At 38.5% G+C, this 115,343-nt stretch carries 107 protein-coding genes (2 of these 107 running past the window's edge); 45 read left to right on the top strand and 62 right to left on the bottom strand.

What is annotated here, in order from left to right; genetic code table 11:
• From MKY65_RS10470 to MKY65_RS10440, 7 genes are all read right to left on the bottom strand, one after another.
• Positions 1 to 740, bottom strand: the 5' portion of a protein-coding gene (locus MKY65_RS10470; protein ID WP_339184590.1) for a galactitol-1-phosphate 5-dehydrogenase. 328 nt of this gene lie to the left of the window's left edge; the window shows 740 of its 1,068 coding nt (coding positions 1-740); its start codon is at positions 738 to 740; its stop codon lies beyond the left edge, outside the window.
• Complete coding sequence (gene rpe, locus MKY65_RS10465; RefSeq protein WP_339184588.1) at positions 737 to 1,399, bottom strand: ribulose-phosphate 3-epimerase; 663 nt, start codon at positions 1,397 to 1,399, stop codon at positions 737 to 739. The genes MKY65_RS10470 and rpe overlap by 4 nt, the downstream gene beginning before the upstream one ends.
• A 28-nt stretch (positions 1,400 to 1,427) precedes the next feature.
• Entirely contained in the window at positions 1,428 to 2,675 is a 1,248-nt protein-coding gene (locus tag MKY65_RS10460) for a PTS transporter subunit IIC (RefSeq protein WP_339184586.1), read from the bottom strand.
• Positions 2,676 to 2,693: 18 nt separating this feature from the next.
• The gene (locus MKY65_RS10455) at positions 2,694 to 2,981 is read right to left on the bottom strand and encodes a PTS sugar transporter subunit IIB (protein ID WP_339184584.1); all 288 of its coding nucleotides are present in this window, start codon (positions 2,979 to 2,981) and stop codon (positions 2,694 to 2,696) included.
• Between the two features lie 21 nt (positions 2,982 to 3,002).
• Complete coding sequence (locus MKY65_RS10450) at positions 3,003 to 3,440, bottom strand: PTS sugar transporter subunit IIA (protein ID WP_339184583.1); 438 nt, start codon at positions 3,438 to 3,440, stop codon at positions 3,003 to 3,005.
• Positions 3,441 to 3,465: 25 nt separating this feature from the next.
• On the bottom strand, positions 3,466 to 5,574 hold the full coding sequence (locus tag MKY65_RS10445; RefSeq protein ID WP_339184580.1) for a BglG family transcription antiterminator: 2,109 nt from the start codon (positions 5,572 to 5,574) through the stop codon (positions 3,466 to 3,468).
• Between the two features lie 237 nt (positions 5,575 to 5,811).
• On the bottom strand, positions 5,812 to 6,882 hold the full coding sequence (locus MKY65_RS10440) for a C45 family peptidase (RefSeq protein WP_339184578.1): 1,071 nt from the start codon (positions 6,880 to 6,882) through the stop codon (positions 5,812 to 5,814).
• Positions 6,883 to 7,409: 527 nt separating this feature from the next.
• Between MKY65_RS10440 and MKY65_RS10435 the strand changes: the two genes are divergently transcribed.
• Positions 7,410 to 9,182 (top strand): collagen-like protein, encoded by a 1,773-nt coding sequence (locus MKY65_RS10435; RefSeq protein ID WP_339184576.1) that lies wholly within the window; start codon positions 7,410 to 7,412, stop codon positions 9,180 to 9,182.
• A gap of 179 nt (positions 9,183 to 9,361) precedes the next feature.
• On the opposite strand, the gene MKY65_RS10430 is transcribed toward MKY65_RS10435, so the two are convergent.
• Complete coding sequence (locus tag MKY65_RS10430) at positions 9,362 to 10,081, bottom strand: hypothetical protein (protein WP_339184574.1); 720 nt, start codon at positions 10,079 to 10,081, stop codon at positions 9,362 to 9,364.
• 523 nt (positions 10,082 to 10,604) lie between these two features.
• Positions 10,605 to 11,303, bottom strand: a complete 699-nt coding sequence (locus tag MKY65_RS10425) for a hypothetical protein (protein WP_339184572.1) — start codon at positions 11,301 to 11,303, stop codon at positions 10,605 to 10,607.
• Between the two features lie 414 nt (positions 11,304 to 11,717).
• Between MKY65_RS10425 and MKY65_RS10420 the strand changes: the two genes are divergently transcribed.
• The 7 genes from MKY65_RS10420 (at position 11,718) to MKY65_RS10390 (ending at position 17,346) form a co-directional block, all read left to right on the top strand.
• Positions 11,718 to 12,017 (top strand): hypothetical protein, encoded by a 300-nt coding sequence (locus MKY65_RS10420; protein WP_339184569.1) that lies wholly within the window; start codon positions 11,718 to 11,720, stop codon positions 12,015 to 12,017.
• A gap of 166 nt (positions 12,018 to 12,183) precedes the next feature.
• Positions 12,184 to 12,609, top strand: a complete 426-nt coding sequence (locus tag MKY65_RS10415; RefSeq protein ID WP_339184568.1) for a hypothetical protein — start codon at positions 12,184 to 12,186, stop codon at positions 12,607 to 12,609.
• Between the two features lie 18 nt (positions 12,610 to 12,627).
• A complete protein-coding gene (locus MKY65_RS10410; protein ID WP_339184567.1) occupies positions 12,628 to 13,131 on the top strand; it encodes a hypothetical protein in 504 nt (167 codons plus the stop codon).
• Between the two features lie 19 nt (positions 13,132 to 13,150).
• Positions 13,151 to 14,176 (top strand): glycosyltransferase, encoded by a 1,026-nt coding sequence (locus tag MKY65_RS10405; RefSeq protein WP_339184564.1) that lies wholly within the window; start codon positions 13,151 to 13,153, stop codon positions 14,174 to 14,176.
• A 10-nt stretch (positions 14,177 to 14,186) separates the two neighbouring features.
• Positions 14,187 to 15,278, top strand: a complete 1,092-nt coding sequence (locus MKY65_RS10400) for a polysaccharide pyruvyl transferase family protein (RefSeq protein ID WP_339184561.1) — start codon at positions 14,187 to 14,189, stop codon at positions 15,276 to 15,278.
• Between the two features lie 25 nt (positions 15,279 to 15,303).
• Entirely contained in the window at positions 15,304 to 16,239 is a 936-nt protein-coding gene (locus MKY65_RS10395; RefSeq protein ID WP_339184559.1) for a glycosyltransferase, read from the top strand.
• A gap of 231 nt (positions 16,240 to 16,470) precedes the next feature.
• Entirely contained in the window at positions 16,471 to 17,346 is an 876-nt protein-coding gene (locus MKY65_RS10390) for a glycosyltransferase (protein WP_339184557.1), read from the top strand.
• Positions 17,347 to 17,436: 90 nt separating this feature from the next.
• On the opposite strand, the gene MKY65_RS10385 is transcribed toward MKY65_RS10390, so the two are convergent.
• Positions 17,437 to 18,489 carry a polysaccharide pyruvyl transferase family protein gene (locus MKY65_RS10385; protein WP_339184555.1) on the bottom strand — a complete coding sequence of 351 codons (1,053 nt, stop codon included), beginning with the start codon at positions 18,487 to 18,489 and terminating at the stop codon, positions 17,437 to 17,439.
• A gap of 82 nt (positions 18,490 to 18,571) precedes the next feature.
• Complete coding sequence (locus tag MKY65_RS10380; RefSeq protein ID WP_339184554.1) at positions 18,572 to 19,663, bottom strand: glycosyltransferase family 2 protein; 1,092 nt, start codon at positions 19,661 to 19,663, stop codon at positions 18,572 to 18,574.
• 314 nt (positions 19,664 to 19,977) lie between these two features.
• Between MKY65_RS10380 and MKY65_RS10375 the strand changes: the two genes are divergently transcribed.
• Positions 19,978 to 21,255 carry a glycosyltransferase family A protein gene (locus MKY65_RS10375; protein WP_339184553.1) on the top strand — a complete coding sequence of 426 codons (1,278 nt, stop codon included), beginning with the start codon at positions 19,978 to 19,980 and terminating at the stop codon, positions 21,253 to 21,255.
• 59 nt (positions 21,256 to 21,314) lie between these two features.
• On the opposite strand, the gene MKY65_RS10370 is transcribed toward MKY65_RS10375, so the two are convergent.
• Positions 21,315 to 22,415: a glycosyltransferase family 61 protein gene (locus tag MKY65_RS10370; RefSeq protein ID WP_339184551.1), complete on the bottom strand. Its 1,101-nt coding sequence runs from the start codon at positions 22,413 to 22,415 to the stop codon at positions 21,315 to 21,317.
• A 167-nt stretch (positions 22,416 to 22,582) separates the two neighbouring features.
• Here MKY65_RS10370 and MKY65_RS10365 point away from each other — a divergent pair, with 167 nt between their 5' ends.
• The 3 genes from MKY65_RS10365 (at position 22,583) to MKY65_RS10355 (ending at position 25,511) form a co-directional block, all read left to right on the top strand.
• Positions 22,583 to 23,725: an NAD-dependent epimerase/dehydratase family protein gene (locus MKY65_RS10365; protein WP_339184549.1), complete on the top strand. Its 1,143-nt coding sequence runs from the start codon at positions 22,583 to 22,585 to the stop codon at positions 23,723 to 23,725.
• A 7-nt stretch (positions 23,726 to 23,732) separates the two neighbouring features.
• Positions 23,733 to 24,470 (top strand): sulfotransferase domain-containing protein, encoded by a 738-nt coding sequence (locus MKY65_RS10360; RefSeq protein WP_339184547.1) that lies wholly within the window; start codon positions 23,733 to 23,735, stop codon positions 24,468 to 24,470.
• 114 nt (positions 24,471 to 24,584) lie between these two features.
• Positions 24,585 to 25,511 carry a glycosyltransferase gene (locus MKY65_RS10355; protein WP_339184546.1) on the top strand — a complete coding sequence of 309 codons (927 nt, stop codon included), beginning with the start codon at positions 24,585 to 24,587 and terminating at the stop codon, positions 25,509 to 25,511.
• 183 nt (positions 25,512 to 25,694) lie between these two features.
• Here MKY65_RS10355 and MKY65_RS10350 read toward each other — a convergent pair whose 3' ends face one another.
• The 6 genes from MKY65_RS10350 to MKY65_RS10325 all read right to left on the bottom strand — a co-directional run bounded on the left by MKY65_RS10350 (position 25,695) and on the right by MKY65_RS10325 (position 31,614).
• Positions 25,695 to 26,687, bottom strand: a complete 993-nt coding sequence (locus MKY65_RS10350) for a polysaccharide biosynthesis protein (RefSeq protein WP_339184544.1) — start codon at positions 26,685 to 26,687, stop codon at positions 25,695 to 25,697.
• 429 nt (positions 26,688 to 27,116) lie between these two features.
• Positions 27,117 to 27,725 carry an adenylyl-sulfate kinase gene (gene cysC / locus MKY65_RS10345; protein ID WP_339184542.1) on the bottom strand — a complete coding sequence of 203 codons (609 nt, stop codon included), beginning with the start codon at positions 27,723 to 27,725 and terminating at the stop codon, positions 27,117 to 27,119.
• 12 nt (positions 27,726 to 27,737) lie between these two features.
• Positions 27,738 to 29,516, bottom strand: a complete 1,779-nt coding sequence (locus tag MKY65_RS10340; RefSeq protein ID WP_339184540.1) for an SLC13 family permease — start codon at positions 29,514 to 29,516, stop codon at positions 27,738 to 27,740.
• A gap of 55 nt (positions 29,517 to 29,571) precedes the next feature.
• Complete coding sequence (sat, locus tag MKY65_RS10335) at positions 29,572 to 30,726, bottom strand: sulfate adenylyltransferase (protein ID WP_339184538.1); 1,155 nt, start codon at positions 30,724 to 30,726, stop codon at positions 29,572 to 29,574.
• Between the two features lie 260 nt (positions 30,727 to 30,986).
• Positions 30,987 to 31,199, bottom strand: a complete 213-nt coding sequence (locus MKY65_RS10330; protein WP_339184536.1) for a hypothetical protein — start codon at positions 31,197 to 31,199, stop codon at positions 30,987 to 30,989.
• Positions 31,200 to 31,212: 13 nt separating this feature from the next.
• Complete coding sequence (locus MKY65_RS10325; protein WP_193064075.1) at positions 31,213 to 31,614, bottom strand: DUF2642 domain-containing protein; 402 nt, start codon at positions 31,612 to 31,614, stop codon at positions 31,213 to 31,215.
• A 661-nt stretch (positions 31,615 to 32,275) separates the two neighbouring features.
• Between MKY65_RS10325 and MKY65_RS10320 the strand changes: the two genes are divergently transcribed.
• Positions 32,276 to 32,428: a hypothetical protein gene (locus MKY65_RS10320; RefSeq protein WP_175297052.1), complete on the top strand. Its 153-nt coding sequence runs from the start codon at positions 32,276 to 32,278 to the stop codon at positions 32,426 to 32,428.
• A 260-nt stretch (positions 32,429 to 32,688) separates the two neighbouring features.
• Here the strand turns inward: MKY65_RS10320 and MKY65_RS10315 are convergent, their stop codons facing one another.
• Positions 32,689 to 33,687, bottom strand: a complete 999-nt coding sequence (locus tag MKY65_RS10315; protein WP_042533622.1) for an SDR family oxidoreductase — start codon at positions 33,685 to 33,687, stop codon at positions 32,689 to 32,691.
• Between the two features lie 144 nt (positions 33,688 to 33,831).
• On the opposite strand from MKY65_RS10315, the gene MKY65_RS10310 reads away from it, so the two are divergent.
• Positions 33,832 to 33,996 (top strand): hypothetical protein, encoded by a 165-nt coding sequence (locus MKY65_RS10310; protein ID WP_339184532.1) that lies wholly within the window; start codon positions 33,832 to 33,834, stop codon positions 33,994 to 33,996.
• Positions 33,997 to 34,183: 187 nt separating this feature from the next.
• Here MKY65_RS10310 and MKY65_RS10305 read toward each other — a convergent pair whose 3' ends face one another.
• Positions 34,184 to 34,717 (bottom strand): Rpn family recombination-promoting nuclease/putative transposase, encoded by a 534-nt coding sequence (locus MKY65_RS10305; RefSeq protein ID WP_339185200.1) that lies wholly within the window; start codon positions 34,715 to 34,717, stop codon positions 34,184 to 34,186.
• A gap of 344 nt (positions 34,718 to 35,061) precedes the next feature.
• Positions 35,062 to 35,922 (bottom strand): DUF421 domain-containing protein, encoded by an 861-nt coding sequence (locus MKY65_RS10300; RefSeq protein ID WP_339184530.1) that lies wholly within the window; start codon positions 35,920 to 35,922, stop codon positions 35,062 to 35,064.
• Between the two features lie 91 nt (positions 35,923 to 36,013).
• On the opposite strand from MKY65_RS10300, the gene MKY65_RS10295 reads away from it, so the two are divergent.
• Positions 36,014 to 36,352, top strand: a complete 339-nt coding sequence (locus MKY65_RS10295) for a DUF4363 family protein (RefSeq protein ID WP_339184528.1) — start codon at positions 36,014 to 36,016, stop codon at positions 36,350 to 36,352.
• Positions 36,353 to 36,432: 80 nt separating this feature from the next.
• Here MKY65_RS10295 and MKY65_RS10290 read toward each other — a convergent pair whose 3' ends face one another.
• Together MKY65_RS10290 and MKY65_RS10285 are read right to left on the bottom strand one after the other, a co-directional pair.
• Positions 36,433 to 38,493 carry a catalase gene (locus MKY65_RS10290; protein ID WP_339184526.1) on the bottom strand — a complete coding sequence of 687 codons (2,061 nt, stop codon included), beginning with the start codon at positions 38,491 to 38,493 and terminating at the stop codon, positions 36,433 to 36,435.
• Between the two features lie 109 nt (positions 38,494 to 38,602).
• Positions 38,603 to 39,229, bottom strand: a complete 627-nt coding sequence (locus MKY65_RS10285; RefSeq protein WP_339184524.1) for a spore coat protein — start codon at positions 39,227 to 39,229, stop codon at positions 38,603 to 38,605.
• 255 nt (positions 39,230 to 39,484) lie between these two features.
• On the opposite strand from MKY65_RS10285, the gene MKY65_RS10280 reads away from it, so the two are divergent.
• Entirely contained in the window at positions 39,485 to 39,700 is a 216-nt protein-coding gene (locus tag MKY65_RS10280) for a hypothetical protein (protein WP_339184522.1), read from the top strand.
• Between the two features lie 209 nt (positions 39,701 to 39,909).
• Here MKY65_RS10280 and MKY65_RS10275 read toward each other — a convergent pair whose 3' ends face one another.
• Complete coding sequence (locus MKY65_RS10275) at positions 39,910 to 40,893, bottom strand: DUF3231 family protein (protein WP_339184520.1); 984 nt, start codon at positions 40,891 to 40,893, stop codon at positions 39,910 to 39,912.
• 381 nt (positions 40,894 to 41,274) lie between these two features.
• Here MKY65_RS10275 and MKY65_RS10270 point away from each other — a divergent pair, with 381 nt between their 5' ends.
• On the top strand, positions 41,275 to 41,424 hold the full coding sequence (locus MKY65_RS10270) for a hypothetical protein (protein WP_339184518.1): 150 nt from the start codon (positions 41,275 to 41,277) through the stop codon (positions 41,422 to 41,424).
• A gap of 539 nt (positions 41,425 to 41,963) precedes the next feature.
• Here the strand turns inward: MKY65_RS10270 and MKY65_RS10265 are convergent.
• Positions 41,964 to 44,024, bottom strand: a complete 2,061-nt coding sequence (locus MKY65_RS10265; RefSeq protein ID WP_339184517.1) for a catalase — start codon at positions 44,022 to 44,024, stop codon at positions 41,964 to 41,966.
• Between the two features lie 367 nt (positions 44,025 to 44,391).
• Between MKY65_RS10265 and MKY65_RS10260 the strand changes: the two genes are divergently transcribed.
• The 8 genes from MKY65_RS10260 to MKY65_RS10225 all read left to right on the top strand — a co-directional run bounded on the left by MKY65_RS10260 (position 44,392) and on the right by MKY65_RS10225 (position 51,730).
• Positions 44,392 to 44,577 (top strand): hypothetical protein, encoded by a 186-nt coding sequence (locus MKY65_RS10260; RefSeq protein WP_339184515.1) that lies wholly within the window; start codon positions 44,392 to 44,394, stop codon positions 44,575 to 44,577.
• A complete protein-coding gene (locus tag MKY65_RS10255; RefSeq protein WP_339184514.1) occupies positions 44,574 to 45,965 on the top strand; it encodes an amidase in 1,392 nt (463 codons plus the stop codon). The genes MKY65_RS10260 and MKY65_RS10255 overlap by 4 nt, the downstream gene beginning before the upstream one ends.
• A 280-nt stretch (positions 45,966 to 46,245) precedes the next feature.
• Complete coding sequence (locus MKY65_RS10250; protein ID WP_339184512.1) at positions 46,246 to 46,434, top strand: hypothetical protein; 189 nt, start codon at positions 46,246 to 46,248, stop codon at positions 46,432 to 46,434.
• Between the two features lie 395 nt (positions 46,435 to 46,829).
• Positions 46,830 to 47,558 carry a polysaccharide deacetylase family protein gene (locus tag MKY65_RS10245; RefSeq protein WP_339184511.1) on the top strand — a complete coding sequence of 243 codons (729 nt, stop codon included), beginning with the start codon at positions 46,830 to 46,832 and terminating at the stop codon, positions 47,556 to 47,558.
• 373 nt (positions 47,559 to 47,931) lie between these two features.
• Complete coding sequence (ectA, locus tag MKY65_RS10240; protein ID WP_339184509.1) at positions 47,932 to 48,450, top strand: diaminobutyrate acetyltransferase; 519 nt, start codon at positions 47,932 to 47,934, stop codon at positions 48,448 to 48,450.
• A 47-nt stretch (positions 48,451 to 48,497) separates the two neighbouring features.
• A complete protein-coding gene (ectB, locus tag MKY65_RS10235) occupies positions 48,498 to 49,745 on the top strand; it encodes a diaminobutyrate--2-oxoglutarate transaminase (protein WP_339185198.1) in 1,248 nt (415 codons plus the stop codon).
• Positions 49,746 to 49,776: 31 nt separating this feature from the next.
• Complete coding sequence (locus MKY65_RS10230) at positions 49,777 to 50,163, top strand: ectoine synthase (RefSeq protein ID WP_339184508.1); 387 nt, start codon at positions 49,777 to 49,779, stop codon at positions 50,161 to 50,163.
• A 220-nt stretch (positions 50,164 to 50,383) separates the two neighbouring features.
• A complete protein-coding gene (locus MKY65_RS10225; protein ID WP_339184507.1) occupies positions 50,384 to 51,730 on the top strand; it encodes an MFS transporter in 1,347 nt (448 codons plus the stop codon).
• Positions 51,731 to 51,863: 133 nt separating this feature from the next.
• Here MKY65_RS10225 and MKY65_RS10220 read toward each other — a convergent pair whose 3' ends face one another.
• From MKY65_RS10220 to MKY65_RS10210, 3 genes are all read right to left on the bottom strand, one after another.
• Positions 51,864 to 52,298, bottom strand: coding sequence for a GNAT family N-acetyltransferase (locus MKY65_RS10220; protein ID WP_339184505.1), 435 nt, complete (start codon positions 52,296 to 52,298; stop codon positions 51,864 to 51,866).
• 65 nt (positions 52,299 to 52,363) lie between these two features.
• Complete coding sequence (locus MKY65_RS10215) at positions 52,364 to 54,001, bottom strand: Na+/H+ antiporter NhaC family protein (protein WP_339184504.1); 1,638 nt, start codon at positions 53,999 to 54,001, stop codon at positions 52,364 to 52,366.
• A 249-nt stretch (positions 54,002 to 54,250) separates the two neighbouring features.
• A complete protein-coding gene (locus MKY65_RS10210; RefSeq protein ID WP_339184502.1) occupies positions 54,251 to 54,484 on the bottom strand; it encodes a hypothetical protein in 234 nt (77 codons plus the stop codon).
• Positions 54,485 to 54,830: 346 nt separating this feature from the next.
• On the opposite strand from MKY65_RS10210, the gene MKY65_RS10205 reads away from it, so the two are divergent.
• The 3 genes from MKY65_RS10205 (at position 54,831) to MKY65_RS10195 (ending at position 57,489) form a co-directional block, all read left to right on the top strand.
• Positions 54,831 to 55,001 (top strand): YfhD family protein, encoded by a 171-nt coding sequence (locus MKY65_RS10205; RefSeq protein ID WP_339184500.1) that lies wholly within the window; start codon positions 54,831 to 54,833, stop codon positions 54,999 to 55,001.
• Positions 55,002 to 55,175: 174 nt separating this feature from the next.
• On the top strand, positions 55,176 to 55,526 hold the full coding sequence (locus MKY65_RS10200; protein WP_339184498.1) for a hypothetical protein: 351 nt from the start codon (positions 55,176 to 55,178) through the stop codon (positions 55,524 to 55,526).
• 487 nt (positions 55,527 to 56,013) lie between these two features.
• On the top strand, positions 56,014 to 57,489 hold the full coding sequence (locus MKY65_RS10195) for an MDR family MFS transporter (RefSeq protein ID WP_339184495.1): 1,476 nt from the start codon (positions 56,014 to 56,016) through the stop codon (positions 57,487 to 57,489).
• A gap of 33 nt (positions 57,490 to 57,522) precedes the next feature.
• Here MKY65_RS10195 and MKY65_RS10190 read toward each other — a convergent pair whose 3' ends face one another.
• Positions 57,523 to 57,732: a hypothetical protein gene (locus tag MKY65_RS10190; RefSeq protein ID WP_339184493.1), complete on the bottom strand. Its 210-nt coding sequence runs from the start codon at positions 57,730 to 57,732 to the stop codon at positions 57,523 to 57,525.
• A gap of 961 nt (positions 57,733 to 58,693) precedes the next feature.
• On the opposite strand from MKY65_RS10190, the gene MKY65_RS10185 reads away from it, so the two are divergent.
• Positions 58,694 to 61,387, top strand: a complete 2,694-nt coding sequence (locus tag MKY65_RS10185; RefSeq protein WP_339184490.1) for a cation-transporting P-type ATPase — start codon at positions 58,694 to 58,696, stop codon at positions 61,385 to 61,387.
• 120 nt (positions 61,388 to 61,507) lie between these two features.
• On the opposite strand, the gene MKY65_RS10180 is transcribed toward MKY65_RS10185, so the two are convergent.
• The gene (locus tag MKY65_RS10180) at positions 61,508 to 62,167 is read right to left on the bottom strand and encodes a ribonuclease H family protein (RefSeq protein WP_339185196.1); all 660 of its coding nucleotides are present in this window, start codon (positions 62,165 to 62,167) and stop codon (positions 61,508 to 61,510) included.
• A 366-nt stretch (positions 62,168 to 62,533) separates the two neighbouring features.
• Here MKY65_RS10180 and MKY65_RS10175 point away from each other — a divergent pair, with 366 nt between their 5' ends.
• Positions 62,534 to 63,256 (top strand): ABC transporter ATP-binding protein, encoded by a 723-nt coding sequence (locus MKY65_RS10175; RefSeq protein ID WP_339184488.1) that lies wholly within the window; start codon positions 62,534 to 62,536, stop codon positions 63,254 to 63,256.
• Positions 63,234 to 64,415 (top strand): ABC transporter permease, encoded by a 1,182-nt coding sequence (locus tag MKY65_RS10170; RefSeq protein ID WP_339184487.1) that lies wholly within the window; start codon positions 63,234 to 63,236, stop codon positions 64,413 to 64,415. The genes MKY65_RS10175 and MKY65_RS10170 overlap by 23 nt, the downstream gene beginning before the upstream one ends.
• Positions 64,416 to 64,599: 184 nt before the next feature.
• On the opposite strand, the gene MKY65_RS10165 is transcribed toward MKY65_RS10170, so the two are convergent.
• Positions 64,600 to 64,932: a hypothetical protein gene (locus MKY65_RS10165; RefSeq protein ID WP_339184485.1), complete on the bottom strand. Its 333-nt coding sequence runs from the start codon at positions 64,930 to 64,932 to the stop codon at positions 64,600 to 64,602.
• 89 nt (positions 64,933 to 65,021) lie between these two features.
• Here MKY65_RS10165 and MKY65_RS10160 point away from each other — a divergent pair, with 89 nt between their 5' ends.
• Positions 65,022 to 66,389: an MFS transporter gene (locus MKY65_RS10160; protein WP_339184484.1), complete on the top strand. Its 1,368-nt coding sequence runs from the start codon at positions 65,022 to 65,024 to the stop codon at positions 66,387 to 66,389.
• 293 nt (positions 66,390 to 66,682) lie between these two features.
• Here MKY65_RS10160 and MKY65_RS10155 read toward each other — a convergent pair whose 3' ends face one another.
• The 3 genes from MKY65_RS10155 to MKY65_RS10145 form a co-directional block, all read right to left on the bottom strand.
• Entirely contained in the window at positions 66,683 to 67,321 is a 639-nt protein-coding gene (locus tag MKY65_RS10155) for a sugar O-acetyltransferase (protein ID WP_339184482.1), read from the bottom strand.
• An 826-nt stretch (positions 67,322 to 68,147) separates the two neighbouring features.
• Positions 68,148 to 68,591: a GNAT family N-acetyltransferase gene (locus tag MKY65_RS10150; protein WP_339184480.1), complete on the bottom strand. Its 444-nt coding sequence runs from the start codon at positions 68,589 to 68,591 to the stop codon at positions 68,148 to 68,150.
• Positions 68,592 to 68,905: 314 nt separating this feature from the next.
• Positions 68,906 to 69,457, bottom strand: coding sequence for a dihydrofolate reductase family protein (locus MKY65_RS10145; protein WP_339184478.1), 552 nt, complete (start codon positions 69,455 to 69,457; stop codon positions 68,906 to 68,908).
• A 1,020-nt stretch (positions 69,458 to 70,477) separates the two neighbouring features.
• Between MKY65_RS10145 and MKY65_RS10140 the strand changes: the two genes are divergently transcribed.
• The gene (locus tag MKY65_RS10140) at positions 70,478 to 71,851 is read left to right on the top strand and encodes a transposase (RefSeq protein WP_339181899.1); all 1,374 of its coding nucleotides are present in this window, start codon (positions 70,478 to 70,480) and stop codon (positions 71,849 to 71,851) included.
• Positions 71,852 to 72,010: 159 nt separating this feature from the next.
• Here MKY65_RS10140 and MKY65_RS10135 read toward each other — a convergent pair whose 3' ends face one another.
• The 3 genes from MKY65_RS10135 to MKY65_RS10125 all read right to left on the bottom strand — a co-directional run bounded on the left by MKY65_RS10135 (position 72,011) and on the right by MKY65_RS10125 (position 74,450).
• Positions 72,011 to 72,601 carry a GNAT family N-acetyltransferase gene (locus MKY65_RS10135; RefSeq protein WP_339184476.1) on the bottom strand — a complete coding sequence of 197 codons (591 nt, stop codon included), beginning with the start codon at positions 72,599 to 72,601 and terminating at the stop codon, positions 72,011 to 72,013.
• Between the two features lie 101 nt (positions 72,602 to 72,702).
• Positions 72,703 to 73,476 (bottom strand): TetR/AcrR family transcriptional regulator, encoded by a 774-nt coding sequence (locus MKY65_RS10130; protein WP_339184474.1) that lies wholly within the window; start codon positions 73,474 to 73,476, stop codon positions 72,703 to 72,705.
• Between the two features lie 92 nt (positions 73,477 to 73,568).
• Entirely contained in the window at positions 73,569 to 74,450 is an 882-nt protein-coding gene (locus tag MKY65_RS10125; protein ID WP_339184471.1) for a LysR family transcriptional regulator, read from the bottom strand.
• A gap of 113 nt (positions 74,451 to 74,563) precedes the next feature.
• Between MKY65_RS10125 and MKY65_RS10120 the strand changes: the two genes are divergently transcribed.
• Positions 74,564 to 75,676 (top strand): citrate synthase/methylcitrate synthase, encoded by a 1,113-nt coding sequence (locus MKY65_RS10120; RefSeq protein ID WP_339184469.1) that lies wholly within the window; start codon positions 74,564 to 74,566, stop codon positions 75,674 to 75,676.
• 419 nt (positions 75,677 to 76,095) lie between these two features.
• Here the strand turns inward: MKY65_RS10120 and MKY65_RS10115 are convergent, their stop codons facing one another.
• From MKY65_RS10115 to MKY65_RS10050, 14 genes are all read right to left on the bottom strand, one after another.
• On the bottom strand, positions 76,096 to 77,856 hold the full coding sequence (locus tag MKY65_RS10115) for a hypothetical protein (protein ID WP_339184467.1): 1,761 nt from the start codon (positions 77,854 to 77,856) through the stop codon (positions 76,096 to 76,098).
• Positions 77,853 to 78,647: an ABC transporter ATP-binding protein gene (locus MKY65_RS10110; protein ID WP_339184465.1), complete on the bottom strand. Its 795-nt coding sequence runs from the start codon at positions 78,645 to 78,647 to the stop codon at positions 77,853 to 77,855. Before MKY65_RS10110 ends, MKY65_RS10115 begins: the two co-directional genes overlap by 4 nt.
• 272 nt (positions 78,648 to 78,919) lie before the next feature.
• Entirely contained in the window at positions 78,920 to 79,105 is a 186-nt protein-coding gene (locus MKY65_RS10105; protein WP_212929491.1) for a hypothetical protein, read from the bottom strand.
• 126 nt (positions 79,106 to 79,231) lie between these two features.
• Positions 79,232 to 79,636, bottom strand: coding sequence for a DUF4064 domain-containing protein (locus tag MKY65_RS10100; protein ID WP_339184462.1), 405 nt, complete (start codon positions 79,634 to 79,636; stop codon positions 79,232 to 79,234).
• A gap of 24 nt (positions 79,637 to 79,660) precedes the next feature.
• Positions 79,661 to 80,611, bottom strand: coding sequence for an ABC transporter permease (locus MKY65_RS10095; RefSeq protein WP_339184459.1), 951 nt, complete (start codon positions 80,609 to 80,611; stop codon positions 79,661 to 79,663).
• On the bottom strand, positions 80,604 to 81,527 hold the full coding sequence (locus MKY65_RS10090; RefSeq protein ID WP_339184457.1) for an ABC transporter ATP-binding protein: 924 nt from the start codon (positions 81,525 to 81,527) through the stop codon (positions 80,604 to 80,606). The genes MKY65_RS10095 and MKY65_RS10090 overlap by 8 nt, the downstream gene beginning before the upstream one ends.
• Before the next feature lie 302 nt (positions 81,528 to 81,829).
• Positions 81,830 to 82,012, bottom strand: coding sequence for a hypothetical protein (locus MKY65_RS10085; RefSeq protein ID WP_339184455.1), 183 nt, complete (start codon positions 82,010 to 82,012; stop codon positions 81,830 to 81,832).
• A 13-nt stretch (positions 82,013 to 82,025) separates the two neighbouring features.
• Positions 82,026 to 82,217: a hypothetical protein gene (locus MKY65_RS10080; protein WP_339184452.1), complete on the bottom strand. Its 192-nt coding sequence runs from the start codon at positions 82,215 to 82,217 to the stop codon at positions 82,026 to 82,028.
• An 18-nt stretch (positions 82,218 to 82,235) separates the two neighbouring features.
• Positions 82,236 to 83,249 carry a hypothetical protein gene (locus tag MKY65_RS10075; RefSeq protein ID WP_339184449.1) on the bottom strand — a complete coding sequence of 338 codons (1,014 nt, stop codon included), beginning with the start codon at positions 83,247 to 83,249 and terminating at the stop codon, positions 82,236 to 82,238.
• A 117-nt stretch (positions 83,250 to 83,366) separates the two neighbouring features.
• Positions 83,367 to 84,446 carry a hypothetical protein gene (locus tag MKY65_RS10070; RefSeq protein WP_339184447.1) on the bottom strand — a complete coding sequence of 360 codons (1,080 nt, stop codon included), beginning with the start codon at positions 84,444 to 84,446 and terminating at the stop codon, positions 83,367 to 83,369.
• Between the two features lie 3 nt (positions 84,447 to 84,449).
• Positions 84,450 to 85,907: an ATP-binding protein gene (locus MKY65_RS10065; protein ID WP_339184444.1), complete on the bottom strand. Its 1,458-nt coding sequence runs from the start codon at positions 85,905 to 85,907 to the stop codon at positions 84,450 to 84,452.
• Entirely contained in the window at positions 85,904 to 86,614 is a 711-nt protein-coding gene (locus MKY65_RS10060) for a response regulator transcription factor (RefSeq protein WP_339184441.1), read from the bottom strand. The genes MKY65_RS10065 and MKY65_RS10060 overlap by 4 nt, the downstream gene beginning before the upstream one ends.
• Positions 86,615 to 86,744: 130 nt before the next feature.
• Positions 86,745 to 88,496, bottom strand: coding sequence for a HAMP domain-containing sensor histidine kinase (locus tag MKY65_RS10055; RefSeq protein WP_339184438.1), 1,752 nt, complete (start codon positions 88,494 to 88,496; stop codon positions 86,745 to 86,747).
• Positions 88,493 to 89,206: a response regulator transcription factor gene (locus MKY65_RS10050; protein WP_339184435.1), complete on the bottom strand. Its 714-nt coding sequence runs from the start codon at positions 89,204 to 89,206 to the stop codon at positions 88,493 to 88,495. Before MKY65_RS10050 ends, MKY65_RS10055 begins: the two co-directional genes overlap by 4 nt.
• 153 nt (positions 89,207 to 89,359) lie before the next feature.
• On the opposite strand from MKY65_RS10050, the gene MKY65_RS10045 reads away from it, so the two are divergent.
• From MKY65_RS10045 to MKY65_RS10025, 5 genes are read left to right on the top strand one after another with little or no spacing between them, the layout of a single operon-like run.
• Positions 89,360 to 89,782 carry a DUF4064 domain-containing protein gene (locus tag MKY65_RS10045; RefSeq protein ID WP_339184432.1) on the top strand — a complete coding sequence of 141 codons (423 nt, stop codon included), beginning with the start codon at positions 89,360 to 89,362 and terminating at the stop codon, positions 89,780 to 89,782.
• Between the two features lie 19 nt (positions 89,783 to 89,801).
• A complete protein-coding gene (locus MKY65_RS10040; protein WP_339184430.1) occupies positions 89,802 to 90,497 on the top strand; it encodes an ABC transporter permease subunit in 696 nt (231 codons plus the stop codon).
• Positions 90,498 to 91,409, top strand: coding sequence for an ABC transporter ATP-binding protein (locus MKY65_RS10035; RefSeq protein ID WP_339184428.1), 912 nt, complete (start codon positions 90,498 to 90,500; stop codon positions 91,407 to 91,409).
• A 45-nt stretch (positions 91,410 to 91,454) separates the two neighbouring features.
• On the top strand, positions 91,455 to 91,949 hold the full coding sequence (locus tag MKY65_RS10030) for a PH domain-containing protein (RefSeq protein WP_339184426.1): 495 nt from the start codon (positions 91,455 to 91,457) through the stop codon (positions 91,947 to 91,949).
• The gene (locus MKY65_RS10025; protein ID WP_339184423.1) at positions 91,946 to 93,442 is read left to right on the top strand and encodes a PH domain-containing protein; all 1,497 of its coding nucleotides are present in this window, start codon (positions 91,946 to 91,948) and stop codon (positions 93,440 to 93,442) included. Before MKY65_RS10030 ends, MKY65_RS10025 begins: the two co-directional genes overlap by 4 nt.
• 120 nt (positions 93,443 to 93,562) lie before the next feature.
• Here MKY65_RS10025 and MKY65_RS10020 read toward each other — a convergent pair whose 3' ends face one another.
• A complete protein-coding gene (locus MKY65_RS10020; protein ID WP_339184422.1) occupies positions 93,563 to 93,802 on the bottom strand; it encodes a hypothetical protein in 240 nt (79 codons plus the stop codon).
• 263 nt (positions 93,803 to 94,065) lie between these two features.
• Here MKY65_RS10020 and MKY65_RS10015 point away from each other — a divergent pair, with 263 nt between their 5' ends.
• Positions 94,066 to 94,338 carry a hypothetical protein gene (locus tag MKY65_RS10015; protein WP_339184421.1) on the top strand — a complete coding sequence of 91 codons (273 nt, stop codon included), beginning with the start codon at positions 94,066 to 94,068 and terminating at the stop codon, positions 94,336 to 94,338.
• A gap of 95 nt (positions 94,339 to 94,433) precedes the next feature.
• Here MKY65_RS10015 and MKY65_RS10010 read toward each other — a convergent pair whose 3' ends face one another.
• Together MKY65_RS10010 and MKY65_RS10005 are read right to left on the bottom strand one after the other, a co-directional pair.
• Positions 94,434 to 95,066, bottom strand: a complete 633-nt coding sequence (locus tag MKY65_RS10010; protein WP_339184420.1) for a TetR/AcrR family transcriptional regulator — start codon at positions 95,064 to 95,066, stop codon at positions 94,434 to 94,436.
• A 220-nt stretch (positions 95,067 to 95,286) separates the two neighbouring features.
• Positions 95,287 to 95,415 carry a hypothetical protein gene (locus MKY65_RS10005; protein ID WP_339184418.1) on the bottom strand — a complete coding sequence of 43 codons (129 nt, stop codon included), beginning with the start codon at positions 95,413 to 95,415 and terminating at the stop codon, positions 95,287 to 95,289.
• Between the two features lie 425 nt (positions 95,416 to 95,840).
• Here MKY65_RS10005 and MKY65_RS10000 point away from each other — a divergent pair, with 425 nt between their 5' ends.
• Entirely contained in the window at positions 95,841 to 97,343 is a 1,503-nt protein-coding gene (locus MKY65_RS10000; RefSeq protein WP_339184417.1) for an SLC13 family permease, read from the top strand.
• A gap of 151 nt (positions 97,344 to 97,494) precedes the next feature.
• Here MKY65_RS10000 and MKY65_RS09995 read toward each other — a convergent pair whose 3' ends face one another.
• The gene (locus MKY65_RS09995) at positions 97,495 to 98,250 is read right to left on the bottom strand and encodes a glucose 1-dehydrogenase (RefSeq protein ID WP_339184416.1); all 756 of its coding nucleotides are present in this window, start codon (positions 98,248 to 98,250) and stop codon (positions 97,495 to 97,497) included.
• Positions 98,251 to 98,691: 441 nt separating this feature from the next.
• Here MKY65_RS09995 and MKY65_RS09990 point away from each other — a divergent pair, with 441 nt between their 5' ends.
• Positions 98,692 to 99,621, top strand: a complete 930-nt coding sequence (locus tag MKY65_RS09990; RefSeq protein ID WP_339184415.1) for a hypothetical protein — start codon at positions 98,692 to 98,694, stop codon at positions 99,619 to 99,621.
• 90 nt (positions 99,622 to 99,711) lie between these two features.
• Here the strand turns inward: MKY65_RS09990 and MKY65_RS09985 are convergent, their stop codons facing one another.
• The 3 genes from MKY65_RS09985 to MKY65_RS09975 form a co-directional block, all read right to left on the bottom strand.
• Positions 99,712 to 102,783, bottom strand: a complete 3,072-nt coding sequence (locus tag MKY65_RS09985) for an ATP-binding protein (protein WP_339184414.1) — start codon at positions 102,781 to 102,783, stop codon at positions 99,712 to 99,714.
• Positions 102,784 to 103,108: 325 nt separating this feature from the next.
• A complete protein-coding gene (locus MKY65_RS09980) occupies positions 103,109 to 103,921 on the bottom strand; it encodes a pyruvate, water dikinase regulatory protein (protein WP_339184412.1) in 813 nt (270 codons plus the stop codon).
• A gap of 19 nt (positions 103,922 to 103,940) precedes the next feature.
• Entirely contained in the window at positions 103,941 to 104,570 is a 630-nt protein-coding gene (locus MKY65_RS09975) for a CBS domain-containing protein (RefSeq protein WP_339184410.1), read from the bottom strand.
• A 176-nt stretch (positions 104,571 to 104,746) separates the two neighbouring features.
• Between MKY65_RS09975 and ppdK the strand changes: the two genes are divergently transcribed.
• The gene (ppdK, locus tag MKY65_RS09970) at positions 104,747 to 107,353 is read left to right on the top strand and encodes a pyruvate, phosphate dikinase (protein ID WP_339184408.1); all 2,607 of its coding nucleotides are present in this window, start codon (positions 104,747 to 104,749) and stop codon (positions 107,351 to 107,353) included.
• Between the two features lie 167 nt (positions 107,354 to 107,520).
• Here ppdK and MKY65_RS09965 read toward each other — a convergent pair whose 3' ends face one another.
• On the bottom strand, positions 107,521 to 108,453 hold the full coding sequence (locus tag MKY65_RS09965; RefSeq protein ID WP_339184406.1) for a D-2-hydroxyacid dehydrogenase: 933 nt from the start codon (positions 108,451 to 108,453) through the stop codon (positions 107,521 to 107,523).
• A 199-nt stretch (positions 108,454 to 108,652) separates the two neighbouring features.
• Between MKY65_RS09965 and MKY65_RS09960 the strand changes: the two genes are divergently transcribed.
• Positions 108,653 to 108,841 carry a hypothetical protein gene (locus MKY65_RS09960; RefSeq protein WP_042533564.1) on the top strand — a complete coding sequence of 63 codons (189 nt, stop codon included), beginning with the start codon at positions 108,653 to 108,655 and terminating at the stop codon, positions 108,839 to 108,841.
• A gap of 385 nt (positions 108,842 to 109,226) precedes the next feature.
• Positions 109,227 to 112,304, top strand: coding sequence for an isoleucine--tRNA ligase (gene ileS / locus MKY65_RS09955; protein WP_339184402.1), 3,078 nt, complete (start codon positions 109,227 to 109,229; stop codon positions 112,302 to 112,304).
• 156 nt (positions 112,305 to 112,460) lie between these two features.
• On the opposite strand, the gene MKY65_RS09950 is transcribed toward ileS, so the two are convergent.
• The 3 genes from MKY65_RS09950 to MKY65_RS09940 form a co-directional block, all read right to left on the bottom strand.
• On the bottom strand, positions 112,461 to 113,486 hold the full coding sequence (locus tag MKY65_RS09950; protein ID WP_339184400.1) for a proline racemase family protein: 1,026 nt from the start codon (positions 113,484 to 113,486) through the stop codon (positions 112,461 to 112,463).
• 131 nt (positions 113,487 to 113,617) lie between these two features.
• Complete coding sequence (locus MKY65_RS09945; protein ID WP_339184399.1) at positions 113,618 to 115,087, bottom strand: alanine/glycine:cation symporter family protein; 1,470 nt, start codon at positions 115,085 to 115,087, stop codon at positions 113,618 to 113,620.
• A gap of 78 nt (positions 115,088 to 115,165) precedes the next feature.
• Positions 115,166 to 115,343, bottom strand: partial view of an SDR family oxidoreductase gene (locus tag MKY65_RS09940; protein WP_339184398.1) — the 3' portion only. Its footprint extends 503 nt past the window's final position; 178 of the gene's 681 nt are visible here — the last part of the coding sequence; its start codon lies beyond the right edge, outside the window — the gene reads right to left on this strand; its stop codon occupies positions 115,166 to 115,168.

The raw sequence follows: 115,343 nt of genomic DNA, 5'->3' as shown, positions 1-115,343 counted from the left end.
ACAGTAGCTGCGGTAATTGGACTTCCTGCTGCTTCAACAACAATATCTGCATTCATGCCATCTGTATATTCACTAACTTTATCTAATACATTTTCATGTAGAGAGTTAATTGTATAATCAGCACCTAACGATTTTGCTGTCTCCAGCTTTTGATTATCAATATCAATGGCAATCACTTTTTTTGCACCGAATATTTTCGCCCATTGTACGGCAAACAATCCAATTGTCCCTCCAGCTCCTGTAATTACTACATCATCACCGACTGTCAGTTTTGTTTGATAGTACCCGTGCAAGACAACAGTTGAAGGTTCTACCATTGCTGCTGCTTCAAAGTCTAATTCTTTTGGTACTTTTACTACATTTTTGGAAGGCAATGTGATATACTCTGCAAACCCCCCCGGCTCTAAAGCACCAATCGCCTGTAATGAGTCTGCACGGGCAGGATGACCAGCTTTATAATAATAATCATCCTCGTCAATCAATGCAGGACAGCCTGCAACATGATCGCCAACTTGCACATCGGTGACATTTTCTCCGACCGCTTCAACCACTCCTGAAAATTCATGCCCCCAGATTTGCCCAGGACTATGTGGTTCCAATTTTGTATATCTGGACGTATCTGACCCGCATATACCACATGCTTTAACCTGAACCAAAACATCGTTTTCTGATTTAATAACGGGTTTTTCTGCTTCTTCAAAACGAATATCTCTATTTCCACAAAGCTTCAATGCTTTCATTGTTCTTTCAACTCCCTTTCTTCTTCCAATTGTTTTAACAGGGAGAAGTTTTGTTGGTTGTCAGCAAATAGATAAGATCCAATAACGATGATTGACGCTCCTGCATCAATACACTTTTTGGCTGTAGAAGCATTTACAGATCCATCTACTTCAATCTCAATATTTCGAGAACCGATCAATTCGTTCACTTCTTTGATTCTATCAATCGTTTCTTCTATAAATTTCTGATTTGAGCGTCCAGGATTGATAGACATTAAAAGAACATAATCTATTGTGTTTAACAATGGCTTAATGAGAGATGTGTCGGTTCCCGGATTAAGCACAACACCTGCTTTCCTACCGCCTTTTTTTATTTCTTCAAGGACAAAGCGAATATGTGGTGTTGATTCTATATGAACAGATATCATTTCTGCTCCCATCTCTATTAATCCAGCTATTTTCTGCTCAGGATTTTTTACCATGAGATGCACATCTAACTCCATATTTACGGCTTGTTTTACTTGTTTAATCTGCTCGGTTCCAAATGCGATATAAGGAACGAATTGACCATCCATCATGTCCACATGCAGTTTCTTAAACCCTTCCGTCTCTAAATCTTTACATGCCTGCTGCAGATTCATAATATCTGCAGCAAACAAGGAAGGTAAAATTTCAGGCATGATTCTACATCCTTTCTTTAACTAAATTTTAAATCGTACTAAACCAGTAAATAAGCAGGTTCCAAAGTGTAGAGAAAGTTACATCTGTACCTAATCCTTCTAACCCAACACCTGCACTATTCAACATTTCTGTTGCGCCTGGAGCTACAAACCCAGCTAAATAAAATGTAATAATACAAAATACTACTGTAGATGTAATCGATCGGAATAGATTTCCTTTACTTGCCATAGCACACATAACAGAGATGTATGTCACAGACATGAGCAGACCAATAGGGAAAAATTGTACGCCAGGTAAAATAATAGCGAATAACATGACTAACGGAATAGAAATAACGGTTGTTGTAATCGTTGTTGGATCACCTAAACCTAAAGCAATATCCATTCCAACATTCAACTTTGAATCCTTACCCATTTTCTTGACCATAAAGTCTTTGGCAGCTTTTCCGATTGGAGATAATCCATCCATCATCACGCCAACCATTTTAGGCATCAATACCATAACTCCGGCAATCCCTATAGCCATCGTAATAATTTCTGACAGCGAACGCTTCGTAATCAAACCAAGGATTAAACCTACAATAAATCCGATAATAGCAGGGTCTCCAATGACACCCAATTTACGGTTTAATTTATCTAAAGAAAGATTCCATTTATTCACTCCCGGAATAAAATCAATCACTTTATTCACAGCCCAAGCAATCGGATAACCCCAAGCTGAGTAAATAATCGTTGTATTTGTTGTCCCTTCTAAACCAAAATACTTCTGCCATTTGGGAGCAATCCAATCACCTACAAAGAGAGCGATTATTGACATTAGCAAAGTCACTAGCAGCCCCATCCAAAAACTTCCAAAAAGAAAGTATACTAAAGCTCCTGGAATTAAGAAATGCATATAATTCCAAATATCTACGTTTAATGTTTTCGTCCACTTCAATCGAACAAGCAATAGATTGGCTAATAACCCCAATGGAATGGAAAGAGCCGCAAAGGGAGCGACCCAAGAGGCTGCACCAACTGCCGGCCAACCGATATCCGCAATCGTAAAGCCTGATCCAAGATCCGCATAGTAACTTACTGCGGGTTCTAAAGAAGTGTTTAACAAATCAACTATCAATGTCAGTCCTAAGAAACCGATACCTACTAGCAGCCCTGATTTAATTGCATTTCCAATTTTCATTCGAAATACAATTCCAAGAATTGTTATAATGATTGGTAGAATAGCAGTGGCACCCATTTCGGTAATCGTTCTGACAATATTATATAAAGTTTCCATATTGTCTACCGTCCTTATCTATAATGATTTTAATAGCTCAGCTAGTTGTGCTTTTAATCCATCCTCATTTATTCCAGTTACAAATCCCATAATATTCAAATGAGGTTTCTCGTCTGTTTCGTAATTATTTGTTGTTAACACAATATCTACTTGATCAATGACATTTGGCAATTCTGTCATACTCGTTTTGATAATTTTATAATCAGAAATATTTTCTTCCTCCAGCACTTCCTTCACTGCATCAGCAGCAATTGTTGATGTTGCAATTCCACTTCCACAAGCTACAGCAATATTGATTTTTGACATATCAAATTCCTCCTAATTATTTTATATTAATGTTTGTAGTTCTTTTCCGTTTTTTATTTGTTCCATTGTTTCTTTGTTTTGAATAATTTCCATAAGTTGACGCAAAGCAGTTAAATGAAGATCACTGCTTCCAAAGCCTAGAATAAATAACGTATCAACAGTTAATGTCTCTTCTGGATTGTCCATCCGATTCATAACAATTGGATTTTTCAATGTGACAACGGAGATAAAATCTTTTTTCACAAATTCAGCACCGCCGTGAGGAATTGCTGCGGTATATCCATTTAACAGCAAACCAGTCGGATAATCCTTCTCCCTGATTAGCAATGCTTCTTCAAATTCTTCGCTTACAAAGCTCAGCTCTACTAACTTTTCGCTAACTGCGGCAAGGACATCCTTGAAACTTTCACATTCTATATTTTTAAACACAAGATTGCTTTGTAAATATTCTTTTAACACATCTTCACCCTTCCAACTTCTCAAATTATTCTAAAGAGTAACGCTGCAGCAACTCTGTTACTTCCTTTTCATCTCGCGCTGTAATCAAATGATTTAATCGTTTCTCATCTTTTGCAATTGCAGTTAATTGACTTAATGCACGTAAATGCTGCTTATTGTCCCATGACGCAAGGACAACAAATATATGAATAGAAAATCCGAATAGATTGACTGGTTTTTCTAAACGGAGCAGGCTCATCCCTGTTTCGTTTACTCCGTCCGCTGAATTAGCATGGGGTAACGCTAAACGTTGGGACAGGACAGCATAAGGACCATAACGATTCATATTTTCAATCATTTTATTTACATAGTTTTCATTAATGAATTCATTCTTCACTAATGGATTTGCTGCAACTTTAACTGCTTCTTTCCAGTCTCTTACTGCATACTGAAACTGAATTCGGCTTGAAGGAATCAAGTCGCTTAGAGATGGTTTTCTTTCCATTCCAATCGTCATAGGGGCTTGTAAATATTTTTTGAATTCTCCTCTCAATCCTTCTTCATCATGGATATCTGCATAGTGCTTCACAATATTCATTACCGCATCTACTGAATGCGAATTTCCTGGTTTATATTCTTCAGATAATCGATTTATTTTCTTTAGCAACAGTTCCTTATCCTTATTATCTAAGATTGGATTCACCACCAAGACAGGAATTTCGTCCTCCACAAGTGGGACAGTTGAAACGATAAAATCCACTGACTTAGTAAATCGCTGATAATCTCTTAAAGATTTAGTTGCAACAATATCCACTTCCGTCAATAAACCTTCTAATTGAGATTCCAAAATTTTTGAAGTTCCTATTCCGCTTGTGCAAACAATTAAAATCCGCAATCGATTTTGATTGAGGACAATCCCTTCTCGTCTTAACCATCCTCCAAAATGCATTGCAATAAAAGCGATTTCATTCTCTTCAACCGATTTTTGAACAAACTTTTCAAAGTGATGAATCACCATTTTTGTTAAATGGTAAACTTCAGGATAATTTTTTTTAACAGATTTATGCAACTTTGTATCAATATTTATATCGTACTTTAATCGATAATAAGCTGGTTTCAAATGAACTATTAAGTTTTGAATCATTTTTTCTTTCTCTGTAAATTCACTGGCAGCATATAATTGAAAATCAGCTATCATCGACTTGACTACTTCTTGTAATTGATTCAATTCATTTCTTTCATCATATGAAGGAACCTCATAATTCACTTTGGCACTTAATAAATACCTGGTAAGAAAGTAAATTTCTGTTTTTGGGATAATAATTCGATGTTGCTCTTTCAGTTTTTGACATAAATTATTTACTCCCTTATATGCTTCTGTCGAACTGATAACACTTTCTTCAATCGGATCAATATCTACATATTTTCCTTTTTCCATTCTTTTTGTAAATAAATAAATCCATATTACTAAATCTGCAAAAACATCATCGGTAAATTCTAAAGACTGACTTGCTTCATATACATGCAGACTTTTTCTAATTTGATGCAACCGATCTATATCAAATATTCGGTATGCATATACCTTATTGGATCCTCCTTCCTTTTCTCTTTCAGATTCATTAAGGATGCTATACCATCCATTTAGCGGAATAATGAAAGGGAGATAATAAAATAATGCATTTCTGACCTGCGCTTCCTCTCCGAGAGGGACATATCCTTCATAGCGTTCAGATATAATTTCAATATGAAACGTTTTCAATTCTTGTTTTAATTTTTTTACATCTTCAAGAATTGTATTTCTACTCACCACAAAAAGTTTTTGATAGTTCTCAAGATACATGGGGGTATCATATGTTGTCATATAAAGATAGATCCATGCCTTTCTCTCATTTGGAGAATACTCATAATATGTGCGTTCAGAAGTACCTATTTCAGATTTCAGCTTTTCTTTTACCGTGACATCCAAAAATAAACCTTTCTCACGTATCTGCCCTATTTCTTTATATCCGTTTGCTTTTAACCAATCATTCGTTTTAGTTAAGTCGTTATAAATCGTTCGCCGGGATACATTGAAGCTGTCGGCAAGCTCATCTATAGCTAGATAACTTTCCGAATAAATTAATTGATTCAGCAACGCTAAAATCCTTTGATTCAACGCATAACACCACCTAAATACATAATAAGATGTTTTGTATTATGTTCTATTTGAATTATAAATAAAACAAAAAGTTAAAATAAGACCAAATTCTTTCCATAGCTATTTGCAAAGTTGTACCGACATTACTTAGATCCAAAATATGTTAGTTTAAATATGCGATTTCTTTAATATTTTTTACATACAAAAAAGATACCGAAACAACATCTTAAAAGTTTCCGGTACCTTGTTAGAAAATTATTTATTCACTTTATACCAATCCGCCTTCTCCATATGAACAAAAGGAATATCTGTATCAACCGTTCCTGTAACTTCTGAAACAGGAAAATCATCTCCGTTCAACCAAGATCCAAAATCAAATTTCACCGGCTGCTGATCACCGCCAAGGGCAATCCATGCTTCTAATTTCGATGGAAAATACGCAGTAGTATGTATTGTCCCTGCCCACTGCCCGTATAATTTAGAAAACACACCATTCTCTGTTCCATTTAAAAGCTGAAAAGCTTCCTTCCCATGAAGAAGATTGGCTGAGCTGCTTTCCATAATTTCCAGTCGTCTTTTCGAATCCTTCAAATAATGACGGTTTTCCTTCTTCAGTATTTGAAAATGATTCGTGCATGATGCTCCAGTCCTTACCTCTACATTTCTTGGAGAAGCCTCAACAATCGTTGATTCCGAATGATCTTTATCAAACAATACATAACTAAATGATCCCCGATGCGGAATTTGTTTTAGCAACGAAACAGCTTCTTCGATATTAGCGCATGTTTCTAAAATCATTCTTCCAATCATATGACAGACAAATCCATCTTTCGGGCGTTTACGATGCATAAAGGTATATCCCATTGCTAACCCCTTTTCGTTCATTCCGTCACAACGTCCCGTTACTTTCTGCGTAACTCCTATAACTGCGTATCCTGTATCCGTTGGCTGGAATACAGAATAAAAGCCATCGTATGTTTTGGGATGATAATCATAATTTCTGATCATATAATCTGCTCCTGTTATAATGGAACATCCGGAACGGTTCAATTTGACCCGATACCCTCCAAATTCAAGCAGTACTCTCTCCATCGGCCATTCAAGCGCATCAGCAAAACCTGATAATTCCTCCCATATTGCCGGTGCTGTTTCTTGAAAAATCCTTTTTGTTTCTTTGATATCAATAGAAAATAAAGGCGTTCTGACCTTCCATTGATTTGCACGATTCTTTACTAAGATATGGTTTTTCAATAAAGTACCTTGATGATAGCCAAATTCATAATGTGTTCCCCGAAATTGAACAACACTCGATGAAATTTTTTTCAAGTTAATTCCTCCTCCCGCAGCAGCTGCTCATAAACTGAATTTATATTCAGTTAAATTTTCTTTACCTTTTAAACAAAGATAAGCTGTGCTTACTCACTTCATCAAGACTGTGTCAGCACCATAAATCTAAAGACCTTTGGACCAAAACTGGACTTAAGCAGCATTATTTACATTAAAATAAATCCCCATTAGTTAATCGATAACTATTTATACGCTAAGTGTACAAAGAATAAGCCCGAAAGGAAATGATTCTGCTTAGTGTATCATCATCCAGATTAATTCTATCCAGTTAAATGCAGGGCTTCTGCTACCCCCTGTTGACAGGATTTCCAGATTCCTTCTCCAAAAAATTCCATACCTTTCTTTATATATGATTAACCTATTTTGGATGAAAACAAAAATAATAGTAATCTGTCTACACCGACTTTTCACCAAAGAATATATTGGTTGAGAACACTGCTTTTGTAGATATTTTTACGCAGATGATTCCATTTGAAATAGCTATCTTTTATGAAAGGAGAATCATAATGTCCCAACCGAATATCCCAAACTTTACACCTAATATAACTTTAACAAGGGATGATGCAATCAATTTATTATTAGCTTCCATTGCTATGGAAGAACTAGGGCTTTCACATATTATTAATGCGGAGGGCGAAAAAATACAATATGCCTTGGGTACCCTCCCTGGCCTGACAACACCTGCAACATTACCTGAAATATTAGAAGTAAATGAAGCAGTTCAAGATATGCTTGCGACAGCTATGAAAAAAGAACTACTATTGGATAATAAATTAAAGCAAGTAACTAGTATTATTCCTGACGGGGACTTAGGGCCGACTGGACCGACGGGGCCTGCCGGACCGACAGGCGCTACTGGGCCGACGGGCGCTACGGGCGCTGTCGGTGCCACTGGACCTACAGGTGCTACCGGACCGGCGGGGGCCACTGGACCAGCGGGTGCTACCGGACCTGTCGGTGCCACTGGACCGGCAGGCGCTACCGGGCCTATCGGTGCTACTGGACCAGCGGGCGCTACGGGCGCTGTCGGTGCTACTGGACCGACGGGCGCTACGGGCGCTATCGGTGCTACTGGACCAGCGGGCGCTACGGGCGCTGTCGGTGCTACTGGACCGGCGGGCGCTACGGGCGCTGTCGGTGCTACTGGACCGGCAGGTGCTACCGGACCTGCAGGCACTACTGGGCCGACGGGCGCTGTCGGTGCCACTGGACCGGCGGGCGCTACGGGCGCTGTCGGTGCCACTGGACCTACAGGTGCTACCGGGCCTATCGGTGCTACGGGCGCTGTCGGTGCCACTGGACCGGCGGGCGCTACGGGCGCTGTCGGTGCCACTGGACCGGCAGGCGCTACCGGACCTATCGGTGCCACTGGACCTGTCGGTGCTACGGGCGCTGTCGGTGCCACTGGACCGGCAGGCGCTACCGGACCTATCGGTGCCACTGGACCTGTCGGTGCTACCGGACCAGCGGGCGCTACTGGACCGGCGGGCGCTACGGGCGCTGTCGGTGCTACTGGACCGGCAGGTGCTACCGGGCCTATCGGTGCTACTGGACCGGCGGGCGCTACGGGCGCTGTCGGTGCTACTGGACCGGCAGGTGCTACCGGGCCTATCGGTGCTACTGGACCGGCGGGCGCTACCGGACCAGCGGGCGCTACTGGACCGGCGGGCGCTACGGGCGCTGTCGGTGCTACTGGACCGGCAGGTGCTACCGGACCTGTCGGTGCCACTGGACCTACAGGTGCTACCGGACCTGTCGGTGCCACTGGACCTACAGGTGCTACCGGACCGGCATTCGCAGAAAACGGATTTTCTGCATTTCAAGGAACAATGACTGTAACTGGATCCGAACAATTAATTAGCTGGTCGACGCTGCCACCTTATTATCCAAACCCTAACTTTGATGCATTAGATGGAATATTTACCGTACCTGAAACAGGCCGTTATTCCATTAACGCAACAATCAACTATCAAACGACCGCCGCACTTACTGTTTCCCTTGGAGGGGGAATAAACCCAGCTTTTGCGGTTCAACGAATTACGCCGAACCCAACACCATTAATCACCGGTCTATTCCCTGTATTGAACGTAAACGTTGCCCTGCTCCTCACCTTAAGAGCTGTATTAGGAAACGGAACCGTAACTTTAGCAGGAGAAGTCGAACTGAATGCCGGGGACCAGATTGGTTTATTCTATATAGCTGATGGTTTAACCATCGGTTTAAATCTCGGCGGCGGCGACCAGCAAGGTATCGTCTGGTCTATTAACCAGATCGCCTGACCCATCTAATCTGGGGTGCATACGCACTCCAGATTTCCTATTACATATTAAAGCTGTCATCATATTTTATAAAATAAGCTTGCAATCGGACCCAAAAAATAAGCTGATATGGTTTCTGTAAAGCTCTATTCTTTACAAATAAAAAGGATAGACGCTGCCTATCCTTTTAAGATTTAATTTTATTTATTTTCATCTATAGGGTCTTGCCCGTTTTGGATTCTAACAGTATTTGTTAATGAAAGATCACCTGGAAAATACTCATTTTCAGTGTCGGGATTAAATTTAGCATCTAATTCGTAGAAGATATATTTCAATTGGAAAAGTGTATCTTCATCTCCTTCTTCATTAAACTCGTCAATTAATTCTAATACTTCATTTATTGATTCTTTATCGTATTCACTTTCAAAATCATAATTTTCTTTTATCCATTCAAATTCTGCTTTACCTACTAATAATTCCCCTTCATATTGTTCTGGATTTTTATGATTAGCTATAACCCTTGAATTAAGATTTATATGGTAATTATTAATATAACCTTTAACCTCGTCATCGGTCATTCCTTTAATGTCGTAATATCTTTCTGGCGGAATATATTTTGACAGGTACATTTCTTCCTCTGTTAAATTATCGCCATCATTATGTCTGTATTCTTCAAGTTTATCTATTAACTCCTCAACTTCTTCGTCTGTCATTGCTTCCAATTTTTCTCTTGCTTCAATCATACGCTGCCGTTCTTCTATATCTGGTGCCTGTTTTTCTTCTTTATTTTCTAATTCTCTTTGTTGTGCGTCTTTTTCATCTGCTTGAGCTACTTGATTATTACTTTCCAAGAAAACAAAAACTCCAGTAATCAAAGCAACCGCTATCACAAATGTAATAATGAATTTCTTTTTCAGCACCCTTTTCCCCCTATATTATAAGTGCTATATTCACCCTACCATGGTAAATAATAGCTGTAAATAATCGCAAAAGTCTAACATCGCTATGACTTTCATTATGTATTGGCTTGTCATTTAGCCTTTAAAAACATGACTTCTGCTAACAATAAACTACTTTTAAGTGACAAATTAACAGAACAAGAATTCTTATTTGTAGTGAATCAAATCATCCTTTTTTGTCTGAGTATTGTTTTGATAATAAGAAATATGCATGTGAAAATAATCGGTACGAGAGCAAATATAACAATGTAACTTAAAAAGATTAACCAATCGCCCTCGGAAGTAATAAATGGTTCCGGATCTGCTAAATTTAATCCCTTTCCTTTTCTTCTAAGAAGTTGACTAAAAAAATATACTAATACATCAAAATATAAATCCCCTTATTTTATCTCTAATGACTAATATCTTCATAAAATTATTTACCTTGTTCAACACAACCCATAATTTTATTATAAAAGGCTAAGCTAATTGTTCTAAACATAGTTTATTCATCTTCATTTTCAATAGATCGAACATCAATCCCATTGAAAATATCTTCTTCATAAATATCATGCAGCCAAAATTCTTTCGCGTTTTCAACAATTACGTTCATATCAAGGGATTGACTTATTCTTTCATCTTGAATTTTGTTGTAACCTTCTTCATCAATCACTGCTTCATAAACCTTCATTACTTCTTCCTCAACAGGAGCATTAATTACAAAGTGAACTTCATTTACATTACTTTTTGCAAATTCATTGAACTTGTTGTTTACTAAATCAATTAAAATCAAGTGCGGAAGCGCCAAGCCTTTAGCTGAGTCTGCAAATTTCTCATTGAGTGTGATTTCTACATCTATCTTGTTTTGACCTTCTTTTTCTCCAGTGTTAACTTTTTCAGCATTATCAATTTTATCAACTAATAATTCTTGTCCGAAATCAGCATCTATATATTCGATAGAAGCCTTTAAATAGTCCGACGCAGCATTTTCCCGGGCATCTTCCCTAGCGTTTTCTCCAAAATCTTCTGGCAAAAGACTTTCCTCTTGTTCGTTTTCAGCTTCTAATGATTTATCAGAGCTCATCTCCTCATTTGTCTGATCTGATGATGCCCCTTCTTCATCAGAATGTGTTTCTGAACATGCAGACATAATTAATACTGATATGAAAGCTAACAATAATAAGAAAGTTTTTTTTATTACCAATTTCCTCCTTAAATTTATATCTCCAAGCATAATACCATACACTTATTTACATTGAAACAGGCACCGTTTTTTATTACTTACTTTTTCTATTATCAACTCTTCATCTTTTTTGAATCTTTTCTATGAACCTCATAGAACAAATAATTTAAGCATCCGTTTATAAGATAAGGTGTTTCTTTCCTGGTAATCACAAACAAATATTTCAGTTAGAAAACCATTATCAAACATATTATCTTGTAATTATTTCAAATTAATAAGATTTGCTTGCCCCATTTTAGGATAGCATTTAAAAGCATCCAATCCCATTACATTTAACCATAGACCATTACCCATTTATGGAACGACCTAAATGATACATTCATACGATAATTGTACGCTGATAGATAAATGTCTAAAGATTAAGGAGGAACTGATTTGTCGCAAGCAAATATCCCAAATATCACACCTGAAATTTCCATTGATCGTGATGATGTCATTAATTTATTACTAGCTTCTATTGCTTTGGAAGAGCTTGGTCTAGCGCACATCATCAATGCAGAAGGTGAAAAAATCCAATACGCATTAGGCACTTTACCCACTTCTCCTGAAGCAATTTTGGAATTAGATGACTTGATTGATATAAATGAAAGTGTCCAATCAACATTGGAAACGGTATTAAAGAAAGAATTATTACTGCAAACGAAACTTAAAAATATTATCGATATCATTGAATAAAAGAAGTACCAGCTTCTTAAAATGGAAGCTGTTATAAATCAATTGTTTACTATTCATTTAAAGAATGAATATGTTTTCTATATCAGAAAGCTAACATACAGGGGGACGCGATTTATTTGATTATCCCCGTCTATTTAGAGACTTGAGAATAACAGGAGGAAGACCTATGTCCATGCCAAACATTCCAAACATCACCCCTATTGTCTCACTAAAGCGCTGTGAAACCATCGATTTGTTACTATCTTCCATTGCTTTAGAAGAAATAGGATTATCTCATATTTTGAATGCAGAAGGTGAAAAGCTTCAAGCATTCTTAAAAGACCCGCATCATTGTTTGCAAGACTATTTAAAAATGAACGACAGTGTCAATAAAACCCTGCGTACAATCGTAAAATCACAAATGCTTCTTCAATTCAAACTGGAAGATGTTGCCGCTCTGGATGAAAATTGTGACTGTAAATGCAAAGATAAAAAATCGAAATCCAAACATCGGGGCTGTAAGAACAATTTCTATGAAGAACTAGGTTACCAGCCTTCAACGGATTGTGACTGCGAGTATTGCCGAGAAAACAAACCTTGCTCTGATAAATAAAAAAGGAGGCAGAGCATAATGCATGAGGATTTAACATTAGAAGAAAAATGGGGTGAATGGGAAGTAAACTATATAACCTATACACACATTTTTTTATATTTTCTTACGGACTATTTTTATGACTATTTTTTTTATGATAAAAAAGTATCTATTACAGAGGAAGAACAAATGGAAAAAAAACTCCTAATTTCCCTTTCCTCTCTCGAAAAACTTCATTATCATTTTTTTCAGCAAAAAGAGTTGCTTGAAGAGCTTGATTATTATCCCGATGAATCTTTGTTTGAACATGAAGATAGTTCAAAAGAGAACTTCAAAGAAGATATTCACGAGCAGATACTTGAATTAAAAAGACAAATCCAACAGCATCCTTTTTCCTTAGATACGCATAAAAAGCACTGTTTAGAAAGCTTAAATCTATTATTAAGCTATTACCCGAGAATTACAATTATCAATAGCTCTTCTCCCCAGCGGCCTTGGCTGTCACAACAAGTGCGTGATGAAGATTTCTTAGAATCAACTTAACCAATCAGGAGGAAATCAAGTGGAAACAGAACCAACGATTACCTTATGTATGATTGTCAAAAATGAAGAGGCGTTTCTTGAAAAATGTTTATCCAGCGTACAGAACCTCGCAGATGAAATGATTATTATGGATACGGGTTCTACCGATGATTCCATGAATATCGCTCGAAAATATCATGCGAAGGTTTATGATTACGAATGGGATGATCATTTTGCTAATGCCAGAAATGAAGGAATAGCAAAAGCAGCAAAGGATTGGATTTTGTGGATAGACGCAGATGAATGTTTAGATATACAGGATCTCCAAGCCTTTAAGAAAGCACTGTCTCATATAGAGGCAAATATACTTTCCCTGCCGATAACAAATTTCACCAGTGACCGTACGGATTCTGAGGATTATACATCCTATATCCATTACCAGCCCCGGCTATTTCGTAATCATCAAGGCATACAGTTTATCAACCGGATTCACGAAACATTAGATGCAGAACCGGAGAAGATGACAACAGATATATTAGATCTGCCTATCCTGCATTACGGCTATATTCATGAGATTACTGAAAAGAAAAATAAATCAGCCCGCAATAAAAGAATTCTGGAATTAGAGGCTGCGAAAGAAACCCACAGTCCTTGGGTCGAATACCACCTCGCCAGTGAATATTATCGTGACAAAGCATATAATCAGGCATTTGAATATGTCAATCAATCTATTCTCAAATTTTTATTAGAAGGACAAAAACCCCCTTCGATTCTTTACAAATTAAAGTATGACATATTAGTTCAAACCAATAGCCTTGATCAGGCATTATCAGGTATTGAGAAAGTACTTCTCCTGTATCCGGATTACGTCGATTTGCATTTTTACAAAGGACTTATTCTATTTCAAGAGGCGGATTACCAAGCTGCCAAAACGTGCTTTGAAAAATGTCTGGAACTAGGAGAAAATCATCCGAACTATTTGATTTTAAAAGGTGTGGGGAGCTTTCGGGCAGAACACTATAAACGCATTTGCACAGAGAAATTAAACACTTCAGATGAGAAATAGGAGGCTGAAAATGAAACATGTTTTGTATATTGGCTGGATTGGCTACAATAATTTAGGCGACGAATTAATGTTTGAATGCTTTAAAGAACAATTTTTTCAGCTTGGTGATGACTACAAGCTTGATCTCGTAAATAATGAAAAACGCTACCTCGACAATGCCTCGCTTCAAGCTTATGATTTGATTGTCCTTGGCGGCGGTTCTATTTTAAGCGGAGCCGGCCACCCAATCCAGCCTTATATTATTGATGCCCTATATGAAGCCGTGAAATTAAATAAAAAAATAATGATTTGGGGATCAGGAATTGATTGGGTTCCTAAATCGTATCTAACAGATGGTCAAAACATTGATTTTCTTAAAACGAATGGACGGAAGTCATTTCATGAAAAGTTAAATACCGTCTTCCGTGAAAGCTCTTGGAGCGGTGTCAGAGGTCCTTTGACAAAACAAATCCTGCAGCAGGCAGGAGTAAAAAAAGAGGTTGTCATCAGCGGAGATCCAGCCTTTCTACTGCAAAATGAAACAGACAAAGGCCAGTTCCCAGATCCATTTCATCCCGATGATAAAGTAATTGGAGTAAACTGGGGTACTTCCTTCCATAATATTTACGGTAGAAATGAAATTACTTTAGAAGACCAGTTTGCAGACGCTTTAAATCAGCTGATTGCTGACGGTTATAAAATTTACTTTTATATCATGTGGCATGCTGATTTAGAACATACCAAACGTTTAGCTGCTAAATTAAGCGATAAAGCCTCTTGGCAGATAGATGATACCGTTTATCCAGCAGCTGCTTTCATGTCTTTAATGACACATTTTGATTTCACCATTAATTTTAAATTACATGCGAATTACCTGTCCCTTGCCGCAGGGGTTCCATTTATCGCTTTGGGCTACCGCTTCAAAATATTTGATTTTGTCCGTTCTGTCCAATTAGAGAAAATGGCTATCGCAACGGATGATGCAAATCTCGTTCCTCAGATTATTTCGTTGGAGAAAAGTATTTCAAACAACCGTGCCGATATTATAGAAACGATGGATAAACAACGGCAGGCTTACCGTTTAAAGCTGATAGAACCCTTTGAGCAAGGCTTGTATATGTAAGCATTTCCTAAAGGATGCGATGATAATGAAAAAAATAAAGCTGTTATTTATGACGCGTGATGATCATTCTTACACCGTTCCTGCATCTTATTATTTTATTCAGGAGCTGCAAAAAATAGCGGATTTATATGTATCTCATCAATCTGGCGACATCGGGCAAATTCTTGACTCTATCCCTTTCGAACCGGATTTTATCTATTTTAATGACTATCTTGAAAATGGCTCGCCAATTGTAACTGGCCTTAAAGATTTGCATTTGCCTTTTGCAGTCGGGTTACACGACTTACATTTTCAAAAGCCTCTAAGAAAGGCAATGATTGAAAAAGAGAATATTCAGCATGTATTCACTTTTTATCGTGATAAATTCAAGCAGTGGTACCCTGAATTTGCCTCACGCATGCATTGGCTTCCACATCACGCACATGCTGCCATCTATCAAGACTATCAATTGGAAAAAGATAAGAATATTCTATTAACCGGTTCAGTGCTGGAAGATTTTTATCCGCTTCGTGCCACCATACAGATGAGGCTAAAAAATAGATCTGATTTTGTCCACTACCCTCATCCGGGCTATCGAAAGATTCAGGAAGGTGAAAAAAATGTTTTTGTCGGGAAAAATTATGCTAAAGCGCTGAATCGTTCCAAAATTGTTTTGACCTGCGACTCTGTGTTCAAATACCCTTTAATGAAATATTTCGAAATTACCGCCTGCAATGCGTTGCTGTTAGCCAGTTATTCCAAGGAATTAGGTGATTTAGGTTTTATACCCGGCGTGAACTTTGTCGCAATCGACGAGCTCTGCTTTGAAGAGAAAATCGATTATTACCTGCATCATGATGAGGAAAGAAATCAAATCGCTCATAATGGCATGATGTTAACAAAAGAACGGCATACAACTAAAAAACGTGCTGAGCAATTTTTAACAGAGGTAGAATCTATTTTAAAACAATCATCTTCCTGACATTACTCAGAACAGGATGAATCGAAGGATAAATACAGAGAGCAAAAGAACTCTCCGGTTTATCCTGCGTGACCGGCTTACAGACAAGTCCTTTTATTCATCCGCTCCCTGCTTATTTCTTACATAATTCCTTCCCCAGCAGGTTATATATACATCCTTTTTCTTCAATCAAACATATCTTGTTAAAGCAAAAGAAATCTTTATCCTAAACAAAAGGCAGGTCGAATGATTATGGAGCAGAAAAAGCTCTTAATGTGTTACGGAAAAACATCCTTCACTCCCGGGCGATACTTGGAGGATGCTTTTCGAAATATCGGGTTAAAAGTGGATACCTATACATCGTTTATTGATTTTTCTAAAATTCCTCTCGAAGAATACATTGCTGTTTTATTCGTTGAAAGCCCTTCTATGCCCCCGGTCAGAGTAAAGCAGATAAACCTTGTGGACATCCCGAAAATGTTTTGGATTCATCATGGAGAGAACCGGCTTACGACAAACAAAGCGCTAGTCCATCGTTACCAGCCGGATCTTATATTGATGGCACATTCGTTACATTTAGCAAAGCATTTCCCTGCACCGGTCAAATTCTTCCCATTTGCGATGGCAAAGGATATTTTTAATGATGATACACTGCTTCAAAACAGACCCGTTGATATTACATCGGTCGGAACATTAGATCCTGTCTTATATCAAAAACGGATACGAGCTGTTCAAAAAATGAAAGAAGCGTTCCATGAAACTTATCGATTATCCTTTCATAAACGGGTTTTCTTACATGATTTGGCGAAAACGTATGGTGAATCAAAGCTTGTCGTTAATCACGCAGCGGATACCATAAAGAGCCTGAATATGCGTATTTTTGAAGGAATCGGCTGCGGTTCACTCATGCTAACTGATAAAGTTCCTAAACTGGATACACTGCTTGAAGACGGGAAGCATTTCGTTCTCTTTGATTCCCATCAGGATCTTCTGGAAAAAATCGAATATTATTTAACCCATGTCGATGAAGCACAAATCATTGCCTCTTCCGGCTATCACCATCTCCTGAATCACCATACCTACGAGCATCGCGCTAAAATGTTATTAAACTGGATTGAAACAGAATGAACAGCCATAATGGAAAGCAAACTGCCAGTTCACGAATAAATCAAGTGAACCGGCAGTTTTTTGATATTTTCATAAAAAATGTTCCAACGCTTATAATACCTTTTCAGTAAATATTTTTTCAATCTGTGTACCATATAATTTTTGCTTTTTCCCGTATTCATTCATTATTTTGTCTGCTTCTTGCATGGTTTCATCTGCCAGCTTCACCAGTTTTTTATCAAGCTGTTCCTCGCTGGTTGGCAGCACCAGATGCTCTAAGCCTATGGAGGAGAAGAAATCAAACACCTTAAACCGATAACCCAAAGCCACAGCAGGCACCCCGGCAGTCAGAGAAAGTACATTTGGATGAAGCTTAAAATTAATCGTTACAGAACAGACGGACAGCTTCTTCATTAACTCCTGCTCTGTATATCGTTTCTTTTCAAACAGTACATTCTCCGGACTGTCTATTAATTTATCCAACCGTTGACATGCTGGAAAATCCTCTGTCCATACCGCGTAGATGAAAATTTTATACCCTTTAGCTGTCCAATGCTTTGCTGCTTCTGCCAACTGTTTTTCGACATCTTTTTCCTTATTGCCATATAAATTGTTCATGGTTGTTCCCCAATTGATGCCAATCCACTTTTCATTTTTAACAGCAGCATGATTCCATTCTAATAATAATCCAGGGTCTCCGATAACTGGTATATCCGATACTCCAGTTAATGTTTCCACAACCTTCTTCGTATAAGGTCCCCTGACACCGACAAAATCAGCTTGCAAAAGCACTTCTTTCAGCTGGGCTATCTCTTCTCCCTTAAACCGTTGGATTACAGGTGTCTTTTTACCATCCCGCATCGCGTACAGTACAGATTCTGGAATACGGTCGATGCCGCTTCCCCAAATACATACCTTCTTTTTCATTTTTATTGCTCGGTACAAAAGCTTGATATAGGTCGGTGCAATTAAAGAGCCTCCCCCTAAAACAATGGTATCATAGCGCTCTAAGTGCTGGATGTTTACTCCAGGAAAAGAGGGGACAATTGTTATTTGTCCGGCAGGGAAGTGCCTCTCTGCTCTATCTCGAAATAAGTTCCATAATAGATCGTCTCCCAGATTCCGATAGCCAATCCAGCCAATGTATAATACTTTTTTGCTCATGGTGTACACACCTTTTTTTAGATTTCACACCACCCATTTCGTATTATTTCTTTCTCTGCTTTCTTAAATTTATTTTTGTTGTTTAACTGTGCTTTTCCTTATATTCCTTAAAGAACGTTTCATTGTATAACACTTGGCTATCATTTGGCCGGTAGTATTTTGCTTTTTGATTATGCACCTCCGCTAATTCCTTCTCCCCTATCTGCCAATAACAGACACAAAGCTGGAGATGCGGATACCACGTCGCATAGCTCTGCTGCTGAAATCCTTGATAATCATCTGTCTCGACTTCTACCGCAAGCCGGTACCAGATAATTGCTTTTCGGAATAAATTTCGCCCCTTATATAAATCACCAATTCGGCAGGAAACCTCAGGCCTCGGAATATCATAGGAAATAGAGAGCACAAGCGCCTCTATTTCTTTTTCTGCATTTCCGAGCATCCGGTAACACACAGCCATATTGATACAGGCACGAATCTCATCTTCCACCCAGCCTTTTTTTGTTGCTAAAAACTCCCGATAATAAATAACCGATTTTTGATACAATCCATGATCTTTTAATTCATTTGCATAATAAAATAAATCTCTCGGACTAAATGCTTCCCCTTTTTCCAATCTTTTTTCATAAATTTTTAAATTACGGTCGTTTATTGTGTTCGCAGCGGATTTATCTTCCTTCCGATGTGTTACAGCAATATCGGATGAAATAACATTTCCATGTACCTCTAAATATTCATGAACCGGACCGATCCATTTGAAGTTCCGGTCCCGTTTTACCAGACGATTCCTTCGATAACTAAAGGTCGGATTGCCAAACTCATCAAAGGCAATATGATACAGCATCGAAACAGCATCCACGGATTCATCCAGCTCTTCCTTCAGCTTTTTAAATTTTATCTGATCAGCTTCCTGCAACACATCGTCTGCATCCAGCCATAATATATAAGGTAAGGCTGCTTGCTTGAAGGCAAAGTTTCTGGCAGCTGAAAAGTCATCGATCCATTTAAAGTCAATTACTTTATCTGTGTACTCCCCCGCAATTTCTTTCGTTTTGTCTGTTGAACCGGTATCGACAATGATGATTTCCTCACAAAGGTCATTTACACTGTCCAAACATTGCCGCAGCATCTCTTCTTCATTTTTTACAATCATACAAAGGCTTACTTTTATCATATATATCTACACCACCAATACACAAGATATAATAATATATGTTGAGAAGCAGTTATCGGAAACGGAGAATAGAAAAATGGTTGTATGGACCTTTTTAGTTTAAATATCCAATCGAAAAGAAGACTGCGGAGGCCTCTGTAATTACTCGCAGGGGATAAAATTAGAATGGCTTCATATATATAATACGAAACCTCATTCGACGGGAGTTTTTGCTTTTCTTCCACTGAATGATTAGCTGAGTGATTCAGGGAGTTAGCGTCCGTTATCTTCCATCTAAATAAATAGAAATCTTGTAAAAGAACGGAGGCTTTTGATTGAAGGATATCACCGCAATTCTCATTCTTTATTCTGAAGGAGCAGCCATTCAGAAAGCGTTAGCATCTTTAAAAAGGATCGAGTCCAGATTGCATGCTGTGATGGTTCTCCATGAACAAAACGTATCTTTAACTGAAATGCTGGATTTTACTTCTATGAAGCAAGCCCAATCGATTATATACAAAGAGAATGATCCCGGGAAAACATTGAATGAGGTGATTCAAAATATTACCAGCCCCTATGTATTATTTCTACATGATACAGATTACCTTTCTCCTGCTATTCAGGAAAATTCTCTCTGCCTTTCCCCATCCGAGTTATTTTTAACAACCAGCTTCCAGAATCGAAACCGTGTAATTCATCGGCCATTTCTAGTGTCTGCTCCTTTTCTTAAAAACCAGCAATTTCTATTAAACACCCAGCTGCCGTTTAAGGAGGCTCTTTTGCCAGCCTGGCTTGCTGATAAATCGAGTTTAAAAGGACGCTATGAAGAAGGCCTGGTGCTGCAGTCAAGAAGAAGCAATTCAACCAGCACATTAGAAAAACAAAAATTCATAGAGAAGTACCAGCTGAATAAAATCCAAACAGCAAATCCAAGTCTATCTGTCATCCTTTCCAATTATAATATGGAAAATCATGCAGAAACGGCAGTTGTCTCCTGCCTGCTTCAAAATGAATTGCCGGAACAGATACTAATTATGGATGACGGCTCAACAGACAATTCCTATCATCGGCTCAAACGATGGCACGACGGACAGCTGGTGAAACTTTTTGAAAAAAAGAACGAGGGAAAAGCTGTCGCTCTCAACCATTTATTACCTCACGTGACATCCGATTTCATCTTAGAACTTGATGCAGATGATTGGCTGGATCCGGACGCTGTTTCCAGTATAAAAAAACGTCTGGCAACTCTCTCTGAAAATGTATCCGTATTATATGGAAACCTTCGAAAGTGGAAGCAGCTGGCGGGAGATGTTCTTTTTAAAGGAATAGCAAAGGGAAGGCATATCCATGGAAGAGCTGACCTTCTTTCCTATCGATTCCCTCTCGGACCAAGGATATACCGCACTTCTGCTTTAAAAAGAATTGGAGGATTTCCTGTGATAACATTTAAAGAAGGAAAGCTTTATGAGGATGTGAGCGTATTAAATCAATTGATTCAGAGCGCTCGTTTTCAGTATCATGATTTTACGGTATATAATGTACGGGAGCATAAGGAAAGCATAACCAGAACCAGCCGTTCAGACTGGAATGAATTTTTGAGATTGCTGAAATAACAATGCCTTCAAAAATGCAGGTGCTTCTCTGAGCGCCTGCATTTTTGAAATACTCCTTACTAATCTATCCCTTCCTCCTTCAAAATCTCAGCTATTTTTTTCACATCCACCACGAGGTTTTTGATAACTTCATGCTCTGTGGAGACGGGATTGGCATTCCTGCACTTCAAAAAACGATAATCCAAATCCAGGTATTGTCCAATTTTTATAAATTCGTCTGATGTAGCTGTAAATAATTGAATGATTTTTGTCCGCGGCTGACAAAACATAAGGTTTGCAAGTCCGGCACCGTTTGGACTTATGATTACGTCGGCCGAGGAAAAGAGAGCAATTTGCTCCTCTACCGTCAACGTACTCAATACAATTTTTTTGAATCCTTTTCTAGTCAAAAGCTCCAAAAGCTTTCCTTCATTGGCAACCTTTCTCCACGAAGCATCCTCCCGGCTGATATAGATTCGCTTTTCGGGATTTCCAGGGCGATAGGAATCCTTCTTCAATAATGCGCTTCGGAGAAATTCAATTGTCCATTTCACACAAGTTCCTGCATTGAATGGCACAGATGGCAAAATCAGCTGTTCTGCTTTCACATGCGTTCCCGGTGTAAGCTGTAAGATTTTTTCCTCTGGAATGCCGAGTATTCGGATGGTCTCCCGCTGAAATGGCAATGTCAGAGGAGGAAGCACATATTTATCTATCTTAACTCCGCTGAGCTGCAGTAAATGATAGCGTCCCAGCGTATCATGCAGCCAATGCCAGTAATTGTTATGGCCGGCCCAAGCTAAAACCCCCAATGTTCCCTCATAAGGGGAAGCGGAAGGAATGGAGTTAACTGCAATCTTCTCAAAATAATTCCAATATAAATGAAAAACCATATCGTGAAAGTACGTGTTGTCAGGGGCCAGTGTATAAACCATGCCCTCCCCTTTGTCGCACATCCATACACTTCCATTTTTTATCTTTGAAACATAAGCTTTGTCAAACTTATGACGCTCTCCAAACATTGGCGGCTTTACCCAGTCGACCCATTCTGGCGAGTCTCCTTTTGGTAGCGTATAGGTTACGGTTTCATCTGTATAGAATTCCTTGTAAACATCATGTATATTCTCTTTTGGCGTTGTTTTTTCCAGCCAATCCTTTGTATGAATAGATAAATCTGCCATATATACATCCCCTCTTTTTCAATTAACAACCTTGCCTATGCCCTATTTTTTCACATTTCGCAGCGTACTCCATAATATGTAGAAAAGTATTTAAAAGTGTTGAACAATCGTCCAGCTGTTACCAATTGGACCATTGCGTGGGTAATAGAAACAGGAGGAATATAAACATGATAAACGTAACCGTAACCGGTGCAGGCGGATTTATTGGCAAGAATCTGGTTGATAGATTACAGAGGGAAAAAGGTGTTTCTCTCAAGCAATATCATCATGGGGACGACCTGTCACTGCTGCATGCGTATTTAAACGATTCGGATATCATCTATCATTTGGCGGGAGTGAACAGACCCCAAAATAGCGATGCGTTTGCTAGTGTTAATAGAGGATTGACCGAATCCATTGTCAGCTATTTAAAAAAACATCATAAAACACCGAAAATAATTTTTACCTCATCCATTCAAGCAGAGGGGAATACACCTTATGGTTTGAGTAAAAAAGCTGCAGAAGAAGTGCTTCAAAATTATCGTATAGAGACTGGTGCAGATGTGTGCATTTACCGTTTGCCAGGTGTCTTCGGCAAATGGTGCAGGCCGCATTATAACTCGGTGGTCGCTACCTTCTGTCATGAAATTTCCCATGATAAAGAGATTGAAATCCATGACGCTGATAAAAAGCTTGACCTCGTATATATTGATGATGTCATAGACAGTTTTATAGATTGCCTTAATCAGAAAAAACAGGATAAGCTGCTCTATAACCATATTAACCAGACCTTCCAAACGACGGTAGGTGAGCTCGCTCAAAAGCTTTATGAAATAAAGAACGTACGAGAATCTCTGATTATCCCTGACCTGTCTGATACATTCACAAAATACCTTTATACGACCTATCTGTCTTATTTAGAAGCGGATAACTTATCCTATGCATTACCTGCCCACCGGGACGAGAGAGGGAGTTTAGTTGAATTAATCAAATCACAGCAGGCCGGGCAGGTTTTTATATCAACATCACGTCAGGGTGTTACAAGAGGAAACCATTATCACCATACAAAAGTAGAAAAATTTTGTGTTATTAAAGGAGAAGCACGCATTAAATTAAGGAAGATTGATTCGGACAACCAGCTCACCTATCAGGTTACAGGTCAAAATATTGAAATAGTAGACATCCCTCCAGGGTATACTCATTCCATTGAAAACATAACGGAAGAAGAAATAATTGTTTTGTTTTGGGCCAATGAAATATTTGATCCGGAGAACCCGGATACAATCTCATTAGATGTTCAGCCAAATAAAACGGATGAACAGAAAGGATGATAACCTCATGTCAACGAATCAAACATATATATGTCAAAAAGACGATATTTGTCTTGTAGCCTATCCAAAGTCGGGAAATAACTTCTTATTATTTCTCGTCGCCACATTATTATATCGAAAAAAAATGGACTGGGCCACGAAAGGAGAGATGATTCAGAATGTAGCAAGCGAACCAATCGAAAATCTCCCTTCCCCGCATCTTGTATGGAGCCATGACAGTTATGACCCATCCTATCCTCAAGTAATTTACCTGGTAAGGGATCCAAGGGATGTTGTTATTTCCTATTATCATCATTTCCAGAAATATCATGGAGAAAGCCGTGACTTTGATGCTTTTTTTGTTGCTTTTATGAAGGGCGATATTGTGCCCGGAATGTGGGACACGCAGATAGAAAGCTGGCTCGATAATCAGGAGAAGGTCAAAAACGGCTTTCTGCTTGTGAAATATGAAAATCTTCTTGCAGACGCGGCGAAAGAAGCAAAAAGAATAATAAACTTTTTACACTTAGACAGAACCAAACAAGAAATCAATGAAGCAGTCCATTGGGCTTCTTTCGATAATATGAAGGCATTGGAAGAAAAACAAAAAGAGCATATAAATGGGTCTTCGCAATTTACCAATCCTGCGCTGCCTTTTGTAAGAGAAGGCAAGGCAAATAAATGGAAATCGGTTTTAAGCCAAGAACAGCAGCAGCAAATCAATAAAGCTTTTGATAAGACTTTATCAAGACTAGGGTATAAATAACACGAAACTTCATCCAGTGGGAATTTTACGGTCGGTTCTCTATGATAAAACGCTAAATCAAGACGTCTTCTAAATCTAGAAGGCGTTTTTACTTCAGGAAGGGGTGATGAACCAATGCTAAATCTATTATTGATTGCGGCCGATACTTCTCGCTTTACGAATAATAATTATGCTGATTTGGAGCAGGAATTAGCAAAAGTGACAAATTTAATGGTGTATCGAAAATCTGGTCCGATTAAAAAAATATTGCGTAAAGTATCTGACAAACCGGATTTTATTTTAATTATAAATGATGTAGGGAAAACATTTGCCCCTGTTGTTACAGGCTTAGCCGATATTGACACGCCTGCAGGTCTGATGGTAAATGATGCGCATCGTTTTGTGGAACAAAGAAGAAGGTTTATAGCGCGTAATCAAATCAAGACATTCTTTGTCATATGCCGGCATAATTTTTACCAGCATTACCCTCACCAAAAACAGCATCAGGTATTTTTTCTCCCCCAATTCGTGAATACCTCCATCTTTAAAGACTATGGCAATGTGAAAACAATCGATTTGATGATGCTGGGTGAAATAGCCTTCCCGCAGATCTACCCGTTAAGAGAAAAGATATTACAGCATTATCAAGAAAGTCCTCATTTTTATCATCGTCCTCACCCGGGATGGCGAGATTTTACAAGCGAACAGGCGGAGCAATCATTAATTGGCGAAAATTATGCCAGGACCATCAATCAGGCGAAATTATTTTTTGCCTGCGGCTCCGTACGTCAGGTTGTGACTTTTAAATATTTTGAGGTGCCGGCGTGCCGCACCTTGTTAATGGCGCCGACCTTACCAGAGCTTGAGGAGATTGGCTTGATACCGGGAAAGCATTTTGTGGATATAAACGAGGAAAACTTTTCGGAAAAAGCGGCATACTATCTGCAACATCCGAAAGAACGGGAACAAATAACCGAAGCTGGCTGGCGCTTTGTTCATAATCATCATTCAACCGCTCATCGGGCAGAGCAATTAACCCGGCAGATAAGGAGCATATTATAAGGACTTATGTTAGCTTTTATTTTAAAAACCCATCAAAAAAATAGTGAGTCTTCCTTTACAGGAGAGCTCACTATTTTTCATTTTTTTCTGGGGGCTGTCCCAGGTCCATCCCTAAAATTAGTGTTTTTGAATATGTTCCATTCCTTTTGTACCTCTTTACAGATTGTTGTATTAAAAAAGAGCTTAAACTGTAATAACATTTGCCTTGATAAGAATTTGTTCAATTTCACTGAATGACATTAATTCATCATCCGATTGGTATCGGGTGAATCCTGCCTTTGGTAAGCCGGCATACCTTTTCTTCACCTCTTCGGAAGCATTGTCTGGCAAAATAACATAGTAATTTTCATCATATTTATAAGCGTTCCGGGATTCCGAATTTGACACTAATACTTCATGGATTTTCTCACCTGGACGAATGCCAATTTCCTTCATATGAATTGCTTTTTCAGCAAAGTGTTTTTCCAGAACACCAATTAAATCGACAATCTCACATGCTTTCATCTTCATAACAAATATTTCCCCGCCAACTGCTTTTTCGGAAGCATATATCAGTAAATCAATGGCTTGCGAAACCGTCAGGAAAAAACGCGTCATTTCTCTGGATGTAAGCGGCACGGTGTGATGTTTGACAATCTGTTCTTTAAAAAACGGAATCGCACTGCCATTTGTCCCAATAACATTGCCTCCGCGGATACAGACAAAGCGCGTATGATCGCTTAATTGGTCAGCCTGAATGATTAATTTTTCCCCGATTGCTTTTGTCAGTCCATAAAAGTTGACTGGTTCCACTGCTTTATCTGTGGAAACGTCAATGACTTTCTTCACTTTTTGGTTTAAACTTGCTTTGATGATATTCTCCGTTCCGTTTACATTGGTTTTTAACGCTTCTAAAGGCTGTTCTTCACATATGGGTACATGCTTCAGTGCGGAAAGATGGAATAGATAGTCCACATTTTTTGCTGCTCCATTTACCGCTTCAAAATCTCTTACATCTCCAATCACAAATTTTAAGCAAGGATTATCCAAGAATTCTCTTTTCATTTTTACCTGAGCAAATTCATTACGTGAAAAAATCCTTATTTCCTTCGGTTGAAATGAAAGCAGCTTTTTGACAAGTTCATGTCCCCAGGAACCGGTTCCTCCGGTAATCAATATCGTTGTATTTTGAAACACATTTAAACACTCCTCCAGGAATAATGCCTATTGTTTTTATCATCAGGATAATAGATACATTGGAACACCACTGATGACTTGGATGACAGGAATTTCCCTCAAACAGGTATCAACGTTCGTTTATTCCCTGCTTAGTTACTGACATCATTACATTCAAATAGGTTCTAAATCAATTTATGAAAAAACTAGTAGACTGTACATGATAGACGTTTAAATAAAGATAAAAGAGGCAGCTGCTGCGGGTCCAAATTTGCTGTCCATATAGTTAGAGCCTTTCATTAGATGCTGACCATTTTTGCATATGACGTACAACCCTATTAAAAATACTGGAAGATTAGCGAGGTTAATCAGCTAGATTAACAAGACTATTAAATTGTTTAGAAGACCGTTGATTTCCAGTGATATATCCAGCGCAGTCCTCCGTTTATATTAATCACTGATGAGGTATCCTTTCATTCTCAAATAAGAAATGATTGTCTGTACCGATTTCTCTATACTCTCTACATCCGTACTCACTGTAATTTCCGGCTTCTCCGGAGCTTCATAAGGTGCATCGATTCCAGTAAACCCTGTAAGCTTACCAGCACGTACTTTTTTATAAAGTCCTTTGGGATCACGCAATTCACATGTTTCGATACTTGCATCTACAAATACCTCAATAAATTCCCCATGTTCCATCAGGTTACGTACATCATCACGATCTGCACGATACGGTGAGATGAATGCTGTCAATACAACCAATCCGGCATCTGCCATCAGCTTGGATACTTCCCCAATCCGGCGGATATTTTCTTTACGTTCTTCCGGCCTAAAGCCAAGGTCTTTATTCAATCCATGGCGGATATTATCTCCGTCCAAACGATAAGTCCGGACACCTAAGTGATGCAATTCTTTTTCCAGTTCAACCGAAATAGTCGATTTTCCGGAACCGGACAGCCCGGTGAACCATATTACAGCACTCTTATGGTTATTCAAACGCCTCCGATGTTCTTTTGTTACTTTCGAATAATGCCATTTTATATTTTCTGATTCAGGCATAAACAATTCCTCCTAAAACCATTGTTGATAAATAATCAAAACAGACATCACCATGACGATTAGACTTAGCGGAAGTCCTGCTTTTACGTAATCTGTAAACGTATATCCGCCAGGGCCATATACAATCAGATTTGTCTGGTAACCGATTGGTGTAACAAAACTTGCCGAAGCGGCTATCGCAATAAGGACAGCTATTCCCATTGGATCGACTTGAAGTGTGTGTGCCATTTCCATTCCAATCGGAAGCATGATAACAGCCGCTGTGCTATTGCTTACCATTTCTGTGAACAAATTCGTCAAGAAATAGATCATAAACAATATAATCAGCAGCCCCAACGGCTTGCCAACGTCCAACAAGACATCTGCGATCCATTCCGCCAGTCCTGTTTTTCTCATCGCTGCGCCAATCCCGAATGAACTGGCAATCAGCAATAATACATTGAAGTGAACATATTTTTTAGCTTCTTGAGGTGTAATAATTTTCGCAGCCAAAAATACTAATACAGCTAATGCCATCGCTTTAAACATACTGAGCCATCCAAGAGTTACTGCCCCAATCATCCCGAGCAGCATGAGAATGGAAAACCAGCTTTTTTTTGCACTCTGTTTCAGGACTGCGGGGGTATCCAACGAAGATACAACAAAAAAATCATTCGACCGCTGGTATTTCTCAACAAAATCTGTTCCGGTCAAAAGCAATAAGGAATCCCCGGGCTTCAAAACGATATCCCCAATTTTGCTCTTGATCCGTTCATTATTCCGGTGTACTGCAATGACACCAGCATCATACCGTGAACGAAACTGCGACTGTTTAATGGACTTGGATAAAAGGGATGACTGGTCGGAAACCACAGCATCCACTAAATTGATTGTTCCATCCTTCAAATCATCCAGATCAATATTCGTCCCTGTTTCCAGCTCCAACCCTTTTATCTTTTTCAGGTCTGCAATGGTTGAAATCAAGCCGGTAAAAATCAAGCGGTCCCCTACTTGAATAACCGTTGTGGACCTGACCGGTGAAATCCGTTCCTTCCCGCGGATAATCTCAATCAGATAAAGCCCTTTTAAATCTCGCAGGCCGACTTGCTCTACACGCTTGCCAGGCTTCCCGAAAGCTTCTGTTACTTTCATTTCCGCAATATATTCCTTCGGTTCTTCCTTCAGTCTCTGGCTGAAGCCTTTGTTATCCGGCAGCAATTTATATCCGATTGTAAATAAATAAATGAGCCCGACCAACGTTACTGGAATGCCAACGGCAGCTAAAGTGAATAACGAAAACCCCTCCAACCCAAAATCCAGCAGTAAACCATGAATAACAAGATTGGTAGACGTTCCCATTAGCGTTATCATCCCGCCCAGAATAGTAGCATATGACAATGGGATCAAAAACTTTGATGGAGCGATTCCGCGGTCTTCACACCATTTTTTAATAATGGGGGTGAGGGTCACCACAATCGGTGTATTATTCAAAAAAGCCGAAAATGCCGACGTCGGCACAAAAAATCGCATCATTGAACCCCTGCGACTGCGGCTGTTTCGCAGCCATTTTTCCATCATTTGATGGATTAAACCGGTTTTCTGTATCACACCCGCAACAATGAATAATAACGCAACTGTCAGCATTCCTTCATTGGAAAAGCCGCTCAACGCCTCCTCAGCTGTCAATATGCCGGATAGCATCAATATAACCAGCACGGAAAAAATAACCATGTCTGGCCGGGCAGCTTCGAAAACCAGTGCAGCAAACATGGCCAGAAGTAAAATCAGAACAAACATCATTTCCAATGTCATTGGGTATCAGACCCTCTTTTCATACATGTTCAAAAAGAGTATTTTTGAACATGATTTATTGTTTTCGCTCCATTCCTTTAATTAGTACATCGGCAACCTCAGGACGTGAAAACTCTTTTGGCGGACGTTTGCCATTACGGAGCATTTCACGCACCTTTGTACCGCTTAAATGGACATGGTTTTCCCTGCCGTGCGGGCATGTTTTTCCAGATGCCATATTTTCACAAACCTTACAGTAAAACGCATGCTCAAATGGAAAAATCTGAATACCGAGTTCTTCTTCATATTGTGCCATCAGCAGTTGCGCATCGTACGTTCCGTAGTAATCACCGACACCGGCATGGTCACGCCCTACAATGAAGTGCGTGCAGCCGTAATTTTTGCGGACAATGGCATGCAATATCGCTTCTTTCGGCCCTGCATAACGCATGGCGGCTGGATAGATAACAAGGCGTACACGGTCTTTTACATAGTAATTTTTCAAAATCACTTCGTAGCTTTCCATCCGCACATCAGCCGGGATATCATCCGACTTGGTTTCGCCGACAAGCGGGTTCAACAGCAGTCCATCTACTGCTTCAAGAGCAGTCTTTTGAATATATTCATGGGCGCGGTGCACCGGATTACGTGTCTGGAATCCTACGATTGTTTTCCAGCCCAAATCTGCAAACATTTGCCGTGTTTCGGCCGGATCCATATAATACGCTGCAAACTGGCTGTGATCCGGACGCTGAAGCAGTGTGATCGGTCCGCTAAGATAAACTGCTCCTTTTTCATACACTTTCTTCACACCTGGATGTGCTGCATCCGTTGTCCCATAGATATGGAGTGCTTCCTTCTTTTTATCGTAGGCATACTTCTCCTCCAAGGTGATGGTCCCATAAATGATGCCATCCTTCCCTTTAAGAGCAATTTGTTCACCAATGTTAAAATGGCGAGCCTGCTCTTCTGTTACCGGCAATGTAATCGGGATACTCCAGATTGTGCCGTCCGCAAGACGTGTATGCTCCACAACATTTTCATAATCAGCCTGCCCCATAAATCCGGTCAGCGGACTGAATCCCCCTGTTCCAATCAGTTCTATATCAGAAAGCACCCAGGAATTCACCGTTATGAATGGAAGCTTTTTCGCATTTACGGTTGCTGCATCCCTTTCCTTTCCTGTTAACTCACGGCAGACTAACCTTCCGCCATGTGGCTGGTTGACCATAAAATAACCTCCGAATTCCAATTTTATTAAAGTAATATATTACAGCAGTATAGGTCGAAACAGTGCGTGACACCATTTTTAGTCACAAATAACGCCGAAATAAGACTCTGGGGTATCATTAAAATAATTAAAAGGAATAGAATACCCCGGCTATCAAGCCAGGGTATCTTTTATCCCTCTATTCTCCCAAAATGGGAAGCTCATATAATGAAACTTCATTCAGTGGAATCTTCACGGATTATTCTCCATGAAATAATCTTTTACGCCGCTACAGGAAAACGGGCGAAGTTGATTGCATCTACTGAAATATATATTTTGACATTATCTCCATAACCGCTTGTAACATCGATAACCAGGGCTAAATCTGCAGTAACTGTGGAAAGAATACCTTCGATCAAATTATTATCCGTAGCTACTTCGACCCTTGATCCAATTCGATTTGCCAATTCAGCAGCAAACGTCGCTTGAAACATTTAAACTCCTCCTTTACGAATTACTGACAAATTCAATTTTTTCAATTCGGACCAGCGCCTGTGCACCAGAAGCTTCAATAATTACAACATAATCATCCTGAACGGAAAGCAGCGTTCCAGAGATTGTGTCAAAAGGAGTAGTGACCTGCACTTGTTCGTTTACTAAGCCCAGCAGAACTTCTCTGATGTTCGTCGGCGTGCTGGGCGGTGTCGGTTTTCCTCCTCCCCAGTTACCAAAACCCAAATTTAGATTATTATTAGAATCCAGACTAAATCCGGGCAGATTTAGAGAAAAGCTATTACTTAGTGTGCTGTCATTATTGCTATCATTGGCACTATTGGCCGTAACTAAATTTTGTGATAACTGGTTTAACAAATTTACTAACCTTCTTTGCCGTTCTGTTAAATTAGCCAAGCTTGTTCATTCCTTTCCATGATGTTTTTGGGGTCGTCTTTTCAGTAATTAGAAAACCCACAACATAATTGAGAAATCAACTGCTCCTTGCTTACAGCTGATATCCCTCCTCATTTATTCCTTTTAGCGTCAACACCCAGACGGGCTGTCCTCACCATTTGGGTACTGCTTTGCAAGGAATTTGCTATTTGTGCGTCTACGCATGAAATCTCGACGTATTCCGAAGATTGAAAGATTCCCCATTCTGCTGTAACTTTACTTGCCATGGTTAGACTGTATCCCCTCTTATGCAGCAGTTATACCAGAGTGTTTGTCCCAGTATTTAGAGTCGTTATTGCTATATATCAGAGCAACATTCTTTAAGCCTCACCCTTTACTTAATAGGAAGTGGAATGGACTTTTTCAGAAAAACGTCTGTTTCATGTTATAAATAACACTCCTTTCATTTAGATATAAAATAATTTATGTTCTTTTTAATCGGTTAGATTGTACACATTCATTAAAATATCGTTTTCTGAACACAAAGGGCTGGACGAAAATCATAAAACAAAACTGCATTCTATTTTTCATGATATATTTATTAGTCTTTTTATAAGCATAAGATTCGAGAAAAAGGAAATCATTAAAATGGGAGATCTATCATTGAAGTGAGGTGATAGCAATGAAATTCAAAAAACTGACTATATGTATGATTACTTGCATCCTTTCTGCAGGAATGTTGTTTGGATGCGGTACTTCACAAGATGAGCAGCAGCAAGACAAACCATTTGAACATCCTCAGCGGGACGATTGGGGCGGTAAAGGAAATCAATAATGAATATTCATGAAGCCTCATTTAATGTTTGATGGCTTCATGAATTAGGAAGTAAGCTTATTTGAGCTCTTAACTAAACAGATTTCATGTCTCCCATTAATTTGAAGTGATTGTTCATAGACTTTGGAGATTACAGTACCTTGACCGTTTTAAAGGACTTGGAATTTGATTATGTTTTTCCATTTTTTTAAGAAAAAATATCCGAAACCGCAGTATCCTTTAAATTTATTTTTAATATCTTCCTTCTATATATACCATGCTTAGGAATTGGTGGACTCTCCCCCGTCTACATGAAGCACTTGACCAGTGACATGCCTGGAATCATCTGATGCCAGGTAAACAAAGGTCGGCGCTACTTCAAAAGGCTGAGCCATCCGGCCAAATAAATTCCCTCCAGTCAAGGCATTTTCATCTGCAGAAAAGCTTGCTGGAATTAGTGGTGTCCAAATTCGTCCTGGGGCAATCGCATTGACGCGAATCTGTCGTTTAGCAATGTTTTTGGCTAAAGAACGTGTCCATCCGACAATAGCTCCTTTGGTAGCCGCATAATCCATTAATAAAGGCTCTCCTGCATAAGTAACTACAGAGGACGTTCCGATAATGGAGCTGCCCGCTTTTAAATGAGGCAGTGCTGCTCTCGTAGTGTAAAAATGCGAGTAAATATTCAATTTGAAGGTTTGATCAAATTGTTCATCGGTAATTTCAGTCACATCATTTTGCTGAAATTGAATCCCGACATGGTTACATAGTACATCCAATTTATTAAAATGATTTATTGTTTCCATAACAATATGTTCACACTGCTTTTTTTCACGTAAATCTCCTGGTAATAATAAGCATTTTTGGTCAAGCTCCTCGATCCTTCTTTTGGTCCGGTTAGCATCCTCGTGCTCATTTAAATAGGCAATGGCAACGTCAGCGCCTTCTTTCGCAAAAGCAATTGCTGCCGCTGCGCCCATCCCGCTGTCTCCGCCTGTTATCAGCGCAACCTTTCCTTTTAATTTCCCACTGCCCTTATAATTGGGATTCTCAATAATCGGTTTGGGCACCATTAATTTTTCAACGCCCGGCTGAACCAACTGTCTTTGCTCCGGTTGTGTAAGAGGCACCTCTTCGTATTGCGTAATTTTACCGTATATCGGGTAATACGGATAAGGATCTTCTATTTTATTTTCTTCAAACCATTGCTGGTATGCCCGAATTTGTTTTAGCGCTTCCTCTGATAAGGATAGATCCCGGTCATTATTTTTGTTTTTCATAACGATCTCTCCCTCCTTTTCATAGGCTATGATTAGGCGGCTGCATATGTGAAGCAATATGGCATTTAGGCCCTTTCGTTTCCCATGCATATGTAAAACACGCCCCGTAAAACAACATAGAATTTTACAGAAGGAGGCAGTAAGTTGGAATTTGAATTTTACCCTAAGGTCAAACGCTTATTAGAAAATAAAGCAGAAAAGCTGGAAATGCACTATTTGAACTATAGCTGGAAAACACCGTCGATTAAAATCAGACCGCCATATTATACCGATCCTGTATATGAACCTTTTTATCCGCACGTCAACTAAGAGAAAAATGACAGAAATCAAGTGGTTTACTGCGGGAAAGTTTTTAATGATAAGCTATTGCTGTTTATCGCAGTGTAATTGGCTGCTACTGGGACTGTGGTTACCTGAATGAATCGGCATTAATAAAAATGGCATTTACTCCTAAATATTCGTGAGTAAATGCCATGTCTTTTCCGCCATATCTTGACTATAGGTCTTTCTTAATTTGTTCTATTTCTTGTGCTGTTAGTTCTGTTGCTTCCTTTATTTGTTCTTCATCTATTTTTAACAGAAGTAACTTTTTAGCTACTTTTATTTTTTCTTCTTCCATACCTTCATTTCTTATTTTTTCGGCAATAGACATTAACCGTTTCCTCCCTTCTATTGTTAACCGCTCCTTTACAGTCTCCACTGACAAGTCATCACGGACATGTAACAGATAAATCATTACGGTGTCAAAATAAGATGGATCATATTCGTTTAACAATTCGTCTACTGTCATAATAACATCCAATAATACTTCCATATCTTTGATGAAAATATGTTTGGATAATTCCAAGTATGCTTGTAACTTTGGATTTCCTTTTACTTCTTGATCGCCTCTTAAAGAGAAATTATAATAAATAAAATCATAATCGGGGACGTATTTCTGGATATATGGCGGGAAATGTTCGTATCCAGTAATCCAATCACTTACTTTTTTCGTTTCTTCCCATTTTTGTTCACCGTGGTAAAAAAGAATGGGAATGATTGATTTTGTTCACCCAACTATACCACCCTTGCAGTAATTTATCACAAAATTTCTTCGCGGAGAAAGAACGGAATCTCTTGCGAAAGTAAGTTTTCATTTATAGCTATAGTATATCGTTTTTCTGAATAAACACAAAATTACACTATTACCAATGAACAAGGGAAGAATGCCATGAAAAATCTGAAAGTTATTACATAAATTTAAAAATGATATGTACGGATTATCTATATGAATTCCGGCTAAAATAACATCAACACGTTTAAAGCAGCAAAAGCAGATATACCTAGGTCAGAAATCAATCAGTCTACAGCAGCTCAAAAAAACTTCCGCTTCCTTTACTTCAAATAAGGCAAGATCGTATCCAGCACTTTTTGAACCTCAGCTGCTTGCTCAGTATATAATTTCTTAGCTGCCGGATCATCTGTCTGTAGTGAAAATCCCTCTAAATCAGCCTGTATTTTCTTTAGTGAAGCTGCTAGCAGTGGTCTTTCTTCTACCTCCGTTTTTGTATATTGGTCCTCATATAAATCAACATACAAGCTGCCGCGAGAATCAATTTGAGCTAAAAAAACATCTCTTACCTCCTCAGCTCCCTGTTTTTGGACTTCTCCTATTAACCATTCCTTCGAGTAACCAAGATTCTCCAAACTCTTTTTCATTATTTTACCGTCCATAATTAAGATGGCAGGACCATGCTCCTGTTCTAATGGAACGCCTAATGTCTGCGGAGTAACCGGCTGTTGATTGGTCTTCAACATAACACTCAGCTCTCCATTTGTTTCTAAAACAGCCATTTCTACATCAGAAACTTTAAACGTTCCTTTTTCCCTTAATAGCATTAATAGCTCATTAATTGTTATTAGACTCTTCTTCATATTCTTATCTAATACCTCCCCATTTCGAATTAATATCGTTGCTTTACCATCCGTTATCTTTGAAAAAATAATTGATTTCATCCCAAGGTACGCTAGAATAATCGGGAAAAACCCCCAAATAGTCAGTGACACTAATCCATTAATAATTTTTACATTCTGGTCCACTGATAACGCAGCAGCTATGGAACCGATAGTAATTCCCACACAATAATCAAAAAAAGTGAGCTGTGAAATTTGCTTTTTTCCCATCATCCGCGCCATTAAAAATAATAAAAAGAAGGCAGCTATGGAACGGATTAGTACCAATACAATCTCAGGCATTTCCTATCCCTCAACTTTCTAAAATACGTAATATATTAGTATTATCGGACAAACTAGAGATAACGATTCATTAATACGAGGAGAATGAGAAATGAAAAAGCAAATAATCATTTTTACGCTTTTATTCATCGTCCTTTCCGGATGCGAAAATCAAGTCGGAGGAAATTATTTCTTTGACCATATTGATCAGCTGGAACAATCTTTAAACGAGCCAAAATGGGATGAAATTACAACTCAAGCGGAAGAGCTAAAAAATATTTTCAAAAATCATAAATGGAAAATCCAATTAATAGGTGATGAGGATGAGTATGAAGGATTGCATGAAAGTATTAACAATCTTATCGCGGCAGCTAAGGAAAATGATTCAACAAGTACCAGGCTTGAACTTGCTACTGTCAGATCATTTTTGGAGGATATTTATTCCTTATAATTCAAATTGGCAACACAGCTACACGACACTTATTAAAGAAAAAAAGGTCTCTCTTACATGCAGAGAACCCTTTTTCTTCCTTATAATATACTTCTGTCCCAGAAGCGATGCGCTGCAATTGCATCAATGAATTGCTTGGAAAAATCATCTGGCTGCTGCTTATTGATAACAACACCCGTTTTACTTGGTAATTGCTTTTCTTTAAACCACTGCTCCCCTTCGTTCGAGACAGCAATCGGTTTGAAATGATCAAAGGCTTCCTGCATAAACATTTTAGCCTTTTTCTCAAACATTTTATCTGCTTTCATTCCTCCGGCAATATACACAGCATCAAAAGCAACCGACGAATCCGTAAGAAAGGTATGCTTCGCTTTAAGTGTACTGTTGTCATCTGCTGTGATAGAGCCCAGTCTGTCACTTAATATCGCAACTTGAACCTTGGCTGCTTGCAGATTCTCAATAACTTTTTTTACCTCCGCCCCATTAAATCCATCTGAAATAATGACAGCTGTTTTACGCGTTTCTGCTAACTTTGGTGTGTTCTCCTGACTTAATGCAGGCGACGTTTTAGTTACCTTGCTTTGAATATTGGCAGGCGGTACGCTCACATCAAGTTTTTGTGCAATCGCAGCAGCCAGCCCGTGATCCACTTTACCGAACATATCGACAATCTTTTGTTGCACCGGCTTATACTGTACTTTTCCAACTTCAAAACTAAATCCATCAATAATATGCTGCTTTTCCGCATTACTCATGCTATTCCAAAATAATTTGGCTTGACTGAAGTGGTCTTCAAAGCTTTTACTCCGGGATTGAATTTTTCTTCCCTCAACCTTTTCCTGATAGTGGGCAAATCCGCCACTCTTTTCATCTACTGTATGCGGTGAATTACCTGCTAAAGCATTATTTCGATAAGAGACTTGTCCCTTATTAATCGTTTGTCTGTGAAACCCATCCCGCTGGTTATTATGGAACGGACAAACAGGGCGGTTAATCGGTATCTCATGAAAGTTTGGACCGCCAAGACGGAGCAGCTGGGTATCCGTATAGGAAAATAAGCGTGTTTGCAGCAACGGATCATTCGTAAAGTCGATTCCAGGTACAACATTCCCCACATGAAAAGCAACTTGTTCATTCTCCGCAAAAACATTATCTACATTTCGATTTAAGGTCATTTTTCCAATAATACGGACAGGAACATCCTCTTCCGGCCAAAGTTTCGTGGAATCAAGAATATCAAAATCAAAGTTAAACTCTTCTTTTTCTTCTAAAATTTGGACACCTAGCTCGTATTCCGCATAATTCCCCATATTAATGGATTCCCACAGATCACGGCGGTTAAAATCAGGATCTTTCCCGCCTAGTATTTCCGCTTCATCCCACACAAGGGAATGAGTCCCTAATACCGGTTTCCAATGAAACTTAACAAAATGAGCTTTGCCCTCATCGTTCACAAATCGAAACGTGTGAACACCAAATCCTTCCATCATTCGAAAGCTTCTGGGAATCGCCCGATCACTCATCAGCCACATAACCATGTGTGCACTCTCCTGATTTTGTGAAACCCAATCCCAAAAAGTATCATGAGCACCGCTTGCTTGCGGCATTTCATTATGCGGCTCAGGTTTGATGGCGTGGACAACATCAGGAAATTTCATACCATCTTGAATAAAAAAGATAGGAAAATTGTTGGCAACTAAGTCAAAGTTTCCTTCCTCTGTATAGAATTTCGTTGCAAATCCTCTAACATCTCTGGGGGTATCCTTAGAGCCGCGTGAACCGACAACCGTAGAAAAACGGGTGAAGACTGGGGTTTTTACATTCGGATTTTGCAGAAATTTTGCTTTCGTATAAGGTTTCATCGATTCATATAACTCGAATTCTCCATGAGCAGAGAAGCCGCGTGCGTGCACAACACGTTCCGGGATTCGCTCATGATCGAAGTGGGTCATTTTTTCACGGAAATGGAAATCTTCCATTAAGGTAGGGCCTCTTTCCCCGGCTGTTAAAGATTCCTCATCCTCCGATAATTTCACACCTTGATTCGTGGTCAGCTCTTTATCCTCGCTATCCGCACTCCGAAAATATTCTAATTGTTCATTTTTACTATTTGCATTTATTTTTTTATCTTCATTTATCATATGGTCGAACTCCCTTTCTAAATGGAATAACACGTTATTGTTTAAGCTGACAATTGATTAAAATCGCAGCTAAACAATATGCCCCTCAAAAAACAGGAGGGGCCAGTTTTTAATGTAAAGGGGGTTTTTGCGATGGTACAGCAGCAGGTGCATACCCTTCCTGCATCTGCATCATATCTTGCGGTGTCAGCTGCGGAACCTGATAATATCCATGTTTGTTTTGGTATAGAGAAATTTCATAAGCCATTTCAATACAATTGGGTACAGAATCTGCAAGCACTCTGCGAACCACGGGATTCGTAACCTCCAGGGCTGCTCCTGCTTTGGCTGGCACAGTTGATTTAACGGCATTTAACATGCTGTTAGCAATTGTTTCATCATTGATTTCTGTGGATGCTTGCATTGGCTTTTTCGGCTGCGAAGCTTTTAATCCATAAGTGAACTGATTATCTTGCTTCATTTCATAAGTTTGTGTAGGTTCTGCAGGCTTTTGTCCTGTTTTAAAAGATTCTAGCGTAATATTATACTCCTCTTGCATGAACGCTTTTTGACGTTCTAAAATATCGCGAAGCTCCGGATCCCTGACATGCTCGTTCAGCATTGTAAAGGTGTTCATCGTATTAATTGCTCCTGATAACACCTCGTGAACATCAAACATTTCATGGCCTCCGTGGTTCATTTGCGGCGGGACAGCATTTGTATTCATTTGCTCGTTTTGCATTTGGTTATTTTCCATAAAAATCCTCCTAGTTCGTTTTCCTTCAATAATATGGTGCTAAAATAATGGTCAAATATACGCTTTTTTTTAATCATCGAAGAAAATGTAAAAGAAATGACTGCTGGAACAAAAGAAAAGCAAATAATTACCGGATAAAATTTAACATCATTCGAATGTGCCAACAGCTGAAAAAATTGGATTTAAGATGGCTCATATATTTTTTAAATATGTACAAGATATACAAGAAATAATTATTACAAAGGGGAGATTCTAATGGCTCAACAATCAATTGATGTAAACCAATTAACTCAAGCGAAAGCAATTGTTACATTAACGCAGGAATTGTTAACACAGGCTATCGAAAAAAGCACCTCAGATCAAGCACTGGCCCAAGAAGCGATTAAGCAGGCTTCTACTGAAATTGCTTCAGCTCAAACAACGGTAAGTCAAGTTCAAAGTGCCATCATGACCCAGCAATCAGAATCTTAATAGTAAAAATAATGACCCGCGCACCAATCATCTGGAGCGCGGGTCATTTTCTTGCAATAAAACGAAACTTCACTCTGCGGGAGTTTTACGGACGGTTCTCCGTGATAAATTACGGATGATACGATGGAGTTTCTTTTTTTTATTGCTGAGCCTCTTGCTTCGAAACAAAGTCTAAAGAACAGGAAAGAAAAAGAAATAGATTTTACTGTTCATACATCCATTTTCGGCGGCTCCTCCATCCAGCCATTATTGAGCATAATCGTTAACCCTTCCCTTGCGTATTGATAAATATCTTTAGCCTTTATTCCAAGACTCGCATTCAAATCATTACGCATACTGAAATTAGCACCGAAGCTTTGGGATCCAAGAGATACGTTACAGAAAAAGAAGGTTGTCATCATCATGAGTTTATCTGAAAAAGGCGCCGTTGTTGAACTTGTCACGGTACCTCCAGGGGTAGCTGGTGACTGAATATCATCCCGGAGAAGAATTTCCCCTGTTTCATTTAAAATTTCTTTAGAAAGCTCCTTCCCTTTTGTAAAATATTTTTGTACCTCTTTATCCTTGGCACATTGGGCAAAACCCGCCATCAATTGCATACCGGTAATATTAACCTCAATACTTTGATAAAGGTATGAAAATTCTACCGTATTCAGGGTGCGTTTATTGCCAAAAATATTTGTCCCTTTCGTGTAATTCTTGTCCGTAATGTAATCTACCGACTTCGGCATAGAAATATAGTTTGGACGGGGAAGAAGTCCTTCTTCCAGTAAATATTGAGTGAAATGATTATAATAGGTCTGCGAAATTTGAATAATATCCATATAAAGCTTAATAATATCTTCGCGATAAGAAACGGTTATATGCAGAGCGTACATAGACAGACTGAGCTTTTTTAATATCCGGCAAAGCATAATATCAAAACCATTTTCATATAATCTTGGTGCGTTCAGGTACACATCTTCATGCGTAAAACCTTTGGGGGATGCTGCGCCTTCCGCTTGAATCATCATTTGCATTTCTTCGACTTTGGGATGAAGTACTTCCCATAATCCTGACATGAGATTTCGGGCTTTTTCATTCTCTGCAGTTTCTATAAAATATTCCAAATATCGAAGAATCAATGTTTTCTTCTGATACGTCATCCACAGAGCACCGAGTTCTGAGGAAGTCATTTTAGGTTTATTGGGCATTAGCGCGTTGCCTCCCTATATTTATTATTCGCTTTAAAAAGTAGTATTTGGTTTTTTTATGAATGTATACATATTCCTGCACCCCAAAACGATAAGAGATATTCTTGGCATCTCATCCAATCCGCACTATCTCATGCGCTTAACGTGATGTTCATACTGCACCGGTTGTACTTATGCATTTTTGTCCTTTGTCAGGCAGATTATTTATGTTCCCAAAGAAAAGACACAGCCCTATCGGCATGATAACATTGTAAATAAACTAGAAATTGAGGCTGTAAACCATGAAACAAAAAAAGAATGTAAACGAATGGCAGATGATATATTTATACAGAAGCAGTGGATTTTATATCCGAAAATAAAAGGAAGAAATGAGGGGACTGGATGAAGGAATATATAGGTACATGTGTAACATGCAATAAAGAAATTTACTGTAAAGACGGCTTTTTAGATGGTGTAAACGAACAGGGCCGCTTGTATTGTTTTATTTGCTCAGAAGAACGGCAGCAGGAAGCGGAATATAATAAAGATTAAAAAGATCAATGTCTTTAGTAACAGTATTTTTCTAACCAATTGTCCTCAACACGTATTGTATCATTACAAATAAAACGAAACTTAACTCAGTGGGAGTTTTTCGACGCACAAATGTTTCCGATGGGGCGAGTAATCGCAAAAGCACTTCGATGGGACGAGTAATCGCAGTCCCAGTCCCAGGATGTGCTAGTGCAGACGTTGCGACAAATGTTTTCGGTGGGGTGAGTAATCGCAACCCCAGGACGTCGCGAACTTAGTCTGTTTCCTTAGTTCCCCACTGAGTTAGCCTAAGTGATTCAGGGAGTTAGCGTCCCTTATCTCCCGCCTAAATAAATTTATTTTCACGCTTTATTTTGAGGCGGGAGTTTTACGGACGCTTCTCTGTGATAAATCGTCCAAGGAAGTCAATTCACCAAATGGCAGGACTGCTTTGGGTCATACCTTTCATATTCTTTGGAAATACAGATTTTTGAGGTCTAGTTCAGAAAAAGCTGTATAAATAAAGAAAGAGCATCTTTTTACAATGCTCTTTTTCCATACTATGTTCGATTCCAAAAACGATGCTCTGCAATAGCAGAAACAAATTCTTCTCCAAAGTCGGTATTATTCGCAGCAAAAACAACACCAGCTAAATTATTATTTTGGGATGCTTGAATATATGGATGCCCCGTAGAAGCAACACCGATTGGTTTATAGTGTTGATAAGCTGTATGCACATATTCTGTAACTTGAGAATCGAATTTTGCCTGATGCTTGGAACTGCCGCCAACAATATAAAGAGAGTCAACCAGATAGGGACTTGTCGTAATAAAAGTGTCATCCACTTTAAGTTCTCTTCCCCCGGCACCAGTAACGGTACCAAGCCTGTCACTGATGATGACAACAAAAACGCCATTTTGTTTTAAAATGTCCAACGTCTCGGTGACTTCACTGCCAAAGCCATCACCAATCAGTACACCTACTTTTTGCGTATAAGCATAACGAGGGGTATTGGACTGGCTAAGAGAAGGGTAGCTTGCAGAAACAGACACATTGGATCCGCTTGGCCGATTCACTCCAATGTTATCAGCAACAATCGATGCCATTTCCTTATCAACATGGACAAGCTGTTTATCAACCACCTGCTGCCGGACAGATTCGCTTTTTACTTTTCCAACCTGATAACTTAATCCTTCGATTGTATGCTGCTTTTCAATCGGGGTTAAACTATTCCAAAAAATCCTCGGCTGCGAATAATAATCTTTAAACGATTCGCTCCGGGCTCTAATTTTATAGCCATCTACTTTCCCTGGGTAATCTTTGTAGCCGCCCTCTTCTGGAGGCACTGTATATGGCGTGTTATCAGCCAGTGAATTTTCATGATAATTTACCTTGTCAACATCGATACGTTGTCTCATAAAGCCCCGCCGCTGGTTATTATGAAATGGACAGACAGAACGGTTAATTGGTAATTCCGCATAATTGGCACTGCCTAGCCGATGGTTTTGCGTTTCTCGATATGCCATCAATCTGCCCTGCAAAACGGGATCATTAGAAAAATCAATTCCCGGAACAACATTGCCAGGATTAAATGCAACTTGTTCTGATTCTGTAAAATAGTTATCAATATTTCGATTTAATGTCAATTTACCAATCATTTGAACAGGAACGAGCTCCTCCGGCCAAAACTTTGCAGGGTCAAGCACATCGAAATCGAATTTAAACTCATCCTCCATCGAAATTAATTGAACACCCAGTTCATATTCAGGATAAGCCCCCTTATCAATGGCCTCTCGAAGGTCCCTTCTATGGAAGTCGGGGTCGAGCCCGCCGATTTTCAGCGCTTCATCCTGCAGCAGGGAGTGCACTCCAAGAACAGGTTTCCAAACATACCTCACAAAGGTTGCGACATCCTGGTCATTAACAAATAAATACGTATTAATCGACCATGATTCCATCATTCGATAGCTTCTTAAAATCCCGCGGTCAGACATTATCCACAGTACCATATGAAGGGCTTCATCGTTATTAGCAACATAATCCCAGAAGCGATCATGGGCTCCGCTTGCCGTTGGGATATCATCAGATTGCTTAGCTTGGTACGCATGCATCGCATCCGGAAACTTCATCGCATCTTGGTTAATTAATACAGGCATGGCAATCGTTGTCAGGTCAACATTTCCTTCTTCGGTATACAGCTTAACGCCTTTGCAGCGCAAGTCTCTCGCGGTATCATACGATCCTTTAGCCCCTTGCACCGTAGAAAAACGAACAGTTATTGGCGTCTTTTTCCCGGCTTCCTGCAAAAAACCGGCCTTTGTCACATGCTTCATGGACTGATAACATTCAAACTCACCATAAGCACTGTAACCTCTTGCATGAACTACTCTTTCCGGTATTTCTTCATGGACAAAATGCGACATTTTTTCAAAAAACTCATAATCCTGACGTAAGGAAGGTCCGCGTATACCAGCCTTTAATTGGTCCTGGTCCTGTGATCTCTTTTTCCCTTCCTGTGTTGTCATCGGCTTCCCTGAATCCTTTACGCGAAACTGATCTAGTTGGTCCTGCTTAACGTCTCTATTATCAGAATGTTGATTTCTTGATGATTTCTCATCCACACAATCACCCTTTCAAACCTTTAGATATACATACCATTTCTATATTTACGTGATTTTTCTTAAATTAGAACGCCTTTTTTATAACAGCGTGAGGGATTCCGAGCATGAACTGCCTAAAATCATCCTTTCTTTGGATTACTGAATCAAAAGTTATATTCGAAAATCTCAGCATGATTAAAGAGAATGCGTTGCTTTTGTATGCCTACTCTATACACTCTATACGCTGGAATATACTCCATTGACAGCGTAGTTTATTGTGTTTTATGCGGATGAAAAACTTTCCTTCCCTCCAAACAAATCGCTTGCTCAGCATATTTTTTCAGGCATTTCATATAGTATTAGGAATCCATAAGAGGAGGTAATTTAGATGGATGATGCAAATGTTATAAGACAGGGGTTACATTTACAGGGACTGCCGATCTGCGAGACAGACATTCCATATATCCAGCAGATACGCTGCACGATGAAATTATCTCAACATGCCCTCTCTGCTTTTCCATACTTAAATATGGAAGTACCCATCACAATTGTTGATAAGGAATTGCTGCAATGACAGACATATCCTTCTTAACTGCTACAGAGCTCGGCCCGTTACTCAAGTCACGCCAGCTGTCTCCCGTAGAGTTGACAAGACACCTGTTGAATCGAATGGATACATTTGATTCAACGCTTAGAACGTATATTACACCCCTCCATGACTCAGCCCTGAAACAAGCAAAAGAAGCGGAAGAAAACATCATGCGCAGGAATTATATCGGTCCGCTCCATGGAATTCCGATCGGCGTCAAAGACAATTACTACACAAAAGGAATACGGACTACGGTCGGCTCCAAACTTTTTATAGATTTTATCCCTAAAAAAAATGCAACAACTGTAGATAAATTGTTACGTGCTGGCGGCATTATGCTGGGAAAACAAAATTTGCATGAGCTTGCGGCTGGATCTACTGGTACAAATCCGTTTTTTGGAAACACCCGAAACCCATGGAATATTCAATACATGCCAGGAGGATCCAGCGGCGGTGGTACTGCTTCTTTAGCAGCTGGTCTGGCAATACTTGCAACTGGATCAGACACATTTGGATCCATTCGCTTACCCGCTTCCATGTGCGGTGTTTACGGATTAAAGACAACCTATGGATTAGTCAGTACACATGGCATTTTCCCAACCGCTATGTCATTAGATACTGCAGGCCCCATGGCAAGGTCTATTTCTGATTTGGCATGGATGCTTTATTATATGGCAGGGTTCGATGCAAATGATCCAGGGAGTTTGGATATACCTGTTCCGAATTATATGACAGATTTAAATAATGGAATCCAAGGAATTAAAATTGGTATCCCTGCATACTTTCTCCAAGACCTGGCCCCTGATATAGAAAGCCTTTTTAAACGTGCCGTGGAAACACTCCGCTATTTAGGTGCTGAAATAGTGGATGTAGAAATTCCTGAATTAGCTTTATCAACCTTTTCCGGTTATACGATAGCGGCTGGCGAAGCAGCTGCTTTACATCACCAATGGCTCCAGACGCATTCAAACGAATATTCTGCAGACATACGGAGTTTCTTTCTGACCGGCGCTTTAACTGAGACACCGCAATATATTCAGGCGCAGCAGACCCGAAGAAAAATGGTGAAAGGTTTTGAAGAAGCTTTTAAACAGGTCGATATATTGCTCGGCCCAACCATACCTATCACACCTCATATCTATAGGGAACAATGGGTTGAGCAAAATCTGGAAGTTATCAGAAGATGTCTGCCTTTTACTGTTCCAGCTAATTTAACCGGCACACCAAGCCTCGGCGTTCCAATGGGTTTGGACAGTAAAAGCCTTCCAGTTGGGATGCAATTTATTGGGAAGCCTCTCTCCGAAAAATTGTTATTGCAGGCAGGGAAAGCTTGGGAAAGCACCAATCCATTAAGGAATAGTATTCCTACTTGAAGAGAGGATGCTTCATTTTGTGTGAGTCATTCGAATTAATTTAAAAATGCCTCCACTTTTTTATCTGTTGTCTTACAATGATTTTCACATACATCCCACAAAAATAAGGCTTACATTAATCCTTCTCAACTAACAAAATATGGCTTTCGAAATAACGAGTGTTTTTTTGATAAAGGGGTAAAATATAATTCGAGGACGACATTTGTACTGGAAGCTCCTGCTTCAGGCAAGGCTTCAAAAATGAATGTATTTCTCATAAAGAATACTGGGAGGGCTTTCCATGGATAACAATAAACGTAATTTTGACCGCAATGAACGCAGAAACCGCAATAATGAAAACCGCCAAAATCAAGAAATTAACAACGTGGAATTTGCAAATGAGAATGAATTTATTGACGAGAATGCTTTCGAAGAAAATAACAACAACAACCGCAACAACGAGCGACGCAATAACCGTAACCGCAAATAGTTAAGCCTTGTTTGTCAGATACCTGAATCACCGGAGAAAAAAATCCGGATTCAGGTATCTTTTTTACAGCTAAATTTTTGGAGGATTTAATTAAATTTTGCCTTTTTAGCAATTAGTTTTTTAACCTTTTCGCTCCTACCTTTCAAAACCTTTTCTTGGAACCTCTTTCCATCATGTGTTTTTAACTCAACCTTGCTGTTTAACACGTCCATTTTATACAGCTTTTCTTACAGAACTTTTAAAATGAAGAAATTGGTTTGACTTTCCTCTTTTCCCCTCCAAAATTTGCTTATGATAAAAACATGCTTCTTAGCAAATAATACATTTAATTGATAACTAATTACGTCCATAAATACTTAAAGTTTTAATTATTTTTTTAAAATGAGAGGTGTGAAATGAAGAAAAAAATAATCTATGCGATTAGTTACCTGCTTCTGACATCTTGCTTTTTCCTGTTCATCCAAGAGCAGATATATGCGAAAGATAGATTTGATTTTGAGAAAGACGGGGATATTTTCTGGGACGCAAAAACGGAGGAAAAGGTAATTGCTTTAACATTTGATGATGGTCCACACTCAAAATACACACCTGCTATTCTCGATATATTAGCTGAATATGACGCTGCTGCTACCTTCTTTGTGCTCGGAGCTCATGCTGAAAAATTTCCGGATATCATCCATCGGCAAGTAATGGAAGGGCATGAAATCGGCAATCATACCTATGATCACACTACGAAACTCAGCAGACTTAGTCAAGAGATGAAAGAAACCTCTGATATCCTTTACGCCATCACAGGAAATCGTCCAAAGCTTTTCCGGCCGGTCGGCGGCAGTTATAATGACGCGATTGTAAAGAAAGCCGGAGAAAACCAATTACATGTCGTGCTGTGGTCTTGGGATCAGGATACAAAAGACTGGGACGGGGTAGATTATAAAACCATTGCAGCCAATGTCATCAGCAGTATCTCCCCGGGAGATGTCGTACTGTTTCATGATGCAGGAGGAAAAAGAGAGCAAACAGTTAAAGCTCTCCCGCTTATTCTTGATTATTTAGCTGAAAACCAATATAAAACCATTACAGTATCTGAAATGATGGAAAAGGATGAAAAATTAAAAGAAAATTAATGAATTCAAGCTATATTATTGCTGTCCCTTATTCATTTACTTCCCTAAAAATGAGCGGACAGCTGTTTTGTTCTTCGATAATGAATTTTTAAATTACAATTATCATTTTCCAGCCCTCAATTTGATTTATCTATTTAATTCATTATTTTATTTTCCCCAAAAGTTTATAAAACGGATTATTTCTGTTATATTCAAAGCTATTTATAGCCAATGGCAATCATTTTACTCTCACCCCTTCTTATCACGAATAATCACGTTATTCTCCGTTATATGCGTTTTGACGTTATTTTTCCTTATGTTAATCTAATATGGTAAGTAAAAAATCCACTCAGGAGGTGAGAGCATTAATACAAACACAACAAATGACATGACAATGACTATCGAAAAAGAAAACGATTTTTATTTTCGCGAGCCTGCAAAAGATGACGGGGCAGCTGTTTGGGAACTGATTAAAGCTACCAAGGTACTTGATCTCAATTCTTCTTACAGTTACTTAATGTGGTGCGATATCTTTTCAGAGACCTCCATCGTTGCAGAAAAAAACGGGAAAATGCTCGGGTTTATTTCCGGGTATAAAAATCCGAATAATCCGAATAAACTATTTATCTGGCAAGTTGCTGTAGATGCTTCCGCTCGAGGTAACGGATTAGCAACGAAAATGCTGCGCCAATTATTAAAGCGCGAAGCTTGTAAAGAGATTGATTATGTAGAAGCAACCGTTTCTCCATCCAATCAACCTTCTCAGTCTTTATTTAAAGGTCTCGCTAAAAAGCTTGATACGGATTGTCATATCAGTGACTGCTACGTAACAGATGATTTTCCGGATGAAGAGGAAGAACATGAAGATGAGCTACTGTTTACAATTGGACCGATTGCTACAGAAAATAAATAATTAAAGGAATGATTTCATTGACAACAGCAACATGGAATGATGCGAAAATGAAAACGTTTGAAGAATTAGAATCTGAAGTAAGAAGCTACAGCAGAGGATGGCCGACTGTTTTTGAAAAATCTAAAGGCTATAAACTGTGGGATACTGATGGAAAAGAATATATTGATTTCTTTGCAGGCGCAGGTACATTGAATTACGGGCATAATGACGATGCGATGCAGGAGAAATTAATTGAATATATTAAAAATGACGGTGTGATTCATAGCCTGGACATGGCTACCATTCCCAGAAAAGATTTTCTGGAACGCTTTACGGAGGTCATTCTCAAGCCACGGAATCTGGATTATAAAATTATGTTCCCTGGCCCTACCGGTACAAATACTGTAGAAAGCGCACTGAAAATTGCCAGAAAAATAACTGGACGGGAAACGGTTATCAGTTTTACCAATGCGTTTCACGGGATGACAATTGGATCCCTTTCTGTGACAGGAAACTCCTTCAAGCGCCACGGTGCCGGTGTTCCATTGCATCATGCCGTTTCGATGCCATTTGATAATTATGTGGAGGACAATGATTCGATTGCTTATCTGGATCGTTTTTTAGAAGATAGTGGAAGCGGCGTGGCCCTGCCTGCTGCAATCATTCTGGAAACTGTTCAGGGAGAAGGCGGGATTAACGCTGCACGCATAGAATGGCTGAAAAAAGTAGAAGCACTATGCAGACGCTGGGATATTCTCCTGATTGTGGATGATGTCCAGGCAGGAAATGGCCGGACCGGCACCTTCTTCAGCTTTGAGCCGGCGGAAATTAAACCGGATGTAGTTTGCCTGTCTAAATCCATTGGGGGAATTGGTCTGCCGATGGCGATCACGTTAATCAAGTCAGAATATGATCAATGGGGGCCGGGCGAGCATAATGGAACCTTCCGCGGCAATAATATGGCCTTTCTTGCTGCGACCGAAGCACTGAAGAATTGGGAAAATGATGATTTTGCCAATGCGATACAAGAAAAAGGCGCATTTCTAAAAGCAGAAATCAACAGATTGATTGACCAATACCCGGAGTTAAACGGAGAAGCCAGAGGCAGAGGTTTAATGCAGGGCATTGCTGTGGAGAAGGAAGGTTTAGCAGGAGAAATTTGTGCGGAAGCATTTGAACGCGGACTTATTGTAGAAACCTCTGGTCCAGATGATGAAGTGGTCAAATTCCTGCCGCCGCTGATTATTGATCAGGAAGGTCTGGTAAAAGGGTTAGACATCCTGGAAGACAGTATAAAGCATGTTTTAAAAAAATAGAGATATTGTTTACGGAGAGGGGAAATAATAAATGATCGTAAAATCACTGGAAGATTTAATTGGAACAGAAGATGAAACAAAAGCTGAAAACTGGGAAAGCCGCCGCTTTATTTTAAATAAAGATGGTGTCGGCTTCAGCATGAATGATACCATTATCAAAGCAGGAACAGATAATTTCTTCTGGTATAAAAACCATATTGAAGCAGTTTATTGTATTGAAGGCGAAGGAGAAGTCGAAAAGGTCTCTACCGGAGAGGTATACCAGCTTAAGCCTGGTACGATGTATCTGTTAGATGAAAATGATAAGCACCGCCTCCGGGCACGCACCCAAATGCGTATGGTATGTGTCTTCAACCCGCCGTTAGTTGGGACGGAAACGCACAATGAAGAAGGATATTATCCGCTTTTAACAGAATAAATTACTTTCAAAAATCCTCTGATAAGGGTAGCTTCTATCAGAGGATTTTTTTACGTACATTATTTATTACATAAGGCTGCTTCTATCCTCTTTTCTTTTTGATATAGCTTTTCCCTATAGCGAACGATACCTTTTTACAATTACCTTATAACCATCGTTTCATGGTAGTATTTTATTTATCATTACACTTCGATACATTAAAGGAAAGGACGTTTTAAACATGCGGAAGGTTCAGACAACACAGGTTTTAGGTAACAGTAAATTTAATAAATTTCATTTACTGATTTTTCTCTGGTGCTTTTTCGCTATTGCCTTTGACGGCTTTGATGTAGCTATCTATGGGATCGGGCTGCCATTAATGATGGAGGATTTTAATATCAGCAGAATCGAGGCTGGCGCAATCAGCAGCTATACGCTGATCAGTACGATGGTTGGCACCTTTCTGCTGGGCTCTATTTCAGACCTTATCGGGCGTAAAAAAGCGATTGCGATTTGCTTAATCTTATTCAGCCTCTTCACCTTTTTAGCCGGATTTGCGCAGAACCCCACCCTTTTTATGATAATGAGAGTAATTGCAGCGCTGGGCTTAGGAGGAATCATGCCAATCCTCGTAGCTATTATGGGTGAATATTCTCCGGTGAAGAAGCGGCCGTTAACCATTGCTACGATGTATTGCGGTTATTCCATCGGCGCGATTATTGCTTCCTTGATTGGTATGTACTTGATGGAATGGATGGGCTGGAGACTATTATATTGGATTAGTATTATTCCGCTTCTTGCTCTGCCATGGTTTTTAAAGCAATTTCCGGAATCTGTTTCTTATTATCTGACCAAGAAAAAAGGCGATAAAATTGCAGAGATTTTAAATAAAATTGATCCCGGCGGTAACTACCAAGCGTCTGATAACTATGAATATGAAGCATTTAAAGAAAGCACGAAGGAAATTCCGATTAAAAAGGTTTTCTCTAATAAGCGGACCAGCAGTACCATCGCATTTTGGATTGCGGTTACCTGCTCCATGCTCGTTATTTCCGGACTGACAACCTGGCTGCCGCAAATTATGGTAGACGCCGGTCATGGGTTGACATCCAGCTTATCCTTTAATCTGATGCTTGCAGTCGGACAAATTTCCGGTTCTATATTCGGCGGGATGTTAGTGAATCGTCTCGGCCATCGTTCTGTCTTAATCCTGATGTTTTTTATCGGTTCACTCTGCTTTGTTTTATTAAGCATCACCACAAGCTCGCTCTTACTGTATTTAATCATTACCTTAACAGGGGCTTGTACAGTAGGTACTCAAAATTTAGTGAACCCGTATATTTCGGAATTTTACCCTCGGGAGATTCGTACCACAGGGTTAAGTATCGCTGTCGGCGTTGGACGGATTGGCGGTATCATGGCACCGGTCGCCATCGCCCTTCTGTTATCGACCAATTTAGACCCGCAGCATGCATTTATGGCATTTGCCGTACCAAGCTTGATTGGGGCTGTTTGCTTTATTACCGTCAGAGAAAAACATGCAAGCTTTGATCGGGCAGTACCAGTGAAAAAGCATCAAATTGCCTAACGAAAATAATTTACTATAAAATAAAGCCGCTGCTTCACGAAGAAGCAAGCGGCTTTATTTAATGGTCCGTTTTCCTATGCTATCGTTAAAAAGAACGCTCGTCCCCCCCACCTTGCAATTTCACTTCCATATATTATTTCGCATTCCAACGCAAATGCAGTATCGGATAATCCCTCCCCTGGTCATCCTGTTCTGACTCTCCAGTAACTTGGAAGTTGTTTTTCAGATAAAAAGCAAGAGCCGATGTATTATCTTTATTGACATCTGCTGCCTTAATACCGTCCGTTTCAATTAAATCATTTAAAATCCTGCTGCCAAGCCCCTTCCCTATTTGCTCCGGGTCTAAGAACAGCATTTCTAGCTGAGACGCATTCACACCGGAAAACCCAACGAGTGTAGTATCTTCAAACCACATTTTCATATCTAATTGCGGAAAATAAGCAGGAATTTCCTTCTTGAGTGCTTCTCTATCCTCTGCTGTTAAAAAATCATGTGTTGCCAAAACAGATTTCTCCCATAATTCGATTAAAACAGCATAACCCTCGCTTCCAGGCTTTTTCCATTGCATTATTTCTTCCTCCAGTAAAAAATTGAAATAAAACAGCCTTACTTCACCAGCAAGGCATGTTTCAATTATATATTCATTTTCGTTTCATATTTATTTTTTGTCAATTTTGATAACGCAAATGCTGCTAAAACAAGCAACACTACTGTCAGTACTACTGTCCACGGGCTGCCGGTCACCCCTGCAATAACAAAACCGATTACCGCAATGATTGCATTGGTCAATGCATAAGGGAACTGTGTTTTCACATGGTCAATATGGTCTGCGCCAGCTCCTGTCGATGACAAAATACTTGTATCAGATATCGGCGAACTGTGATCCCCAAAAATACCGCCGGATAATACAGCACCAATGCAGACAAGCAAATGTGCATCCAGTGCTACTGCCATTGGAATAGCAATCGGAAGCATGATTGCAAATGTTCCCCAGGAAGAGCCGGAAGCAAGTGAAACAATCGCTCCGATAACAAAGACCAAAGCTGGTATAATAAATGCCGGTACTCTCCCCTGCATCAATTCTACAATATAATTAGCGGTTCCCATCTCGCCAATGACCGTTCCGAGCGACCATGCGAGCACCAGTGTCACTGCAACATAAACCATCTTTTGCATCCCTGAAGTATATATATCAAAAATATCTCCAAACTTTTTCAGACGGAAAACAATTAATAAAATAAAAATAGTAATTGCTGCAAACAAGTAAGCAGTAATTAACGAGATCCGGAAATCATTTCCGTCGACAGGCTCAAATGGAAAACCCTTTGTTGAAAGCAGACCAAACAAAGTAATGAACAATACCAACAATGGCAGCCAAATTAAAATAGCTTTACTTTCTTGATTATTATCAGCATCGTTATCTGAACGACGCAACGGTTTGGAATTCTTCCAATACAATTCACCTGTCTCTCTAACTCTTCGTTCCGCTTTAGCCATAGGCCCAAAATCTAATTTTAACAGTGCCATCAATGGTACCATCAAAACTGCTGAAATAGCATAGAACTGAAAAGGAATAACTTGAACAAATGTATCGAATTCGGATGCAGTGATTCCTAAGCCGTCAAACTCACTCTTTATCAATCCCATGATGTATACGCCCCAGCCAATAAAAGGAATCAATACAGCAACTGGAGAAGACGTTGAATCAATGATATACGCCAGCTTCTCCCTGGATATTCTTGCTTTATCAAAGATTTTTTCAAAAATAGGTCCGACGATTAATGGTGTTCCCAAATCGGAGAAGAAAATAATCAAACCGCCGCACCATGCGGATAGCTGTGCTTTCACCTTGGAATTAATTGATTTAACTGTCTTTGCAGCAAGTGCAGCTCCCCCGCCTGACTTTTCCACCAAGGCCACAAATCCCCCAATAAAAAATAATAATACCAATACAGCAGCGTTATAACTATCCGCCACCTGTGGAAATAGGAAATTACCTATTGTTTCTGTTGTCGCTGTTAATGGATTTCCTCCTACCATAATAAGAACGCCAGTAAAAGTGCCTAAAAATAATGAAATAATTACGTTTTTTGTAATAATCGCTAAAATAACTGCCAAAATTGGCGGAATAAGCGATAACCATCCCATATGTTCCATCTTATCTTCCTTTCTTTCCTGATTCATCGACAATATGCTAAAAATGTTATGCAATGAATATTCATCAGCTATTTTATACCAAAAATCAAATAAATAATGATTGCTAACCAGCATGTTCTCCTTATTGTACCATGGATAAGAGAAAAATAAATGAAACAAATTTACTAATAATTATACATTTTATCGAATAATTATACTATATTTTCAACCACTCGAAATCAGTCTGTTTATTTACAAAGTAATTACTCCATTGTTATGGCACCTTCATATTTACCGCAAAAAGAAAGATGATTCCCCTATTCTAATCAACCTTTATTAAATAACCCTTCTCTATATTACAATGAAGACCCTCAGCAATGATGCTCAGGGTCTTTCGCTGTCTTTGTCTTTATTTTGTTTCTCCTTATGCTTCTTTTCACTTTGCGAATCATCCTTCGATTTTGTCTTTCGTTTCTCATCCTTAGCTTCTATTTTCAAATCCTCCATAGGGACGTCATCGACAAACATCTGCTCCTCATGTTCATCCAGCATCGTTCTTCGCTCTTCATTCCGGTTCGGTTTTCCGCTTTTTGAAGAACGCTTTTCATTGTTGGACATTTTTATCCACCTCTCTGTGTCTTTTTAATACTTTTCCTTTCTAAGCAGATTACTAAACATCATTATGCGAAAATTTCTTCTTGAACAAATTTTATTAATCGTCACGCTTCACAACCACAAATTTAAGCGACATAGTTTATTTCAATTTTACCAGTGAAAAAAATGAATAAGTATCGTAAACCTGTTAAAAATACAGATATGTCAGTACAGTTTTTCCTTATGTTATCTAGGGATAAGGCGGTGCAACGGCTGCCGCCACAGAGCGGCTCGATGTATTGCAATTTTCAATCTGACTGGCCGAATGTTTGACTAACCAATTATATACAACCTAAAAGGAGTGTTCCCAATGGGCAGAGATGAGCATAAGAAAAGAAAAAATAACTTTTTATCACAAACTCCAAAAAATCAAATATCTGACGGCATAGATGTTGAATTTTCAGATGAGTTTGCTGATGCAGAAGATAGAAAAGCTCAAGCAAGAAGCTGCGCTGCTGATAAACGGGCACATGAAAAATAATTGGTACAACGGAGCGATTCGGTTTAATAACCGAATCGCTTCATTGCGTTATCCTTCAGATTATCTATCTCTTTCCCCTTAGAATCCGCCTGCAGCTTTCCCTCTTTTTATTTCCTTTCTTCCTGTATATTTTCGTTGCATGAAGGAAAAATTATACACAGGAGGGGTTGTTCTATGGAGCACGGTTTTTTATCCATTGAGGAGTTTAATACATTGATTCAACAGTGGAACGGAAGAACGATTAAAATTACAAAGCATGAAATAAACGATATCGATCAAACAGTAATCCATTTGCAAAGCATATCCTATGACCAGAATACGCGCAGAATTGATGACTATGTACCAAAACATAGCTTACTTTTACATGGAGACGGACAAATCGAAGCGCTGCCAACGATGAGTGATGAACCGCTTCCGTCATCCAATTATGAAATTCCGTTGGAGGATAGCTCTTTATTTGAATTTAATGGACAGAAGTTTTTTATTACTACGGATCGCGGTGTTTATAAAATTGAATTGGTTTAAATGACGGTAAAAAGGCTGCAATAGCCTTTTTATTGGCAGTTAAGAAAGTTTACACTTTCTTACTGCATAAGTGTAACTAAGGTTGTCACTTAAAGGATTGGTGACAACCAAGTTTTCTAATTATTGCAGGCAGTTATAACCTGCTTAAAATGGAAGCGAAAAATATAGGAGCTATTCATTTTAACTGATAGTTCCTCGCCCTCTATGAAAATATCATAACAAAGAATATATTCTCCTGTTTCCAACAAAGGAATATAAAATCTGTTCAACGGTCCTCTCCTACTGACGCATTTCGGACGATTAACTATGAAACTGGTATTCCATTTCTTACAAAATAAGAATGCATCTGCTACAATAAAGCTAATTAGATTACAGATTAGTACTGCCGTTTGAAAAGCCTTTTGATAGATTGCAAAAATCACCTGTGGTCAGAGAGTCTTGCACAGTGGGTAGAAACAAATGGCTAGAGTAAAGGAAGGAATTATAGATGGTACATAAACAAACAAAACGGCCTATCGTGCTTATTGCCCTCGTATTATCTATGTTTATGGCGGCAATTGAAGGAACCATTATTGCCACGGCGATGCCTAACATTGTATCCGATTTAGGCGGATTCACGCTGTATAGCTGGGTCTTTTCCAGTTTCCTATTAATGCAGGCAGTCACCACGATGTTATATGGCAAATTAGCTGATTTATTTGGCCGCAAACCAATCTTTGTCATTGGTGTGGTTATCTTTCTGATTGGTTCTTTATTATGTGGATTAGCAGAAACGATGGCCGCCCTTATTATCTTCCGGCTTATCCAGGGGCTGGGCGCCGGGGCCATTCATCCGATAGTAACAACCATGGTCGGAGACATGTACAATTTGGAAGAACGTGCCAAAGTACAGGGTTATTTAGCAAGTGTCTGGGGCATATCCTCCGTGGCCGGCCCGCTTTTGGGAGGAGTCATTGTACAATACATTGATTGGGCCTGGATATTCTGGATGAATATTCCGATTGGCCTTATCGGCTTGGTCGGAGTTGTCCTGTTCTTCCATGAAAAAGTGGATAAAGAACAGAAAACCATCGATTATCTTGGGACAAGCTTCTTTTTTATAGCCATATCATCGCTGATTATCGTGTTTGTACAGGCAGGTACAAATTGGGCTTGGCTCTCACCGGAGACTCTCGGTCTCCTTGGACTCTTTGTCATTTGTATTTCCTTATTTATTTGGCAGGAGAAGAGATGCAGTGCACCGATGATGCCTTTATCTTTATGGAAGAACAAATTAATGATTGTTGCTAATATCGCTACCTTACTTTCCGGTATGATTATTTTAGGTTTAAGCAGCTCCCTTCCTACGTATGTACAGGGAGTTATGGAAGAATCAGCGATTGTGGCCGGTTTTACCCTGAGCACCTTATCTATCGGCTGGCCAATTGCAGCCACTGCTGCCGGACATATGGTATTACGAATCGGCTTTAGAAAAACAGCATTTCTTGGCGGTATCGCATTATTTGCGGGTACGTTACTCTTTTTCCTGCTTGATGCAGAAAAAGGACCCATTTATGCCGGTTTCAGCTCTTTTATTGTTGGAATAGGGATGGGATTGACTTCGACAACATTTATCGTAGCCATTCAAAATAGTGTGTCCTGGCAGGCAAGAGGATCGGCTACCTCTTTAAATATGTTTATGCGTATCATTGGCAGTGCAATCGGTACTGCTCTGTTAGGCGGGATTTTGAATCTGCGCCTGCAGCAATATTATCAGCAGCAAGCAATCGATGAAGATATGCCAAATACAGATGCTATTTTAAATGAAGGATTACGAGAATCTATCCCGCCAGATACACTAGCTTTAATGCAGGATGGGTTGACCCAGGCATTTCACACGGTGTTCTTTGGTCTATTCGTAATTGGTACACTGACCTTCATCATTCTATGGTTCTTCCCGAAAGATACACCTAAGGATACATAAGAAAACCGGGCAAGACTGTCCAGTTTTCTTATCTTAATCAACAATTATGGAAGACCCTTCATTTGAGGGCTGTTCATTTATTATGTTATTTGTTTTAACACCGATACTGGATAGGATGACCACTGCAAATACAACTGTGAATCCTATAATGACATACCCCAGTATCTTATACCCTCTGGTTGGACCTTTGATAATCAAATAGCCCCCTAAAATCAGGACAGCCAGTAAAATCAACCATAGCATTGTATCACAACCCCTGTATTCGATTTCAATTCCCTTCCATGCTAACATATCGAATCATATTTTAAATTATTTTGATTATTATCCTTTCTAGTAAGAGAAATTTGAGCCCTGTCCGTCTCCAACATTTTATTATTTTTATATGGCAGATATATCATGTACAATTCTAAATGAGGTGATTTTGTTGAAGAAAAAAACGAACAATTATCTTTTCTCTTATGCTGCATTAGGTTCTTTCATTGGAGTAACGCCTTTTTTATTCTGGGCAATAAAAATTTAATGGGATATGCAGGTTCCGCCCTTGCTGTTATCACAGTGTTTTTAATAAACATACTAGTAGTACGCATCAAAAAAAGAAATCTAAAGATTAATGATTATCATTTTGTAGATGCACGCTGAAAATAACATTCCTTATATATTTTATGTGCTTCCTTTTTTTGGTATGGTGTATAGCACCATGCCTGTTAAGCTCTTTATAAATAATAAATCCTTCTTTTGTTCTAACCACGCTAACGAACATACGTGCATGCAGATTAATATTTACTGACGATTCTAGTGTACTTCATTCCACATTGCTCTTTAAGACTATCTTCTTTTAAATAAAAGCCTCTATGTTCTCCAGTTTAAAAGCATTCATGCTTACCGTATTAACAAAAAGACCATCACTAAATTGTCGAAAATTTTCAACCAAGACTCCTTGAACTGTCCCTACATATCCTTCATCATTATAAGTGAGGATACATTTACTTCAAGACAGAAAGAGGTGATGAATGATGGTTACAGCTACAAAAAATCAGGCGTGATTTTCTGCTGGATACTTTTCATTACCTCTGTATCAATGATTCATAAGCAGCAGAAAAACACCCCTTATACGTTCATTTCTAGTTTAAATCTCCTTAAAACGTTTTACTCCTATTTATTCGTAAAAGATAAAACGGGTTCAGGAAGAAAGGGGCACGTGCTTATGGCACAGAAAAAATGGTTTAACATGCAGACAGAGCAAGTGGAATCGGAGCTTGGAACGGATATAAAGCATGGTTTAAGCAAAGAGCAAGTTGAGCAAGGCCGACAAAAATGGGGAAAAAATGAATTGCCGGAGCCGGAGAAGGATCCAAAATGGCTAAAATTTTTACGCCAATTTAATGACACGTTAATTTATGTTTTATTAGCTGCCGCTGTTCTTACTATTGTTTTAGAACATTATGCAGACACTGTCGTTATATTAATGGTGGTTCTGATTAATGCGGTCATTGGCTATTTCCAAGAAAACAAAGCCGAGAAAGCATTGGAAGGCATTAAAAAGATGCTCTCTTTGGAGTCAACAGTTATTCGTGACGGGGAGCGTATAGAGATTGCTTCCAGCGATCTGGTGCCGGGCGATATCGTATTATTGTCTCCAGGAGATAAAATTCCCGCAGATTTACGGTTGACTGCCGCCAGCCGGCTGACAATAGAAGAATCCCCTCTCACTGGTGAATCAACATCCGTCGAAAAAAATACAGACATCCTGCCGGAGGATACCGTCCTTGGCGATCGGTTAAATATGGCTTTTTCCGGTACAGCGGTTGTATCTGGATCGGCACAAGGGATTGTCGCAGCTACTGGAGAAAATACAGAAATCGGTAAAATCAACCAGTCCATTGCAGAGGTAGAAGAATTAAAAACACCTTTATTAAAACAAACAGCGCATTTTGGAAAAATGATTTCTATCGCTATCGTCAGCGTTGCAGCTTTATTATTTGTTTTTGCAGCAGTTTTCTATGACTATCCGATCGGAGAGCTGTTACTCTACGTTATCAGTTTAATTGTTGCTGCTATTCCCGAAGGTTTGCCTGCTATTCTTTCTATCATTCTTTCCTTAGGTATGCAGGTAATGGCTGGAAACAATGCCATTATGCGTAATTTGCCTTCTGTAGAGACACTCGGAGCAGTAACCGTGATTTGTTCGGACAAAACAGGGACGCTGACCAAAAATGAAATGACCGTCCAATCCATTGAACTTTCCGACAGGCACTTGGATGTTACAGGTACAGGATACGCACCAGAAGGAAAAATTCTTGAAAATAATCAAGAGATAGATATTGCAGAGGATGAAGAACTGCAACTGTTTTTAAGTAACGTATTAACGGTGAATGATACCTATTTACGAAAAGATGACGATGAAGAATGGACAATCAGCGGCGAACCGACAGAAGGCTGTCTGGTCACGCTGGCCGAAAAAGCAAATCAGGAAATAGACCGGCTTCCCCTCCTCTCTAAAATTCCTTTCGATTCCAGCTATAAATACATGGCAGGACTCGTTGAAAAAGACGGAGAAAAAATCATTTATGTCAAAGGAGCCCCCGACCGGCTGTTTGATATGGCAGGTTTGGCAGAAGGTTCTGAACCACGCAAACTTTGGGAGGATAAAATGCTTGCACGATCCAGTAAAGGAGAAAGAGTTATCGGCGCAGCATATAAATACGTTGATAATGATAAAACGCAAATTAATCATGCAGATATTTGTGAAGGATTGAACATAATTGGTTTAGCTGGCATTCTGGATCCTCCAAGAGAAGAAGCGATGGAAGCAGTGAAAGTTTGTAAAAAAGCCGGTATCCAGGTGAAAATGATTACAGGCGATCATAAAGCTACAGCGCTGGCTATTGCTAAACAAATGGGCATTACCGAACAAGACAATGTTCTCGAAGGTCGCGATTTGGATCAAATGTCTGAAGAGGAGATCCAGACTGCAGTCCAAAAGGTAGATGTTTTCGCCCGCACCAGTCCAGAGAACAAACTGCAGCTGGTAACCGCCATGCAGGAAAACGGAGAAATCACAGCCATGACAGGTGATGGTGTCAATGACGCTCCAGCCTTAAAACGGGCAGATATCGGTGTTTCCATGGGCATCAAAGGAACCGAAGTCTCCAAAGAAGCTTCCGAAATGGTGCTGGTCGATGATAATTTTAATACGATTGTTAATGCGGTGAAGGAAGGACGGCGCGTCTACGATAATTTGAAGAAAACCATTCTGTTTATCCTGCCGACAAATGGCGCCGAAGCATTTTTGATTGTTTCTGCTTTAATCGTAGGAATGAATATGCCGCTGTCCCCGATTCAAGTCCTTTATGTAAATATGGTGACAGCAGTAACTGTTTCATTCGCATTGGCATTTGAGAAATTGGAGCCGGGAGCAATGGAACGGCCCCCGCGCCCAGCTAACGCAAAACTGCTCAGTCCCTACTATATTTTCCGGATTATTCTCGTATCATTGCTTGTCGGTGGAGCCATTATGACCATGAATGTAACCCTGCTTGGTGATCCGGAACACTATACACCGGAACAGGTAACAACGATTACGCTGCATTCCATTGTAATCGCACAGGTTTTCCATGTATTTAATGTCCGAAATGAACGGCATTTTGCATTCAATAAGGATTTCTTCTCAAACAAGATCGCTTTTATGCTTGCAGGCATTCTGATCCTTCTTCAATTAATGGTGACGTATATTCCATTCTTAAGGAATGTATTTGATTTATATCCAATCGAGGCGCAATACTGGGTCTATCCTTTTGCGATTGGATTGATGACCTTTATCATTATTGAAATCGAGAAATATATTACCCGGAAGATCTCTGCTGCAAAAGCATTAAAAAAAGAAAATGGAAAAGCATAACGACAAAAAGGCAGGGATAATCCTTGTCTTTTTACCGTTATTAGCTGTTTTTCATCATGGAAGCTGTAAGAAATCAAATGCCGCAAACATGCAAAAGAAGCAGAGAACCCCTTCCCCGCCTCACTCCGATAGTTCTTTTTTGCTTGTTATTTCCATCCCCTTCAATGCCTGACCAGCTAACCGATCTGCTTCCCGATTCTTCTTACGTGAAATGTGCTTGTACTCCGGGGTAATTCCCAATTGAATCATTTTATTTTCAATTCGATCTGCCCATTTTGTTAATTCTTCCTCATAACAAGGCCATTCTCCCATTAATTGATTCACGACAACCTGGGAATCACCATAGAAAGAAACAGGCAGATGATGGACACCCATTCTCTCCAATTCCACCAGTGCCAAGTGCAATGCAGCGTATTCCGCTTCATTATTCGAACAAAGCTCTTCCACCAGTGCATTTTTTCGTAAACGGTAAAAAGTATCATTCTGCTGATAATAAATGGCACAACCCAAACCGGAATGGCTTGTTTCGAGGTCAAATCCTCCATCAAAATAAACAGTTATATCATGCGGTTCGGTTTGAATTTCTTCCATCTGCTTACGTAATTCTTTTAAACTCCACGTATGCTCATGAGAATCGACGAATACGATATTTTTCATACGTCCCATTTTCCTTAAATCTTCAACAATTACTAACGCGTTTGATGCATCCATCTCTTCAGAAGTAAAAGCTGCAGTAACCCCTTTGGGTGTCTGATAGGTGCATTCGATTCGTACTTTCATCATTTTGCCTCCGGTCTATATATCGGGAAACGAAAAACTGCTCCCTTTCTCCGATAGTATTTCCATAACCCTCTATTTATACAGCTGTCAGAAAAGCGATAAGGAATGAAACACCAACAGTAGCTTATGTTTATCCTATCAACCCTTTCAATAAAAAAGATACACAAAAAATGGATTATAAGCAAACCAGCCATTGCCACTTTCAGAGAAGCGACAGAATAGCGATCCGATAAACTTTGTATTTGTTGCAACCATTTTTTATCGCAAACCCAAGCAGTTTCTTCCAAAAAGATTCTTGTCATCCTAGCCTTACTCTGATATCATAATGAGTGAGTACTCACTTTTATACGAAAGGTGTTGTGTTTTATGATGCAATTATCCAATATGTCCAAGAGCTTTGGAAAACAAACGATTCTGCAAGATGTCTCCATAGATATTAGCACCAATCAAATCACCGGATTGATTGGTCCTTCAGGTACAGGGAAAACGACATTAATTAAATGCTTGATGGGAATGGAAAAATACGATACTGGTTCTATCCAAATCGATGATACAATGGTTCCCAACCGTAAACTTTTAAACAAAATTAGCTATATGGCGCAAAGCGATTCGCTATACCATGATTTAACCGGTTTGGAAAACATTCAATTTTTTGCCCATATGTACGGAAAGAAAATATCCAATAAGGCAGTTCAGTCCACGCTGAGTCTCGTCCAGCTTGAACAGGATAAAAAGAAATTGGTAGCGCACTACTCTGGCGGGATGAAGCGCCGCTTATCCCTTGCAATTGCGTTGATTAATCAGCCTGAGTATTTGATTTTAGATGAGCCGACGGTCGGGATTGATCCCGTGCTTAAATTAAATATCTGGAATCAGCTGCATGATTTGAAAAAAGACAGTACGCTGTTAATTACGACCCACATTATGGATGAAGCCATGAAATGTGACCAGCTGTTATTAATGAAAAATAAAGGAATTGCAGCAAGCGGTACGCCGCAGGAAATATTAGAGAACTTCGGCGTCAGCGATATTGATCAAGTCTTTTTAAAATTGGAGGAAATCGAAAATGCGAATGCTTCAGCTGATTAAACGGATTTGCAAACAGGTTCTCCGTGATAAACGTACGCTTGCATTATTATTTCTGGCTCCTATTTTTGTCATTACGCTATTGAATTATATTTTTCCAGATCCGGATAACGAGGTAACCATCGCTGCAGTTAATGTCAACGATGAGGTAATCGATATTTTAGAAGATAATGATATCATCGTAAAACAGGAAAACGAGATGGATATACAGTCTTATCTGGAAGAAGGAAATGCCAGTGCTGTTCTAGAGGAAAAGGATGGGAATTGGACATTGACCATTCTGAATGATAACCCGATGGATGAGGGTCCTGCTATTCAGGGAAGCTCACAGGCTGTAATGGAAACAAATTTAAATGATCTTTCGGATAATATCGATAACATGATAAGTAATATGGAAGATATGTCAGCAGGCGTAGAAGAAATGATGGAGCAGCTACCTCCTGAGGTCGCAGAGAACATGGATATAAATATGGACACGAATATCAATACAGACATCGATTCTGAAATCGATATGGATAATGATCCGATTTCTGTAGAATATATCTATGGCGATGAAAGCAATACCTTTTTTGAAATTTTAAATCCCATTTTAGTCAGCTTCTTTGTATTCTTTTTTGTTTTTTTAATCGCCGGCATGTCAATGTTAAAAGAAAGAAGCAGCGGTACATTGGAGAAACTATTATCCACGCCAATCAGAAAATCTGAGATTGTATTTGGTTATTTATTCGGCTATGGGATTTTTGCTATTCTGCAGACAGCGATTATCATCCTATATTCTGTATATATATTAGATATGGAAATCGCCGGTTCCATCAGCAATATGTTTATTATTAATATTTTCTTAAGCTTCGTTGCCCTTGGACTTGGCCTTTTATTATCTACCTTTGTCAGCAGTGAATTCCAGATGATTCAATTCATCCCGCTCGTTATTATTCCGCAGATATTCTTCTCTGGAATGCTGAATGTAGATACTATGGAAACATGGCTGCAATGGATTGCGCCGATGATGCCATTGTACTATGCAGGAAATGCGATGATTGATGTTGTTTTAAAAGGATTTACATTTGGAGAGATTCTGGCTCCTCTGTCTATTTTGTTTTTATTTATTGTTGTTTTTGTGACGTTGAATATTTTGGGTATGCGGCGGTATCGGAAGGTGTAAGAACTTAGTGTGATTGCTGCAGGATAAAAAGAATACGGATTTGTTATAACTATTATCAACCGAAAACTCTTTCTCCGCTTTCATGGGAAAGAGTTTTCTTTATTCATTTAGCCTTAAAGAACCCACTCATTATCCCTGTTACAAAAAACGTTTTACATTTTTTATTTTAATAATTGATGCGTGGTTATCCTTTTAATATAAAATTTATCCAGGCCTGAATCACTTCCAGACTATCTTTATTAAACAGATAAAAATTACGTTTCCCCTCCTTGACTAAGTAAATAACATGAGTATTTTTCATTTCCTTGAGATGGTAAGACAATTTGGTATTAGAAATATGGACCCCTTCTTCCTGCAAAATCGTCAGGATATCCATTGGACAAAAGCCACCTTCTGCTTCAGATGAATCCGGAAAAAACTCCCTCCTTTCTTGATCAAATCGCAACATCTCAATAATTCGAATTCGAATTGGATCCTGAAGTACCTTAAAAATATCTGTAACATGATTATTTTTCATAATTTTATTATAACATTTCCCTCTTGACATTTCAATTTTTTTTGAAATAATAGTTACAGTTCAAAAAAAATTGAAATAAGGTGGTTTTTATGAAATACACACGTCGAGAAACAATAAGCTTAATCAGTATTTGCATCGGATCTTTCTTAATTATTCTAGATACAAATATCGTAAATATAATTATTCCACCCTTGAGAGAACAATTATATTTAAGCAATTTACAAACCTCTTGGGTCGTAAATAGCTATGTATTGGTATTTGCTTCGTTCATCCTATTTTTTGCCAGATTCAGTAAACGAATAGGTGCAAGAAATGCATTTATCACGGGGATTTCAATCTTTATGGTTGGTTCGCTATTCTGTGGTTTCTCTAACACTTATGAACAATTGGTAATCTCTAGGATTATTCAAGGAGTTGGTGCAGCTATGTTTGCACCTATTGCAACAAAGCTCTTATCATCGACAGTAACAGAGCCCCAAAAAAGAGCAACTGCCTTTGGTATATGGTCCGGAACATCAGGTATCGCATTTGCCTTTTCGCCGATGGTTGGTGGTTTTTTAAATGAACTGTGGGGGTGGCAAAGCATCTTTCTTATCAATATTCCTTTTTCTTTGATTGTCATTTGGACTGGACTTGCTGCAATCAAGGATACAGAAAAAGAAAAAATTCCGATGTTTTTCAAGGAACAGGTGCTGGTTGCATTGTTTATCTTAATTTTCGTATTTATGATACAGGAATATAAAATAATCTATCAGTTACCGCTGTTATTTACTTTAGGAGGAATTGTTTTACTAATTTTTGGATATGCATATAGTATCAAGTTTAGAAATAATCAGACACAAGTAATTGAGCGGCAACTATTCACAAAACAGAATGTTGCCAGCTTAATAAATGGATTTACTTATAATTTTTCAATCTATGGAGTGATGTATTTCCTTTCTATTCATTTTCAGGAACATTTATTTTTGTCTTCGCTTGAGACGGGTGTGAAATTTTTGCCCTTAACGGTTTCCGGTATGCTAATATCCTCATTTTTGTCACCTATTCTGGTCAATAAATTAGGACAAAAATGGACTCAGCAGCTATGCTTATTGGCTATTATTGCAGGCAGTATATTTTTGTTTACCTACTTCACAATAGCAGCATACTCTGTTTTTATTTTAATTAGTTTTATTCTTTTCGGTTTTTCTGGAGCTATAGCTCCCGTATTAATGAATGCAGCTTTTTTATCAACGGGGGAAAAATATCATAATGAAATTTCTTCATTAGTAAACCTTGCACGTCAAATTGGCAGTATTTTTGGTGTAGTAAGTGTTTCAATTATATTGGATATACTGGCAAATATAACGACCATTCTTTACTTTCTAGTAGTGATTATATTTATCTCATTCTTTGCTTTTCTATACTTAGCATTTGCATACAAACTGAACAACCAAAAATCCGGAATGTATGAATAAAGCCATTGCATGGAAATATAAGCTTTTCAATATACGCAGTTTTTTTCAAATAGATGCCTTTTTATTTTGATAAAAGAAGGGCTGTTACATAATCAGGTAATTGATTATGTAACAGCCCTCAACTCAAGCCAAATTGTACGAATACGATTCTATTCTCACTCAAAATATAGCCCATTAATTACTTTAGTGAGTAGAATATTTTCTTAAAACTTGATTACAACCACTATGCCAATTACGTTTGCCCCGCAGTATTAAACGGGAATCTGTAAGGCCTTTCATAGTCCGAAATATTTTTATTCTATAATTCGATTATCATCCAAAATTTCCGGCTTATGTTTCATGCTGTCCAGTTCCGTAATTTCTCTAATCACTCTGCATGGGTTGCCAGCCGCAAAGCTATTGCTTGGAATGTCCTTCACAACAACACTTCCTGCCCCAATTACGCAATTATCCCCGATTGTTACTCCCGGACAAACAACCACATTTGCTCCAAGCCAGCAAGCATTACCTATTTTAACCGGTTTCGCATAACACATATGCTTAGGCACACCGTCTTTATCCATAATGGCGCGGCGTTCATCTGGAAGCATTGGATGTACAGGTGTAACAATCGTCACATTTGGACCAAAATCACAATGATTGCCAATAACCACCTCTGCATCATCTTGAATGGTTAAATTAAAATTTGCAAAAAAATGATTACCAATCTTTGTATGTTTTCCGTAGTGAATATAAATAGGACCTTGCAGACGGCTACTCTCTCCAATTTTATGGAAAATATTTGAAATGAGTGCTTGTCTCTTTTCCGTTTCATCTTCGAACGTGCGGTTATATTCGGAACATAGGTTATGAGTTCTGAGCTTTATTTTTTTTAAATCTGGTTCTCCAGGTGAAAAAAGGGTACCTTTAAAGATTTTTTCTTCTTCTCTCATTTTTATTCTCCTAAGTGGAATCTAGCGCAGGATCAACAAGATTGTTCCATTCGCTATTTCCTGTAGTTTTGTTTCAAAAGTTCATTCTATAAACAGACAAGCCAAACATAACAAGTGCTATTTATACTAAAAGCTACGATTGTTTACCCATTGGTACTACCAAGGTATTGTAAATGACCAGAATTCGAGCACTTTTCCCACATTTCAGAGGAAACAGTTTTAAAAAGGATCGAAGCCTACTTCAATGATTTTCCTAAATTTGACAGGGCGGCATTTCATTTTGTCACCTTATTATTTAAGTTCCATCTTATGCAATATTTGCACTTATTATAACATAATTCCATTGCTTATTTCTCAAGCTGATTCACTTGCTGTATATCACTTTAGTAAATCAGTAGTTGTTTAAATGTTAATGCTCTATAGGATACTTCTAAAACTCCAGCAAAGCATAAATAAGCCCTTTTTAGAGAGCTTATTTATTAGCCGGATTGTAATTAATATGATTTTATTCCCTTTAATTATATGATTCATTAATTTTCATTATGAACAGAACGATTTCGAAAGTAATTGATTACAATCACGATAAAAGCAATCAAAGAAAATAAACCAAACGAGTCCATAAATGCATGCAGCAGGCTTTCCTTTTCCATCGTTAGCCTCGCGATAAACAAAGCCAAAGAACTAAAGAATAATACAACTACAACCTTACTGAATGAAGTATTTGTAATAGCCGCCATGCCTAAGAGAATAATGATTGAACCTATTCCAATTATATTTACTAAGATATAGCGCCCTCCCTTTAATCAAATACGCATCCAAACAGCAATTAACTCAAGTTTAATTCATAATGATAAAATTGTGAATCCCGGATATATCCATTCTTTTCATATAATCTCTGAGAAACAGTATTATCCGGCGCTGTTTCCAAAACAATGCTTTTCGCACCTGTTTCCATTGCAAGATCCTTTGCTTTATGTAAGAGCTTTTCTCCTATTCCCTGTTTCCTTGCTTCTGCATCTACATACAAATCATTTAGTATCCATGCTTTTTTCATGGATATGGATGAAAATGTCGGATAAAGCTGGGTAAATCCGACATATCTTTGATGATTTTTCACCACAAATATCACAGAATCCTTGTGTTCTAAACGCTGCTTTATGTACGCTTTAGCACCTTCTATGTCTGATGTTCGTTCGTAAAATACTCGATACAAATTAAATAAATTTGATACGCCGTCTAAATCTTCCATTGTTGCTTGGTATGCTTCCATTTGTATTCCCCCAATTGGTTAAAACAACTCTATATTTTCACCTGTCAATGGATTTCTTTTAAAAATATTTTTTGCTGTATGTCCATAGACAATAAAAATATAATTGTAATAATAGACCAAATAACAATAGCTGCTAATAAAAATCCTATCCCATTTTTTGCTTTAACTGATATTTCATTTCGAATCTTATTCACTTCCAAATTATCCCTCATCCCTGTTCCTTTTCATTTATGCATATAAATGGAATTCTATCATTTTAACATCTCTTGTATCAATCCTTTTTAAATAATAAATAGGGATAGCGGTGGAAGTATTTATTTATAAACTAAGAGCACATTTCCGCAATGAAACGTTCGTGATTCAATTAATTCAAGTTTTTGATTAACATCATTAAATAACAGTTGCCCTTTTCCAATTAAAACAGGATTCAGTATAAGTCGATACTCATCAATTAAATCATGTTGGATAAAGGTTTGTGCAATGCTTGCGCCTGCAAGTAGTGCTATATTTTTGCCGGGCTGGTTTTTCAGTTTTTCCACTTCAAAAGCCACATTTCCTTTAACCAATCTTGCATTCCATTCTGCCTTTTCCAACGTTCGAGAGAAAACAACTTTTTTCATCTTATTCATTTTTCTAGCAAATGAACGATTTTTTTCAGTGCTTTTTTTATCAAATTCAGCAGAGGGCCAATGCTGGAGCATCATCTCATAGGCAACTCGTCCATAAAGTAGTGTATCTACAGAATCCAAAAAGTCATCCATAAAATCATGCATTTCCTCATCCATCACATGCCAAGAGCTGTCTCCGTCTTCACCTGCAACAAATCCATCTAATGACATGACCATTGATAAGACAATTTTTCTCATCCTACTCAACCTTTCTGTAGAAATTTTTAAAAATATCACACATGTATGATATTCAATAATCTTATGACCAATGCTTACTTTCTATATTAGAGCATAAATAACGCTTTGATTTCTTTTCAATTGCTACCTTTTATAGTCCAGTCATTAAGAGACAAGAGTAAAGGACAAGGCGTTGCAGAAAACCATTATCGAACAATGAATTTAATGTAACTTACCTATCGACACTATCTATCGCAAAGATAATTTTTTATTTTTATGTGCGATCTTCCCTGTGTTAAAGGAAGCTTTAAAAGTCATGACAGCATGGAAATTTATGTTTAAAACCGTTGCCTTTGTTTGGGTGAAAATTAGTTTTCTTATAGAATAAGCTAACAACCTATTATTTAGAATTAAAAACATACCCTTGAAAGGATTGATCTAATTGGGAAAGATAGCGTTTCATATTTATAATATTATTGTGTTGCTTTTATTGTTATCATTTAACGCTTTAGCGTTATTTGGTGCAGGAATGAGCGAAGGCGGAGTGTTGCCTGAGTATTGAATTGTAGTCTGGGCCTCACTCGTAATTTGGAGTCTCTTTTATTTTACCCAATTTCGTTCTGATAATAAGGTTTGGAGAATATCTTGGTTTGGCTTAATGGTTGTATTCCTTTTCTTCTGGGAAACGGGGCTTGGATCAACTGTTAGTAGAATGATTAGTTAGCATGAAGAAACACTAAAAATCAAATTCCGAATTTATCCCCACTTATTTGAGTTAGAATAAGTGGGGTTAATCATATTTTTTTCTTTAAATCTGGAATCAGCGTTTTAAATCATCTTTAAAACGCTGGTCAGCAAATAAAAACATTCAATAAAGCGTATAATGCAAAATATAATTTTCATTATAAAACTGAGTGAATTTCATAATTCAAAGCCCTTGTGTCCCAAGCTTTTTGAAACATAAAAAAAGAAGTACCTCCCCAAATCTTGTATAATGGTAGTTACCCAGAAAACCATAAAAAGACTGGAGGAGTACTTCTTATGACCATTATACGACAACCGAGTCTATTTGGCATCCAAGAATTATATGACATGGAACCTACCCAAAAATATGAAGCGATTATTTCAGCGATTGATCTGGATCGTATTTATCATGCGATTAATAAGAAATCCCGGCTTGGAGCGCCTGTTGAGCTAAATTATGCAGGGATGATTATTTCCTTTTTTATTCGCTACATCGAGCGTATCCCAACCATCAAAGACTTAATCAAGCGTCTAAATGATGACTTTATCTTTAAAATGAACTGCGGATTTCTTGTTTCCGATTCTACACCATCAGAAGCTGCTTATTCCCGCTTGGTAACGAAATTGAGTGAATCAGATATTTTAGAAAAATCCTTCGAAAGCGTAACGCTGGCAGCCGTCACCGAAGGGTTTATTGTCGATGAAGTCATTGCCATTGATGCAACCCATTTTGAAGCACGAGATAAGGCACCTGCCAAAAAAGAAGAAAAATCAGAAACTACGCCAAAAAAGCGCGGACGCAAATCCAAAGAAGAACGCGAACAGTACCTTAAAGACCAAGCGGAAAAGGAAGCAAACCTGCCATTGTATGAAAAGAAAATCGAAGCACAGTTAGACGTTCCGTTAGACATCTTGCGTGCAGAAGTGCCAATAGCCCCCAAATGGGGTGTGAAAAAGAATGCAGATGGTAAAAATGAATACTGGTTTGGCTATAAAGCCCACCTCGCAGTTGGTGCATCCAGCCAATATATTCTGCAATCTTTGTTTTCATCTGGCAGCTTAAATGATGGGAAAGCCGCTATTGCCCTATTGAAGGGAATGGATCAACGACTTCCGCTTACGTCTGCTTCTTACCAGACATTGGATGCGGGTTATGATTTTGAACCGATTTATGAACAGATTCATCGCATGTGTCAACAGTCTGTCATTGCCTATAATAAGCGCAATGAAGGCGAAATGATCGGGTTTGATAAGGATTTTGCCCCAACCTGTTTGCGAGAACATTCCTATAAATATGACAGCTTTGATCCGAAATACGAAACATTGAAATATACCAGACCAAAGGAATGCAGCGACTGTCCCCTTGCGAATGAAGGTATCTGTCAAAAAGTGTATAAAATCAAGATAACTACCGATTTAAGAAGGTATACCGCACCAGCACGAGGATCAAAAGCTTGGAAAAATATTTTCAAACAACGGACAGCAGTAGAACGTGTTAATGCTTATCTGAAAGAGTTCTATCAGCTAAACAATGTTCGTTATCGCACTGGAAAGCGTGCAAAAGTTCATTTTGACATGGTCGCTTTGATTTATAATGCTTCCAAATTAGCTGCTGATCGCATCCAAGCAGAGCTTATTCAGCAACAACAAGCGCATAATTTTTGTTTTTAAAAATACACTTTCGAAAATTCGGTTCGTCTTTGTATTTTTAAAAAGAGCAATTATGAAATTCATTCAACTATATATGTTTTTATAGTTTTATCAAAAATTTTTTCTTCTCTTTTTTGACCTAAATCATCCATCATAAAGAAACATCACTAATGTTATAATTTATACCTCCAGCTTCATATAAATACGCTCCTTGAAACCTTTAAAAGAAGAAAATCGCTCTCTTTTCCTTTCCATATCGATAAAACCCAGTTTGACATACATTTGATACGCTATTTTATTCGTATCAATCACTTCTAAAATAAAACGCTGATAGGCGGTATGATATAATACATGCTGAAATAAAGCGGTAGAAACTCCTTTACCTCTAGCTTTTACTGAGGTGGCAACACATTCAATATATCCCGTATCATCATATGGAAGTTTCTTATTAAAATCGTCTTTCATAAAGTGATATCCCAGGTTTCCCTTTACAAGTCCAAAATGCTTTTTTAATGTATTTCGATCAATGTTAAGTCCTCGTTCTTTATTATCGGAACAAGCGAGCACGCCTACAATTTCACTATTTAGTGTAGCCAGGTAGAAAACCTCTGGATGTAACATTTTTTGAAATGCATCTACTAATTTTTTTCGGTCTTTTGAAAAAAAGCCTAATTCTTTTTTATAACCATCCACAAACACTTCAGCGGCTTCTTTTCTTACGTCGCTATTAAAGTCTTTCATTTGCTTCACTTCAATTACAGCCTTTTGCATTTTACTCCACTCCTTCTCTTAATTTGTATTTTTTAATTATAAAACTATTTTAGTTTTATTAGTTTTCTCAAAAAAAGAGGATAAGTCATAGACCTCTTTTATTATTCTTTAGAAACCAACCCGTACAAAATAATATCAGCAATTTGCGATAACGCTTCCGTAAGGGAAATATCGTTTACGATATAGAAATGTTGATCTTGAGCTGTTTCCACTGCTCCTCTTATCATCTTTACAATTAAAGCTGCATTTTTATTGGCGATTATGCCTTCACGAATTCCTTGCTCAATTAAAGCGTCCATTTCATCCCAGTCTTTTGTATACATTTCAGATAATTTCTCCCATTGTTCCGGGAAAGAACGTTTTATTTGTTCTAACGTTGGCCGATCAACAAGTTCGATGTGAGTCGGTAAACTGATAATCACTTCTTTTATCTTCTCAGTTACTGGAATATCATCATTTTGTAAAATTAATTCGTTTTTCTTATCCACTTCAGCAAAAGCGTCTTCAATTAGTGCATCCAGAATATCTGCTTTCGATGAAAAATGTTCGTACAGCGTACGTTTACTAATCCCCAATCTTCGTGCAAGATCATCCATTGTAAATTTAATTCCATTTTCTTTTAATTCTTCTGCAAAAGCTTGAATGATACGATATTCTATTGTAATCACCCCCTCAAAAAACCAATTAAACTTTTTTAGTTTTTTCGTTTCATCAATTAGTATATATGTTGTGTCATATTGTTGCAAGGGATTTTTCATTGTAGGTTTTTGAATAACGCTGTAATAATAGTTAACATCGTCAATTAAAGCTAAATATACTCCATAAGAAATTATTTTTCTTTCTAAGCATTCAATATTTGGGTGCCAACCTTCCAATTTCCTTTCTTCATACTCTGGCCATTCTTTTGTGTTGCAAAATTACCTATTTATCATTATCTCCTTCATGAATCCTTACAAATCTGAAAATATTAATACGAGAAATATTCACCAAGAAAATCTTGAAACAACCTGTTTTCTTCTGTATCCGCTCGAGTAACTAAATAAGTAGATGCCTTTGGAAGCTTTAACTCCGGTGTTCTTACTTCCAGTAATCTCCCTTCCATTAGTTCCCGATTCAAAGCGATTTTAGGAAGAAAAGAGAAACCAAGCCCTTCCTCGATAAATTTTTTCGTAATGTGGACCTGTGTAACAACCATAGTACGTACCTTGTGATACTTTACATGGATCGCATTTAATAGATCATCCCAGTATTCTGGATGATTGTAGGTGAATAATGTCTGATTTTCAAATAGATCATGAATATCAATAGGCGGGCTGCTTTCTAAATCACCGCCATCATGGGAGCATACACAAATCACATCATCTTCTTTTATTTTCCCCACATGCAGTGATCCTTGTACGGGTTTCATTTGCAATAATCCGAGATCTGCTTCGCCCTTTTCAATCATTTCGCTTATTTCCATTGATTCTTTTATCTGCACAATCACTTCCACATCCATGTGCCGCTCCATAAATTGTCTAATAATATATGGGAGAATGGAGGCAGCTAATAATGGAGAAATAGCGACGGTTAACTTCCTTTTATACCCCTGTTCCCAAGCTAGTAAATCATGTGTCCCGCGGTCATAATTGGATAATATTAACCGGGCGTGCGGTAAAAATCGACGTCCAGCTTCCGTAAGAATGATATTACGTCCAGACCGGCTAAAAAATTGTGTGCCAATATCTCTTTCAAGTTGTTTAATATGTGCCGTTACCGTTGGCTGTGCCATATATAGCTTTTCTGCCGTTTTTCTAAAATTTTCATTTTCTGCAGCCATAATAAAAGTCCGTAACCAATTTATATTCATCTCTTCCTCCTAATTGATTATGATTTTTAATCGTTCACTTAATAAATAACTAATATTCATTATTATATATCTCATTTATAATAGACACAAATAGTAAAAATGGAGGAGTTATTATGAATTTTCGACCTGGTCTTGAAGGTATTACAGCAGTACAAACCAATTTGAGTTCTGTAGACGGTGAAGATGGGCGTTTGATTTTTCGTGGATACGAAGCGGACGAATTAGCTCGTAAGTATATGTTTGAAGAAGTTATCTATTTACTCTGGTATGGGGAACTGCCGGCACAAAATGAATTAAAAAAAATGAAAAAGCAGCTTCATGAAGAAAGAAATTTACCGGAGTCCATTATACGTATTATTGATGAATTACCAGAAGACATGGAAATGATGGCTGTTTTAAGAACAAGCATATCTTCTTTGAAAGCGAATCCAGAATGGCCGCCAACATTAGAAGAAGCAATCCGTATCACAGCTATCATACCAACTATACTTGCTTATCGTTATCGATCTTTACACCATTTAGAATTTATTGCGCCTAATCACCAATTAGATCATGTGTCCAATTACTTGTATATGCTTACTGGTAAAATACCGAAAGACGCACATATCAAGGTTTTAAACGCTTATTTTATACTTACAGCAGAACATGGTATGAATGCCGCAACATTCACGTCCAGGGTAATTGCCTCTACTGAATCTGATTTATTTTCTGCCGTTTGTGGAGCAATTGGTGCTATGAAAGGACCATTGCATGGAGGTGCACCAACTGGTGTCATGTCAATGTTAAACGAGATAGGTACAATGAAAAATACCGAAGATTGGTTAAGAAAAAAACTAAATAACAATGAAAAACTGATGGGATTCGGACATCGTGTGTATAAAACAAATGACCCCCGGGCTGAAGCATTAAGCGATGTCATTGAAAGTTTATCAGCCGATGATGATTGGTTTGTCCTTGCAAGGCATGTGGAAAATACCGCTATTCGTCTGCTGGAAGAATATAAACCTGGACGGAGACTTTATACCAATGTGGAGTTTTACGCAGCAGCTGTTTTCAAAGCTATAAATCTGCCGGAAATGCTGTATACACCAACATTTACTGCCAGCAGGACAGCCGGATGGAGTGCTCATGTTCTGGAGCAGGCAGAAAACAATCGGATATTCCGTCCGCTTTCTGAGTATACTGGACCAGAAAATATGGTTAATGAAAATACTCAAAGAGGCTAGGTGAAGACCAGCCTCTTTGGTAATAGGTAATACTGCACTAAAATATTAATCGATAAAACGAAACTGCTTTCAGCGGGAGTTTTGCGAGCGGTTCTCCGCCATAAAGTTACTAAAAATTTGTAAAGAGATACCAACAATACCAATTGGCAAAACTACAGCCCACGATACGTTATGAATGTTGATTACTTCCGTTACTCCCAATAGCTTAAATATCAAAATTAGTGTCATCCAGAAACCTGTAACACGTACGCTTTTTTGTATTAAATATAGGGCCTCCTTGAATCTTTTTCAATACAAGGCCTCCTCATTCTTACACCTGATTTATCTGACTCATGCAAACCGAACATAAAATAGTTATATTTTCATTAATTACCGCTTCACCTTCCAGCAAAATTGGCTTTCTCACTAAAAAACAAAGCTTAATACAAACTTTTTCCAGATTTCTGTTTAAACAAAGTCTTTCCACTCGTCTCACTCACTATATCAATAGTAACCCCACGATTAATCCGCTTCGCACTCACATACAAGAACAACCACGCAAGGCCAATAGACAATACGAACATCAGCAGCAAGCCAAGACTGATTACTATCACTGGATTACTTGCTTTCCATGTAAGCAAAACGCCAAATAAGCTAAATACGAAACCAAAAAACCCAGAAGTTTCCGCGCCCAGATCAACGACAAATGGAGCTGCCTCACCAGGTACGAGCATTAATGCGTAAGGGATGCTTAAAATAGCCAAATACACATATGCCAACAATAATAGAAACATAGATGTTCCAAAGGTTAACCGCTGTTGCGGGTTGCTCGGATTAAACCGTGCACCAATTGTCCCGATCCAAATGCCGATGGAGGTGATTCCGATTGTAATTCCTGCTTTCACCACAATCCCAAAGATAAACTGCCACCATGCCCAACCAAGAAATACTCCTACAATACATTCCAAGATCGTTAAAATAATAAATGGAAGTAACCAGCTGATCCATAGTTTTCCTAAGGCAATATTGCGGCCTGATAATGGGAGCGTGCGTAAAATCCACGCAGACAATCCTTCCCGTGAAATAGCCGAGGCAGCGAGCTGTCCGTTAAACAATGCATAAATACATAAAAAGAAGCCTTGAGCAATGGGCCATGAAATATCATTAAATCCACGAAGGTCACTTAAGCGGATGCCACCACTTATGAAGCCAATCACAGGAAAAACGATGAAAAAGGCGAGTGGTAAAAATGTCATCCATTCTCTCATATCACGCTTAATGGAAAACCATTCTTTCTTCCCGATCGCAATAACTGGATGTGATACACCCTCCGCACGCTCTTTTTTAGGTTTACGCTTTTTCTTTTTCCCGCTTCCTTCACTTAGTCTAATCCAACCCGTACGAAATCCTTTTTCAACTAATGTCGTCGTAAGTAAAATCAACACTCCGGCAAAAAGTATCAATAAAATCATTGGCAAGAAAAAGCTCATTGAACCATTTGCTGCCTGAATTAATGCATCACTTCCCCAGCTTACCGGTACCCAATCCGGTAAAACTGGAAGCCCTGCCATAAGCGACTCTGATAATGAACGGTTATTTGATATTTGCGGCAACATAAATATCAAATAGACAAACAATCCTGACAGAAAGGTCATCGCTGTCATCAATTCATTTGCTCGTCTTGCAGGAATAAGCTGTATGACAACCAAATTAAGCAGGTAGGCAATGGAAAGCCCAATGGTAGCCGCTGTAAACAACATACATACAAGTACGAAATAATAGATAATATTTGCGCCGCTGGCCACCCCATAAGCTGTAAGTGGTACTAAAAGAAATAAAAAAACAGTCAAAGGTGTGCCGATAAAACTTTGCATGTACTTCATTATAAAAATTTGCCTCGTTTTAATCGGCATGGTGAACAGAAACTCTAAATCGGTTGCCGAGTACAAGTGTTTAAACACTTCTGGCATCCCGATTAAAATAATCATTCCAATAATCATTAACAAGCTGAAAGAAAAGATCCCATCTAAAATGGGCTCAGTCACCGAACCGGCAATGTTCCATATCTCCTGAGAGACAAAAAACAGCAGAACAGCCAAGACTGCAAAAACAAAAAGATAGGCAAAATAATTTTTCAGATTTTGTGATTTGAGTGTATTTACAAATATTCTGCGCTGATTCTTGAGCAAAACTTTTATCATGATGGACCACCTGGTTGATTTTCTTTCGCCATCTCCTGAATAATCGCTTCTTGATCATCACTGCCTGTTAATTCTAAGAAAATATCTTCAAGACTTCCCTCTGCACGTCCGTCTTTTTCCCTTAATTCATCCATTGTTCCAAGTGCGATGATAGCACCATCTGAAATAATACCGATCCGGTCACACATCTGTTCCGCGATTTCAAGAATATGTGTTGTTAAAAACACCGTCATGCCTTTATCGCATTCTTCTCTGAGCAAATTTTTAAGATTCCGTGCACTTTTAGGATCAAGCCCCACGGTTGGTTCATCTAAAAATAAAATTTTCGGATCATGGACGAGTGCTCCACAGATTGCAATTTTCTGCTTCATCCCATGAGAATATCCTTCTATTAATTCATTAGCCCGGTCCGTCAGTCCAAATATGGACAGTAACTGCTTCGCCCGTTCTTTAAAACGAGCTGAAGGTATTTGAAATACAGACGCCACAAACTCCAAATACTCCCAGCCTGTTAATTTCGGATATAAATTTGGCTGGTCTGGAACATAAGCAATCTGCTTTTTTGCTTCAAGCGGATTCTTCCAAATATCATTCCCATTTATTTCAATCGTTCCATTTGTTGGCTCAAGCAATCCAGTCATCATTTTAATCGTCGTTGTTTTTCCTGCTCCGTTTGGCCCTAAAAATCCAAACAGTTCGCCTTTTCTCACTTCAAAATTAACCTGTTTGACAGCAGCTTGATTTCCATATTTCTTTTCAAGCTCTAAAATTTTGATGGATCGTTCACTCATTTTTTGCCTCCTATATATTTCATTCATTTATTCGGTAAAAGAGTAACTTTATTTTTCTGCTATTTCTTCAACAATCAAATCAATACATTTGTTATTTGTTTTTTTATACAGTAAATATTATTAACTTTCAATTAATTCCTTTCAAATATATTCCGCTAATATTTGTGCATTATTAATTACTCAGCACCCTAATTATTACAAATCCTGCCCTGCGTGTAAAATAGTTTAAAGTACGATACTAGCTTTTTAAATAGATTTCATCATGCCATAACTTATTGATTTTTCACGTCTCTCCAATGACTGACAATAAGCAGTGCAGCGATAATTGAACAATTAATCATCAAACCTGAATAAATTTGCCAGCCTAGATTACCCGTATGATGAATAATTTGAAAGATAAAATATGGGATTAGCAGCATACTTACTGCAAATATGACATATGTAATCTTATTATTCACTTTTAACACCTCCGCTTCCTCTTTGCTTCATCAATTCCTTTCATTTCGCAGTTAAATAATAAAATTTTAAAGCTGTCATCAAATATATCCTTCCTTTGATGACAGCTTCTTCTCTTTAAAATAGTCTTATAGAGTTCCTTGCTTCCGAACCAGACACATAATACCGCTAATAAGCAGGAAGATGCCAGGAATAATACCAAACCCTACGGTAACAATCGAACCTAAGATAGAAATCACAATGAAAATCGAACCTGCAACTTTCGGCCGTTTATTCCCTTTAATCAAGAAAATTGACACAAGGCTCAAAATAATCGCGAGGATAGACGTAATGAGAAGCGCCCAGCCTCCTGCGCCCATTCCTTCCATGACCGTATTCAGATCATTAAGCCCCATCTCTGGATTTTGCTCTACTACTTCTTGAAGGAGGTCTTCATTATTTTGCAGAAATAACATAAACCCGCCTAAAGCTGCAACCAGTCCATATCCGACCATTCCAATGACACCTAATACAATTTCAACCGTTCTTTTCATTATCTTTATACCTCCCTAAATCTCTTATTGACCTGCAATATCTCTCTTAGTAAATATTCCCCAAGAAGCTGCTAAAAACACTGCAAAATAAACAAGTAAAACCATGATGGAAAACGGCAACGTCATCCCCTCCACCCAAGGTGCGTCATTCGCATATTGGCTTAAATCTGTGTTCGCAAATAAGATATATTTAGCCCATGCATACTCCGAGAAAAAACTGACAATGGAATTCCCAGCCATCATTAGAAATACCGCTGTTCCAATGGCAAGTGCACTATTGCGGAAAATGCTTGAAATCATAAAGGCAAAGGTTGCCATCATTACTAAATTAACGAGTTTATAGCCATAGTTTGTAAATATCTCATGAATAACTGATACGCATTCCAATCCGCCAACCTTATCCATGACGATATGCGGATTTAATCCTTCCACACCAAAGAACACGGCACCAATCACCCATGAAAAGACAACGACAAATAACAGTGTGATCAAAGCGAATAGCAGGACTGCCAAATATTTGGATAATAGTATTTTTGACCTCGAAATAGGCCGGATCAGTAAAAGCTTTATCGTCCCCCATCTAAATTCATTCGCAACAATCCCTGCTGCGATAATGATCGTTAATAAACTTACGATGGACAGCATGATGTTCATCTCCATCACAAATTGCCACGCATCATACCCCGCCGGCTGAATATCATTTTCTAAATAGTAATTGTTTTGCTCAATCTGACCCGTATTAAAATCTTGCAGGAGCTCCTCTTCTTCCATCTCTTTGGTTAACTCTTCATTCTCTTCCTGCAGCTCCGCACGCCAAGAATCCTGGCTGTAATCCTCTCTTACGTCACCGAAAAAGTTCGTTAACATACCATATCCCGCAATAATTACTGCTAAAAGTATGTACATGATCCAGGTCGATTTTTGTATATATATTTTATTAATTTCGTTTCGAATTAAGTTCATCAGGTTACTCAATAACATTCTCTCCAATCAAATCAAAGAATTTTTCTTCTAATGTTGCTCTGGATACTTCCACTTGGTAAATGGAAATATCATTCCGAACGAATGTTTGAATGATGTTAGGAATCTCTTCTCTTTGACTTTGAAAGGTTATCAAATCACTTTTTAGAACAGCCTCAATTTCATACTCTGTGCTTAACAGTTCCATTGCTTTCTCTGCAGGGGTTACTTCCATCTGAATCTGATGGGAATCCTGCTCTGTATCTGCTGCATCATGAACATTTTGAATCGTAATAAGCTCTCCATTTTTGATAATCCCAATCCGGTCACACATTAATTCGATTTCTGATAACAGATGACTGGAAATAATAACTGCAACATTTTGCTCTTCAGCCAAACGTCGAATATAGTGCCGGATTTCTCGGATACCAGCAGGATCAAGACCATTTGTCGGTTCATCTAAGATTAAAACAGACGGATTGTGTAATAAGGCTTGAGCAATCCCTAACCTTTGCCGCATTCCTAACGAGTATTTGCCGATTTTTTCTTTGATCGCCTTTTCCAGGCCTACTAAGGAAATAACCTCCTGTATCCGCTCCTTGCTGACATTAGGAAGCATACGTGCAAAATGTATCAGATTTTGCATCCCTGTCATAAACGGATACATTTCCGGATTCTCAACGATTGCGCCAACCTCTTTAATGGCCTCCTTATAATCGTTTTTAATGCTTTTGCCGAGTATCTGTACGTCTCCGCCGGACATTTTTATTAAGCCTACCATCATCCGAATAGTCGTTGTCTTACCTGCTCCGTTTGGGCCAATAAAGCCAAAGACTTCTCCTGATTTAATCTCAAAGTTTAGCCCTTTAATAATTTCGGTTTTTACAATTGTTTTCTTTAAATCAATTAGTTTCATTGCTGGTTTTTCCAAAAAAGTTCCCTCCATAAAATATTGTTGTCTTTATTATCGGTATTTTTACAAAATAATGAAATTCATAAGTTTATTTTCACTATTTATTCTGCACGCTGCATACTTATAAATATAATCTCCATTGCTACGATAAAAAATTTCACTTGCCTTTTTAGATGGGAATGATTCTCTGCTGTATCTATCAAAATACAAATATATATAAAATCCTAAATCATTGAAGTGAATACGAAGATAAATAAAGCGAAGATCGTTATATTTTCCATAAAAAATTCCTTCATTCAAACATTGATAGAAGATCATTTTTACAATAAGAGAGTTTCAAAAAGCGGAACCAACAGAAGAATTGTTGATAAGCAGCCCGCAGACATTAATAAAGTGATTAATTTTCCATTCTGCTCTTTTGAAGATTTTGTAAGCTCCCAGGACACTGCACTCCATATAACGATGGAAATAATAGCTGCTGTAAGTGTCACCTCTATGGACATTGCCCACATCTCCTTACTCTTCATTTATTTTCCGATTTCGAATAATACCATAAACAGCTAAAGTTAATGTAAATAAGCACAACACTGCTAAAGTAATAGCAGCAGTTCTATCATCATCAGAAAGACGATAAGCAGAAAATCCGTTTCCTAATGTATTGATGAATAAAGCGACAATAATAAGCGGATGTATCTTTATTTTTTTCATGGGGAATCAACTCCTGTTTCAAGGGTGTTTATTTAAGTCCGAGCTCAGCACCATACTTTCCGCCTTCTCTACCATTTCATTTTTCTCAACTTCGGAGCCAATCATAATGATGGAGTACCTTAACCCCTCTTCATCCCAAGTAATACTATTGACAACCTTTTCATAGGCTGCCTTCCTTCCCCGAATTTCCACATCAGCTTTTTCAATTTCCATACCTTTAGGTGAGTGGAAAATGGATAAAGAGAACATTGGCATATCTGCTTTAGAATAATACGTTAAATTTAACTCATCACGAGTTATTATTCCGTCGATGTGATGCATTTCGATATCCTTTAAAATAAACTCATCTTCGGGAAACAGATAGAATGATTGTTTAAGAATTTCTTCTGCCTCCGCTAATGTTACTGTATCTGGAGCAAATGATTCTAAATCCTTTATTTCAACATCATCTGGAATATTCAAAGTGAAGATATCTGCTGCAAATACTGGTGATAAATCGATTTCCTTATATTCCAGTTCTGTTCGGATGCCGCCCGCTTCGGAAATCATTTTAATAATAAATCCAGTTTTCTGGTCCACCCACAATGCTGTATCTCCAAATACATGATCAGAAACTTTTGCTTTTGCTTCTATATGGAATGTATCAAAATCTAGTATTTTTTCTTCTCCTATTATTTCAAGCTCATGAGTATTCTTCGTGATGCCCAGCATTCCATTCATTTCCCCTGTAGAATCATATGATTCTACATCTCCATCCGCTGTTATATCCATCTCGAATGCGCTACGATTATATTTATCATAGATAATCGTTTTATTACCATCATTCAAGGCTTCCGTTCTTTTATCTTCCCCTGCCAGCTGGTCATGCGTAATGGTTTTTCTTTTGCCATTTCCGACGTATTCTTCTAAGATACTGTGCTCCATTAATTCTGTTCCTTGATATACTTTTGATTCGGATAACGTATAATAATGATCCATTCCTTCTCCTGCTTCAACTGCCTTGCGCATTATTTCTTCTGCAGATATGTTCATATCTTTTCGCCTCCTGATTTGGTAAAAGGCTGCATACGGGCCTATGTTCTTTTTATATACATTGGACGGTATGCAGCCTTTTTGATGTGGAAAATGCATTTGAAAAACTGATCTCTTCTATTGTTCTGAACTTAATATCATCTCTTCCGTCAACTCCAAAATTTCTTCTTCTATATCCGGATCATTAATCAGTAAAGAATAACGCAAACCATCTTCATCCCAGTAATAATTGTTGATGGATTCTTCATATGCTGCAACATTCCCTCTAATTTCAACATCTGATTCTTCTATTTCCATGTCCTCTGGAGACTCAAATATAGATAAATTAAACATAGGTATTTCATCATCTGATATATAGGTTAAATTTAATTCTTTTCTCTGCAATTCCCCGTCTGAACCATATAGTTCAATTTCGCCCAAATGATAATCTTCTTCAGAAAACATATAGAAAGCTTGCCCAAGCTCTTCTTCTGCTTCTTCTACGGAAATAAATTCAGAAGAAAAATTATCCTCCATATCTGTAATTTCTATCTCTTCCGGAATATCAAGTGTGAATGTATCTTCTGTAAAATCAGGCGAAAAGTCCAGCTCTGTATAAACTGATTCCATTTTAGAATCACCTGTTTCTGAAATGGTTTTTAGAATTATCCACGTTTCCTTATCTACCCAAATCTCCATATCTCCCATTAAACTATTTGCTTCTTTCGCCTCCAGCTTCATATGAAAGGTATCTCGATCCAATAATTGTTCGTCTCCAATTACTTCATAGTCATGAGAGTCTTCCATTCCAGCCAGCATATTTTGAAAAATCTCTTTTGGACTGATTTGAATACCTTCGAAAACGGATGTATCCATTTCCTGCGCTGTTCCGTCACTTTTATTATACATCACCATTTTTTCGCCATTATTAAGCGTCTCTATTTCTTCTTCCCCTGCTTCTGTATCTCCACGCATGATTATTTTCCGATTATTTCCTGAAGCGTATTCTTCCATTACCGATTCCTCTATGATGTCTTCTCCTTCATATACTGTCATTTCAGATTTCCCATAAAATTCATCTATTTCCTCTACTTCTGTTTCCACCACATTATGAATAATCTCCTCTGCAGATACCTCCACATTTTGTGAACATCCACCTAATACCAGAAACAAAATACTAGCTGCTATCAAGCTTTCTTTCCATCTAAATTTAGACATAATTTATCTCCTCTCTTTAATCCAGCAGGCAAACAACGTTCCTTTTCCTGCTGTTGACCAGATATTTATTTTTCCTTCATGGTTTTCCATAATAAATTTTGCAATACTTAAGCCAAGGCCTGAGCTTGTTCCTTTCCCTCTGGAAATATCATCTTGATAAAATGGTTCAAATACTTTTTTCATCTGGCTTTCTTCCATTCCTTTTCCTTCATTTTGAATCAGAAGTACCGTTCCATCTGTTCTCCACAGATTTACTTCTTCTTTTAATTCAGGGAAAACCCAATCTGGCAGTGATTTTGTTGATGCTATTGCCCCTATCCAAATTTCACCATGCTCTGGTGTATGACGAATACTATTATCCATGAGATTATCTACCAGCCGAATCATTTGTTTTGGATCCAATTCATAAGCGCTTCTAACATGCCATTCAGTAGTTAACTGAATATTTTTCTTCGCACATGGTTCTTCATAGCCTGAAAATAACATGTCAAAAAACTCTTCTCCATTTACTTGCACCGGTTGGAGAATATTCTTAGAGGATTGCAGTGCTGTGAAAATAGATAAATCATCAATCAATTGCTTCATATGATTTAATTTATCATTGAGAATCAATTGGTATTCTGTCCTTTCTTCCTTTGATAAATCATGATTTTCCATAGCCTCCGTATAGGTGCGGATTACCGTCAGAGGTGTTTTTAAATCATGCGATAAAGCAGCCACCATATATTCTTTTTCTTCCTGCTGTTTGACAAGTTCCTCTCTTGTTTCTGTAATTTGTTTTTTCATTTCCTCAAATTGGTTATTTAATTCTCCAATTTCATCTTTTGATTGATTTAGTTTTTTATCAGTATTTTTCCCAACGGCAAAAGCTTGCATATGCGCTTGCAACTGATGCAGCGGGCGATTCAGTTTACGGTTTATCGCTCGTATGACAATAACATAGAGCAGAATGAAAAAAATCCCTGAAAGAATGATTGTAAGTAATAGCTGCTGATTGGAGGTCTCAACCCAATCTGTTCTTCCTTGTGTAATTTCGTAAACACCAGCCAGCTGATCATTCTCATCAAATACAGGCCTCTTATACACATACGTTTTTGGTCGTCTCTGCATCTCATTTAGATTTTTAAGTATTCTATCCTGATTTTGTAATGGATAATATCCAGTATTCCCCTCCATCGTTGAGAATACATGAAGGCCATCATAACGATATAAATCGATGCTCAGATTATCATCACCAATCTCTGTTAATTCTTGAAAACGGTTATTATCCAAAGATTGATATAAAGAAACATCATTCAAAGTCTCATTTAGATTGGAAACTAGTATTTGAAAATCAACATATTCTTTTAAATTTTCTTCCTGATTATAACTCTGTAAATTAACATAAAGCAGATACACCGCCACAATTGGCAGCAGCATCACCACAAGATGGCTCACCATCAGCCAATTTTTAATCTTCATGGCATCGGCTCTCCTACAAAACGATACCCAGCTCCCCAAACTGTTTGAATAAATTTAGCCTGTTTTCCAGTGTCCTTTAATTTCGTGCGAAGACTCTTAATATGCACGGTCACCGTATTATTACCGTTCACATTTTTCAGCTGCCAAATATGCTCATAGATGTGTGCTTTCTCAAACGTAATAAACGGATTCCGGGCAAGTAAGAATAAAATTTCCTTTTCCTTCGCCGTCAGAACAAGAAGCTCACCCTCCAAAAATACTGCGTCATTTAAGAAATCAATCGCTAATCCATGTGCATATTGTGACATTTGCGCATCATAGCTTTTACTTGTATAACGCTGATATCTTCTTAAATGGGATTGAACCCGTGCCGTTAATTCCTTAAGACTGAACGGCTTGGTTAAATAATCATCTGCACCTAAATTCAGTCCGCGTATTTTACTGTCATCCTCTCCTTTTGCACTGACGATTAATAAGGGCACATCGCTTTCCAAACGAATTTTTTCACAGAGCTCATAGCCATCCATCTCCGGCATCATCAAATCAACAAGCACGATGGAGAAGGAACCTGCTTTAAAATCCTCCCAGCCTTCTACACCAGTAGATGCCCATGTCGTTTGAAACCCTTCCCTGTCCAGATGACCCTTCATAATCCGGGCAATTTCATAATCATCTTCTACAATTAAAATGTTTGTTCTCTCTTCCATTGGAACCCCTCTCTCTGACTACTTTAAGTATAAATCATGCATGATGCTGCCTTTGAATTCTTTATTTTTAGTTAATAATTTCTATGTAAGAACGCGTTACAGTTTTCCCTTGCTGTAACGCGTTCTTTGATTAATCTCTATCATAAGGCAAAACTACTGTTACGGTGGTGCCTCGCCCTTTTTCGGATTGTACCGAAATAGCCCCCTGATGCAGCTTGGCGATTTGCAGGGCAATGCTCATGCCAAGCCCTGTCCCTTCATTTCTTTCCTCTGTATTGGTGCCGCGATAATAGCGGGTGAATAAATGCTTTTGCGTTTCCTCATCCATGCCCATTCCATTATCGGTAATTCTGATTTCCAGTGCCTTTTCTTCTTCAGAGTAAGCAACCTCTACCTTTACAGCAGTTTCAGGCGGATTATGCTTCCAAGCATTATACATCAGATTATCAATCATTCTTTCAAACAACCGTTCATTCACTTCTATTTTCCTATCTGGTTGAATCGGTTCATATACAACTGGATAATCCTTAAAGGTGACATCCTTTTGAAACTTCTCTAAGATTTGCTCCATATATTCATTGATACTCACCGCGTTAAACGTTAAGCTGCTGGCATCATTTTTCAATCGAAAGCTGAGCGTAAAGTCTTCAATTAGATCTACCATATAATCACTTTTTTCAGTGATGGTATCTCCAATCTCTTGAAGCTCCTGCTTCGACCAATCGTATTCCTTATTTCCCAGCAAGCGCCCGTAGCCTTCCATGGTAGTCAGAGGTGTGCGAAGATCATGGGAAATTCCAGCAACCCATTCCTCTCTGCTTTTTTCCAGCTGTTCTCTTTCTTTTTGGGAAGCATCCAGTTTTTCAGCCATCTCATCAAATGCCTGGAAAACCTCTTTATACAACTTATATCTTCTTTTTAATTTGCCATTTTTCCGATATACTTTTTTCTTCTCCTGTTCTGTTAAAACTTCTTTATAGTTTCCATTCCCCATCCGGTTGAGCCAATTTGAAAAAATAAACAAAGGGCTTCCATAACGAAAACTCGTCCAAAAAGAGATTAAGAATGTTACTAGCAATATAACCCCAGTTAAACCAACGAATACTAGCGTAATATCTCTATACAATGTTAATGGCATATCCTGACTTTGTTCATTTGAAGTATATAAAATCCACGAATTACCTGAACCTCTATCTAGGTAAGTATACTGTTTTTCAGTGAAAAGATCGGGAGAAGTGTCTTTTTCAATTATTTCTAATGGCTGCCCTTCTATTTGCTCCTGATTACCAAACTGTTGAATAATAGCTCCTGTTTCATCATAAATAGAAAGTGTTCCTTCAAGCTGGCTTAATTTCTCTTCCACCTCAGGCTGGTCTGTTTCGGAAATCCTGCCGTTTGCATTCGTATTTTCTGATAATTCATTAATAAGAATTTTTCCTGGTTCTTGGTAACCAAGCACAAATAAATATGCATCGTCACTCGCAAATAAAGGCTCTTCTAATGTATATTTGATAGCATATTCTCCTAGCTGCTCTCTCTCCTTCATTTGTACAATGTCAAAACTGCTGTAATTCTCTTTTATATCTTCCGGTACATTTGCAGATTCAACCACTTTTCCCTCTTCATCAATAATTTGCAGCCACGTTTTCTCAGGTAATGCATCGCTGATTTCGTTCCCAAATTCTTTATATTCGTACGGATCGCCAACCTCAATTGCAAGTTCTTCTAGCTGCGTTTGATAATAATCCTCATCTCTTTCCACATTAGAAAGGGAATACAAACCGATAAAAAAAGCAGCGACTACAACAACAATCATCAACAAAGAAATAAATCCAAACTGAATCGAAAAATGGAAAAACAACCGGCTCCGTAATTTCTTCATGAGGCATTTCCTTTCACCAATTTATACCCCAATCCCCGAACAGTAAGTAAAAATTCCGGTTTACTCGGATTGACCTCAATTCTTTCTCTGATTCTTCTAATATGTACCGAAACCGTATTCTCATCTGCAAAATGTTCAAAACCCCAAACAGCCTCCAATAAATCCGCTTTGGAAAAAATTCTATTTGGATGCTTACAAAAATAAAGAAGCAGCAAGTAGACCTGTGTCGGGCATGGAACATCCTCTCCATTCACCGTTAACACACCTGCGCTTTCATCCAGGACAAAATGGCCAAAGTCATAGTTGCTGGATTTTTCTGGTATAGCAGCTTCAGTTTTAGCAGATCTTCTTAAATACGCTTTAATCCTTGCCGCCACCTCTAACGGATTAAATGGTTTGGTGACATAATCATCTCCCCCAGTTGCAAACCCTGTTAACACATCTAAATCGGATACTTTTGCCGTTAAAAAGAGAATATACGCATTTGTCAGCTCTCTGATTTTCGGACAAAAATCAAAGCCACTCCCATCTGGAAGCATGACGTCCAAAATAATCACTTCTATTTTATGTTGCTTTAATATCTGAATGGCTCCCTGCCCGGTATAAGCTTTATGTACACGCTGAAATCCTTCTTTCTTCAGCATCATTTCTAACATAGTTACAATTGCTTTCTCATCATCAACAATCAAAATATCTGTTTGTTCCTCCATGTATGACACCTCCATTGGTATCGTACCATAGCAAGTTTACGAACAGTTGAACAAATCGAAGCTTTTTTAATTTATTGGTAATGTTCTGTTCAACTAGCAGACAGCTGCGTTTGCTAGAGTGAACGTAAAGAAACATAAGAAGGAGTAGTGGGTATGAAGCACCAAGCAGAAATGATCTTAACAGCCATTGGCATTTTATTATTTGGCGTACTATTCGCCGGAAGCATCCTGTTGTATGGCAATGTCGAGGGAAGCCCTGAGACGCTGGAGTTAGTCCAATCTTTTATGGAGGATGAAAATATAGTTGAATTCAGCGAACAGCAAATCATCACTTATATAGGTTATTTATTTATCTATTTAGCTGTCATTTCCTTCACCTGGATAATCTTAGGATCCGCAGCTATTTACTTATTGAAAAAAGAAACAAACGGAAAATCGGCTGGAATTCTATTAATTGGGATAGCCATACTTGGCACGCTTTCAACAATCGGTTTAGGGGTTTTTGGCGGTATAGTCTATTTGATTGCCGGAATCATGGCGATAATCCGCAGCCGTTCTGCCAGCAGGCATACATAGGAAACGAGGAGATGAATTTATGTTTACAGTCGCTTTTAGAGAGTTTAAAGGTTTATTTACGAGCATCCGATCGATTTTAATAATTGCCGTCTTATTTGGTGTCACAGTCGGCGCCGCCAGATTAGTCCGCCAATTTGAAGCTCCCCTTCAGGATTTAGGACTTGGACAGGATGCTTATATGATGGGATTAATGCTTTTATTGATTTTAGCTGCGCCTTTGTTTGTAACCAGCCTGTCCCACAATATCGTCAATAAAGAAATAGATACACGGACCATCCGTTTTTTAGCAACAAAAACAAGTCGGAATCATATTATTCTCGGTAAATTTATCGGGAGCTTTTTGTTCTGGGCTGTGTGTCTTACCGGCGCTTTGTTACTCATCATTCCATTTTCAAAATCGTTTTCCGTTTTAAATCTGATTCAAGCAATTGTTTTTGTATCTTACTTTATCGGCCTGACACTGTTTCTATCAACCGTTATTCCAAAGCCATCTCTAAGTATGTTTTTAGGTATCATTATTTCGGTTGCTCTGCCGGTGCTTGGTTTATGGAGTACAGGAACAGATAATTTATTTGTGAAAGCCATTGGCTATGTTACACCTTATTTTTATTACATGCAGGAAGAAACGTACAGTTACTATGCTTATTTCGTAGTGCTTTTCCCCATTTTATTTATTGTATTAAGCTTATTCATCTTTAGAAAGAGGGATTTATAAATGGAAGCTTTGCAAACACATCAGTTAACTAAATCATATGGAAAGAAAATAGTTGTTGATTCCATTGATTTACACATTCTCGAGGGTACGATTTTTGGCTTTCTCGGGAAAAATGGAGCAGGAAAATCCACGTTTATCAATATGGTGACCGGACTTATCAAGCCCAGCTCCGGTTCCTTTGAAGTTTTGGGACAGCCTGAAAAAAGGCTGGAATCGATTCAAAAAGAAATTGGTGTACTGCCGGATTATTCTACCTTTTATGATGATTTAACTGCGTACCATCATTTAAACTACTTTCAGAAGTTAGTCAAACAATCGCTTACTAAGCAGGAGATTATCCATGTTCTCGAACAAGTCGGTTTAGAGGACGCTGTCCATGTCAAAGTGAAAAAGTTTTCGTTTGGAATGAAAAAGAAACTGGGCATCGCCCAAAGCATTATTCATCAGCCTAAGCTGCTCTTTTTGGACGAACCAACATCCGGCGTGGATGCCAACGCCGTTTTGAACATTCATGCATTAATTAAAGAAATTGCTTCACAAGGAACAACGATTCTATTAACCTCTCACAATTTAAATGAAGTAGAGAAATTATGTGATGAGATTGCGATTATGAACAAGGGAAGCATTCAAACGCAGGGAACGATGAAACAGCTGCGGGAACAATATCAGCAGGACATCGTGATTCATATTCATCATCGCGCCCTCTCTGAAAAGGAGCAAGTACACTTACAGTCTTCCTTCACAGCGCTTGTCGAAAAAATTCAAATCGGGGAAACAGCTTCCGAAATCATTGTGGCTTCAAAGGAGTATATTCCGCAAGTAAATAAACAATTTGTAAGGCAGGACATTGATGTATTTCGGTTAGAAGTAGAAGAACCGTCCCTTGAGGAAATTTTTCTTAATCTAGAGTAAATGAAGTCTGTATAACAAAGCAGGAAAAATGAAAGGTGATTTAATTTGATAAAAGACATTCCAGCACCACAACGCAGATTATCCAAATATAGTATCAAGGTTTGGCTTATGAATGAAGTCCTTTCGAATGTAATTGGCTTAGGTATACTTGGTCTATTCCTCTATCTTAGCTATTCTTTTTCATGGAAAGAATGGATAGCTTGGATCATCATGGGGCTGATTTTGTTCACGATTATCGATATGAGCTTCACCCCCTTCAAACTCCAAAAACGGTATCAGCATTGGCGTTTTGGGGTCAGTGAGGAATTTTTACAATTAAGGTCAGGAGCGCTTTTTCAAAAACATCAGATGATACCCATGACGAAGATCCAATCCGTATCCATTCATCAAGGACCATTCATGAGAAAATATCAGCTTTATCAGCTGAAGGTCAACACGATAACAACGGAGCATACCATTCCCGCTTTAGATGAAACAGAGGCGATGGAACTGCGCCAGCAAATCGCAGGCTATGCGAATGTAAAGGAGCGGGACGCATGAATCAAGAAAAACGGTATCATCCCCTGCTTATGATCTACGATATTTGGCGCTTGATTAAAAACATGTTCTTCTTATTCTTGTTTTTATTTATTATTCGAGCAAATTCTGATTTTTGGCTGTTTACCTATGGCCGTTTGGCAATCGTTTTGATATTTATGCTTATTCTTTTGGCCATTCCCATTCGATGGTTTACCAGCAAATATAAAGTTGGAAATGAAAATCTGCAGCTAAACCGGCGGTTCATGATAACAAACAGCCGAACGATCCCTTATGCCACGATTCAGCATTCCAGACGGAAAGCTTCCCTATTCCATCGCATGGTCAACATGATTTCACTCACGTTGGAAACAAGTACAGCCGGAGATAATAGCACGGTAACCTTTCATGTTCTAACACAGAAAGAAGCACAGGAAATTGAAAAACACATTCGTGCAACAGGGAGGTTGAACCATTCAGAAAATACCTATGAGAAAGAATTCCCGGGCCAGGTAGCTGAAAACGTTCAAACAGATACGTATAATGCAGATCCTATCGTTCATTTCTCGCCGACAGCCTATGATATTTTCAAAGCTTCCTTAGCATCCTTTAGTTTTATAGCCGTGTTTCCCATTGTATGGTCGCTCCTATCAAACTTCATACAATTCTTTTCTTTCGGCGCACAAGCGGAAGATGTGTTCACCGATATTCTGGACGCTTGGCCCTGGTGGATTATTCTCGTTTCCATCATCTTGATCATACTGATTGCGATAGCTGCCGGCAGCGTGTTAACTATATTTCGATACGGCAAATATGAAATTGCTTCTGATATCGAAAAGATTTACATTACACAGGGATTTTCAGAGAGAACTGCCTTTACTATTTCCAAAGCAAATGTGCAAGCTGTCAGCATACATCAATCATGGATAAAAAGAGCTCTTGGAATTGCGGAAATAAAATTGATTTGTGCAGGAAATACAGGCAGTGAAGATGCAGAAGTAAACAGACTGTATCCTTTTCTTCCTGTACAGCGTGCATACACAATGATTGAAGAAATATTACCCTCTTATCAGGTAACTTCAGAAATGAATCGTTTGCCTAAAAAAGCTTGGCTGCTTCAGATGCTAAAGCCCAGCTGGGTTTGGATGATTGCAACAGGCTTGCTTTATTATGTTAAACCTGACTTTTTAGGCTTGGAAATACCCTGGTGGATACTTTCCATCGTTATTTTCATCCTGGTAATCATGTCTAGACTGCTTTATTTCTACCAGACGCGCTATGCAGTGAACGACTCCATTGTGCAGTTTAAGACTGGCGGTTTTAATACAAGATTTTTCTTGTCTAAGAGAACTAAAATAGCAGAATTTCAGCTGACACGTCATACCGTCCAGCAAAAGCTGGGATTAGCTTCTATTGTAGTAAGCAATCGTGCAAGGCCTGTTGTGTATACAAGGATCAGCAACCTTCCCATTGAATGGTGTCAAGATTTTAGCAGATGGTATATGTTAAAGAAATAGTGCATCTGCATTTATTTAGAGTTGAAAGCTTCTGCTTACATCTCAAAACAGGCGTGATTCCTCCATCATAGAATGACAGAGGAATCACGCCTGTTCCTTTCATGAATCACTATTTGCTTTTTAAAAGAAGGAAAAAAGAATCATGCTTCCTATTGCTAATAATAAGGAAACATAAGCAAAAAACTTTTCAGCTTTTGTTTTATTTCTGACAAAACAAATGATACTGATCACCAAAAAATAGAATGGGAAAAACCACGAATATATTTCTGGAAAAGCGGCAAGCATCATGATAGCCACAATACCTGTTAAAAAATAGATATTCGTATTCCTTTTTCCTTCCATGCTGTCCGTTCTTACCATGAAAACATTCCTCCTATATTGGGCAACAGGACACGAATTATTATGTAAGCCTGGTTCTCATTTTTTTGTGATGGATGTGAAGAAACATACGGAGATATATACTTTTTTATTTGAACCTTTTATTCAATTTTGCGGGCATTTTGTTTATCCTGACAAATCCTTCATACCCTACACAAATGATGTAAATAATGATTTTTAGGGTATAACATAGTAAGGCAACCGTAAATAACGATGAATGATGTATTGGAGGAAGGTGATGTATCATGAAAATATTCCAAAGTATCTTATCTGGTTTCTGCTTTGTAATGATTTATGTCCTTATTATACTTTGCGCACCACTTATTCTAACGTTGCTTCATCTGTTAGGTCTGCCTCAGCATGCTTCTATCTTTGGTTCCGGCTTATTTGAAATGGAGACGAGTCAAGGCGGTTTTTACTCTCAAATATCTTTATTAGGATGTATTCTCTCCTTTTTCACAGGGACGATTTTTTATTATATTCTCTATCCGATAAAAGAAAAGCGCAGAAGACGGTAGTCGAATCATTTATTTTAATAAAATGCAAAAAGATTCCCCTGACCTTTCCGTTAATGTGAAGATCTGAGGAATCTTTTGATAAAAGAAACGCATACCTATTGCCCGCTGTTTGTCTGTATAATCCCGCTTTCCAATATTTGAATAATTCTTTCTGTCTCTATTTCTTCTTCATCCCAATTTATTTCCGGAAGAAACACATAACGTGCCACAATATACGATAAAATCGATGTAGCAACCGTGCGTATAATTGTGTCTGTCTTCATGTCAGCCAGCTGTCCTTTGTCTTGATAATACGTGACGATTTCCCTCAGTTTATCAAAAATATCATTCCCTACATATTCAATAAACTTTTCTTTTAAATCGGGATGAAATGGAATTTCTTGTACTAAAATCTTTAACATCGGTAAATTTTTTTGAATAAATTCTTTTCGATTCTCAATCATCGCCCGAATAAAATCTTGAATATATTCAAATTCCTGATCAAGCACCTTATTCAGATCTTTTTTTATCATGGGAGCAAGCCATTTCACCATCATTGGCGAAACAACCGCCATCAGCAGCCCTTTTTTCGATTTAAAATGCTTAAAAATCGTTCCTTCTGCCACCTCTGCTTTCGTGGCAATTTCACTCGTTGATGTGCCTGCATACCCTTTTTCTGCAAATAAATCCGTTGCAGCTTCTAATATTGCGATTTGTTTTTTCGTTAATTTTGGTTCATTGTTTTCCATTTTAACTCGCCTCTTATCACGTTAGACATATCTATCTATACTATATCGGATAAGTAACTGGTTTGTCATGAATAATGGGATGATTTGATAACTTTATTCGCAGCTTGGTTGCTGCAATATGTTGAGAATTATATTTTACGATTAAAAATAGTCGTTACATGAGATAGAGATTTTGAAAAAGTTTGGTTATATCTTTAAATAAAAGTCCGTCTATTATCAGTCAGCTCTGATTTCCTTTAAAATATGATAAACAAAGAAATCCCAGCCCTATTACAAGCAATGCTTCGCCTATAACAATATTGGCTGCAATATACCCTTGTTGAATCATATTGAATTGTGCCGAATCCATCGTGCCTCCAGTAGTGGCCAAATAATTATTTGCTCCTTATCCCCACCGCTAACGCTGGTTTTCAGCTTGGAATAGCCCGCTATCGTCAGGATAGTGGATAGAATAAGAGTCCCGTATCTTTTTATAATCTCCATGATTATCCGCCTTTCCATAAAGTAAGCTATTCATGTCATTTTATCAAATTCTATTACAAACATAGCATTATTATACTGTATTTCATAATAAACCTGTCTTTTATTAAGTTTTATCAATAAATCTGCTGGGAATAGTATTACAAGAAAAACCAGTAACCCATTTGCTATTTTATTGTTGGGATATTTGAGGTGAATTTACATATTTAGCAAGCCTTCTATCCAGATATAAGGATAAATATTACTAAAAAATGGGACAATCAAGCTTTACTAAAGCATAGGGGGGCCCGCACAATGAAATCTAAAGAAAATCAAGAAAATAAACCCCATTATACAATACGCAACTGGGTCGGACTCATCCTGGGACCAGTATTATTTGCACTCGTTTATTTCCTTATTCCTGAAAACGTTTTACCGCATGAACAGAAGGTAGTACTGGGAGTAACATTGCTAGTCGCTACTTTCTGGGTGACAGAACCTGTCCCAATGGCTGCAACTTCCGTATTGCCGCTTGTCCTGTTTCCTGCTTTTCATGGTGTGGATATCGATACCGTAGCACCGGCTTACGGCAGCTCCGTCATCTTTATGTATGGAGGCGGTTTTGTCATTGCCCTGGCCATACAAAAGTGGAATCTGCATCGGCGTATTGCGCTCAATATTATTAAAATGATTGGAACAAAAAGCAATCGGATGATCCTGGGAATTCTGATTGCCACAGCAGGAATCTCCATGTTCGTTTCCAATGCTGCCACAGCTTTGATGATGCTGCCGGTGGCTATCGCACTCATTGATGAAGTGAAGGATAAAGAAATACTTAAGGGGCAAAACTTTGATTTTTTTTCAAAAGGCATCTTACTCGCTGTAGCCTATGCAGCTACAATTGGCGGTCTTGCCACACTGGTATCTGCCGTACCAAATGCTCTCTTGGCTGGAATTGCATCCTCACAGCTTGACCGGACAGTTACCTTTGCAGAGTGGCTGTTCTTCACAGGACCAATTGCAATTATCCTGTTAGTTATCTTATATTTTTATCTTACAAAGGTTAAATTTAAAGTGAAATCCTCAGAAGAAGCCGATGGTGCATTAAGCTTCGTAAAAGATGAACTTCATAAGCTTGGCAAGCTCACGTCGGACGAAATAAAGGTTGGTATTGTCTTCCTGATTACTGTCATGTTATGGATTATTTCTCCATTTGTTTCCAGCATTGGATTCATGCCTGAAAGTATTAGTGCGTTTTTTGACAATTTGGATGATGCGACCATTTCTATCTTTGGAGCAGCACTCTTATTCTTCCTGCCAAGTTCAAATAAAGCTGAACGCATCCTCGAATGGAAAGACACAACGGAATTGCCTTGGGGAATTCTTATTCTTTTCGGGGGCGGCATGTCAATCGCAACAGCATTTAGTGAATCAGGATTGAATGATTCTATCGGAGAAGTCCTGCAGATGCTTCAAGGCATGCAATATATCTTTGTAATACTGTTACTTGTTGTGTTTGTACTCAGCATTACCGAAATTCTTTCAAATACCGCTGTCTCCAATTTAATCCTGCCGCTGACTGTCGGCCTCGGGATTGCTATTGGAATTGATCCGCTTCCGCTTATGGCAGCCGCAGCATTATCTGCAGGATCTTGTTATATGCTTCCTGTTGCTACCCCGCCGAACACAGCAGTGTTCAGCGCTGGGTATTTAGAAGTTTCCGACATGGCTAAAGCTGGTGTATGGCTGAACCTCATATCCGTTGTGGTCATCACTGCCGCCGTATACTTCTGGATGCCAATTGTTTTCAGTTTATAAGATAAGTGGAAATACAACACTCTATACGCTAATCAGCTAATGATAATAAACCAAAATAAAATGGTTCCGATTATCTAATTAGGATAATTGGAACCATTTTAAGTTATTTTTAGTGAACTGTGATTCAAGGTTTTCCTCTTAAGTCATGCTGCTAAAGCGAGCTGGTAGACCCGCCATCAATCGGAAACTCAGCACCTGTCGTATACGAAGAATCATCTGATGCTAAGAACAACACTGTTTTTGCCACTTCAGCCCGTTTTCCTAAACGTCCAAGCGGATAAGTATTCCCAACTTCATCTGCGGTCTTCCCTTGCTGCTCTGCTCCATAATCCGCCATCTGTGTGTCAATATAACCTGGATGAATCGAATTCACACGAATCTGATCCTTGGCAACTTCCATCGCAACGTCCTTACTCATAATACGGACTGCACCTTTACTTGCACCGTATAATGCATGTCCAGGCGCTCCACCAAGTCCTGCAACAGAGGAAGCATTAATGATTGAACCACTTTTTTGCTTCTGCATCACAGGCAATACATGCTTCATCCCTAAGAATGTGCCTGTCACATTGATATTCATTAATTTATTCCATGTATCTAATTCAATTTCCGTGATTGGCTTGATAATATATATCCCTGCGTTGTTGAACAAGACATCAATGGTTCCAAATTGGTCAACACCCTTTTTAACAACCTCTTGCCAATCCGCTTCTTTACTGACATCATGCTTTATCGAAATAGCTTCTGCTCCAAGCTCGTTGACTTCCTTTTCTGTTTCTTTGACACCTTCAACATTTACATCAGTCAAAATAAGCTTTGCGCCTTCTTTTGCAAATAAATGAGCTGTTTCTTTTCCAATTCCGGTACCAGCTCCAGTAATCAGCGTAACTTTGTCCTGCACTCTCATCTTAACCCCTCCTTGAAATCAATAAACAAATCATAAAATTTGCTTACTTTGTATTTTTTCCCTTCCTTTATATATTTAAACAGACAAAATAGTTTTCAAATATATTCCAAAAATTCATTGTTGTACATCTCTTTTTTATTTATAACAAAATCTGGATGTGGTAACATGTTATCAAACATAGGCTGTAATAAAATAAACTGATTAGAAGAAGAACCAAAGGAGGGAATCTATATCGAAAACAACCTACATAAACCAATCAAAGATACAAATCAGCCTCCCTCAGAAACAAATGATGCGCTCCGTCGCATAACCACGATTGCTCTTATTATTTGTCTTATTTTCACAGGAGGCGGAATCTATTTTCTATTTTTACAACCCATTAACTGGATACTTGTAAGCATTTTTGCTGTTATCAGCTTTATATCCGGCCTGACTTTTGCTATGTTTATGCTGCAGAAAAAATACATCGAAAGATATGAAATTTACTATGAATTAAATGAAAAAGGGTATTTCCAAACCGCTATTGACCATAAGACCGGACAAAGAGAAGAAACATCCATCTTATTTGATTCTGTCTGGGAAGTCATTATAGGAAATAGTATCAAAGAATCTTCCTCTAATAAAAAATTGTATTATGCAGGAAAACTTATGGTTTTTAAATACAAAGACGATCAATATTATATGAGAGAATTTTTTAATGAAGAAGAATTTTACGATTGGACAGCCCGTTTTCAGGATAAAGGATCGCCATTATTTCAAACAGATGATGATCTCCGTCCTGCCCTTTTAGAACGTCAAAAATATCATACGGACTTTAACCAGCTCAAAGGAGAACCATGGAATGGGGAGAAATTCCATCAAAAAATAGGAAGAAAAATATATAAGAATCCTTTTCACCCATGGGAGCCCGATGAGAAAAAACCTGAAATTTCATTGAGAAAAAAGACAAGAAAATGGGAAATTCGAATAGGAATACTTTTGTTAGCTTATGCATTCATTCTTGGTTTAACTGTACTTCCCTGGCAGCCTGTCGCTGACGATAATACCTTTTGGGAAATGGGGTTATTATTTGTTATTGGCGTGTATGGTATCAACATACTGCTGCCGATTATTACTGTTTTTTGGAGGGCTTATACGAAATGGTTTCTCCCGTTCATTTATTTCGCTGTCCTCTTTGCAGGCCACAGTATTCCTGTATGGATTATCTCGATATTCGCTGACATTCCGCCGTTAGATATCTTTATTTTTGCGACGGAGATTATTATTATTCTGTTTGGATGGATTCCCGGGTATATCCTGCTTAAAGTAGGAAAAGGAATTTTTATGTTCATTAGAAAGCTTACTATAAAAGAAAATAACCAAATGTTATAAGAGAATAACACAAACACTGTCACAGCTCCAAAATAGGATAAGTCACCTCTATTTGCACAGTGCGCTAGAGGGGACTTATCCTATTTTGTATTATTTATTTTTAGGAATCCACAGCGTCACCTCTGTCCCCTCTCCTGCTGTACTTTTAATATTCATTCCGTGTCCAAAAAGCTTTTTCCATCTCTGATTCGTATTCAGTAAACCCACGCCCTCTTTTTCTTCCTCTTTATTTAATAATCCGGCCAATACTTCTGCTTCCATCCCTGCTCCATCATCGATAATTTTAATGTGGTAACCATCTGCTAATTGTTTCCCTTGCAGCCACAGTGTACCTGGTTTATTTTGGGAGATAATCCCATGATTGATTGCATTTTCCACGATTGTCTGGATGGACAGCGGCGGTACAAAGATATCCTGAACGTCATCAAAATCCTTATGCACGGTCAGCTTCTCCATAAATCGCTGCTGCATGATATAAATATAGGAATCTACTAACTCCAGCTCTTCCTCCAGCGATACTAACGGCTTTGTATTATTGCTATGGAAGCTTCTGGAAAGGTATCTGCCAAATTCATTCAGCAGATTCATCATCCGGTCAATATCTATATTGCTTAAGGCAGCAATGGCATTCAAAGTATTAAACATAAAATGCGGTTTGATTTGAGCTTGTAACCAAGCCGCTTCCATCCGCAATTGTTCATCAATAGAATGGCTTAAATCTGTTAATGCCTTGACCCGGGCTTGTAATTCTAACGCTTCGACTGGCTTGGCGATATAATCATTTGCACCGGATATAAAACCAGTATAAATATCCTCCGTTTGATTACGAGCCGTTAATAATAGGACAGGTAATTCGGAAAGACTAAAGCGTTCTCTAATACGTTTCGTTAATTCATAGCCGGAAAACGGCGACATCATCACATCCGAGATGACCAAATCATAGGATTGCCTCTCCAGCCACTCTATAACTGCCTCCGGATCCGTTGTACAATGCAGCTGATAATCCGGTTCTAAAAGATTTTGCATTACTTTTAAATTAACAGGATCATCATCCACAACCAGCAGAAAAAGCTTGCCTGTTGCGGAATTTTTATCATGCCATCCCATGGTATGAATGGCAGAGTCATCATAAATGCTGCCTTGTCTCCCACTCTCTGACTGTACCAAATTTATACCTGCCATTGAGCCTAAAGGCATACTAAAAGAAAAGGACGTTCCTTTGCCCAGTTCAGAATCCACATTCATTTCACCGCCATGGAGCTCAACCAATTGTCTGCAGATATTTAACCCTAACCCGATTCCCCCGCTATCTACATCAGACTTACTGAGTTTTTCATAAGGAAGAAAGATTCGTTCCAAAGCATCCGGAGCGATCCCGGCTCCTGTATCCTGAATCGTAATAACAGCCATATCTTCCTGCTCTGCAGCAGAAACAATAACCTTGCCCCGTTCTGTATATTTCACTGCATTATGAATCAGATTAAACAAAATTCGAATCAGCCGATTTTCATCTGCATATAGAGGAGGAAAATCCAACTCAATTTCATTATGTACGGTAATGGACTTTTTTGGGGAGGTAAATTGCACCATCTCGATGACACCGTCTGTAATAGAATGCAATGAAAGATTCTCTTTTTGTAACGGAATCTTCCGCTCTTTTAGTCTTGTAATATCCAGAATATCATTTAAAGTAAATGTTAATCGATGGCCAATTTGAGCTAAAAGCTGTAAATTATTGACCGTCTCAGGAGTTAAGCTGTCCCCATGTTGATTAATAACCGATTGGGCAATATTCACCATTCCATGTAAAGGATTGCGAATCTCATGAGACGTATTCGCTAAGAATTGGTCCTTTTTCTTATCCTCTTCAATTAATCTCACTGCCTGCTCTTCACTCAGCTGTGTCAATTGAATATGACGTTTAATTAATAGAATAGCGATGATAACAATGGGCACAAAAAAATCAAAGGGATAAAAAGGAAAGTCTATTTGACCTGTTTGTATTGCCGCTCCCCACACTACATTAGAGGTATAGCTGCATATCAAGAGTAAAATCAGAATCCCGTTCTTATCTCCGCGAACAATTTGCCTGAGTGTAATGATAAACAGATAAGCAATAGCAACAGCATCATATACAAACAACAGCATCGATAAAACGGTAAAATGCTCCAGTGAAAAAACAGTCAAGGTCAATACCGCCATCACGATAGCAATAACGCCTAACACCTTGATAAACTTCTGATGCATTTGATACAAATGCTGAATAAATTTAATCAAGACAAATAACACCAGAATATAGATGGCGACCAGCAGCCGGAAGGAGACATCTGCACTAAACGGCAATTGAACAAATACTTCATCGTCTAATAAATTCCCTACAGCAATCAAGAATGACATGAACCCAAAATAAACTAATTCGGTTTGCTGCTTCCCTTTATTCATAAGGAAAATGGCAAAAGCATACAGGGCATGCAAGAATAGAATGATAATAACGGTTAACTGAAGGAAGCGGGACAGATTGGTTTCCTGATTGACAGCTTCTGCCGTTCCAAAAGAAACCGTCTGATCGACTCCACCTGCAAACGGAAGCTCATGATTCGAAACTTGCAAGATAATTTCCAGTTCACGCTTATCCGGATCCGCATAAAACAGACTGGTAATCGGTCCGCGAATATGTGACTGTTCCGTTTTCTCGGCAGTTGGGTAATTCACCGATTCTACAAGCTGATCATTTACCCTGATATTAACTGCCGTATGTATGTTATTCAGACGCAGACCGAGAAAAGGAGGACTCGCATCCGGCAGCAGCACCTTCAAATAATAACTGCCATATCCCAAGCTGTTTTCCTGATTTGCATTAACCATCCTCAGCTCATTTCGCCAATCACCAGGAACCTGAATCAATGTGGAGTCCACCGCATCAGATATACCTGTTATATCTATGAATTGATTGGGATAAAAAATCCACTCCCCATTTAAAGAAATCGTCTCTTTGTCAGAAAAATCCCAATCTGTTAAATCAAGCACGCCCTCTGTGATTACAGGCTGCTCTCCTTTGTTATGGTAATTAATCCACATGAATCGAAAACTGATCAGGCACGTAAAAAATAATAATAAAATGGCAAAAACCTTGAAGTATGTATAGGTATTCTTATTTTTCATCGCAGCGACCGCCCTGCCGTTATTTGTTAAAGAACAGCCTTCTTTATAAGAATCAGCACCCATTGAGGGGTGCTGAAAGACAGGAAGATTGCTCCATTCCAGAACATCTCACTTCACGACTTGGCCAATTCTTTTATATTTTTTAGAATAAAATCTATCATAAAAAGCATGGTATATTAACAAGATTCTCTCTTTTTCTAGTATTATAGCAAATAATACTACATAAAACCCTGCAGAATGAATATAAAGTCATGAAAAATACCTATTCCCTATTTTATAAAAGACAGTTGTCACTCATATAAATACATACCATAAAAAGATTATTTTATTCCATTTCTTTAAAATGTTCTTCAATCACATACGCTGTTTCTTCAATCGATTTATCTGTCACATCAATCGTAAAAATACCAAATCGTTTGAAAACCTGTTGTGAGTAGTCGAGTTCGTTATATATTTTTTCTAAATCGGTATAACTCGTTGAATGATTTAAACCTAATGAATCTAATCGATTACTTCTAATTCTAGATAAATTATCTGGATGGCAAACTAACCCCACCAGCTTATGCGGATCTACATCTTCCAGTATCTGTGGTAAGGGAACCTCCGGAATCAGAGGTAAATTGGAAACTTTATACCCTTTATTCGCTAAATACATACTTAATGGTGTCTTTGAGGTTCGTGATACACCTAACAAGACTAAATCGGAATCTATAAAGCCTTGCGGGTTCTTGCCATCATCATATTTCACCGCAAATTCAATAGCTGCGATGCGGTTAAAGTATTCCGTATCTAATTTATGAACTGTTCCAGGTTCTTCAATGGGACTCGAACCGGTTCTTGCTTGAATCATTTCAAAAAATGGATGCATTAAATCTAAATACATGAGACCTGTCTGATGACTGAAATTTCGGGCAGTTTCAGCTAGACGATGATTAACTAAGGTGCTAACAACAATCGCTTTATCCTTTAAGGCATCCTGCAAAATTCCCAATAACTCCTCTTCTCGATTTACTAATGGAAAGCGATAGCTTTTATTAAAATTCAAATCCGGATATTGTGCACTGACGGCTGTTAGTAACTTTTGTGATGTTTCTCCGAGTGAATCAGAAATAGAGTAGATGATGATTTCATTTTTCATAATAGATGGATATCCCCTTTTATTTATTTAATTCTGCATTTCTGGCTTGCTGCGTAATGTAATTAAGTATTCGAGACTTCGTAATTTTACCAATCACTTTTTTGTGATTTTCCTCTTCAACGACTGGCAGTGAATCAACTTCAAAATCCTGTAAGATAGTGGCTGCTTCCAGTATATTGATATTTTTTTGACAGACTTTAATATGCGGCATTCGTGTCATACACACTACAACTGGCGTATTATCAATATCTGAATTTAATGATGCCCTTAATAAATCCTTCCTGGATAAAACACCCACGAGAAGTTTTTCTTCATCCACCACGTACAGGGAACCAACATCATAAATAAACAAATTAGTGATGGCATCTCGAATCGATGTATTTTGGTTAATCACTAAGGGTGGAATCATAATTTCATCGATTTTCGTATCAAAGGTCTTAAAAAAGAAAAAGGCTTCTAAATCCGAACCTGAATACGTATAGCCGATTTTAGGTGTAGCTTGTAAAATACCTGCTAATGTCAAAAACGATAAATCTGAACGTAACGTAGCTCTAGAAACATCTAACAGCTCAGATATTTTTTCCCCGCTGACCGGCTGATAATCTTTTACTAATTGGATGATTTGTTCTTGTCTTTCACTTAATTTCATACTTGGACCTCCAAAGAAAGCTATCAAACAATGTTATTATTATGTTTTCATTATACACATATTAATGAATATTTTAAACTAATAATCACATATTTATGTATTGACACACATATTTTTGTCATATATGATGATTATTAAATAAATGTGACACACAATTAAATCATTGGAGGTTTCTCATGGAAAAATTAATTTATACATTTGATGAAGGACGAAGCGGGAACAAAGAATTGCTGGGCGGCAAAGGAGCCAATCTTGCAGAAATGACTCATTTGGGATTACCTGTACCTGAGGGCTTTACGATTACTACAGAATGTTGTATGAATTATTTAGCAGATGCTTCCTTTTTTGAAGAGCAATTAAAAGCAGAAGTTTTGAAAGCGATTCAAAATTTAGAGTCAGAAACAGGGAAATCTTTTACATCTACTGAAAATATTCTATTAGTTTCTGTTCGAAGCGGCGCTGCCTTTTCCATGCCCGGCATGATGGACACCATTTTAAACCTTGGCTTAAATGATCATAGAGTTCAAGATTTTGCCAAATTGACCAATGTGAACTTTGCCTATGACTGCTACCGCCGTCTCTTGCAAATGTTCGGTGATGTCGTTTACGGAATCCATAAAGAACAATTCAATGTATTGCTGCATCAAACAGAGAAGCGTTTGAATAAAAAAGTAACTGATTTTAGCGAAGCAGAGCATATAGAATTGATTGAATTGTATAAGAATTTGTTCTCTAAGAATAAAGTAGCCTTTCCACAGGATCCAATGGAGCAATTATTTGAAGCAACGAAGGCTGTTTTCAAATCCTGGAATAACCAGCGGGCGAAAGTATATCGCGACCTGCACCATATTCCTCATCATTTAGGAACAGCTGTTAATGTCCAGTCAATGGTCTTTGGCAACAGCGGTGAGGAAAGCGGAACAGGAGTGGTCTTCACTCGCAACCCTTCTCTCGGTGATAATAAATTATTTGGTGAATTTCTAATCAATGCCCAAGGTGAGGATGTCGTTGCAGGAATTCGTACACCGGAGCCGATTGAATCTCTGCAAACCATTTTGCCAGAAGCTTATAATGATTTTATTAAACATTCTCACAAACTGGAGCAGCACTATAAGGATATGCAGGATATCGAATTTACAATCGAAAATGGCAAGCTGTATATTCTGCAGACCAGAAATGGAAAGCGCACCGCTAAAGCTACCTTGAAAATCGCTTTGGATTTAGCAGCTGATGGTTTAATTTCAAAAGAAGAAGCAATTATGCGCGTCTCTCCTGATGTCATCGATCAATTGATTCATCCGGTCTTTGATACCGAAAAACTGACAGCAGTGGATGCTTTCGCAACAGGTTTACCTGCCAGTCCAGGCGCAGCAACGGGATCAATCGTCTTTACAGCTGATAAAGCAAAAGAATACACTGCTTTAGGAAAAAAAGTAATTCTGGTCCGTCAAGAAACCTCACCAGAAGATATTGAAGGCATGGTGGTCAGTGAAGCAATTGTTACCAGCCGTGGCGGGATGACGTCGCATGCAGCCGTTGTTGCCAGAGGAATGGGTACTTGCTGTGTCACCGGCTGTGAAGCATTAACAGTCAATGAAAGCGCCAAAACTGTATTATGTGGTAACCATACCCTGACGGAAGGCGATATGATTTCTGTTGACGGCAGTACAGGAAGCTTATATTTAGGTGAAATCCCGACGATTGTTCCTGAAAACGATCAGAGCTTGCAGCAATTACTTACTTGGGCAGACGAATGCGCTGAGTTGAAGGTTCGTGCGAACGCTGAAACATTACAAGACTTACAAACAGCGATTGATTTTGGCGCAACAGGAATTGGTTTAGCCCGAACAGAGCATATGTTTTTTGGGGAAGAGCGTGTGCTGGAAATGCGCCGCTTGATTCTGGCTAAAGATGAAGAGGAAGTTCAGTTTGCTTTAAATAAATTACTAAGCTTCCAGCAAGAAGATTTCTATCAAATGTTAAAAACCGTTCAAGATAAACCAATGGTGATTCGTCTGCTTGATCCGCCAATGCATGAATTTTTGCCGCATGATGCCAATGAAATCAAGTCATTGGCTGATCAACTAAACAGACATTCATCTGCTGTGGAGAAACAAATCGAAAAATTACAAGAAACCAATCCAATGCTGGGCCATCGTGGCTGTCGCTTAGGCATCACTGAACCACTTATTTATCAAATGCAAGTCAAAGCGATTTTCAATAGTGCCATTCAATTAGCAAAAGAAGGCTTGACGATTTGCCCAGAAATCATGGTACCTTTAATTTCAGAAAAAGCCGAGCTGGACTACGTTAAAAGCTTTTTAACGGAAACCATCGAAGCTACATTCAAGGAGCATCAAATGGAGCCCTTTCCTTACGAAATCGGGACCATGATTGAATTACCGCGCGCATGTATCATCGCTGACCAATTAGCAGAAAATGCCGATTTCTTCAGCTTCGGTACCAATGATTTAACTCAAATGACATTTGGATTTTCTCGCGATGATATCGGTAAGTTTATCAATGCCTATAAAGAAAAACAGATTATGCAGCAAGACCCGTTCCAGGTTCTGGATCAAAGCGGTGTCGGCGAATTGATTAAGCTCGCTGTCGACAAAGCAAGACAAACGAAAGAAAACATGATGATCGGTATTTGCGGCGAAGTTGGCGGCAATCCTGAATCGATTTCTTTCTTCCAACAAATCGGCATCGATTATGTTTCTTGTTCACCATACCGCATTCCCGCCGCTCGTTTAGCTGTAGCGCAAGCAGTGTTAGAATAGAAAAACATACTATAAAAAAATAGCAGCACAGACCAAAGCCATGGTTTGTGCTGCTATTTTTTATCGTAGAGATGAAGGAAAGCTGACCAACTCCTTGGAATCATTGTCAAATTCGGATTATAAATCAGCTTAGCCCCTCTCTTATTTGAACCAGCATAAAATTAGCTTCAATATCCTTTTTGAATATCTACCTTATTTTCCAAGTCCTGCCCTGCTTCCACTCTTTTCAGCGTGTCAACAAAGCAATCCGCTGCTTCTTTTGCCGTTGTGACAGCAGATATATGAGGTGTTATTGTAATAGCTGGATGCTCCCAGAATGGATGCGATACAGGCAACGGTTCTTCATGGAAAACATCCAGTACAGCAAACCGTACTTGCTCCTTCTCCAAGGCAGCCAGCAAATCTGCTTCAGCAACAGACCTTCCTCTGCCTGCATTGATAAATCCAATATTGTCCGTTTGATCAAATAAGCGTTTATCAAATAAATCTGCTGTTTTCTCTGTTAACGGCAATGTATTGATTACATAATCCGCTTCTTTTATAAATGAAAATTGCGAGTCAATAGCTGCAACTTGGTTAAAAGGTGCCTTCTGCTTTCCGCTTAAAGAAATGCCGTAAACCTTCATTCCAAATCCGGATAGAATCTCTGCCAGCCTACTGCCGATTTCACCGGTTCCATAAATCACTGCTGTTTTCTCACTCAATAATATAGGAGAAAATTCCTTCCAGACCTTCTCTTCTTGCTGGGCTGCAAACGTCTGATGCGCTTGGGTATCCCTTAACATATAGCTTAAGCAATATTCCCCGATGCGCTGTCCAAACGAGCAGACAGTACGTGTTAATAATACTTTTTCATTCCAATTCTGATCATACAAAAATCCATCGACACCGGCGCCTAGAGAATGTACCCATTTCACTTTGCCGTAGTCCGTATCCTTCCGCAGCTGAAACCCGCAAAGAGCATCCGCCCATTCCAGGTCTTCTTCCGTTATAGCGTCCTCTGTTATGTAACGAATTTCTTTATCCAGCTTATAATGTGCTATGTGTTTTTCTAATTCCTTTATTAACGGACTGGCAATAATTATTTTTTGGATGTTCATATTAATCTTCTCCCTTCTCTCTTTATTATAGAGGATTATTTTATTTTTTGAAAAATATCCATCATAATACTTTTATAATTCTGTTATTTATTTGGAAATACTCTATCCAAAATATATCCCGTTAAATAGGACTAGTCAATATATGTAAATATTGATATACTGAACATTTCATATTCAAGTATATAGGAGTTTACAAATCATGAAAGATGTTTTTTTAACGGTATTATTTTGCATGATAGCTTCCATTGCCGTCATAACCTTTTTCCCTTTTATAGCCAACCTGTTTACTGTTGGGAACTTACGTGGATTCTTTGATTTAACTATTTTCTTTCTGCTGGTCGTGATATTAAAGATTTCACTTGATAACAAAAAGAATCATGAAAAATGATGAATCACAGAAGTGTTGTCAATCAAGAAATCCAGCAGGTTGACTTTTCATTTTTAATCGTTTACTATTGTTGTTAATTTAAAATCTAATTCGATGACGGGAAAGAGTAATTATCTCCTTCTTATCTACAGAGAGTTGACCCTGTGCTGAAAGTCAACGTTAAGAAAGCTAATGAAAATCCTCCCTGAGAAGCAAAGTTGAAATGTACATTAAACTTTGACGGCATTCTACCGATATCCAGAACGCGTATGATAGTACGTAGTGAAAATCCATTCCGAAAACCACTGCTTATGTTGGTTTTTTTATTTTTATGAAGAATGTAAGCCTCCCGATTCTCTCTGCGCAGAATCGGGATTTTTTAATTTTGATAATGAGGTGAAAAAAATTGAAGGAATCAAGTGCAGCTCGTGAATTAAGAATTCGAAACCAATGGGAAAGAGATCATACTTTCCAGCACTCTATTTCCAACAGAGAAGGTAAAGAAACCTTTGTTTTTTACGAAGGACCGCCGACAGCTAACGGATTGCCGCATGCCGGCCATGCTCTAGGCAGAACCATCAAGGACTTTGTAGCAAGATATAAAACCATGTCAGGCTATCAGGTTTTACGAAAAGCTGGCTGGGATACCCATGGATTACCTGTTGAACTGGAAGTAGAAAAGCAATTGAATATCCGCGGCAAGGAACAAATTGAAGAATATGGTGTGGAGAACTTTATCGCGAAATGTAAAGAAAGTGTTTTTACCTACGAAAATGAGTGGAAGCAATTCACCGATGCGCTTGGATATTGGGTAGATATGGAGAACCCTTATGTCACACTGAACAATGCGTATATCGAATCGGTCTGGCATATCCTTTCTGACATTCATAAGAAGGCTTATTTATATCAAGGTCATCGTGTTGTTCCTTATTGCCCCCATTGTGAGACGTCGCTAAGTTCTCATGAAGTGGCTCAAGGGTATAAAGACGTCACTGATTTATCTGCTACTGCCAAATTTCAGGTAAAAGGAAAAGATAATGAATATCTATTAGGCTGGACAACAACACCTTGGACACTTCCAGCCAATGTGGCTCTCGCAGTGAATCCGGAAATGGAGTATATGCGTGTGCAGCAGGGAAATGAAATATATATCGCAGCAAAATCATTAGTCCAAGATGTGATGAAGGAAGACTATAACGTCTTAGAAATTATCAAAGGACAGGATTTAATTGGTCTCTCCTACCATCCTCCATTCGATTTTATCACTGTTTTTAACGGATATGTCGTGATTGGTGCAGATTTTGTGACAGATACAAGCGGAACTGGGATTGTTCATGTAGCACCGGCACATGGAGAAGATGACTATCAAGCGGTTCAGGAGAATCATCTTGATTTTGTTCATGTTGTTGATACAAAAGGACAGTACAAAGATGTAATTACACCACTGGCAGGGAAATTTGTGAAGGACTGTGATATAGATATCATCAAAATGCTCGCTGAAAAAAACCTGCTATTTGATAAAGAAAAGTACGAACACAGCTACCCGCATTGCTGGCGCTGTGATACCCCCCTTCTCTATTATGCTATGGAAGGATGGTTTATTAAGACAACAGCGGTCAAAGAAAAAATGATAGAAAATAATCAAGGGGTGGAGTGGTTTCCTGCTCATATGAAAGATGGCAGATTTGGTAACTTCTTAGAGAATATGGTTGATTGGAATATTGGCCGGAACCGTTACTGGGGAACACCGCTTAACGTATGGATCTGTGATTCCTGCGATGCCCAAAAATCACCGGGTTCCATCAAAGAATTAAGAAAACTGTCTATCGATTCAATCCCTGAAGATATCGAATTGCATAAGCCTTATGTAGATCATATTCATTTTGCTTGTGACTGTGGAGGAAAAATGCATCGGACCAGTGAAGTAATCGATGTCTGGTTTGACAGCGGCTCGATGCCGTTTGCTCAGTATCATTACCCTTTTGAAAATGAAGCATTATTCCAAAGCCAATATCCTGCTGATGTTGTTATCGAAGGAGTTGATCAGACAAGAGGCTGGTTCTACAGTTTATTAGCCGTATCCACCTTATTCACTGGAAAATCGCCGTACAAACGTGTACTTTCACTAGGGCATATTCTAGATGAAAATGGGCAAAAAATGTCTAAAAGTAAAGGTAATGCTTTATCTCCTATGGAGTTAATCAATGAATTTGGCGCAGACGCACTCAGATGGGCTTTACTTGCAGACAGCTCGCCATGGAATAATAAACGCTTTTCCAAAAAGACAGTCAGCCAAGCAAAATCAAAAGTGCAGGATACACTTCTAAACGTGTATTCCTTCTATCAAATGTATGCCAAAATCGATAACTTTCAACCAGAAAAAGATACTGGCGGTCATCCAACTACACTTGATAAATGGGTACTTTCTCGTTTGAATTCCGTTATTCAAGAGGTTACTCAAAGCTTGGATGCCTATGATATCACTAAAGGAGCAAGAGCCATTTCATTATTTATCGATGAACTCAGCAACTGGTATGTCAGACGTTCCCGACAGCGATTCTGGAGTGAAGGAATGACGAAGGATAAGCAGGCAGCATTCCATACTCTTTTTGAAGTTCTGACAAAGCTGTCGCAAATCATGGCTCCTTACACACCGTTTATGACAGAAGAAATTTACTCTGATTTAACCGGTTTAAGTGTCCACTTATCTGATTTCCCTCAATCTGATCAAACACAGATTGATACAGAACTGGAAAAAGATATGCACGCCGTATTACAGATTATCGAGCAAGGGCGTTCCCTGCGTAATGCAGTGGAAATGAAAACAAAGCTCCCTTTAGCCCAACTGATTGTAATGTCAAAAGAAAGAACGGATCTGTCTGGATTAGAAAACTACAACTCCATTATCAAAGAAGAGCTGAATGTCAAGAATGTCCGATTCAAGCAGCTGGATTATCAGCTATTACAATTCGTTCTTAAATTAAACTTTTCAGTAGCTGGTCCAAAGGTTGGCAAGGCTGTCGGTGAATTAAAAAAGAAAGTAGAAGCTTTAAGTAATGCCGATAAAGAAAAATTCATCGCAGACAAGGAATATCCGTTTACCCTGCAATCTGGGGAAACAGTCACTTTGACTACAGAAGATGTACTGATTGAGAAAAAAGGAGCGGACGGATTTGTGTTAGCTGAAGGAAGTACGTTTATGACGTTGTTGAATATCCGTTTAACCGAGGAATTAAAGGAAGAGGGCTTTGTCAGGGAGTTTGTCCGCGCTGTACAGACTTACCGCAAAGAGTTGAATCTTCCTGTTGAACAGCGTGTACAGTTGTTCGTCCATATGGATGAAGCTTTGCAAAGCATTTTAACAAAATTTGATAAGCTGGTGCATCAGCATCTCATCCTCGATTCGATTCAGTTTGAGAAAAAGGCTGAGATGAAGTCATTTAAAGTGGAAGGATATGAGATAGCTTTATTTATTCAGGATTAGTGAGAAAAAAAGCAGATTGTTTTGATCTGCTTTTTTCAATTTCCCCTATAGATAAGAAAACAGATGAATTGACTTTAGCATTTTAACGAAACTGGTCTTATCAATACATCTAAAATTCATCTTCTAATTATCAGCTTAAGCTAAATTATCTAAGCATTAAAACCAAATATCACTAACCTGATGACCGGATTGAATTGGGTCTGTAGGATCCACTCCCAGATTCATTAAGCCAGTTATCCATGCTTGCCCCGATAGCTTAGGAACAATAGCTTCTTTATCCTTTACTTTAGAAAGGGATATGATTTTACTATTAAATTTGGTTCCAGTAATCGATTCATTTTCAAATTCTTCATCAACATCAATTAATCCCTTTGCATACATCACTGCCAAACGTGCACTGGTTCCAGTACCACATGGTGACCGATCCATTCTTCCATGTAAAACAACCGTACCATTTTTACTGATAACACCAGCTTGAGAGCGTTTTAAAGGCCCTTCAAAAATAATATTAGACACATTTCGAATTTTGCTGTTCTCTGGATGAACAACCGTTAACTGTTCATTTACGGCTTTTTTGATTTTTTGACCAACTAAACACATTTCATGCGCTTCATCTGGTGTAATATGAAACCCTAACGCTTGCGCATTCACATGCGCAAACATCATTCCTCCATAGGATGTGTCAACCTGAATATCCCCTATCCCTTCTACCTTTACAGGGGCATTCAAATGTATTGCAAAAGCCGGAACGTTTGTTAGCTCTACCTTCTTTACTTTTCCATCTTCGCACACACATTTTACTTTAATGAGTCCTCCAGGAGCTTCTAAAACTAATTCAGTCACCGGCTCTTTCATAGGAAGTATTCCATTTTCTAATAAAACAGTAGCTACACAAATTGTATTTGAACCTGACATCGGCGGATATTCTGTGCTCTCCAAAATAATATAGCCCATATCTGCTTCTGGATTAGCAGGAGGCACGAGAATATTTGCATTATGGAATGGACCGCCACGAGGTTCAAAAAGTAATAATTTTCTTATGTCATCCATATGTTTCTCGAAATATTCTTTTTTCTCGAACATGGTATCACCAGGTATAGGCGGGATACCTCCTACTACCACGTTGCCTACTTCCCCTTCTGCGTGAGCACCGACTACATCAATTTTACGCGACCATTTCATGAAACTCCTCCTTCATAGTTTGAAAGCGAGTCTTGCTTTACATGATGAAGCTGCGAATTCTCCATGGAAGGAAGAATTCGAGCTTCATAAAGTTAAATTGTTTCAACATATAAGCAAACGCTTACAAAAATTCAAATAACCTTTGTCCCGCTTTTAGATGACTGGGAAGCTTCTTCTTGCCGCGTTTCCCAATAATCCGCATTCTTGATTCCTAGCTTTACTGGATCAAAAACAGGATCTTTACCTGCTTTTTTCTGTTCTTTATAATCCTTTAAAACCTTGAGTGCTACCCCAGATAACAGCAACGTACTGATCAAGTTCAAATATGCCATGCTTCCTAATCCGATGTCTCCCATTGCCCATGCTGTAGATGCGGAAACAATAGCGCCGACAAAGGCAAAAATAAGTATACCTATACGTAACGGAAATAAAAATAATTTTTCCTTTTTATTGGAATGGCCAATAATATACGTAGCACTAGATTCTGTCTTGTAATAGTAGGTTATCATAGTGGTAAAACAAAAGAAAAATAAGGCAATAGCCATAAAAGCAGATCCAACACCTGGCAAAACGGTATCTACTGCCAGCTGCACATTTACTGAGCCAGCTTCTACACCTGGAACATTAACGACAGATGCTGCCCCTTCTACATTGTACATCCCTGTAATAAGAATCATAAAAGCAGTTGCCGAGCATATAATCCAAGTATCAACATACACGGCCAGTGCCTGAACCAGTCCCTGCTTTGCCGGATGCGATACTTCTGCAGCAGCTCCTTCGTAAGTTTCTGAACCTGCTCCTGCAGCATTCGAGAAAAATCCTCTTTGAACCCCCCACGATATAGCTGCTCCAATCATACCTCCAAATGTTGCTTCAGCCCCAAAAGCGCTTGATATAATCAATGAAAATAAATCTGGAATAGCCCGAAAATTAAATCCTAAAATAATAATACAGACTATAATGTAACCAATTGCCATAAAAGGTACTAAATACTCCGCAGTTTTAGCAATTCTTTTTACACCGCCAAAGACACATAACCCCATTAAAAGAACAAGGATAATCCCAATAACATATGGCGGAATCCCAAAAGCTCCCTCCATTGAAGCCGCAATCGTATTAGATTGAATATTCATCAGGAAAAATCCTGTTGCCAAAGTTGTTAATATTGCAAAAATAATACCCAGTTTTCTAAATCCAAGACCTTTTTCAATAAAATATGGCGTCCCGCCACGCAATTCTCCATTCACTTTACTTTTATAAACCTGCGATAATGTAATTTCAATAAAACTTGTAGCTGCTCCAAAGAAAGACATTACCCACATCCAAAATACTGCTCCCGGTCCCCCAAGTGTGATTGCTGTTGCAACTCCTGCAACATTACCAGTTCCGATTCTGCTCCCCAGTGACATTGAAATTGCCTGGAAGGAAGACACGCCGGATTCAGAAGATCTTCTCACAAACATTAGCTTGATCATATCTTTTAAATGTGTCACTTGCACAAATCTGGTCATAATAGAAAAGAATAAACCAATCACTAAAAAACTGAAAATAAAATACTGATTCCAGACAGCTCCGCTTAACCAATCTATAAATGCGCTCATATAACTCTCCCTTATCTATTTCAGATTTTTTAATCTTACTAATTTCCTCTGTTAGCAGTTATCTAAAGTCATTCGATTCTATTGGTTTTCTATAACTATGTCCGAACTAAATACATTTTCTCTATCCTGGAAGTGATCCATAATTATTTTCGTCACATCTTTTGGACTTGCGTAGCTTTTCCGTTCTGCCGGCTCATCCTCCCGCCAGAGGCTGGTGTTCATATTTCCCATGTATGCCGCAAGTACCCTAATATCT

Source organism: Oceanobacillus sp. FSL W7-1293, assembly GCF_037969815.1.
GTDB lineage: Bacteria > Bacillota > Bacilli > Bacillales > Amphibacillaceae > Oceanobacillus > Oceanobacillus oncorhynchi.
The sequence above is the reverse complement of the archived record's forward strand: the minus strand, read 5'-3'. Positions and strand labels throughout refer to the sequence as shown.

Excerpts from the sequence above, each read along its gene's own strand:
- rpe (WP_339184588.1), bottom strand. The coding sequence starts at position 1,399 with ATGCCTGAAATTTTACCTTCCTTGTTTGCTGCAGATATTATGAATCTG.
- MKY65_RS10460 (WP_339184586.1), bottom strand. The coding sequence starts at position 2,675 with ATGGAAACTTTATATAATATTGTCAGAACGATTACCGAAATGGGTGCC.
- MKY65_RS10455 (WP_339184584.1), bottom strand. The coding sequence starts at position 2,981 with ATGTCAAAAATCAATATTGCTGTAGCTTGTGGAAGTGGAATTGCAACA.
- MKY65_RS10435 (WP_339184576.1), top strand. The coding sequence starts at position 7,410 with ATGTCCCAACCGAATATCCCAAACTTTACACCTAATATAACTTTAACA.
- MKY65_RS10415 (WP_339184568.1), top strand. The coding sequence starts at position 12,184 with ATGTCCATGCCAAACATTCCAAACATCACCCCTATTGTCTCACTAAAG.
- MKY65_RS10410 (WP_339184567.1), top strand. The coding sequence starts at position 12,628 with ATGCATGAGGATTTAACATTAGAAGAAAAATGGGGTGAATGGGAAGTA.
- MKY65_RS10400 (WP_339184561.1), top strand. The coding sequence starts at position 14,187 with ATGAAACATGTTTTGTATATTGGCTGGATTGGCTACAATAATTTAGGC.
- MKY65_RS10395 (WP_339184559.1), top strand. The coding sequence starts at position 15,304 with ATGAAAAAAATAAAGCTGTTATTTATGACGCGTGATGATCATTCTTAC.
- MKY65_RS10390 (WP_339184557.1), top strand. The coding sequence starts at position 16,471 with ATGGAGCAGAAAAAGCTCTTAATGTGTTACGGAAAAACATCCTTCACT.
- MKY65_RS10385 (WP_339184555.1), bottom strand. The coding sequence starts at position 18,489 with ATGAGCAAAAAAGTATTATACATTGGCTGGATTGGCTATCGGAATCTG.
- MKY65_RS10380 (WP_339184554.1), bottom strand. The coding sequence starts at position 19,663 with ATGATAAAAGTAAGCCTTTGTATGATTGTAAAAAATGAAGAAGAGATG.
- MKY65_RS10370 (WP_339184551.1), bottom strand. The coding sequence starts at position 22,415 with ATGGCAGATTTATCTATTCATACAAAGGATTGGCTGGAAAAAACAACG.
- MKY65_RS10365 (WP_339184549.1), top strand. The coding sequence starts at position 22,583 with ATGATAAACGTAACCGTAACCGGTGCAGGCGGATTTATTGGCAAGAAT.
- MKY65_RS10360 (WP_339184547.1), top strand. The coding sequence starts at position 23,733 with ATGTCAACGAATCAAACATATATATGTCAAAAAGACGATATTTGTCTT.
- MKY65_RS10355 (WP_339184546.1), top strand. The coding sequence starts at position 24,585 with ATGCTAAATCTATTATTGATTGCGGCCGATACTTCTCGCTTTACGAAT.
- cysC (WP_339184542.1), bottom strand. The coding sequence starts at position 27,725 with ATGCCTGAATCAGAAAATATAAAATGGCATTATTCGAAAGTAACAAAA.
- MKY65_RS10340 (WP_339184540.1), bottom strand. The coding sequence starts at position 29,516 with ATGACATTGGAAATGATGTTTGTTCTGATTTTACTTCTGGCCATGTTT.
- sat (WP_339184538.1), bottom strand. The coding sequence starts at position 30,726 with ATGGTCAACCAGCCACATGGCGGAAGGTTAGTCTGCCGTGAGTTAACA.
- MKY65_RS10330 (WP_339184536.1), bottom strand. The coding sequence starts at position 31,199 with ATGTTTCAAGCGACGTTTGCTGCTGAATTGGCAAATCGAATTGGATCA.
- MKY65_RS10320 (WP_175297052.1), top strand. The coding sequence starts at position 32,276 with ATGAAATTCAAAAAACTGACTATATGTATGATTACTTGCATCCTTTCT.
- MKY65_RS10315 (WP_042533622.1), bottom strand. The coding sequence starts at position 33,687 with ATGAAAAACAAAAATAATGACCGGGATCTATCCTTATCAGAGGAAGCG.
- MKY65_RS10300 (WP_339184530.1), bottom strand. The coding sequence starts at position 35,922 with ATGCCTGAGATTGTATTGGTACTAATCCGTTCCATAGCTGCCTTCTTT.
- MKY65_RS10295 (WP_339184528.1), top strand. The coding sequence starts at position 36,014 with ATGAAAAAGCAAATAATCATTTTTACGCTTTTATTCATCGTCCTTTCC.
- MKY65_RS10290 (WP_339184526.1), bottom strand. The coding sequence starts at position 38,493 with ATGATAAATGAAGATAAAAAAATAAATGCAAATAGTAAAAATGAACAA.
- MKY65_RS10285 (WP_339184524.1), bottom strand. The coding sequence starts at position 39,229 with ATGGAAAATAACCAAATGCAAAACGAGCAAATGAATACAAATGCTGTC.
- MKY65_RS10280 (WP_339184522.1), top strand. The coding sequence starts at position 39,485 with ATGGCTCAACAATCAATTGATGTAAACCAATTAACTCAAGCGAAAGCA.
- MKY65_RS10275 (WP_339184520.1), bottom strand. The coding sequence starts at position 40,893 with ATGCCCAATAAACCTAAAATGACTTCCTCAGAACTCGGTGCTCTGTGG.
- MKY65_RS10270 (WP_339184518.1), top strand. The coding sequence starts at position 41,275 with ATGAAGGAATATATAGGTACATGTGTAACATGCAATAAAGAAATTTAC.
- MKY65_RS10260 (WP_339184515.1), top strand. The coding sequence starts at position 44,392 with ATGGATGATGCAAATGTTATAAGACAGGGGTTACATTTACAGGGACTG.
- MKY65_RS10255 (WP_339184514.1), top strand. The coding sequence starts at position 44,574 with ATGACAGACATATCCTTCTTAACTGCTACAGAGCTCGGCCCGTTACTC.
- MKY65_RS10250 (WP_339184512.1), top strand. The coding sequence starts at position 46,246 with ATGGATAACAATAAACGTAATTTTGACCGCAATGAACGCAGAAACCGC.
- MKY65_RS10245 (WP_339184511.1), top strand. The coding sequence starts at position 46,830 with ATGAAGAAAAAAATAATCTATGCGATTAGTTACCTGCTTCTGACATCT.
- ectA (WP_339184509.1), top strand. The coding sequence starts at position 47,932 with ATGACTATCGAAAAAGAAAACGATTTTTATTTTCGCGAGCCTGCAAAA.
- ectB (WP_339185198.1), top strand. The coding sequence starts at position 48,498 with ATGAAAACGTTTGAAGAATTAGAATCTGAAGTAAGAAGCTACAGCAGA.
- MKY65_RS10230 (WP_339184508.1), top strand. The coding sequence starts at position 49,777 with ATGATCGTAAAATCACTGGAAGATTTAATTGGAACAGAAGATGAAACA.
- MKY65_RS10225 (WP_339184507.1), top strand. The coding sequence starts at position 50,384 with ATGCGGAAGGTTCAGACAACACAGGTTTTAGGTAACAGTAAATTTAAT.
- MKY65_RS10220 (WP_339184505.1), bottom strand. The coding sequence starts at position 52,298 with ATGCAATGGAAAAAGCCTGGAAGCGAGGGTTATGCTGTTTTAATCGAA.
- MKY65_RS10215 (WP_339184504.1), bottom strand. The coding sequence starts at position 54,001 with ATGCTGGTTAGCAATCATTATTTATTTGATTTTTGGTATAAAATAGCT.
- MKY65_RS10210 (WP_339184502.1), bottom strand. The coding sequence starts at position 54,484 with ATGTCCAACAATGAAAAGCGTTCTTCAAAAAGCGGAAAACCGAACCGG.
- MKY65_RS10205 (WP_339184500.1), top strand. The coding sequence starts at position 54,831 with ATGGGCAGAGATGAGCATAAGAAAAGAAAAAATAACTTTTTATCACAA.
- MKY65_RS10200 (WP_339184498.1), top strand. The coding sequence starts at position 55,176 with ATGGAGCACGGTTTTTTATCCATTGAGGAGTTTAATACATTGATTCAA.
- MKY65_RS10195 (WP_339184495.1), top strand. The coding sequence starts at position 56,014 with ATGGTACATAAACAAACAAAACGGCCTATCGTGCTTATTGCCCTCGTA.
- MKY65_RS10190 (WP_339184493.1), bottom strand. The coding sequence starts at position 57,732 with ATGCTATGGTTGATTTTACTGGCTGTCCTGATTTTAGGGGGCTATTTG.
- MKY65_RS10185 (WP_339184490.1), top strand. The coding sequence starts at position 58,694 with ATGGCACAGAAAAAATGGTTTAACATGCAGACAGAGCAAGTGGAATCG.
- MKY65_RS10180 (WP_339185196.1), bottom strand. The coding sequence starts at position 62,167 with ATGAAAGTACGAATCGAATGCACCTATCAGACACCCAAAGGGGTTACT.
- MKY65_RS10175 (WP_339184488.1), top strand. The coding sequence starts at position 62,534 with ATGATGCAATTATCCAATATGTCCAAGAGCTTTGGAAAACAAACGATT.
- MKY65_RS10170 (WP_339184487.1), top strand. The coding sequence starts at position 63,234 with ATGCGAATGCTTCAGCTGATTAAACGGATTTGCAAACAGGTTCTCCGT.
- MKY65_RS10165 (WP_339184485.1), bottom strand. The coding sequence starts at position 64,932 with ATGAAAAATAATCATGTTACAGATATTTTTAAGGTACTTCAGGATCCA.
- MKY65_RS10160 (WP_339184484.1), top strand. The coding sequence starts at position 65,022 with ATGAAATACACACGTCGAGAAACAATAAGCTTAATCAGTATTTGCATC.
- MKY65_RS10155 (WP_339184482.1), bottom strand. The coding sequence starts at position 67,321 with ATGAGAGAAGAAGAAAAAATCTTTAAAGGTACCCTTTTTTCACCTGGA.
- MKY65_RS10150 (WP_339184480.1), bottom strand. The coding sequence starts at position 68,591 with ATGGAAGCATACCAAGCAACAATGGAAGATTTAGACGGCGTATCAAAT.
- MKY65_RS10145 (WP_339184478.1), bottom strand. The coding sequence starts at position 69,457 with ATGAGAAAAATTGTCTTATCAATGGTCATGTCATTAGATGGATTTGTT.
- MKY65_RS10140 (WP_339181899.1), top strand. The coding sequence starts at position 70,478 with ATGACCATTATACGACAACCGAGTCTATTTGGCATCCAAGAATTATAT.
- MKY65_RS10135 (WP_339184476.1), bottom strand. The coding sequence starts at position 72,601 with ATGCAAAAGGCTGTAATTGAAGTGAAGCAAATGAAAGACTTTAATAGC.
- MKY65_RS10125 (WP_339184471.1), bottom strand. The coding sequence starts at position 74,450 with ATGAATATAAATTGGTTACGGACTTTTATTATGGCTGCAGAAAATGAA.
- MKY65_RS10120 (WP_339184469.1), top strand. The coding sequence starts at position 74,564 with ATGAATTTTCGACCTGGTCTTGAAGGTATTACAGCAGTACAAACCAAT.
- MKY65_RS10115 (WP_339184467.1), bottom strand. The coding sequence starts at position 77,856 with ATGATAAAAGTTTTGCTCAAGAATCAGCGCAGAATATTTGTAAATACA.
- MKY65_RS10110 (WP_339184465.1), bottom strand. The coding sequence starts at position 78,647 with ATGAGTGAACGATCCATCAAAATTTTAGAGCTTGAAAAGAAATATGGA.
- MKY65_RS10100 (WP_339184462.1), bottom strand. The coding sequence starts at position 79,636 with ATGAAAAGAACGGTTGAAATTGTATTAGGTGTCATTGGAATGGTCGGA.
- MKY65_RS10085 (WP_339184455.1), bottom strand. The coding sequence starts at position 82,012 with ATGTCCATAGAGGTGACACTTACAGCAGCTATTATTTCCATCGTTATA.
- MKY65_RS10080 (WP_339184452.1), bottom strand. The coding sequence starts at position 82,217 with ATGAAAAAAATAAAGATACATCCGCTTATTATTGTCGCTTTATTCATC.
- MKY65_RS10075 (WP_339184449.1), bottom strand. The coding sequence starts at position 83,249 with ATGAACATATCTGCAGAAGAAATAATGCGCAAGGCAGTTGAAGCAGGA.
- MKY65_RS10070 (WP_339184447.1), bottom strand. The coding sequence starts at position 84,446 with ATGTCTAAATTTAGATGGAAAGAAAGCTTGATAGCAGCTAGTATTTTG.
- MKY65_RS10065 (WP_339184444.1), bottom strand. The coding sequence starts at position 85,907 with ATGAAGATTAAAAATTGGCTGATGGTGAGCCATCTTGTGGTGATGCTG.
- MKY65_RS10060 (WP_339184441.1), bottom strand. The coding sequence starts at position 86,614 with ATGGAAGAGAGAACAAACATTTTAATTGTAGAAGATGATTATGAAATT.
- MKY65_RS10055 (WP_339184438.1), bottom strand. The coding sequence starts at position 88,496 with ATGAAGAAATTACGGAGCCGGTTGTTTTTCCATTTTTCGATTCAGTTT.
- MKY65_RS10050 (WP_339184435.1), bottom strand. The coding sequence starts at position 89,206 with ATGGAGGAACAAACAGATATTTTGATTGTTGATGATGAGAAAGCAATT.
- MKY65_RS10045 (WP_339184432.1), top strand. The coding sequence starts at position 89,360 with ATGAAGCACCAAGCAGAAATGATCTTAACAGCCATTGGCATTTTATTA.
- MKY65_RS10040 (WP_339184430.1), top strand. The coding sequence starts at position 89,802 with ATGTTTACAGTCGCTTTTAGAGAGTTTAAAGGTTTATTTACGAGCATC.
- MKY65_RS10035 (WP_339184428.1), top strand. The coding sequence starts at position 90,498 with ATGGAAGCTTTGCAAACACATCAGTTAACTAAATCATATGGAAAGAAA.
- MKY65_RS10025 (WP_339184423.1), top strand. The coding sequence starts at position 91,946 with ATGAATCAAGAAAAACGGTATCATCCCCTGCTTATGATCTACGATATT.
- MKY65_RS10020 (WP_339184422.1), bottom strand. The coding sequence starts at position 93,802 with ATGGTAAGAACGGACAGCATGGAAGGAAAAAGGAATACGAATATCTAT.
- MKY65_RS10015 (WP_339184421.1), top strand. The coding sequence starts at position 94,066 with ATGAAAATATTCCAAAGTATCTTATCTGGTTTCTGCTTTGTAATGATT.
- MKY65_RS10010 (WP_339184420.1), bottom strand. The coding sequence starts at position 95,066 with ATGGAAAACAATGAACCAAAATTAACGAAAAAACAAATCGCAATATTA.
- MKY65_RS10005 (WP_339184418.1), bottom strand. The coding sequence starts at position 95,415 with ATGGATTCGGCACAATTCAATATGATTCAACAAGGGTATATTGCAGCC.
- MKY65_RS10000 (WP_339184417.1), top strand. The coding sequence starts at position 95,841 with ATGAAATCTAAAGAAAATCAAGAAAATAAACCCCATTATACAATACGC.
- MKY65_RS09995 (WP_339184416.1), bottom strand. The coding sequence starts at position 98,250 with ATGAGAGTGCAGGACAAAGTTACGCTGATTACTGGAGCTGGTACCGGA.
- MKY65_RS09990 (WP_339184415.1), top strand. The coding sequence starts at position 98,692 with ATGTTTATGCTGCAGAAAAAATACATCGAAAGATATGAAATTTACTAT.
- MKY65_RS09985 (WP_339184414.1), bottom strand. The coding sequence starts at position 102,783 with ATGAAAAATAAGAATACCTATACATACTTCAAGGTTTTTGCCATTTTA.
- MKY65_RS09980 (WP_339184412.1), bottom strand. The coding sequence starts at position 103,921 with ATGAAAAATGAAATCATCATCTACTCTATTTCTGATTCACTCGGAGAA.
- MKY65_RS09975 (WP_339184410.1), bottom strand. The coding sequence starts at position 104,570 with ATGAAATTAAGTGAAAGACAAGAACAAATCATCCAATTAGTAAAAGAT.
- ppdK (WP_339184408.1), top strand. The coding sequence starts at position 104,747 with ATGGAAAAATTAATTTATACATTTGATGAAGGACGAAGCGGGAACAAA.
- MKY65_RS09965 (WP_339184406.1), bottom strand. The coding sequence starts at position 108,453 with ATGAACATCCAAAAAATAATTATTGCCAGTCCGTTAATAAAGGAATTA.
- MKY65_RS09960 (WP_042533564.1), top strand. The coding sequence starts at position 108,653 with ATGAAAGATGTTTTTTTAACGGTATTATTTTGCATGATAGCTTCCATT.
- MKY65_RS09950 (WP_339184400.1), bottom strand. The coding sequence starts at position 113,486 with ATGAAATGGTCGCGTAAAATTGATGTAGTCGGTGCTCACGCAGAAGGG.
- MKY65_RS09945 (WP_339184399.1), bottom strand. The coding sequence starts at position 115,087 with ATGAGCGCATTTATAGATTGGTTAAGCGGAGCTGTCTGGAATCAGTAT.